The organism is [Clostridium] polysaccharolyticum (assembly GCF_900111595.1).
Classification (GTDB): domain Bacteria; phylum Bacillota; class Clostridia; order Lachnospirales; family Lachnospiraceae; genus Clostridium_AI; species Clostridium_AI polysaccharolyticum.
On record NZ_FOHN01000004.1, the window covers coordinates 57,672 to 173,014 of the forward strand.

Consider the following 115,343-nt stretch of genomic DNA (forward strand, 5'->3'; position numbering starts at 1 on the left):
TTATCTGTTGGGTTACAAATATGAAAATCAAGTAGGAACAAAAGAATATGAAATTACCTTTACCAAAACATATCATTTGCAATGGACAGAGTTGACCTATAATGCAGATATGGATGTTGTATACAAACCAATGAATCAGACAAAGACCATTACAAAAACAGTTAAGGTGAAACGAAGGTATTCCTATTGGAATCTTACAGGACTTGAGTTTTATATTATTAGAGATGCAATTATAAAAAATGATGCTTTGCCAGATGGAAGTGTAGTATTAACACCAAAAGAATATATAGTACCAGAACTTAATATTCAAAAGTACCAGTCAGCACTAGAACATGTAAAAGATCCATCTTATACAGAACATGTAACACTGCCTAGCGAAACAATAGATGGTGGAAATACGTGCCCGGAACTTCCTGTGGAGAATTTTGAAACTCTTGGAGAGGATAAAATAGGAAAGATTAAAGTTCGAAATGATGGAGTTGAACTTGGAGGTGTCCGAATTTCAAGTGATAGCTGGGAGGAAGAAAAGACGGAGAAACCAAGAAAATATGATGGCAGTTCTGAAATTGGTGAAAACACGCTGTATAAATCAGGAGTGATAATTCCAAAAGAGACCGCCAATGATATTTACGAAACGTCAGGAATCATTACCTATCAGATATGGAAGAAGATTGGGGAGGTAACTCAGGAAACCATTTTTCTCGGAATAGAAGAGTTTACAGATGTGAGAGTGCATACTCCGACAGTCTGTGATGCTAGCATTTCGGATGACAGGGCTCATAATCAGATGCTTGAGCCAGACAGAACAAGAACTTCTCTGGTGTTAGATAGGAAGTTTGAAGTATTTATGCCAACAGAAGGTGAGCATTTACCCATTAGAGGATATGGGTTAAGAGATTATGGAAAGTTTATAGAAGAACGACAGGTCCGGTTTCCGTTTGATGTATACCGGGGACAAAGCTGTTATCGTGCTGATTCATGGATTACGATAACAGGTTATAGCGAAGAATTCTATTTGCCAATTTGGGTAAGAGAAGGAAAATATACAATTGAGTGCCGTGCACGGTCGATTTCAACTTGTGCTAATCATGGAGAGGATAAGGAAGAAGAACTTGCTAATCTTCAACTTGATAATTATGTTGCTACTTGTCAGATTGCTGTGGAAGTTTCAGGAAGGCTATATGGTTTTCAGCTTACAGATATTTCGGATTATCCCTTATGGCATTCTGTTTTTCGAAAAAAAGATTCTTTGGTACATTCAGGATTTCGTTATTTTACTGGGGACAAGAATCAGAATGGATTACGAAGAAGTGACAGGAGGGTGTTTACGGTTCCGCTTGTGAAAGGCAGCCATCCTACAGACAGCCAAGCAGGAATTACATCAACAGGCTATACATTTCGATTTACCTTAGAGACAATAGGAAAACAAGAATATGTACAAATAAAGCCAAGTTTCTATTTTGTGCCAGAAGGGGACAGGAGGCAGCGGCAGGAAGCAGATGTGTATTATATGGAGACAATTGAAGAAAAAAAGCACGCATTTGTAAAAGTGGGGAGTGAACTGGATTTACAAAATATCAAGAACAGATATCTGGGAAATCCATATCTGTCAGTACCTAAAGAGGAAATTGAGGAAAAAGAAAGATTGACAGGAAAGACAGAAAATGAACTGTTATATCAGCTTAGTCCAATGTTTACGTTTCATCATTTGCTGCTTTCTGCTGCTTTTCGAACCTATACGGGAAAGAATTATACGCCAAATGGAAAAATACCAGACTGGGTAGAGGAAAAAGAAGTAGCAAAATCGAAACAAAAATGGTATGGGGAGTATTATCTGCCAAGCCAGACTTATGTTGTGCCAAAGGACTTAGATTTAGATAAGATGGAACAGAATTATGGAAGTTTTAACATGAGAGAAGACTTCTGGCTAAAAAGAGGATATCTAATGGTACAGTTTGACATTGTCACCATAAAAAATGAGAAAAGATTCTTAAGTTATGTGAATCAAGAGAATGCAAGATCTGGATACTGCAATATGTGGCATAATGAGGGATTTTTCTATGAAAAGAAGGATTCGGATGGGGTGAGATGGACCTTTCAAGATGGAGACTGCTTTTTATATGATTTAAGAAAAGGAGCAGGAAAAGAGTATTTCGCAGGAGGAACTCATTAAAGAGACAGATTTTTATTTCATTCAATTTTTACTCATGCTATACTTAGGAAATGAAAGAGGTGCATTATGAAAATATTACATTCCAGTGACTGGCATCTGGGAAAAAACCTAGAAGGACAAAGCAGGCTGCCAGAACAAGAACAGTTTTTAAATGATTTTACACGTATAGCAGAAGAGAATGAAATAGATGTAGTTTTTATTACAGGAGATATTTACGATAGTGGGAATCCACCAGCGAAAGCAGAGCAGCTGTTTTATGATACGCTAAAGAATATTTCAAAAGATGGGGAAAGGCTGATTGTTGTAATTGCAGGAAATCATGATAGCCCAGAACGTTTGACAGCTGCCAGACCTTTGGCAATGGAGCATGGAATTATTATGGCGGGAACGCCCAAAACGGTTGTTCCGGAAGGAACATATGGACAGCATAGAGTAATTGCTTCAGGAGAAGGCTATGTAGAAGTGGAAGTACATGGGGAAAGGGCTGTAATTCTGCTGGTCCCTTTCCCAAGTGAAAAACGATTAAATGAATTTTTGTACGATACTATGGCAGAAGAAGAGGAAAAGCAGCAGTCATACAAGGAACGTATCAAAGAATTATTTGGACAATTAGAAGTGAAATTCCGTGAGGATACCATTAATCTGGTAATGGCTCATATTTTTGCAAGCGGGGTAGAAGAAACTGGATCAGAGCGAAGTTTGGCTTTAGGTGGAAGTTATTTAGTGGATGGAAGCTGTTTTCCAAAAACAGCACAGTATATTGCATTAGGACATATACACCGTATGCAGACGGTGCCTGGAACAGGAAAAAGAGCAAGGTATTCAGGTTCTCCCATTCATTTTAACAGAAAAGAAGTTCCGTATGAGAAAAAGGTACTTAAAGTAGATGTTTCTGTAGGAAAATCTGTTGAAATTACAGAAATACCATTGCAGGTGTATAAGCCTATTGAAGTATGGAAATGCAGCAGTTTTCTGGCTGCACGAGAAAAATGCCAGAAAAATACGGATCGGGACTGCTGGGTTTATTTAGAGATTCGGACGGATTCTTATATCACGGAAGAACAAATCAAAGAATTAAAATCATGGAAGAAAGATATTCTGGAGATTACACCTGTTTTACCTGGCCAAGATGGACAAGAGTATGATGGACAGGAAGAAAGAGAAAAATCATTTCAGGAATTATTTCTGGATTTCTATAAACGGGAACGGGGGGCAGAACCAGAAGAAGAGTTAGTTAAAATGTTATTTTCCATTATAGAACAGGAGGAAGAAGATGAGGCCGTTACTGCTGAAAATCAAAGGACTGAATAGTTTTATTGAAGAACAGGCAATAGATTTTTCCAGATTGATGGAGTCTGGACTTTTCGGAATTTTTGGTCCTACTGGAAGTGGAAAAACTACAATTTTAGATGGTATTACACTGGCATTGTATGGAGAAATTGCAAGGAAGAGCAAGAATTTTGTGAACATGAACTGTAAAAGTGCCAGTGTTGTATTGGAATTTCAGATCAGTGGGCATACTCCAAAACGCTACCGTGTGGAACGTGAATTTAGACAGGATGGGAATAGAGAAGGTTATAAAACTGGAAAATGCAGGTTAAGTGATATTACAGGGAGTGAACCAGTTATTTTAGCAGATAAAGTGACGGAAATCAATCAGTTATGTATTGACATAATTGGATTAAAAGCAGATGACTTTCAAAGGACAGTCGTACTTCCGCAAGGACGGTTTAGTGAATTCTTAAAGCTTGAAGGAAGAAAAAGAAGTGAAATGCTAGAACGGTTATTTCGTTTACAGCCTTACGGGGATGGACTAAATCGTAAACTGAAAGAAAAGAGTGATGAGATTAGCCACAGCCGTTCTAATATAGAAGGACAGTTAAAAGCATATGAAGAACTGACAGAAGAAAGCATAAAGAATAAGAAGGATGAAATGGAACAGCTTACGGCAGTATTTTCAGAAAAAAGACAGCAATTTGAAGAAACTCTGAAAACATATGATATGGGGAAAAAACTTTGGGAGCTGCAGCTTGAAAAAGAAAAACATCTTTCAAGAAAGGCTAAGTTAGAAGAAGAAAGAGAAACAATAGAGATGCTTCGAAAACAGTTAGAAATTTCCAAAAGAGCGGATAAAGTATATCCATACATTGAAGCATTGATTTCGGCTAAAAAAGATATGGCAGAAAAAGAGATAATGCTGGAACGTAAAAAAATTAAGCGTGATGATATGGAGGAGCAGAAAAACCGTATTGAACATGAGTTTTTTAACTGGAAGGAAAGAAGAGAAAAGGAACTGCCTTTATTATGCGAAAAGATACAGGCTTACCGTGAGGCTATTGGGTATCAAGAAGAGTATTTGCAATTAATGGACCAAAAGGAATCTCTTTCTGATGAAACAAAAAAGAAAGAAGCTGTTTATCAGAGTACAGCAGCAGAAGAGGTGGAGCTAGTAGAAAAAATTCAAGAAAATATGGTTACACTTGAAAAACTTCAGGAAATGCAGAAGGCTTTTGAAATACCATTACAGACAAGACAGCAGATACAAAAAGGGATTGGGCTGGAACAGCAGGTCAAATTGCTTCGTGGACAGTTAGCAAGAGGGCAGAAAGAGTTAGAAAAGCTTCAGACGAATAAAAAGGAAAAAGAAAAGCTCTTGAACCAATTGAATCAGATACTTGTTTTTTTAACAGAACCAGATGAGCAGATGCTTTCACAATATGAAATTGAATTATTGAAATTGGAAGAGAATAAGAGAGCATTTGAAGAGTGCTTATGGAATCAAAAGAAGAAAGAAACAGAATATGCTGGCTGGAAAGAACAGCTAGCTATAATAACGAAAGAAACAGAACAGGCAGAGCAGAATTTTAATGCACGAAAAAAGGAAAAAGAACAGCTTGAGATAGAAGCAATAGCGTATCGTTTGAGAATGGATTTGCGGGAGGGGGCAGCTTGTCCTGTGTGTGGTTCGGTTCATCATGAAGTGAAAGAACTTCATCAGGTAAATGAGAAACAGATGCAGGATGTACAGGAAGCATTTGCAGCTGCAGAACAGAGGTTTCAAGAGCTGGAGAGACAGGAATTTCATATAAAAAATAATATGGAGAGTACAGAGAAGGAATTATTGGAAATTCTGTCTAAAAAGGAACTTTTGGAAAGGGATGCAAAGCGTTACTCAGTAGCAGAATTCGAACAAAAAAAGAAAGCATTGTCTAAGTATGTGCCAGAAAAAGAAGCGTATAAGCTGGCAAAGGAGCTGTATTCTGAGAAGGAGAGTTCTATTGCCAAGGAAAAAACAGAGTATGAAAGCTTAGAGAAAAGCTTAAATGAATTGCTGGAAAAGGTATCTTTTTCATCCTTTGAGGCAGCGGCAGAGAAACTTCATAAATGTGATGAAAGCCTTGAAAATATAAAAAGCAGCCTGCAGAATGGAAATAATGCCACGGAAAAGAAACGAAAAGAGCTTGACATATGCAGAGAAACGAAAACTTTGTTAAGTACGGAACTTGCTGTTCTTAAAGAAAACCAGAAGACAGCTGTGAAACGTATGGAACTGCTGAAAACCAAGTTTCTTTCCTGTATAGGACATTACGATAAGGTAACCATTGAGGAAACGAATCTGCAGGAAGCACTGGACTTAATTTGCAAGGAACAAAAAAATATGGAAGAACAATATGAAAAAACAGAGGAACTAAGAGAACAGACTGTAAATAAATATTTGGTTCTGCATCAAGAATTTTTAGAATTAAATTCTGCAGTTTCCTTACAGAAAAAGCAGATAGAGGAAGAGGGGAAAAAAGTCATTGAACAGCTGGAAGCTGAACAGTTTTCCTCTGAAGAAGCTTGTATAGCTGGTAAATTGACAGAAGACCAGCAAAAGAGAAAGCAAGATAAAATTGAGCAGTTTGAAACTTTATATAAGGAAAACAATGGTGTTCTGGTTCAGATTGAAGAACAGTTAGGGGAAAGAAGCATAAAAAGAGAAGAATGGGAGCTTCTCGGAAAACAGAAACAAGAACACGAAAATGCCTTTGAAAAAGTGAAATTAGCATTAAACAATCAGCAGCATATCTATCAGCGAATGCTTGATGACTGGAATAAATTGAAAGATATTTTATATAAGAAGAAAGAGTTAGAGCATCAGGAGAGTTTAATGGCAGATCTGATGCAGTTATTCCGGGGCAAAAAGTTTGTGGAATATGTTGCTTATTCCAAGCTAAAATATATTTCCGTTGCTGCAAGCCACAGGTTACATGATATTTCTAATGGAAATTATGGTTTGGAACTGGATCCGAATGGAAAGTTTATGATTTGTGACTATAAAAATGGTGGGGTAAAACGTGATGCATTTACTCTTTCGGGAGGAGAAACCTTTTTAGTTTCCCTAGCACTTTCCCTAGCACTTTCTGAGCAGGTGCAGTTAAAGGGAACCGCTCCGCTAGAACTGTTTTTTTTAGATGAAGGATTCGGCACCCTTGATAGCGAATTGCTAGAAGTAGTTATGAGTTCATTAGAGAGAATCCAGAATAAGCATTTAACGGTTGGAATTATCAGTCATGTAGAATCTGTGAAAAATAGGGTTCCGATTAAATTACTTGTAACGCCAAGTATTGCTGGACTTGGTGGAACAAAAGTTCATATTGAGAAAAACTAAAAGACTATATTCTTTTTAATCTGGTTATCCTAAATACAAAATAGTAGAAAGGTGACCTAGATGAAAGAGAAAAAGAAACAGGAAGATGCGACTTTAAATGAGGCAAAGACACTGTATGGCAGACGTACAGATTTAGCATTAGAAGTACGTGAAAGTTTTCCAGAGGATGATGTAGAGATAAAAGGTGTCATTTTAACAAAAGAAGAAGTGGAAGACAAAGATATTATGGTAACTACTTTGGAGATTAAGGATAAACACGGCGAAACTGCTATGGGAAAACCTATGGGAACTTATATTACCATAGAAGCTCCCAGGTTAAATGAGGATGATGAAACTTATCATCGTCCTCTATCCAATGAAGTTGCCAAATATGTTAAAAAGCTGGCGGGTGGGCTGGAGAATAAATCCGTTCTTATTGTTGGCCTTGGCAATCGGGAGGTTACACCAGATGCATTGGGACCACAAGTGGTAGATAATCTGTTTGTTACAAGGCATCTGATTCGTGAATTTGGCGATGAGTTTAAGGAAAAACACCAGATGGAATCCGTCAGTGCGATTTCTCCTGGGGTAATGGGACAGACTGGAATGGAAAGCGGAGAGATTCTGGCAGGAATTATTTCTGAAACAAAACCAGACCTTGTAATTGCCATTGATGCATTGGCAGCCAGAAGTGTAGAACGTTTAAACCGGACCATACAGATAACCAATACAGGAATTAATCCAGGTGCAGGAGTAGGTAATAACAGAAAAGCACTGAATAAAGAGAGCCTTGGTATAGAGGTTATTGCACTTGGAGTGCCAACTGTCGTGGATGCACTTACGATAGTATCGGATCATTTGGAAAATTGTCTTGCTAAACAAGGATTTTCTGAAAAAGAAATTGCCATGTTTATTCAGGAAACCAATGATACTGCAATGCGAAGCATGTTTGTTACACCAAAAAGTATTGACGAATCTATAAAACAGATAAGCTATACCATATCCGAAGCTTTGAATCAATGTTTTTGTGGTTGTCTTATTAGTTAAAGTTATATTTTTTTTATAAAAGAATAAATTATATAAAGTGATTTTTGGGGTGGTGATAGTGTGGAAACAGGAACAGTTTATAGACATAGAGGAAAAAAACGAATATCTAAAATGCTTTTTGCGGTGCTTGGCCTCACTATCACTGCTATACTTGTTTCTTTTATGGGAAATAAAGAACAGTTAAAAGATACAAGAAAGATTTGGAACCATACAATGGGTACCTTCTGCACCACTCTAAGCCTTCAGCACATACAAAATTATGCACCTGGCTTAGAATATGGCCTGTATCAGGCAACAGGAAAAAGGTCCTTTGTCTCGTGGGAACTTGGCTTCCTTCAACATAATCTGGGTAAAAAGAAGGCAACCTTACTAGATCTAGTTGAGGAACTTTCTATTGAAGCTGAGAAAGAAAATGTAAAAGAAGCAAGTATTTTAGATCACACCATTATAGTGGATCGTGCATTAGAAGAAAATAATGAATCAACAGAAGTCGGCAGTATTTACGGAGAAAGTTATTTTGAACAGAGCAGAAAACAGGCACTTTATTCACAGGAACTTGCAATGAACCAAAAAAAACTGGAACAGTTAAAATCAACGAAAAGTCTGCAGTTTTTAATAAATAATTTTTACATAGTAGATTCCAGCACTAGCATTGACCAGAAAGTATTTCAAGTGGAAAACCTGTTGAAAACGGACTGTACTATGAAAACGGATTCGGAGAAACCACAGATTTTAATCTATCATACACATGCATCGGAAGAATTTATTGATAGTGACGGTACAAAAAAGGATTCTGTAGTTGGAGCAGGAACTGCTTTGGCAAAATATTTAACGGAGGAGTACGGCTATAATGTCATTCATGATGAAACATCCTATGATGTAGTAAATGGCCGGCTAAATCGAAATAAGGCATACGACAAAGCAAGAAAGGGGATTACGAAAATACTTAAAAAGTATCCTTCTATTGAAGTTGTGATAGACCTGCATCGAGATGCCTCAAATGATGGTTCTAAGAAAACAACTATCATAGATGGCAAACCGACGGCAGTTTTTAAATTTTTTAATGGATTAAGCCGTAGAGCAACTGGAGCAGATAGAGCAGACATTCCTAATCCGAGACTACAGAAAAATTTAGCCTTTAGTCTGAAAATGAAGATGAAAGCAATGGAATTATATCCGACTCTTACGACAAAGAATTATTTAAAAAGTTTTCGGTATAATATGCATTTGCGTGATAAATCCTTGCTGATTGAAATGGGAACAGAAAAAAATACAGTGGAGGAAGCAAAAAATGCAATGAAGCCTTTGGCAGACGTTTTAAACGAAGTATTGAACGAATAAAAGGACTATGCTATAATTACAGACAATGAAATTTGAAAAAAATATGAAAAGAAGCTTGTCTAACAAGTTTACAGATAAAATGAATGGATAGAAAGAGGTACAAATGTCAGCGATTGAACAAAGTAAAATAAGAAATTTCTGTATTGTGGCGCATATCGATCATGGAAAATCAACATTGGCAGATCGTATTATTGAAAAAACGGGTCTTCTTACCAGCAGGGAAATGCAGGCGCAGATTCTTGACAATATGGAATTAGAAAGAGAACGTGGAATTACCATAAAAGCACAGACTGTGCGTATCGTCTATAAGGCAAAAGATGGGCAGGAGTATATTTTTAACCTGATTGATACTCCGGGGCACGTCGATTTTAATTATGAGGTTTCAAGAAGCCTTGCAGCTTGCGAAGGGGCGATTCTGATTGTAGATGCTGCTCAGGGGATTGAAGCACAGACATTAGCAAACTGTTATCTGGCATTAGACCATGATCTTGAAATTATGCCAGTTATTAATAAAATTGATTTGCCAAGTGCTGAACCAGATCGTGTGAAAGCAGAAATTGAAGATGTCATTGGGCTGGATGCAGAAGATGCCCCTTTGATTTCAGCGAAACAGGGGATTCATATTGAAGATGTATTAGAGCAGATTGTAGCCAAAATACCGGCTCCATCAGGAGATGTAAGTGCACCATTAAAAGCACTGATTTTTGATTCTGTTTATGATCCGTATAAAGGAGTTATTATTTTTTGCCGTATCTTTGATGGCAGCGTAAAGAAAGGTACCTTAATGAAAATGATAGCAACTCAGGCACAGGCAGAAGTTGTGGAAGTTGGTATTTTTGGGGCCGGCCAGTTTATTCCTTGTGACGAGCTTTCGGCAGGTATGGTTGGTTATATTACAGCCAGCTTAAAAAATGTGAAAGATACCCGGGTTGGTGATACTGTAACGGATGCCAATAATCCTTGCGGACAGGCACTTCCAGGATATAAGCAGGTAAATCCTATGGTTTACTGTGGCATGTATCCAGCGGATGGTTCCAAATATGGTGATTTAAGGGATGCCCTTGAGAAGCTGCAGCTAAACGATGCTGCATTGCAATTTGAACCAGAAACTAGTATCGCTCTGGGATTTGGTTTCCGATGTGGATTCTTAGGATTACTGCACCTGGAAATTATTCAGGAACGTCTGGAACGTGAATACAACTTGGATATTGTGACAACCGCGCCAGGCGTAGTATATAAAGTATATAAAACAGATGGAGAAGTTTTGGAAATTACAAATCCATCCAATTTGCCAGAACCGTCTGAAATCGACTACATGGAAGAACCGGTTGTAAGTGCGGAAATTATGGTTACAACGGAGTTTGTAGGTTCTATTATGACCTTATGCCAAGAAAGGCGGGGCGTGTATCTTGGAATGGAATATATGGAACAGACAAGGGCACTTTTAAAATATGAATTGCCATTAAATGAAATTATTTATGATTTCTTTGATGCTTTAAAATCTCGTTCCAGAGGTTATGCGTCTTTTGATTATGAATTAAAAGGTTACGAAAGGTCTGAACTTGTAAAACTGGACATTTTAATTAATAAAGAAGAAGTGGATGCCTTGTCCTTTATTGTACATGCAAGTACAGCCTATGAACGTGGAAGAAAGATGTGCGAGAAACTGAAAGAGGAGATACCAAGGCAATTATTTGAAATTCCGATTCAGGCGGCAATTGGAAGTAAAATCATTGCCCGTGAAACAGTAAAAGCTATGCGTAAAGATGTATTGGCAAAATGTTATGGCGGAGATATTTCCCGTAAGAAGAAACTTCTTGAAAAACAGAAAGAAGGCAAGAAGAGGATGCGGCAGGTTGGAAATGTAGAAATTCCACAGAAAGCATTTATGAGTGTATTGAAATTAGATGACGAATAATTGCAGGGAGGCGTTTAGGCCTCCCTTTGCTTTTGGTGTTTTAAGGAGGTTTTTATGAAAGAACTTGCAATTTATGTACACATACCATTTTGTGCCCGCAAATGCAGGTATTGTGATTTTTTATCTGGGCCAGAATATTTAGAACAGATAGACCAATATATTGATATGATGCAAAAACAGATGGAACAGTGCAGAGAACTTGTAAAAGAATATCGGATAAGAAGTATCTTTTTAGGTGGTGGAACTCCTTCTATATTAACATCATCACAAATTACAAGAGTGATGGCTGGGTTATGGGAACTGGCAGGAGACAGAATGATGGCTGATGGAGAAGTGACGATTGAGTCGAACCCAGGGACTTTAACCGAAGAAAAATTGAAAACATATCTAGATTTAAAAATTAGCCGTATCAGTATGGGGCTTCAGTCTGCAGATAATGAAGAATTAAAAAACTTAGGCAGAATCCATACGTATGAAGAATTTTTGGAAGGATATAAACTTGCACGAAAAGCTGGTTTTAATAATATTAATGTGGATTTAATGTCGGGACTGCCCAGCCAGACCTTGCAAAAGTGGGAGACCACCTTAAAAAAAGTTATTTCACTTAGACCAGAGCATATTTCCGCTTATAGCTTAATAGTAGAAGAAGGAACGGAATTTTACAAATTGTATGGAAGTGGAAAAGGGAAAAAAGAATTACCAGAAGAAGGATTAGACCGGCTTATGTACCAGAAAACAAAGGAACTTTTAGAACAAGCAGGTTATTATAGATATGAAATTTCAAATTATGCAAAACCAGGATATGAAAGCCGGCATAACATTACTTACTGGACTGGAATTGACTATTTAGGAATTGGTTTAGGAGCGTCTTCGTTAATTCAGAAAAAAAGGTATCGAAACGAGGAAAAGATGGAATGCTATTTGGAGAAGCTTTCTAGAAATAAAAGTGTTTGCAATTTAGAAGAAGCTCTTAACTGGCAAAGTGAAATGGAAGAGTTTATGATTTTGGGACTTCGCATGATGAAAGGTGTTAGTAAATCAGAGTTTCAAAAACGATTTGGGGTGACAATGGAATCAAAATATGAGAGCGTGTTACGAAAGATAAAAGAACTTGGACTTATGGAAGAAGAAAAAGATCTGCTTTGGTTAACAGAGAAGGGGATTGATGTAAGCAATGAAGTATTTACATTGTTTCTGTCTGATTAACAGGATTTCTGAAAAGCAGTAAGAAATGGCTTCTGTATTTTTTGCTTAGAAAATTAATAAAATTACTTGACAAAGGTTTTTTATAGTGGTATTTTATCTATAAAGATATTAGCACTCTTGCTTGATGAGTGCTAACAATTAAACAGAATGAGAAAGTCAGAAGAAGGTTTAGAAGGGTGTGACAAGATGAACTTAGATGATAGAAAGAAAAAGATTCTGCAGGCTATCATCAAAACCTATTTGGATACAGGAGAACCAGTTGGTTCGAGAACGATTTCAAAATATACTGACTTAAATTTAAGTTCTGCCACAATTCGCAATGAAATGTCAGACTTAGAGGATATGGGATTTATTATACAGCCTCATACATCAGCAGGCAGAATTCCTTCTGACAAAGGATACCGCTTTTATGTAGATCAGCTTATGGGCGAAAAAGTTCAGGAGCTGAATGAAATGAAGGAAATTCTGATAGACAGGACAGATAAGCTTGAAACCATGTTAAAACAGGTTGCGAAGGTTTTAGCGGTTAATACCAATTATGCGACAATGGTTTCAAAACCTCAGTATAAACATCGTACTGTGAAGTTTATTCAGCTTACGGAAGTGGACGAAAATCACATATTGGCTGTCATTGTTATCGAAGGCAATATTGTAAAGAACAGAATTTTAGATGTAGTAGAACCTGTAGAAAAAGAAATTGTATTAAAATTAAACATAATCTTAAATACTTTCCTTCAAGGATTAGATTTAACAGAAATAAATATTGCGTTAATACAAAAAATAAAAGAACAGGCTGGACCATATGGTGATTTAATCAATAAAATTTTAGAAGCAATTGCTCAGGCAATTGGGGAAGAAGAGAATGTTGAAATTTATACCAGTGGTGCAACCAATATTCTTAAATATCCAGAACTAAGGGATACGGAAAAAGCAACTGAACTGTTATATACGTTTGAAGAGAAAAAACAGCTTACGGAATTAATCACTGATAAGATGGATGCAGAAGAGCAAAGAGGCATTCAGGTTTATATTGGAGATGAAACCCCAGTCAAATCCATGAAAGACTGTTCCGTCGTTACCGCAACTTATGAGGTGGGAGAAGGAGTATATGGAAAGATTGGAATTGTTGGACCAAAACGAATGGATTATGAAAAAGTTGTAGGAACACTACAGTCGCTAATGAGCCAGCTAGATGATATTTTTAAGAATGAATAGCAATATATTAGGAAAGGTGGAAATAAGTTGAAGCAGAAGGAAAAAACGAAAGTGGAAGAAAACGATACTGCAGCAGAAGATGCAGGACAGGAAAACCTAGATACAGAACAGCAGAATCTGAATGCACAAGCAGAAGGAGAAGAAGAAAAAACAGCTGATGCAGAGACAGCTGATGCAGAAAAAGCTGAGGAAGAGGATGTACCTAAGGGTGATAAGAAAGCTCAGGAATTAAATGATAAATTAATGAGAACTATCGCTGAATTTGATAACTTTAGAAAACGCTCTGAAAAAGAAAAGAGTGCAATGTTTGAAATTGGTGCAAAAGCAATAATTGAAAAAATTCTTCCAGTGCTTGATAATTTTGAAAGAGGCTTAGATTCCATTTCTGAGGAGGAAAAAGGCAGTGCTTTCGCACAGGGAATCGAACAGATTTACAAACAGTTTGTTACAGTTCTTGACGATGCTGGAGTAAAAGTAATTGAGACAGTAGGAAAAGAATTTGATCCAAGCCTTCATAACGCAGTAATGCATGTTGAGGATGATTCACTTGGTGAAAATATCATTGCAGAAGAATTCCAAAAAGGTTATATGTATAAAGAATCTGTAGTTCGCCACAGTATGGTTAAGGTAGCTAATTAATTTTAGAATAGATGATATTAAATTAGATGATAGAGCAAAGAAATAGGAGGTATAGACATGAGTAAAATTATTGGTATTGATTTAGGTACAACAAACTCTTGTGTAGCAGTTATGGAAGGTGGCAAGCCAGTCGTTATTACAAACGCAGAAGGTATCCGTACAACTCCATCTGTAGTAGCATTTTCAAAAACAGGTGAAAGATTAGTTGGAGATCCAGCGAAACGTCAGGCAGTTACGAATGCAGATAAAACAATTTCTTCTATTAAGAGACACATGGGCAGTGATTATAAAGTAACAATTGATGATAAAAAATATTCACCACAGGAAATTTCTGCTATGATCCTTCAGAAATTAAAATCTGATGCAGAAGCTTATCTTGGTGAATCCGTTACGGAAGCAGTAATTACAGTTCCAGCTTACTTTAATGATGCTCAGAGACAGGCAACAAAAGATGCTGGTAAAATTGCCGGTTTAGATGTAAAGCGTATTATTAACGAGCCAACAGCAGCAGCTTTAGCTTATGGTCTTGATAATGAACATGAACAGAAAATCATGGTTTACGATTTAGGTGGTGGTACATTCGACGTATCCATCATTGAAATCGGTGATGGAGTTATTGAAGTATTAGCAACATCTGGTGATAACAGACTTGGTGGTGACGATTTCGATAATAAGATTACAAATTACATGATTGAAGAATTCAAGAGACAGGAAGGTGTTGATTTATCAGCAGATAAAATGGCACTTCAGAGATTAAAAGAAGCTGCAGAAAAAGCAAAGAAAGAATTATCTTCTGCAACAACTACAAATATTAACCTTCCTTTCATTACAGCAACTGCTGAAGGACCAAAACATTTCGATATGAACTTGACACGTGCAAAATTCGATGAATTAACACATGATTTAGTGGAAAGAACAGCAACACCTGTACAGAATGCGTTAAGAGATGCCGGTTTAACAGCTTCGGAATTAGGTCAGGTATTATTAGTTGGTGGTTCTACAAGAATTCCAGCTGTTCAGGATAAAGTAAAACAATTAACAGGAAAAGAGCCTTCTAAATCTCTTAACCCAGATGAATGTGTAGCTTTAGGTGCTTCTATTCAGGGTGGTAAATTAGCTGGAGATGCTGGTGCAGGCGACATCCTTTTGCTTGATGTTACTCCGCTTTCCCTTTCCATTGAAACAATGGGTGGTGTTGCAACAACATTAATTCCAAGAAATACAACAATTCCTACAAAGAAGAGCCAGGTATTCTCAACTGCAGCAGATAACCAGACAGCAGTTGATATCCACGTAGTACAAGGGGAAAGACAATTTGCCCGTGACAACAAAACACTTGGACAATTCAGATTAGATGGTATTCCACCAGCAAGAAGAGGTGTTCCTCAAATCGAAGTTACTTTCGATATTGATGCAAATGGTATCGTAAATGTTTCTGCTAAAGATTTAGGAACAGGCAAAGAACAGCACATTACAATTACTTCTGGTTCAAACATGTCTGATGACGACATCGAAAAAGCAGTAAAAGAAGCTGCTGAATATGAAGCACAGGATAAGAAGCGTAAAGAAGCTGTTGATACAAGAAATGATGCGGATGCAATGGTATTCCAGACAGAAAAAGCTTTACAGGAAGTTGGCGATAAAGTAGATGCTAGCGAAAAAGCAGCTGTAGAAGCTGATTTAAATAGCTTAAAAGAGTTAGTAGAAAAATCAAATCCAGAAACTATGACAGAAGCTGAAGTGGAAGAAATGAAAGCTGCTAAAGAAAAATTAATGACGGGTTCTCAAGCATTATTCCAGAAAATGTATGAGCAGGCACAAGCAGCTCAAGGTGCTGGTCCAGACATGAGCCAAGGACAGTCTGCAGACACTTCATATCAAGATGATGTTGTAGATGGAGATTACAAAGAAGTTTAATTAAAGATAACGACCCATCAGAGTATTAGGAGTTTTATAGACGTTTAAGAACTGACCATAAGCATTTGTGCGCAGCACTTTGCTTATGGTTGTTATGGCTATAAAGAAAAATCGGCTGGGGACAGTTGATTTTTTTGAAAGTTTCGGTATAATAAATAGGCGGTCAAAATTGACGGCCTATTTGTGCAATTAGATTGGGACTAATTGCTGATGCAGGAAGGTGGAAGAAATGGCGGAGAATAGAGATTATTACGAAGTCCTTGGGGTTTCCAAGCAGGCTTCGGATGATGAGATAAAAAAAGCATATAGAGTACTTGCAAAAAAATATCATCCGGATATGCATCCTGGAGATAAAGAATGTGAAGAGAAATTTAAAGAGGCATCAGAAGCATACGCTGTATTAAGTGATGCAGATAAGAGAAGGCAGTATGACCAGATGGGTCATGAAGCATTTACAGGTTCTGGCGGTGCAGGCGGTTTTAATTATAGTGATTTTGATATGGGAGATATTTTCGGAGATATCTTTGGTGACTTATTTGGTGGCGGAAGATCAAGCCGCAGAGCAAGTAACAGTCCACAAAAAGGTGCCAATGTAAGAGCCGGTGTCCGTATTACATTTCATGAAGCATGCTTTGGTGTAGAAAAAGAATTAGAATTAAACTTAAAAGATGAATGTTCCCATTGTCATGGAACAGGTGCAAAACCAGGTACATCTCCTGAGACATGTTCAAAATGTGGTGGTAAAGGCCAGGTTGTATATACCCAGCAGTCTTTATTCGGTATGGTAAGAAATGTGCAGCCTTGCCCGGATTGTCATGGAACAGGCAAAGTAGTAAAAGAAAAATGTCCAGACTGCCATGGTTCTGGATATATTGCTTCACGTAAGAAGATTCAGGTTTCTATTCCAGCAGGTATTGATAATGGCCAGAGCATTCGTATTCGTGAAAAAGGAGAACCAGGTGTAAATGGCGGTCCAAGAGGAGACTTATTAGTAGAAGTAGCAGTATCCAGAGATCCAGTGTTTATTCGTCAGGAATATGATATTATATCTACAGCACCTATTTCTTATGCAACAGCCGCACTTGGTGGGGACGTGAAGATTAAGACAATAGATGGCGAAGTAATTTATACAGTGAAACCTGGTACCCAGACGAATACAAAAGTACGTTTGCGTGGAAAAGGTGTTCCAACGCTTCGGAATAAAGCAGTACGTGGAGACCACTATGTTACTTTAGCAGTACAGGTGCCAACAAAATTATCTGCTGAACAGAAAGATCTGCTGAGAAAATTTGAAGAATCACTGACAGGAGTAACAGCAGAAGCACAGTCTGCTACGGATAGTGAACATGATCATAAAGGAAAAAAGAAATTCTTTAAAAAATAAAGAGTGCTAAATAGCAAATGCTATTTAGCATTTGCTATTAGAAGAAAACGTAGGGTGTTTGAAAGAAAACTCTTTTGACACCCTATGTTTTTGTGTGTAAAAAATGTTTGCCTATATTCAGGATTGGTATACTCAATATAGAACATAAACGGAAGTAGAAAGAAAAGAGGAAAGAAAATATGAAATGGAGAAAAGTATCCTTAGTTACTACCACAGAGGCTGTGGATTTAATAAGCTGTTTATTTGATGAATTAGGATTCGAAGGAATTCAAATTGAAGATCATGTACCATTAAGCGAAGAGGAAAAGAAAAGCATGTTTATTGATATCGTACCAGATTTAGGAGCAGATGATGGAAGGGCAGTTATCAGTTCCTATGTAGATATGGAACGCAATATAGATGAAATGGAAAAAGCAATTCAGGAAGGTTTGGATGAACTCGCCCAATTTACAGATTTAGGAGAGCGTAAGTTATCTTTTGAAGTGACCGATGATGAAGACTGGATTAACAACTGGAAAGCATATTTCAAACCTTTCCGTGTAACAGAGGATATCGTAATTAAACCAACTTGGGAGACTTTAGAGGAAGTAAAAGAAGGAGATACCGTGGTAGAAATCGATCCAGGTACTGCATTTGGTACAGGTTCTCACGAAACAACCAAATTAGTGATTCAAGGAATGGAAGAATATCTTAATAGCGATACAAAGCTGTTGGATATCGGATGTGGAAGTGGGATTCTATCTATTATTGGTCTTAAGTTGGGGGCAGCCTATGCAGCAGGTACCGATATCGATCCAATTGCAGTTAAAGTTGCAAAAGAAAATGCCACAGTAAATCAAATCGAAGATGGCAAATTTGAAGTATATGAAGGAAATCTTATGGATGATGGAGCATTGCAAAAAGAAGTAGGCCTAGGTGCCTATGACGTTGTTGTAGCAAACATTTTAGCTGATGTTATTATTCCGTTATCCGCTCACGTATCAAAATTTATGAAGAAAGATGGAATCTTTATTTCCTCAGGCATTATTGATATCAAAAAAAATGAAGTAGAAGCAGCTTTGATTCAAAATGGATTTGAAATCGTGAAAATTACACAGATGGGGGACTGGTTCTCCTTCCAGGCGAAATGTAAGTAACTCCCTAGGTGGTTTCATTGACATTTTGAAGGTTCAATGATAAGATATCAGTATTCTTTTGAAAGGTACGGTTGTAAAATGCACTGGTTTTATGTTGAAAAAAGTCAAATTTGTGAAAATGAAATAAAAATAACTGGTTCAGATGTAAACCATATCAAAAATGTTTTACGTATGGATATAGGAGAACACGTTGTAATCTGTGATCGTGAGGGAAAAGATTATTATTGTGAAATTGCATCTTTGAATAAAGAGGAAGTAACTGCAAAGATTAATCAGATCAATGATACAGAATCAGAACTTCCGGCAAAACTGTATTTATTTCAGGGAATTCCAAAGAAAGATAAGATGGAACTGATTATACAGAAGGCAGTTGAACTTGGTGTACACGAAGTGATTCCGGTTGCTATGAAACGCTGTGTTGCAAAGATAGAAGATGAGAAAAAGGAACGAAAGAAACTGGAACGCTGGCAGGGAATCGCAACTTCTGCTGCAAAACAGTCAGGCAGAGGGATGATTCCAAAGATTCACACGGTCATGAGTTTTAAAGAAGCAGTTCAGTATGGCAAGGAACTGGAGTATTGTATTGTTCCTTACGAGCAGGCTGAAAATATGGCTGCAACAGTAAAACAGGTTAAGAAAGCATGCCAGAAGAAATCAATTGGTATTTTTATTGGACCAGAAGGCGGTTTTGACGAAAAAGAGATAGAGGATATACAAGAAGCAGGTTTTCAGGCGATTACATTAGGGAAACGTATTTTGAGAACGGAAACAGCAGGCCTGACCATTCTTTCTATTTTTATGTATGAATTAGAACAGATACGGGAGACCATGTAATCCTGGCTGAAAGGAAAAAAAGGAGTTTGGCAAAATGGAAGCGTATTTGGATAATGCTTCAACTACAAGGCCTTTTGAGTGCGTAGTATCAATCATGAAGGAAACTATGGACCAAAGTTATGGGAATCCTTCCTCTATGCACAACAAAGGCTTTGAAGCGGAAAAGTATGTGAAAAAGGCAAAAGAAATTATAGCAGCAACTTTAAAAGCAGAGGCAAAGGAGATTATTTTTACTTCTGGGGGGACAGAGTCTAATAATATGGCACTGATAGGGAGTGCCATTGCTAACAGAAGACAGGGCAGACATATTATTACGACTAAAATAGAGCATGCATCAGTGCATAATCCTCTTATTTTTTTAGAGGAACAAGGATATGAAGTATCCTATCTGTCCGTAGACAGAAACGGTTTTGTGGATTTGGATGAGCTGGAGAAAACCATTCGCGAGGATACCATACTGGTTTCTGTTATGTATGTAAATAATGAAATTGGAACTTGCGAAAAGATAGAAGAAATCAGCAAGATAATCAAGAGAAAAAATAGCAGGACTTTATTTCATGTAGATGCGATTCAAGCATATGGCAAATACAAAATCTATCCAAAAAAATCAGGCATTGATCTGCTTTCTATCAGCGGTCACAAGTTACACGGACCAAAGGGAATTGGCGTGCTGTTCGTTCGTGATAAAGTAAAAATCCAGCCAATTATCCATGGTGGAGGACAGCAGAACAACATGCGTTCCGGCACAGAAAATGTACCGGGAATTGCAGGGATTGGTGCTGCAGCAGAAGAAATTTATACAAATCATGGAGAAAAGGTGGAACACCTTTATCAGGTAAAAGAGCATTTTATAGAAGAAGTAAAGAAAATAGATGGCGTTACAGTTAACGGAATAGAGGGAATTGAAATCAGGGAAACAGCTCCTCATGTAGTAAGTGTAAGTTTTGATAAAATTCGTGCCGAAGTGCTTCTTCACGCACTAGAGGAAAAGGGAATTTATGTATCAAGCGGTTCAGCCTGTGCCTCCAATCATCCACAGCTTAGTGGAACATTACAGGCAATTGGAGTAAAAAAAGAACTTTTAGACTCTACCATTCGATTCAGTTTTTCTGTAACAACCACAATAGACGAAATAGATTATGCAGTAAAGGCATTAAATGAGCTGCTTCCGGTACTTCGCAGATTTACAAGGCATTAAGAAAGGGAAAGGACGAAAAATATGTTTCAGGCATTTTTAATTAAATATGCAGAAATCGGAATTAAAGGGAAAAACCGCTTTATTTTTGAAAATGCATTAAAGAATCAGATTGCGTTTGCTTTAGAAAAAGCAGAAGGTGACTTTCAGGTTATCAAAGATCAGGGAAGAATTTATGTAGAAGCAACAGGTGAATTTGACTACGATGATGCTTTAGAAGCAATGTCAAGGGTATTTGGCATTGCACAGATCTGTCCAGTTGTATTAGTAGAAGATGTAAGCTGGGAAAGTTTAAAAGAGTCAGTAAAAAACTATGTTATAAACGTGTATGGAAGCGAAGAACTTACGTTTAAAATGGAAGCAAAACGTGCAGATAAAAATTATCCACGTACTTCTCCACAGATTTGCATGGATATGGGAGAATATCTTTTGGATGAATTCCCCAACTTAAAAGTAGACGTGCGTAATCCGCAGGTAAGAATTCATGTGGAAATCCGAAACCGTGCTTATATCTACTCAAAAACAATACCAGGACCAGGGGGAATGCCAGTAGGTACTAATGGAAAGGCGATGCTTCTTTTATCTGGTGGAATTGACAGTCCTGTAGCCGGATACATGATTGCAAAACGTGGTGTTAAGCTTTCAGCAACCTATTTCCATGCACCACCTTACACAAGTGAGCGTGCAAAGCAGAAAGTAGTTGATTTAGCCAGAATCGTATCCAGATATTCAGGACCAGTTGAATTAAATATTGTAAACTTTACAGATATTCAATTATATATTTATGAAAAATGTCCTCACGAAGAACTTACGATTATTATGAGACGTTATATGATGAAGATTGCAGAAGAACTTGCGAAGGCAGACGGTTCTTTAGGCCTTATAACAGGAGAAAGCATCGGACAGGTTGCCAGCCAGACCATGCAGAGTCTTGCAGCTACCAATGAAGTATGTACTTTGCCAGTGTACCGTCCATTAATTGGTTTTGATAAACAGGAAATCGTTACGGTATCCGAAAAAATCGGAACATATGAAACTTCTATACAGCCATTTGAAGACTGCTGTACAATCTTTGTAGCGAAACACCCAGTTACGAAACCAAACTTAAATATTATCAAACGTTCCGAACGTAACTTAGAAGAAAAAATTGATGAACTTGTAAAGACAGCCTTAGAGACAGTAGAAAAAATTCAGATTCAGTAATCGGAAACGTATATAAAACAGCAAAGGATACTTCAACGGTTCTATGCAGGGGATAGATAGTATGCCAAAATGCAAAGAACCGCTGAGGTATCCAGGTATAAAAGGTGTAATAAAAAAAGAGGATACGTTGTATCCTCCCCCATACATGCACGAATAAGCAATACTGCTTATTCTTCTACAATATAAGGTGCAAGTACATCAAGAATTTTTTGAACATCCTCTTCGGCGTGAACATTTAAATCAATTGGTTTAGATAAGTCTAAGCTGAAAATTCCCATAATAGACTTTGCATCGATAACATATCTTCCTGAAACAAGGTCGAAATCGGACTGGAATTTTGTAATGTCATTTACGAAAGTTTTAACCTTATCAATAGAATTTAGTGAAATTTTTACTGTTTTCATATGAAGTCCTCCTTTTTAATTTCTATGTTTATATAGTACATTTAGGGGGTATAAAAGTCAATATACAATGTAGATAAAAATGAGAAATCAAAGTGTTTTAAAGACTAGCATATTAGTGTGGAACAGAGCTGGAAAAGATGTAGATATAGAACTGTAGAAGAGCAGAAAGGCAAGAGTGAAATGAACATAAATAAAGGAAAAGTCGCATTTTTAACATTAGGATGCAAAGTAAACTCCTATGAAACAAACGCAATGGAAACATTATTTCAGAAGAATGGATATGAACTGGTAAGTTTTCAGGATGAAGCAGATATTTATATTGTAAATACCTGTACGGTTACCAATATGGCAGACCGCAAATCCAGACAGATGCTTCATAAAGCAAAGAAAAGAAATCCGAATGCTATTGTCGTTGCTGCAGGATGTTATGTACAGGCAGCGGGAGAAAGTGTAAAAGAAGACGTGGCTGTGGATCTGATTATTGGCAATAACAAAAAAGGAAATGTAGTGGAAGCTGTAGAAGAATATATGGCTTCAAATGGAATCGAAGTACGTAATCATTTTACTCCAGAGATCCATACAGAAAGAGGTTATGAAAAATTAGAAATTGATACTTCTGGTGCCTTAACTCGTGCGATAATTAAAATTCAGGATGGCTGTAATCAGTTCTGTTCGTATTGTATTATTCCATTTGCAAGAGGACGTGTCAGAAGCCGTGAGGCAGAAGATATCCTTTTAGAAGCAGGCAGATTAGCAGAAAGCGGCTGTCAGGAAGTCGTATTGACTGGAATTCATCTATCCTCTTATGGAATAGATTTAGAACCATGGTGTAACCGTGAAGGAAAAGAAAAATATGATTTCATATCTTTAGAAGGAAAACCATTGCTTTATTTAATGAGTGAAATCAGCAAAATAAAAGGAGTCAAGAGAATTCGTTTAGGTTCTTTGGAACCAAGAATCATTACAGGACATTTTGTCTCAGAATTAGCAAAATTAGATAAAGTCTGCCCGCATTTTCATTTATCTCTTCAGAGTGGATGTGACGAAACACTGCAGCGAATGAATCGCCGTTATACTACAAAAGAATTTGAAGAAAACGTAGGGATTATCAGAAAATATTATAAAGACCCAGCAATTACAACAGATATTATTGTAGGTTTCCCTGGAGAGACGGAAGAAGAATTTGCGATGACAAAAGAATTTCTGGAACGGATACATTTTTCACAGATGCATGTATTTAAATATTCTGCAAGAAAAGGAACTAAGGCTGAAAGCATGCCAGATCAGGTTCCAGAGAATATAAAGACTTTAAGAAGTGAAGAAGTAATTGCATTAGAGAAACAGATGCGTAAAGAATATGAGGAAAAGATGCTAGAAAGCTGGCAGACTGTTTTATTTGAAGAAGAAACCGAATTAGATGGAGAAAAGTATTTTACAGGTCATAACGAAAGATATGTAAAATTTGCCATAAAATCCAATGGAGAAGACCTGGCAAATCAGATCCAGATAGTAAATCCATTACACGTAATGGGTGAAGGAGTCCTTGTCTGCAAGCAAAAATAAGAATAAAAGAAGAAGGACTGTTTAAAAAAGAAAAAGAAGTGAAAACTCTTAAGGCATACATCGTCACTTAGAAAAGGGTTGCTATTTTATTTCTTTTATATTAATATATAGATAATGGCGTGATCGGAAGATATAAAAAGGAACATTGGTAAGGAAGTGACTAAATGGAGGAATTTAATAATACACAGTATTTTAAGATACCGAAGGAACCTGAGGTTCAGGTAAGTGAAATGATAGCCAGAGTGTATGAAGCTCTGGTAGAGAAAGGATATAATCCGGTAAGTCAGATTATCGGCTATATCATGTCTGGTGATCCTACGTACATTACTAGCCATAAAGGGGCAAGAAGCCTGATTATGAAGGTAGACCGTGACGAAATATTAGAAGAACTTTTGAAGAATTATATAGATAGGAATTTACTATGAGCCGTATAATGGGACTGGATTTTGGTTCAGTAACTTGTGGCGTGGCCATTAGTGACCAGCTGCATATAACTGCCCAGGGAATTGAAGTTATTACAAGAAAACACGAGAATAAGCTGCGTCAGACGTTAGCAAGAATAGAAGGGCTTGTAAAGGAATATGAAGTAGACCGCATTGTTTTGGGATATCCTAAGAATATGAACAATACAATAGGCGATCGGGCAGAGAAGTCGGAAGCATTTCGTGAAAAATTAGTAAACCGTCTTGGCATAGAAGTAGTATTATGGGATGAACGGCTTACGACAGTATCTGCACATCGAGCTATGATAGAAGGAAATGTAAGACGGGAAGACCGTGCAAAAGCTGTGGACAAAGTAGCCGCTGTATTTATTTTGCAAGGTTACTTAGATTGGTTAAGCGTACAGAAGCAGGAAAGTTAAGGAGACTGGAATGGAAAATAGTGAAAAGTTAGTTTTTACTTCAGAAGATGGAGAAGAAATTGAATTTTATGTATTAGAAGAAACAAAAATTAACGGAAGGAATTACTTATTAGTTGCAGATGATAACGAAGGAGAAGAGGCAAACGCTATGATTTTAGCAGATGTTTCAGAACCTGAAGCTGCAGAAGCAGTCTATGAGCCAGTAGAAGACGAAGAGCAGCTAGCAGCACTTTCAAAAGTCTTTACGGAGCTGGCAGATGACTTAGATATTGAATTGGAATAAAAAAAATAAGATTATGCCATTATATAAAAATATTATAGAAAGATTTGATATGGACTTAGTGTAAGAAGAATTAGTTCGAGTTTTATTGTGAAAAGGTGAGAAGATGCCTAAACAAGATTATTTTAAAAATTTGCTAAAAGCGAATGGGTTAAAGGTGACAAATCAAAGAATAGCTATTTTAGAAGTGTTAGAGGACAGGCCAGGAGAACATTTGACAGCAGAAGAAATCTACGGCCTGGTCAAAGAAAAGTATCCTGAGATTGGACTGGCAACGGTATACCGTACCATTCAGATGCTTTCAGAACTGGAAGTAATAGATAAATTAAATCTTGATGACGGCTTTGTACGTTATGAAATCGGTAATCGTGGTAAGGAAGGAAGCCATCATCATCATCATTTGATTTGTCTGAATTGTCATTCGGTGTTTACATTTGAGGATGATTTACTAGAAGTGTTAGAGGAGCGGATTCAGAATTCACTTGGCTTTCGTGTTGTAGATCATGAAGTGAAATTATATGGTTATTGTAAAAACTGTAGTGAGCATGACTATGAGGAATCCAGATAAATAATCCAAGTAAGAATAAAATTGAATAAAATGAAAACTGGTTTTTCTTAATGGCAAATGCGGCAGGGCATTTGCGGCACTTAGTACATAATTATTTATGGAGGTGCTATTTTGAAATTAAAAGAATTATCAGATAAAGGAGTTAAGATTATTCCTTTAGGCGGCCTGGAACAGATCGGCATGAATATTACTGCGTTTGAGTTTGAAGATTCAATCATTGTTGTGGATTGTGGGTTATCATTCCCGGAAGACGAAATGCTTGGAATTGATTTAGTCATACCAGATGTCACATATTTGAAAGAAAACATCAAAAAAGTAAAGGGATTTGTGATTACTCATGGCCACGAAGATCATATCGGAAGTATTCCATATGTATTAAAAGATGTGAATGTACCGATTTATGCAACAAAGCTTACGATGGGAATCATTGAGAATAAGCTGAAAGAGCATAATTTAATGAAGACAACCAAGAGAAAGGTTATTAAATATGGGCAATCCATCAATCTTGGATGTTTCCGTATTGAATTTATCCGTACGAACCACAGTATTGCAGATGCTGCAGCATTAGCGATTTATACACCAGCAGGAATTATTGTGCACACAGGTGACTTTAAAGTGGACTATACGCCAGTTTATGGAGAAACAATTGATTTACAGCGTTTTGGTGAGATTGGGAAAAAAGGTGTTTTAGCATTGTTATGTGACAGTACCAACGTAATGAAACCAGGTTATACTATGTCAGAACGGACAGTGGGAAAAACATTTGACAATATATTTGCAGAAAATGCGAAAAGCAGAATTATTGTAGCAACATTTGCTTCTAATGTAGACCGTGTTCAGCAGATTATTAACTCAGCAGAAAAATTCGGGCGCAAGGTTGTAATTGAGGGACGGAGCATGGTGAATATTATGACCACGGCTTCTGAACTTGGCTATATCTCTATGCCGGATAACATTCTTATTGACATTGAACAGATGAAAAACTATACAGATGACCAGATTGTGCTTATTACAACGGGAAGCCAGGGTGAGGCAATGGCGGCATTGTCAAGAATGGCAGCATCGATTCATCGTAAAGTTACTATAAAACCAGGTGATTGCGTAATTTTTAGTTCTACACCAATTCCAGGAAATGAAAAATCTGTTTCCAAGGTGATTAATGAGCTGTCTATGAAAGGTGCAAAAGTCGTTTTTCAGGATACTCATGTATCAGGACATGCCTGTCAGGAAGAAATTAAATTAATTTATGCATTAACGAAACCTAAATATGCAGTACCAGTTCATGGTGAGTACAGGCATCTGATTGCTCATGCCGAGTTAGCAGAGGGTATGGGAATTCCAAAAGATAATATTTTTATTATTTCTTCTGGGGATGTGCTGGAATTATCCTACGAAAAAGGTGAAGTAATTGATCACGTTCCGGCTTCTGGAGTTTTAGTAGATGGCCTTGGAGTTGGTGATGTAGGAAACATCGTTTTACGGGACAGACAGCATTTGTCCGAAAATGGACTGATTATTATTGTGGTGACACTTGAAAAATACAGCAATCAGATTTTGGCAGGACCAGATATCGTATCCAGAGGATTTGTTTATGTGAGAGAATCAGAAAATCTTATGGATGAAGCACGTGATGTCGTAAATGAAGCATTAGATAAATGTTTGAGCCATAATGTAACAGATTGGGGAAGAATCAAAAATGAAATCAGAGATTCTCTAAGTGATTATTTATGGAAAAAGACAAAGAGAGATCCTATGATTCTGCCAATCATTATGGAAGTTTAAGAATCAAGGGAGTATACAAGTATGAAAAAGGTTGAGGAAGCTACCAGATTATTAATTGGGCAAATCAAAGAGAGCAAAGCGTATCAGGATTATACACGTTTGTATTCGGAGATACAGAAAAATCCTGAATTATTAAAAAGAGTAAATGAGTATCGAAAACGCCGTTTTGAGATCCATTTGTCAAATGTGAAGGATTACAGCAATATGCAGGAAGATTTGCGTAGGGAGTTTAGTGATATTCATAGCAATGAATTGACGTTAGAATTTCTAATCGCAGAAAAGCATTTTAGTAATATGATGAAACTTGTCAACCATACTATCCTTGATAGTGTACAGATGGATATTGACTTTTTGGGGGATTAGATAAATGGCAGCGAAATCAGCAAAAGAGAAGAAATGGCAAAAAGGCGTCCGTATTTCCTTTCAGCTGGTATTTGGCATTCTGCTTCACATTTTTATTATTTTAGGTACTATCTACATTACCAGAAATGTCTATGCATTTTCTTATCAGATTTTTGGTAATGATACGGTAGCAGAGGAACCGGGAACAGATGTAATGATTACAATAAGACGAGGCGATACGACGAAACAGATTGCAGAGCTTTTAGAACATAAACATGTCATAAAGAATAGTGATTCCTTTTTTATTCGGGCAAAGTTTATGGTAAATGCTTCTGCCCCCATCTTGCCAGGTGTATATAAGCTGAACACGTCCATGAACTATGGCAACATTATTAGAACCATAACGGATCCAGGTGCAGACCTGAGAGAGGAAAGTTAGATAGATTTCAGAAGATGCGGGTATTTATTAGGAAACTAATAGGTACTCGCCTTTTCCAATGTAAGAGAATCAGGAGAGAAGACATGATTACTGATGAAAGAATTGCGGCGTATATTGATTCGTTAGATAAAGAATTACCAGAGTTTTTACGTCAGCTAGAGAAGAAAGCGTTAAGTGAATATGTACCTATAATCAAGAAACCTGTCCAGAGCCTTCTGCGTTTCCTGATTGCCAATAAGAAACCAGACAGTATTCTGGAGGTTGGTACAGCAGTTGGATTTTCTTCTATTTTTATGAGCCAGTATATAAAAGAGGAAGCTCATATTACGACAATAGAAAAAATGGAAGAACGTATCCGGCAGGCAAAGGAAAACCGGAAAACAGCAGGAAAAGAGAATCAGATTACTATACTGGAAGGAGATGCTGCGGATATTTTAAAATCATTGAAACAGCAGGAAAAAATGTATGATATGATTTTCATGGATGCTGCCAAAGGCCAGTATCTGAATTTTCTTCCGGATATTTTCGATTTACTACGTCCGGGGGGACTGTTAATATCAGATAATGTGCTGCAGGATGGTGACATTGTAGAATCACGTTACGCAGTTACAAGAAGAAACAGAACGATTCATTTCCGCATGCGGGAATATTTATATGCCTTGACCCATTCGGATTCCTTTGAGACAGTAGTATTACCGATTGGGGATGGAGTAACATTAAGTACAAAACTAGTAAAATAGATAGATTGAGAGGACAAGTACTATGTCATTAAGAGAAAAACCTGAATTATTAATTCCAGCAGGCAGCTTAGAAGTATTAAAAGTTGCAGTACAATATGGTGCAGATGCCGTTTATATTGGTGGAGAAATCTTCAGTCTGCGTGCCAATGCAAAGAACTTTACCAAAGATAAAATGATGGAAGGCATAAAATATGCACATGAGCATGGTGTTAAAGTATATGTAACAGCTAATATTACCGCACATAACAGTGATTTAGCTGCAGCTAGAGAATATTTTGCAGAACTGAAAGAAGTAAAACCGGATGCGATTATTGTTTCAGATCCTGGCATGTTTGAGATTGCCAAAGAAGTATGTCCGGAAATTGAACGGCATATCAGTACACAGGCAAATAATGTGAATTATGCTGATTTTAATTTCTGGAAAAACCAGGGGGCAAGCCGTGTGGTATCGGCAAGGGAGTTAAGCATAGAGGAAATCAAAGAAATCCGTGCCAATATTCCAGATGACTTAGAGATTGAAACATTTGTTCATGGTGCCATGTGTATGAGTTACTCAGGAAGATGTTTGTTAAGTAATTATATGACAGGCAGAGATGCGAATATGGGGGCATGTACGCACCCTTGCCGCTGGAAATATCATATCGTAGAAGAAACAAGACCAGGGGAATACATGCCTGTATATGAAAATGAAAGAGGAACTTACATTTTCAATTCAAAAGATTTGTGCATGATCGACCATATCCCAGATATTATGGATGCTGGCATAGACAGCTTAAAAATTGAAGGCAGAATGAAAACAGCTTTATATGTAGCCGTTGTTGCAAGAACTTACCGCGAAGCTATTGATGATTATTATAAAGATCCTGCTTTATATCAAAGCAAGATTCCGCATTATCAGGAGGAAATTGCAAAATGTACCTATCGTCAGTTTACAACTGGATTCTTCTATGGCAAGACTACAAGCGAATCTCAGGTATATGAAAATAACACATATACGAAAGGATATACGTATCTTGGCTTAATTGAAGATAAAAATGAGGAAGGCTTATATGGATTAGAGCAGAAAAATAAATTCTGTGCAGGCGATACCATTGAAATCATGAAACCAGACTTTGAGAATATAGAAGTTACTGTAAAACGTATTACAGATGAAGAAGGAAACGAAATGGAAAGCTGTCCACATCCTAGACAGAAAATCTATGTAGATCTTGGTGTGGAACTGAATGCCTTTGATATATTAAGAAAAAAAGAAGAACAATAAAATATTTTTGTAAAAATTAGCTGGAAATGCACTAATTTATATTAACCCTCATAAAATAGAAGGAAACTGGTAACGATGAGGTGCTTATATATTGAAGTCATTTCCAATTCCACTAAGCACCAAAGAGGAGCAGCTTTATATTCGTTTGTGTAAGGACGGAGACAAGAAGGCAAGAGAGGTGCTCATTGAGCGTAACCTTCGGCTTGTTGCTCACATAGTAAAAAAATATAACACGAATGAAAGAGAGATTGATGATCTTATTTCCATTGGGACAATTGGACTTATAAAAGCGATTGATACCTTTGATGCCGAGAAGGGAATTCGTTTAGCAACGTATGCTTCACGCTGCATCGAAAACGAATTACTTATGATGCTCAGAAATGGCAAAAAACAGTCAAAGGATGTTTATTTGTATGAACCAATTGGTGCTGATAAAGAAGGAAACGAGATTAACCTGCTTGATATCATCGAATCAGTAGATGAAGATGTAGTTGAGGCTATGGAACTTTCGGAAAATATTTCGAAACTATATCAGTTTCTGGATGATATTCTCAGTGCGAGAGAAAAGGAAATTATTATTATGCGTTATGGCTTGTATGATGACCAGGAAATAACACAGCGTGAAATTGCCGATATGCTTGGCATAAGCAGAAGTTATGTAAGCCGGATTGAAAAAAAGGCATTGAAGAAGCTGAAAAATAAATATGAAAGTGAAGATTGATTAGTGTGGGAAAGTGCTGTCAGGAAAAATTCTGGCAGTACTTTTTTGATTTTCTAATAAGGTCATGTTATAATGTGCCTATAAAAAGGAAAGAGAGGGGAAAGATTATGTGGAAGAGATTCATGTTCACATTGGTCATTGGAGGTGTTTTTCTAATGAGTGCAGGCTGCACAAAAACGGAAAAACAAACTACAAGAAACATTGCAGAAGTGAGTGTTCTGCCAGAAACTGCATATTCATCAGAACCTTCCGATTCAAATGTGGAGGATACTGTAGCGCCAGCTGCACAAGAGTTTACAATATACCAGCCAGATGAGGATGCTCAATATCTGATACCTGCAACTGTACAAGGGATAAAAACACCAGAAGGCATTATAAAGACTTTAATAGACCGACAGATTCTGCCAGAGGGGACTGAAATTTCTAAGATTCTATTTAAAGCGAATGGAGAATACATTTCTTATGAAGATGGACTTGCTTCTGAGCCTGAACAGAAGACAGCTGAGCTTGACTTGTCTGGTGCATTTCTAGATGCCATGAAACAGGCCGGTTCTGCCGGGGAAACTATGATGATGGGATGCATAGTAAATTCATTAGCAGAAAACTTTCATCTTCAGTCTGTTTTAATAACCGCCAATGGAGAAATCATTGAAACAGGTCATTGTATTTACGATGAACCTATAAGCTTTTACGAAGATTTGGTGAAATAATGGAATAAAATTCTAGTATCCCATATATACATAGTGATATAAAGCATCAGAGCAGGCGAAATAAAGGAAATTGACATATAATTTTAATGAGATTGCATGAAATTGGTAAATGACTTAATTCATTAAGTAAAATAAATTGCAGAGGGTTGATGTAGATTTCGTTGTTTGTTAGAATACTATTAACGAAGTTGGTACAAATTCCTTCACACATTTACGAATTAGAGGGTGATTTTACATGGGTACTAGAATTGTTGACCAAGGTGGAAGGAAGAAAAAGAAATTAGGCGATTTACTAGTTTCTAGCGGTTCCATCTCAGAAGGACAGCTGCTTACAGCATTGGATAACCAGAAGGCAACTGGCAAAAAACTTGGAGAAAGCCTGATTGATTTAGGATATATAACGGATACGGATATTGCAGAAGCGTTACATAGACAGCTTGGGGTAGATATTGTAAAGCTTCAGGATATTGAGATACCGGATGAGATATTGCAATTAGTAAAAGAATCGGTACTGCGAAAGTACAGTGTTATTCCATTTGAGTACAGCATGCTGAATATGAATGAGCTGCGAGTTGCAATGGCTGATCCGATGGATATTTTCGCTATTGATGATTTGGCTTTTTTAACCAATATGCAGATTGAACCTGTAGTAACAACTCCAGCAGATATTATTGCGGCATTGGATAAATATTATGGCAATAATGAAGCTATGGAGGCGGCTGAAAAGTTTGCAAAGGAACAGGAAGAGCGTAAGAATAGTGTTAAAAAAGAGGAAACCATTAATCTGGAAGATGAAATTAACAATGCACCTATTGTTCAGCTGGTTAATAAAATAATTGAGCAGGCAGTTAGGCAAAGAGCCAGTGATATACATATTGAACCAATGGAATATCAGGTTAGAATCCGTTTCCGGGTGGATGGTGTTTTAAAGACCATTATGAACTATGGAAATGAATTGCTTTCTGCAATCATGACCCGAATCAAAATTATAGGCGGCATGGATATTTCTGAAAAACGAAAACCACAGGATGGTCGTATTACCAGTGTGGTAGATAGAAAAGAGTACGATATCCGTGTTTCCGTATTGCCAACTGTTTATGGCGAAAAAGCAGTTATGCGTCTTACGTCAAAACAGGGACTTACAAGAGATAAAAAAGAATTAGGATTTAATGAAGAAGAGTTAAAGGCGTTTGATCATATTCTGCGTCATCCTCATGGAATCATTCTTGTAACAGGTCCTACAGGAAGTGGTAAGTCTACCACTTTATACACAGCATTAAGTGAGTTAAACGTGGATGGAGTTAATATAGTCACAGTTGAAGACCCAGTCGAGGCTAATATTGATGGTATTAACCAGGTCCAGGTAAATAATAAGGCAGATATGACATTTGCCAACGCCCTGCGTTCTATTCTTCGTCAGGATCCAGATATCATTATGATTGGAGAGATCCGTGATGGGGAGACAGCAGAAATCGCAGTAAAAGCATCCATTACGGGGCATTTAGTAGTAAGTACGTTGCATACCAACAGTGCAGCGAGTACCATTACCCGTCTTGAAGATATGGGGATTGAATCCTATCTGATTGCAGATTCCGTTATTGGTGTAATTGCACAGCGTCTGGTAAGAAGGCTTTGTCCAAAGTGCAAAAAGCCAAGAAATGCAACTTATTTTGAAAAGGAACAGCTGGAATATCCAAAGGAGTTTCCTTTAGAGATTTATGAACCTTGTGGATGCCAGCAATGTAATAATACCGGTTACATGGGGCGTATCGGTGTTTATGAGATTATGACGGTTACACAATCCATAAAAGATATTATAAGTAAAAAGGGGAACGCAGATGATATTAAACGTGCTGCACTGAAAGAGGGAATGCACACATTAAAGATGTCAGCATCGAAGTTTGTTATTGATGGAACTACATCAATGGCTGAGATGCAGAGAATTGCATACGAATAATAAAGTGATGACATGAGAGGAATATAGATGATTACAATAAATGACTTGCTAAGAATATCAAAAGACAACGGGGCATCAGATTTGCACATTACAGTAGGAGTTCCTCCAAAATGCAGGATAAATGGCGATTTGAAGAGTATAGATCTGCCAAAGCTTATGCCAGATGATACAGAAACGATTATCTCTCCGATTTTAGGAGAGCATCAGAAAGAAGTTCTGGATGAGTTCGGAGAGGTGGACTTTGCGTATTCTATTCCAGAATTAGGAAGATACCGTGTTAATGTATTTAAACAAAGAGGTTCTCTAGCTTGCGTAATACGTCTGGTTGGTATGGACATACCAGAACCAGATGCTTTGGGCATTACGCCAGCTATGCTGGATCTTACGAATAAAAAGCGTGGGCTTGTGCTCGTAACTGGACCGACTGGAAGTGGAAAAACCACAACTCTGGCATCATTAATCGATCAGATAAATCGTAATTATGCTTCCCATATAATTACGCTGGAAGATCCAATAGAATATCTGCATTCTCATAATAAATCCATAGTGAACCAGAGAGAAGTTGGCTTGGATACCAGTTCTTATTCACACGCACTGCGTTCCGCATTGCGTGAAGATCCAGATGTTATTCTTGTAGGAGAAATGAGAGACCTTGAAACCATTTCTACAGCGATTACCGCTGCGGAAACAGGACACCTCGTTTTCTCAACCTTACATACAATCGGGGCGGCAGCAACAATTGACCGGGCAATTGATGTATTTCCGCCAAATCAGCAGCAGCAGATTCGAATACAGCTTGCCACAGTCCTAGAAGCAGTAATCAGTCAGACATTAATTCCTGCGACGGGAGGAAAGGGACGAGTTGCTGTCTTTGAAGTAATGCTTGGTTCGCCTGCAATCAAAAATCTGATTCGTGAAAATAAAACATTCCAGATTCCAAGCATGATGCAGACGTCGAAAAAAATGGGTATGCAGACATTAGATGATGCAATTTATGATTTATACCTAAGTGGGAAGATAAGTGCAGAACATGCATTGAACTATTCCCAGGATCCAATTGCACTAGAAAGAAAACTTTACTAGAATCAAGGGAGGACAGAATATGCCGATTTTTGACTATGAAGGAATTGATCAAAATGGAAAAATGAAGCGAGGAAGTCTTGAAGGCAATGATGAAGATGCGATAATGGCGTCTTTAAAGCTGCAGGGACTTACGCCAGTTAGTGTGAATAAACAGACTATGTTTTCAAAGGATCTGGATATCGCCATTGGAAAGAGGGTATCCTCCAAGGAACTGGCAATTTTCTGCCGTCAGTTTGCTAGTATTATCAATGCAGGTGTCACCATTATAAATGCATTGGAAATGCTGTATGAGCAAAGTGAAAACAAATATATGACTAAGGCAATCCGAGAAGTACAGACTGCAGTGGAAAAAGGTGAAAGCCTTGCAGATGGCATGAGAAGCCAGCCAAAGGTATTTCCAGAGATACTAGTGAACATGGTAGAAGCAGGAGAAGCTTCTGGCAGTTTAGAGGTTGCTCTTAATCGAATGACGACTCATTTTGAGAAAAGCGATACGTTAAGATCTACCGTAAAGAATGCCATGATATATCCGATAATGGTTATTCTGGTTTCAGTAGCAGTTGTAATTATTATGATGGTAAAAGTAGTTCCAAGCTTTATGGATATGTTTGACGACATAGATGGAGAACTTCCTGCTATAACGAAAATGGTTATGAACATAAGTAATTTTATTGTACATAATGGAATTCTCTTAGCCTGTATTATTGTACTGTTAGTTGTTTTGTTTGTACTTTACCGAAACTCGGATAAAGGAAGATACCAGCTTAGTGCCTTTTTATTAAAAGTACCTTTGTTTGGAAAACTTGTACAAAAGTCAGCATCTGCTACCTTTACAAGAACTTTAAGTACACTGCTTGCATCTGGCATTTCATTAATTGATGCGGTGGAGATAACTACAAGAGTAGTTGACAATGAGATTTTTAAAGAAGCCTTAAAACAGGCAAAAGATGAGGTTGAACGTGGTGTTGCCTTATCTGAGCCATTAGAAGCCTGTGGACAGTTTCCTCCAATGGTATTTCGTATGATTCGAATCGGTGAAGAAACTGGTAACATGGAAAGCATGCTGGATAAAGTTGCAGATTTTTATGAAGAAGATGTGCAGAATACCACAAAAGCATTAACAACTATTATGGAACCAATTATTATTATTGTACTGGCAATTATAGTCGGTACCATTATGTTAGCCGTTATGTCTCCAATGTTTGCATTATATAATTCCATTGGAAATGCGGTTTGATAGGAACAAATTTCAATTTGATTAATATAGTATTTAACATACTATTATTAATAAATAAAAAGAAGGAGTAATGTGTTATGAGAGAAGAAATGAAACACACAAAAAAACTTGGTAACAAAGGTTTTTCCCTAATTGAGTTAATCATTGTTATCGCTATTATGGCAATTCTTATCGGAATTGTTGGAACTCAGGTTGTACCTTATATTGAAAAATCAAAACAGGCAAAAGATAAGCAGGTACTAAGTGGATTCTTAACCAATGCTACAACTGCTTTTGCGAATAACGCAGATGCGCTTAATGATACAGCAGAGTATACTTTTGTGATTGGTGGAGCAGCAAGTTCAGATACTGCACTTGAAAAAGTAAAAAGCGAATTTTATGAATTAGCAGGATATGATCCTGCATCAGTAGCACTTGCAGATGTTATCAGTAAAATGGGATCCAAAGCTGGCAAGTCCATTAGTTCAATTACAATTGCCAGAGATGCAAATGGCAAGGTAACAGTAACAACTCAAGTGTCTGAAACGAAATATGATAAAGTATTTGAAGAATTATCTTCCACCTGAATCGGAAAGTAATTTTTGGGATTAGAGCATATTCTCCCGGCAGGCCAGTGGTCTGCTGGGATTGGAAAGGACGTAACATGGAAATCTTATTATATGGAATTGTTTTTTTATACGGCATTATTTTTGGAAGTTTTCTAAACGTGTGTATTTACCGAATACCTGATAAAGAAGGAATTACGTCACGTTCCCATTGCCGGAAATGTGGATATCCGCTTTTATGGTATGATCTTGTGCCTCTTTTTAGTTATTTGTTTTTAAGGGGAAAGTGTAGAAAATGTGGAACGAAAATCTCAATTCAGTATCCACTTGTAGAGTTATTGAATGGGGGATTATGGCTTGGTGTTTTTTCTTGTTATGGATTTCAATTAAAAAGCGTTCTATACTGTGGACTGATTTCTATTTTAATCGTTATTAGTGTGATTGATTTCAGAACTTATGAGATACCACCAGTGCTCAATGGATGGATTGGCATTCTTGGCATAGTGCAGGTGATAGCCGACAGAGATAACTGGTTAAAGTATGTAATCGGTTTTTTTAGTATTAGCATTTTTTTACTAATCTTGTACTATGCTTCAAAAGGAAGAGCTATTGGAGGAGGAGATGTAAAACTCATGGCAGTAGTTGGCCTGCTATTAGGGTGGCAGCTGGCTTTATTTGCATTTGTGACAGGATGTTTATTGGGTTCTGTGATTCATAGCATACGTATGAAAGTATCAGAGGAAGGAAATGTACTTGCTATGGGACCCTATCTGGCAGGTGGCATTTTATGTGCAATATTTGCAGGCAATCCGTTTATTCAGTGGTACTTGATGATATGCTTAGCATAATTCTTTTATTCCGGAGCATTGATTCAGTCAAAATTGCGTAATGGAAGAATTATGCCATTTATAATGATGGTTGAAAAAAGGGAGGAAATAACGTGGCAAAAAAAGTGTTATCAATTGAAATAGGATTAAGGTATACTCGCATTTGTGAAATGGCAGGGTTAAAAGTAACTCCTGTTGTGTACAACTGCATTACATTCCCAACTCCAGAAGGTTCATTTGAAGATGGTTATATCCGAGATAAAGGAATTTTAGGTGCTGCCATTCGCCAGCAGCTGATTGAACATAAGATCAAAACTACAGATGCAGTTTTTACAGTGAATTCAACAAAGATTGCCAATCGAGAAGTGTACATTCCATATGTAAGCGAGAATAAGATAAAGTCCATTGTTGAATTACAGGCAAAAGATTATTTTCCAATTGATATTTCAGATTATAACATTTCCTATTACATACTAAATAAAGAAGATAAGGCAAAGGGACAGGATAGAAAAATCAAACTTCTCTTATTAGCAGCACCAGACAATTTAATACAGAGTTATTATAATCTGGCTGCAGCTATGGGAATTCAAGTGGAAGCAATTGATTATATAGGAAACAGTTTTTATCAGGTTGCCAAGAGACAATGGAATCAGGGAGTCAATATTTTCGTTCACATTAATGATAATACAACGCTGGTAAATATTATTGAAGATGAAAATCTGTTATTACAAAGAATTATCCCATATGGTTCCAATGAAATTGTTGAGAAGGTTAGCAGAAATGAAGTATTCCATGTGGAATCAGAAGAGGCAGCAATTGCTCTTTTAAAGAAAGAAAAAATAATTAATTATCAGTTTGAGCCAGAGAAAGACAATGATATTACCTTTATGAGTGCTTCTGAAGGGTATGATCAGGTCAGGAAGGAAATCAAGGCAAAAGAGGATGTGACAGAATCCTTAAAATTCTTAGTAAATAATATGATTCGTGTATTAGATTACTTCACAGCTAAGAATTCAGCGAAGAAAATCGGCTATATCTATGTCAGTGGCTTTGGTTCAAGTTTTCAAGGTATTGTTCAGCTGTTAAAAAATGAAATTGGGTTTGAAACAAAGAAAATAGATAATATCTATGTTGCTGAATTCAATAAAAAAGTAATCCTTACTCCTGCGGAACAAGTAGATTATATTGCCTGCGTGGGAGCTGGTATCGCACCAGTAAATTTTGGTGTAAAGCAAAAAGCTGGTCTCGGAATGAAAAAGACAGATGTAAAGTCATGGAAAAATGCTTGCGTATTTGTTTGTGTATTATGTGGAGTTTTTGCTGGCACAATGGCATTTGTAAAGATTCAGTCTGTTGCAAAGCAAAATGTGCTAAAGAGCGATATTAATGAACTTCAAGGGGTTGAAGTGATTTATGATAATTATAATGCAGCAAAAGCAAAGTATGAGAACCTGAATAAAATGCATGAAAGGACTATAAGTAAGGTAGACTGCCTAGATAAGATATTAGAAGATTTAGAAGAAAAACTGCCAGCAAAGTTAAATTTGACAGGTCTGACTGTAAATCAGGAACAGCTTATTATGGAGGCAGAAGGAAGCGGACCTTTGGCAATTTCAAAGCTTTTCATTAATTTAAGAGATATTCCTTATTTAACAAATCTGCAGGTAGATAGTTATTCTAGCACATCAAGTGAAGGAAGTTCAGGTGTTCCAGCGATTACCTTTAAAATTACTGCTGATTTTAGCGAAACAGACATATATGCAGGACTGGAAGCAGATAGATCAGAGGATAAGGCTGAAAATAACGATGCCAGTAATGAAGATAGCAAGTAGGAGGAATGGTCATGAAGGTTGAAAAATTATCAGAAAGAGATCAGAAGGCATTATTAGGGCTTATTATGTTATTGGCGGTAGCTTTGGCATATTTTGTGGGATATAAAGGGTTACTGAATAGTGCAGCTGTTACGAAAAATGAAAACTTACAATTACAAACACGTTTAGAGGATTTAAAAGAAAAAGATAAAAATAAAAAGCAGGTTTTAGAAGATACACAAGAATGCGAAGCAAAGATTAATGTTCTTGCTCAAAAGTATCCAAGTAAAGTAACACCAGAAAAAGTATTTTATGATATGTATAATTTAGATGTAGCTTTGGGAAAAACAGCATTTACATCTGTTGTGGCAGAAATGAACGGACTCTTTTACCCAGTAGCAGAAGGCACAGAAGTTTCCGCTGATAATACCCAGTCAACACAGACAGTGCAAGACCATTCAGAAAAGCCTGGATTTTCGGATGGTATTATAACTGCTTATAAAACCCAGGTTACAACCCAGATAAAAAACATGTCTTATTCCGCATTAAAAAAGATGATAAAAGAGATAAATTCCTATGATGGCAGAATGACTATGGATAATATGAATCTTATTTTTTCAAAGGAAAGTGGTCTGCTAGAAGGTTCTGTTGTATATGAAATGTATGAATTAGAAGGCAGTCCAAAAGAATATGCACAACCAGATATCAGAATGCCATCTGGTGTGAAAAACATATTCGGAACATTTGATGCTAAATAAGAATGAGAGGGGCATATTGCATGAAAAAGAGGAAAAAAATCGATGATAACGGATTTTCCATCGTAGAAGCAATGGTAGCGATAGTTATCTTAAGCATTATTTTTATTCCAGTTACAAACAGCTTTATATCGTCTATCAAAGCAAGTAAGGAAACGAAAATCATGCAAGAGGCAACTTCTGCTGCTCAGCTGGTAATGGAAGACTTTAAGAATAAAACATTTGAGGATTTAGCCTCTGATTATACAACTACAGATAATTTAAGTGTGGATACATGGACGTCGATTCATATGGAAAAAGAATTTCTGGCAGCTAGCAACAAGTGCTGTGATTTTAATGTAAAAGTGGATGTGTCGAAAACTTCTACGGTGGCAGAAACAAGTGGATTAGATGGGATCAATGCAAAACCTTTGGAAAAAATCTATTCTCTGGAATCTGCTTCCAGCTATCAGCTTAACATAGGCAGTATACCAGAATGGGTGATTTGTGATTTTGCAAGTCATTCAGGAAGAAGCGAAAGGTATGTCAAAGAGAGAACTACACGTACAGTCAAAGTGATACTGGAAGAAGATACAGCAACAGGAAATACCCATATATCAGGAGAAGTGATTTGTTTTTTTGGCTCTGATTCAAAACAAAGTGAGTCCTTCGATGTAACATTATCTTCTGTTTTGAAGAATCTATATCTGTTTTATGTAGCAGATTATAGTGGAGAGAGAGATAAAATTACCGTGAAAAATGATGCTATGCTAGATGCCACTTTTTACATGATAGGCAAAGGTGCCGATAGTACAGTGAATCATTTTAATATGGTGGAGTCAGGTTCTGACAATCTTCATCTGCTTCATGTGGTTACAACCGTACCTGTAAATACTTCTGCAGGTGCAGCTCTTTATAGTGTTTCAAACGATGCTGCTTATACGAATAAAGAAGTTTCTACAAGGAGATACGAAATAAAAGTAGAAGTATCCAGAAAGCGAGACGGAAAAGTATATAGCAGTATGATTTCGACAAGGGGGGAATAATATGAGGTCCAGACAAAAACGGCTGGGTGACAGAGGTTCTAGTTTAATTATGGTTGTAATTGGTGCTGCATATCTGGGAATTCTGGGTGCTTTGATTTTATCCATCACTTTTACTAATATTGACTTAAAAACAGCCAATAATAAATCAAAAAAGAATTTTTATATGGATGAAGCAGTGGTAAATGAAGTGACAGCTGTACTGGAGGAATATTCAGCCAAAAGCATGGCGGCAGCTTATACCTGGCTTGTAAAGAATTATCAGGCGGAAAGTGCAGATTGGGAAAAATGCTGTAAAGATTATAAAAAGAAATATATGATTGCCCTGTCACAGATGTTAAATAATAATCCTGCAAATACAACGGAGCTTTCGGATTCTTATCAGGTTTCAAAATTAAAGGATGGAGTGAATTCTATTAGTACAGATTCTGCTGATGCAGACCACGTAACAGTAGGGGCATTTGTAGGTGGTTCTCCTAATATGGCAGGTATTATTGAACATGCAAAAGATGTGGAGGGAAATTATACATATGATTATTTAATTTTAAAGGACGTATCCATTACCTATACCCAGGCAAATGGGTTTGAAACAGAAATCATGACAGACATTGTAATGGATTTTCCATCTGCAGGCGGGGTAGATACTACATTTGCAAAGTTTGCATTAATTTCTGATGAACTTATAGATTGTACTTCGGCGGTCCATGTAACAGGTGGTGTGTATGCAGGAGAAACACCTCCAAGTATAGCAGGAGCAGGAGATAAGGTAAATCCAGACATTGGAGGTATTCTTGTACAAAGTGGTACTGGCAATTTAGAGATAGACGGGAACAATAACCTAGTTGCCACTAGAGGAAACATTACTGCCAATAATGCTGGACAGCTTAGCATTGTAAATGCCAAAGTATGGGCAAAAAACATAAGGACATTTGGAGTTGGAGATCCTGCCAGATTTACTCCCAAGATCTCAATAGATGCCATAACCAAAGTGCAGGATGACTTGCTTATGAAAGCACCTTACAGTACGGTGGATTTAAAGAAATCCTATTATGGGTTCTCGTATAAGGGAAAATCTAGTATTGGCGGCAAAACTATGTCAGACAGAAGTAGTGCTATTACCATAAATGCCAGAGATGTAAGCCTTGATTTGACGGGATTAGATAACCTTGTTCTGTTTGGCAGGGCATTTGTAAGCAGCAGTGATACGGTTGATGGCAATGCGGAAGCGGGCGAACAGGCACAAAAGGAACAAAGTGGAACTATGATGGATATTATGACAGGACAGTCCATTGGAGTGAAATATGACCAAGGGGCATATCTGATTGCAAATGAATCTTATTTAAAGATTCCGTCCAATCCAATTGATCAGGCTTCTATTCAGGCCTATGCAGCAAGTCTTTATCATGCAGATGCTTCTTATGACGCAAGTGCACCTCACTTGAGTCTTAAAATGAAACAGGATATTGTTGATTTTTCCAAGGGAGATGCGGCTCATATCCGCAGATGGCTGGATGATGATATGCCGATTCGTCCTATTTATTATAGACAGGGACCAGGTACTTCTGGTATGAAAATGGTGAACTTTTATTGGAATTTCAAAAATGAAGCTTGTGCCAATGCGTACTTTGAATGGTTTTACGGAAAATATGGTGGAGATTTGAAAGACAGCTTCAAGCAGTTTTACCGTTTAGAAGGTGGAAAATACAATATGAAATATAAGACGGCACCTTTTGTCCGTCTGCAAGTAGCGGGGGATTTCCTGTATCAGAATCCTTCTACAGGGGCATTTGAAATACAAAAAGGTGAAATTCACGATATGGATACGGAATCTTCACAGCTTACCCAAAAATATAAATCGGTTCAGCTGAATTTACGTGAAGATGGAAATACATCGGGGAATATCGCAGATAAACCTTATGTAAATATGCATTTTAATATGAAAGAAGTAAAAAAAGGATCAAAAGTAATTGATCATACAGGAATACAGTCAGCCTTGTATCATAATGCTGCCAATGTATATATAAGCAGTAAGGAGGAATTTCATGTAACCTCTGGAATGGCAGGTCTGGTAATTGCATCTGGTAATGTTGTGGTAGATGCAGTTCGGTTTGAAGGTCTGATTGTAGCAGATGGGAAAATTGAACTTTCTACCAATTCCAATATAATAGCAGATGAAAAGATGGTTTTGGATTTGCTTGGTTATTGTCAGAATAATGGAAATAAACTTGGAAAATACATTTATGGTTACGATAATGCGTCGAAAGGTGCAGCAGGGGACGATAGTGCGGATTATGGCAAAGCGATTGCATTTGAAAACTGGAAGAAGAATGCATAGTCAGATATGGAGGTGAGGAGTATGCTGGATAATTTGGAGCATCTGAATGAGAAAGGATTTTCTTTAATCGAAGCAATCATTTGTATGGCTATTATGGCGGTACTGTCTGTTAGTGCTTTCTCCTTATCTGGCCATATAAAATACGCCAATACGAAGAAGTGCGTCAAACAGTTAAATCAGAAAATGGAAACGGCTAAAATGACCACAATGAGTAAGGCAGGGGACTGGAGCCTTTACCTGTACCGGCATGATGGAGAGCTGTATTACAGTCTAACCAGAGAAACCTTTGATGAAGATAAGGGAACGAAGATAGGTGGCAGGAAAATACGCCTGTTTTATAAAGAAAAGGGTGGAAAAGAGTCAGAACTTTCAGGTTCTTCTAAGCTGCAAATCCAGTTTGCAAGAAGCACGGGAGCATTTGCAGGTCCAACGATTTATGAGAGTCTGCGAATAGCCACAGATAGTTCCAAGGGATATACCATTAAACTAGTGGAAAAAACTGGAAAGCATATACTGGAATAGAACCATAGAAGAAAGGAGATGATTTTTTGAAGAGGAATACAAAAGGCATTACAATTATTGAGCTGATGCTGGGAGTCGTATTATTTAGCATAGTGGCGCTTGCGGTTACTTACTTCATCTTTACAGGAACGAAAATTTGTAGAGAAGCAGAAACAGCTATTCATGTGCAGGAAGAATCTCAGATTGTTATGAATCAGCTGCTGACTATCACAATGGAAGCAGACAATCTGGAAAAGAAAGAGGATATTGTAACTGGAGACATTCGCTTTTATGTCATGGATATGGATAAGAATTTCGCAAGCACAAAAACAGAAAAGATTTTGTATTATCAAAAATCATCTGGAAAGCTGTATTATTATGAAGTAGATGCAACGGCCAGTAGTGCAGATATAGCCCAGATTTCTATGGAACTTTCTGGTGGAACCTCTAATATAATTGCAGGCCAGCTCTTAGGAGAGTATCTTAAGGATTTCGACGTAGACATTGATACGCATCTGCATAATGTGGAATTTGAACTTTTATTTGACCTTAACGGAAAAGAAATGAAGTCAAAAGATTCCATTACATTAAGAAACCAGTACGTAGAGAGAAAAGATGCATTTATAGACCCAATGTAATTGCTTGCTGTAAAGAGTTTAGGAGAGGATGTTATATGTTAAAACGTTTGAATAGACATCGGAAGGAAATCACCGTTTGTGCTGCATGTCTGGTAGTGATTGTTTTGCTTGCAGTGACAGTTCAGAGCTGGCTGCCTACGGTAGTAAGCCAGAAGGCCAAGGAACGGAAAGTACCGATTTCGGGAAGCTATGATGCGGATGCACTGAATCTGGATGATGTTCCCGCATACAGGACAGATGCCAAGTTTAAAATATTAGAGATCGTGCCTTACCGTGGCATGGCAGAGATAGGGTATGGTATAGCAGGAGAAGAACCTGTTGATATCAGAAAAATCTCAGAACAGGACGCCAGAGGAGATCTGGCACAGATTCTGCATAATACCAATAGTGTATTAAAATGGGATTCTGCCAGAAAACAATTAAGGAATCAGAATGCTTTGGTGAAAACCACTTTAAAAGAAGCATTACAGTTATCGGATAAGCAGACTCAGGAATACATAACGAATAAGTGGGTCGATGTATTAGTTGTGGAACCAGCCCAGATAAATGCCAATCCTGCTTTGATTCAAGAAAGCGATTATGTGTATCTTCATGATGATTTTGCCAAAGGAAATAATGATTATTTCAACAGGCTTTTAATGTTATACGAGAAATACAGCTATCGTGCACTGAAAGGTACCTTAACCAGAACGTACTATAATAGTGGCAAATACCCTGTTTTTAAAACGGGATCGAACAGCACGGATTTATCTATGGATGTAGTTGAAAAGTTGTATACATTTGCTTTGCTAGATGAAAAATCATTAACCATTCCTGGCTATACATTAAAAGGGGAAATGGAAGGCCATACCAATATTCAGAAACTAGGATATGCCATTTCCGTAACCGTTTATCTGCAGAATGAGAAATATATAAACGCAGAAAAAGCCCATGATAAGCTGTTTGTAGATTCTCATAAAACTGGATGGAATGATTTCTGGAACATAAAGGAACTGGTTCGCTATCTGACTCCGGGAAAATCGTCACAATGGGATGCATTAGTTGCCAAAGTGGAAAACGGTTATAGTGATTCTGTAAACAATGATTTTGTAGGAAATTATTATGATACAACGGTCTGTGCATTTGCCCATGGTGCTGGTGAACAGAGCAGCCTGTTAAGTAAAATAGCTTTATCGGATTCCCTAAGAAACAGGATTCCTGTAACTGGAGATGAAAAATGGTGTGAAAACGTAGGAAACGATTCTCGTGATGTTGCAATTACCATTTACAATCAGTATTGTCCTGAATTAAGAGTATTGGATGTAGAGCCGGATAATAAATTCACTTTGGATAAAATGGACGTAAAGACATGGCTTCCAGCAGATATCCGTCTGAAAATACATGTGGTGAAAATGACCATGAGTGAGTTTATCGGTATAGTGGAAGACTTGAATAGTGAATATGATATGATTTACTTTGGAAGCAATGTAGATAAAATGATGGGAACAAACATCTACTATACAGGAATTCAAGTGGATACAGAGGATAATTTAAGTTTTGCACAGGGGACAGGTGTAAATGGTGATGCATTCCGGTATTCAGGGAATGATATTACGGACAGAATGGCTGACAAAGTAAAAGCATTTATGGACGCTGGGTATCCAGTAGCATATGCCTCCAATCTGCTGGATTCTGGGAAATTAAGTCGTGGTATCAAAATATATGATTTCTTGTGTTCTGAAAAGGCAGGAAAAGACAGAATGTTTTCGGTGTCAGATAAATTTGCTATTCAGGATAGCAAAGGAAACAGATTGTTAAGCAGAGCAAACGTACTACTTGGCAAGCCACAAATCTGGGATACTGATCCGAAAGGAGTGCAAGAGTATTCTGAAGGGGGGAGTGCTTCTATTACTACTAGTGGATTGGCAGGTCTTGAAATCAATGTAAGGCATGCATCTGGATCTTATGGAGCATATCTGTATGTAGATGGAGACCATAATGGCATATACAATGAGTGGGAGCAGAAGAATGGCAATTATGTACGAAATGAAAACTATGAAGACGCTATCTGGCATGTAACCTTTACAGCGGGGAATACGGTAACCGTTTCGGGAGCAGTGATACCGAAAAGTGCCATGAAGGGTGTCGTTTCGGTAAAACTGGAAATTGTGAAACTGAATGCTGGAAAGCCAACGGGAGTTCGTTCCTGTAAGATTTGGAACCTGAAGTGTTCTGGTTCCAAAGAGCAGATAAAAGTATTACAGCTATCGGATTTCACAAAATATCCTAGTATGGATTTATCCTCAAGTTCCACACAAGCCAGTCAGTTTAAGAGATTCGCCTTAAGTGGAGCTGTAACGGACCGCTTTAAGATTGATGTAGAGGCCAAAGACATTATGACGACTGATTTCAAGGATCCAGATATTTTTAACATAGACGATTATGATGTGATTTTAGTTGGATTTATTGATTCCAATAAAAAACTGGCCGATCCAGATGGACTCCTTAACAAACTGGCAATTGCTGCTGGAAAAGGGAAAGGCATTATTTTTACTCAGGATGCTTTGACTTATTATAATGATACGGCAGATGCCAGACACTGGGGAACCAATATGAACTATAAGGTACGTTCCTTGCTTGGCTTGGACCGTTATGGAGCATTTAAAGAGGGCGAAGCGGTGGCAGATTCCATGAAGATGGCCTTTACCTATAGTGTCATCAGTAAGTTTTCAAACTCCAAGTATTTTAATGGCTTAAGCAGTGATATAGAAAGCACGAATGCCATTTCTAGAATAAACGAAGCGAAGGTGGCAAGATATCCGTATGTAATTGAAATGGATGCAGCTAAGAAAACAAGAGGCTTCCATGCTAAGAGTGGAATTTATCAGACAGATGTGGAACAAAAAGGCATGCCAGCAGTAAACGGCGTTGCGTATTTCTGTCTGGATGGAGATGGAAGCAACAATCCTTATAGCGTGTCTCCAAGGGATGTAAGGAATAACTATTACTTATGGAGAAACGACAGTGTTTTTTATAGTGGGATATCAGCCGAAAGCTTTAATGGAAATTATGATAACGAAGTGAAATTATTTGTTAATACCATTATTTCTGCCTATGGACTTGTCCGTTCGGTTGATCTGAATGTTACGAATCTGCATGAAGTAAATGATTTCGCAGGTGGTAAAGCGTATATTTTATATGGAGATGTAGATTTTAAAGCAGATAAAGTATTAGGGAAAAAGGATGTAGAATTTAATCTGACTACAAGTGGTATGAGCAGCCCGGTCCTTAAACTAAGTTTTTATAGTGCCGATGGAGACGGCAATATTGTTTCTGGGCCATTGGAAATGTATAAGAATAATAAAAGGTTTCTGGATGACGATTCCGCACTAGAGGAAAAGGAGTTTTGTGTAAGCACAGAGGTAGATTATATTTACGAGTACCCTTTTAAGTATTTAAATGAAGGTTCCAATGTAAACATTATTATGAAAGTGACGGCTACGGAGAAAGGAAAAACCATTACAGACAGTGTGCTGATTAAGGCACTTAGAAGATCCATGTTTGATTTGGATTAGGTTTGGCAAGTCTGATTATTGTTGGAAGGTTTAGTGCAATATTTACATTTGAAATATACAATGCTATAATTCTATTATTCTATAAGTAAAGGAATTTATGATTATAATGTGTATTATCTCAGTAATCATTTTTTTGGCCTTGATTTATGTTGTATATAAAGTATGCAGACAAATTATGAAAAAAGTAAAATGTAACTTAAAAAGTTAAGGAAAACAGAGATTCATAAGTGGGGGATGAGGAACTTAGTCTCTAAATAAGAAATGTAAAAAAATGTGGCTTCTTTCGGATAAAAACAGATACAGGATTTTATCAGAAAGGAGCTTTTCTTGTGAAATATAGAATGATATGATATAGTTTGCATAATAAGGATTTTGTATGGAGGAGCGAAGGTAATGTATAGTGAGGAGCGAATGAAAATAAGTAATGTTAGCGTGCAGGAAAAAGGGGCAAAACAGGAAAAATCACATAATATTCCAGAAAGAGAAGGGAATGCATAGGCTTATTTGTCTTTCCAGCCGAGCCAGTTTAAGGCAATTGATTTTTCTAGGAATCGTAAGCAGAGTGGGGCTAAGGATATGAGTGAAAGCAGCGGAGAGAGTTTGCAGCTTAAGAAAAGCAGTGGGGCTGGGGGAACGAAAGTTATACAGAGGTTGAAATCAGGGATAAGGTGCAAGGACGGTGTGATTACTTCTGGTGATTTATGGGGAATTTTAAAAAAAATAACGGATAATCGAAAACCGTTATCGAATGGTAATAAAGATTTCTATGACACTTTTATTAATTTGAAAGTAAATGATGGTAATGGAAAAATAATTTTTGGTGGAACAGAATTTGAAAGAAATGATAAGAACAACTATATATATTATCAGAATAAAGGAGAAAAGGGAACTAAAAATAAATACAAAGGTTCGTACCCAGAGTTAGCAGAGCTTTTGAAAAACGAATCTGTAAAGGGGCAAGATGATGCAAAAAAAATGAGGGGGTGGATTCAAAATGGTGTTAGTATTGGGGCTGGCATTGTTAAGCAATATAGTTCTCGTAAGCGAGATGATACATTGAAACAGACAACATTAGCTTTATTTGGAGCAGAGACTACACGTTCACCTAGGATTTTTTTAACCTCTATGATGTTATTAGATAATATGCAGTCGGGAATAGGATATGGAAAAGGGAATAGGAAAGAATATGTACTGTCAAGTATGCTTCAAAGAGGGGAGAGAAATGGAAAGTATAGTTTAAAAACTAAAAATAAATTTATTTATTATGGGAATAGTGTTGCATATGGACATAGAAGTGGTGAACAAATAAAGGGGATACTGGGAGCTGGACTACATTTTACTACTGATAAAAGAAGTATAGCAGGAGGAAAGTTTGCCTCTGCAGGTGCTGATTCAATGGCTCAAGGTCAGGCTAACGATAAATTTCATAGTAACAATATTGTACACAATAAAGAGGTAGGTATTTTGATAAACTGGTTAAAGCTGCAAGGTGAACCATTTTCAAGTGGAACTGTAATCAGCGATGGTTTTGAGCTGCAAGTAAAAGAAAATAAGAGTACAGTAAAAAAGAAAATAGAAGAATTAGTTAAGAAAAGGGCATCTTCATATGAATATATGGAAGATGGTAAAAATGAAAGCGAAATATCTAAAGAATATAAAAAGAATGAAAGCAAAAATAAAGCGAAATATGACTATGAAGACCATGAAAGGAGTTTTACATATGATGAAAAATTTTTGAATGCAAAAATAGTTAATATTAGCAATCACATAGAACGCTTGAAAAAAGTCCAAGTAAAAAGAGAAAAGAGACTTGAAAATATAAAACAGAATATTAGGATAAGGTTTGAAAAGTTACTTAAACAAGAAGAAAAAGCTAATATTGAAGTGTCGGAAATTTGTGGTTTAGATACAATGCCCACATATGAAAAACTGTTGGGTTCAAAAATACCTTTAGCATTGTTTGAAAATGGAAAAGGTTATTACAATATAAAATGTAGTAAGAAAGTAGCTGAACGGGCAGGACTTAAATACTGTTGCATGGAAGAAAGTCTGTTAAAAGGTATTTTTTCAGAAATGCACAATAATAAGAAAAGGTATGGATTAGGAGAAGGGGTTACAACACCAGATCAATGGCATGGTGCGTTTCAAAATAAAATAGTTGATGAAATTATCAATATAAAGACACAAAAACATAATAATATAATCAGTGAGATAGATAATGTTGTCAACCGTGGAGAAACTTCTTTTGACAAAAAAATTAATAAATGGATAAAACAATATAATGACAAAAATACAGAAAGTTTTAATAATAAAAAAATAGAAACAATTAAAAAAGAAATAGAAAAACTAAATAAACTAATTGTTAATTTAGAGAGAGAAAAAAAAAATTATGGATATAAAAAAGAGAGTAGGCTTTTAACCAATTGTCCCTTGTATAATGATTTCATTATGTAGTATTCTATAAATTGAAAATATAAATAGCAAAATAAACCCACAAGAAAGGCGGCACCCCAATGGAAATCGAAAGAAAATTTTTAGTAAAACAGCTTCCAGACCAGTTAGAACAATACCAGTGCAAAATAATTGAACAAGGATACCTGTCCCACAACCCAACCCTGCGTATCCGTAAAAGCAACGAAAATTATCTATTAACTTACAAATCAAAATTCGGAATCGGACAAGATGAAAACCGTACTGCAAAAGTAGAGAATGAGGTAGAAGTTCCATTAAACGAAGAATCCTTTTTGCATTTAAAAGCCAAGACAGATAATCATATGATTGTGAAAAAACGTTATCTGATTCCATTAGAAGAAGGACTCACAGCAGAATTAGACATTTTCAAAGAGCAATTAGAAGGTCTTAGGCTAGTAGAAGTAGAATTTGCAAGCGAAGAAGCAGCCAACCGTTTTGTACCACCAGTCTGGTTTGGCAAGGATGTCAGCCTTGACAGAAGATACACCAATGGCTATTTGTCGACAGTAGATTCGTATAATTTTTAAAGAGGGTAGATTTTTTTACCAAATTAAATTATAATGGTAGGTACAATAGAATCAATGGAGGGTAAATCATGTTTAAAATAGTAAAAAAGCAGTATTTAGCTAACAATATCTATTTAATGGATATTTTAGCACCTAGAGTTGCCAAGTCCTGCTATCCAGGGCAGTTTGTAATCGTAAAAATGGATGAAAAAGGGGAACGTATTCCTTTGACAATCTGTGATTACGACAGAGAAAAACAGACAGTTACTATTGTATTCCAGGCAGTAGGAGCTTCTACAAAAATTATGGCAACTTATGAAGAAGGCGATTCCTTCCGAGACTTCGTAGGGCCATTAGGATGCAGATCTGAATTAATTGATGAAGATCCAGAAGAACTAAAGAAAAAGAATATTTTATTTGTTGCAGGTGGTGTTGGAACTGCCCCAGTATATCCACAGGTAAAATGGATGAAAGAAAATGGATATGATGTAGATTGTATCATTGGTGCAAGAAGCAAGGAATTAATCATATTAGATAAAGAAATGGAACAATGGGCCAAAAATGTATATGTCTGTACAGATGATGGTACATATGGCTTTAAGGGAAATGTAAACGACCAGATCAAGGATCTTGTAAACAATCAGGGCAAGAAATATGATTTAGTTGTTGCTATCGGACCAGTTATCATGATGAAATTTGTATGCCTGTTAACGAAAGAATTAAATATTCCTACTATCGTTAGCATGAACCCTATTATGGTAGACGGTACAGGAATGTGCGGTGCATGCCGTCTGACAGTTGGAGGAGAAGTAAAATTTGCCTGCGTAGATGGACCGGAATTTGATGGCCATTTAGTAAACTTTGATGAAGCCATGAAGAGACAGCAGATGTACAAAACAGAAGAGGGACGTGCAGTTTTGCAGGCTCAAGAAGGTGCAACCCACAAAAATGGCGGATGCGGATGTAGCGATAAATAGGAGAAAGGATAGAAAATAAAATGGCAGTTGATGTGTTAAAAAGAGTACCTGTCAGAGAACAGGATCCCAAAGTTCGTGCAAAAAACTTTGAAGAAGTTTGTTTAGGATATAATAAAGAAGAAGCTGTAGACGAAGCAACAAGATGTCTTGGCTGTAAAAATGCAAAATGCGTAACAGGATGTCCAGTATCCATCGACATTCCAAGTTTTATTTCCAAAGTAAAAGAAGGAAATATAGAAGAAGCTTACCATATAATCAGCGAATACTCAGCATTGCCAGCTGTTTGTGGACGTGTATGTCCACAGGAAAGCCAGTGCGAAAGCAAATGTATCCGTGGAATCAAGGGAGAAGCGGTTTCTATTGGAAAGCTGGAAAGATTTGTAGCTGACTGGGCAAGAGAAAACAGTATTAAACCGAAGAAAGCAGAATCCTTAAATGGCAAAAAAGTTGCGGTTATCGGTTCAGGTCCTGCAGGTTTAACATGTGCTGGCGATCTTGCCAAAGCAGGTTATGACGTAACGATTTTTGAAGCGTTACATGAAGCAGGCGGTGTATTATCTTACGGTATTCCTGAATTCAGACTTCCAAAGCAGACCGTTGTAGCTTCTGAAGTTGAAAATGTAAAAGCTTTAGGTGTTAAGATTGAAACAAATGTAGTAATTGGAAAATCTACTACAATTGATGAGTTATTAACAGAGGAAGGTTTTGATGCTGTATTTGTTGGTTCTGGTGCGGGTCTTCCAAAATTCATGGGAATCCCAGGGGAAAATGCCAACGGCGTATTTTCAGCAAACGAATATTTAACAAGATCCAACTTAATGAAAGCTTTCAAAGATGACTATGCTACACCAATCGCTGGAGGCAAGAAAGTTGCAGTTGTTGGCGGCGGCAACGTGGCAATGGATGCTGCCCGTACTGCTTTAAGACTTGGTGCAGAAGTGCATATCGTGTACAGAAGAAGTGAAGCAGAACTTCCTGCCAGAGTAGAAGAAGTACATCATGCAAAAGAAGAAGGAATCATTTTCGATCTTTTAACCAATCCAAAGCAGATTTTAGTAGATGATAATGGATGGGTAAAAGGAATTGAAGTGGTAAAAATGGAATTAGGCGAGCCAGATGCTTCTGGAAGAAGGAGACCAGTTGAAGTTGCAGGTTCTGAATATGTAATTGACGTTGATACGGTTATCATGTCACTTGGTACAAGCCCTAATCCACTGATTTCTTCTACAACAGAAGGTCTGGAAGTAAACAAATGGAAATGTATCATAGCAGATGAAGAAAATGGAAAGACAACAAAAGAAGGCGTATACGCTGGTGGAGATGCTGTTACAGGTGCGGCAACCGTTATCTTAGCTATGGGGGCTGGCAAAGCAGCAGCTAAGGGAATTGATGAATTTTTACAGAATAAATAGTTATTTTATTGTAATCAAAGAGCGACCACGATGTGGCCGCTTTTTTTATGTATAAGCAGGATTAATATTCCTATAACTTGCTGAATACCATATACTATGTTAAAATAATGTAGGATAATGGAAAGATTCTATCAATTAGACAGTGGAGGTAATTAAGAGTATGGATAAAAGGGGACTCCTTTTTCTTGCTGCAGTTATAGATGTTATGTATGTGGATATTTTGGCACTCATTTTAATCATACTGGTAATAGCAATGGCAGTACTGCTTATGAATGTTCGTAAACGAAATATAGCAGAGAGGGAAGCTAAGGCTGCAAAGCGAAAGCTTGAGGAAAACTATATAGAATTAGAAGAGGCATATAAAAAAGCAGAATCTGCTCAAATAGAACTGGCAAGGAAATACGAAGAACTGAAGCAAAGCGAAGAACGCAATAAGAAGTTAGCGCACATAGACTATCTAACAGATTTGCCAAACCGGATTTCTTTTTCAGAAAAGTTAGAACAGATAATGGCGGCCATAGAAAAAGATGGCCAAATTGCCATTATGTATATAGATCTGGATAATTTCAAAAATATCAATGACGTACTGGGACATTCATACGGTGACGAATTGCTGATTGATGTAACCGACAGGATGAAACAGGTTCTAGATGAAAATGATTACTTTGCCCGTTTTGGCGGAGATGAATTTATTGTTCTGACAAAAAATATTCAATGTACGGATCTTTATGAAGAAAAAATCCGAAAAATTCAAAATCTGTTTACCTATCCGTTTGTATTATCCATGAGAGAATTTTTCATTACGATAAGCATCGGAATTGCATTTGCTCCGAAAGATGGCAAAACACCACAGATGCTTATTAAAAATGTTGATGCGGCCATGTATTCAGCTAAAGCAATGGGCAAAAATACATACTGTTATTACGATGAAACTATTAATAGTTCCCTGTTAAGCAGGATTGAATTACAGTCCGAACTGCGCAATGCCTTGCAGAATGATGAATTCCAAGTGTTTTATCAGGCACAGGTTGATCTGAGTTATGATAGAATTGTAGGGTTTGAAGCATTAGTCCGTTGGGCACATCCCGAAAAAGGAATCATTACCCCAGACGGATTTGTCCAGATTGCAGAAGAAACGGGGCTTATAGTTCCTATAGGAAAATGGGTACTGTTTGAGGCATGCAGACAGTTGAAACGCTGGGATGAAGAAGGGTTTCATGACATCAGTATAGCGGTAAATCTATCCGCAAGGCAGTTTAAGGATGCAGATATCGTAGAAATGGTACAGGAAGCCATTGAGGAAACAAAAATTGAACCAGGCAGGTTAGATTTGGAAATCACAGAATCTATTGCAATTGAAAACATGGATTATACGATTCAGATTATCAAGCAGCTAAAGGAGGTGGGCGTAACCTTCTCATTAGATGATTTTGGGACTGGATATTCTTCCGTGAATTATTTAAAAAACCTTCCAGTAAATCATTTGAAAATTGACAAAAGCTTCTTGGAACGGGTAAATGAAAATACCAGTGATCAGCAGATTGTATCCACCATTATTCGCCTTGCAAAGACATTGGATTTAGCAGTAATTGCAGAAGGCGTGGAAAATAGTGGACAAGTAGCATTCTTAAAATCAGCACACTGCAATCAAGCACAGGGCTATTTGTACAGCAGACCAATTCCAGCCCAAGAAGCTGGCACGTTATTAGAAAATTTCAAAAACAGAACTTTAAAAGAAAAATACCTCTAAGGAGTCAGCCAATGAAACAAAATGACAGAATCATAACTTGCTTATTTGTTCTTGCAGAAATAGTGCTGCTGTTTTTCAGTCAGTTTTATAATGGATTATGGATAAACTATCTGCGTTATGGAGCAGTAGCTTTGTGCTTTCTCTATGTAAGCTTTTACTTTGCCAAAAACAAACAAAGAAACCATTCCGATTGGTTTTTCCTATTAGGGCTGTTTTTTACCTGTTTAGCGGACATCTTTTTGATTTTACAGAACAAGCACTTGGAAATGGGAATCACCGCATTTTTCATTACTCAGATTTGCTATTTTCTTTATTTAACCAAAGGTATAAAAAAAGTGTGGAAATATTACATTATAGTAAATTGTTTGTGTGCAATTGTATTATTTGGGGCTGCGTATTTTATAACCATGCAGCATTCTATGATGCTTTTCCTGATATGCTTATATGGAGTAACCTTTTCTGGAAATGTTCTGCTTGCAGTAAAAGGCTTTGGAAAGCACGCTTTGTTTAGTTCTGGTCTGATAATGTTTTTTTGCTGTGACATCTGTGTAGGCTTGTCTAATTCTGCTTTATTGGGCATTCCTGTTTCCGTGGAGGCAGTGTTCTTCTGGCTTATCTGGATTTTCTATATACCAAGTCAGGTTTGCATCAGCATTTTTGCAGCACAAAATAGAAAAAGGGCTTGAAAAGAAAGAAAAGATTTGATAGTATTATTACAAAACTAAATAATTGGTAGTATTTACAAGAACTTTTCTTTTTTCAAGTCCTAAAAGTTTCATCAGTACATATCGTATATCCCATCTTGATCAGTTCTGATCCGTGGTATCCAGAGAATTATGGTAGAAAGAATATAAGGATTTTTTTGCGTGCTTGTAAATACGGAAAGGAAATGAGAATGGATTTTAAGGAATTTGTGCAGGCAGTGGTGACGCATTTTGAAGGTAAGCTTGGGCAGGAGTATACTATTCGAGTCAATGAAGTTACGAAAAACAACAATGTGCATCTGAATGGAATTATTTTAAAACAGGAAGGACAGAAGGTGACACCGAATATCTATCTCAATGGATATTATGAGAAATACGAGGAACAGAAAGATTTTGAGGCCATTTGCAAAGAAATCTGGAATACATATCAGCAAGCATTACAGGAAGCAGATGGAGAGGCCTTGCAACTGGATTTAACATGGGAGAATCAGAAGGGGCAGATTGTGTTTCGGCTAATCAATTACGAAGAAAACCAAAGGCTGGCTGCTAAAATTCCCTATATACGTTTTCTGGATCTGGCGGTTACATTTTACAGTCTGGTAAAGCTGGAAGATGATACCGTATCTATGCTTCCTATCAGCAATGCTATTATGGAACATTGGCAGGCAGATGTGAAATGTCTGCTGCAGCATGCTATGAAAAATACGCCAAGCCATTTTCCGCTGGTGTTTAGCACGTTAGAAGAAGTGATACAAAAGCTTGCGGGACCAGAGATGATAGAGAAAGTAAAGATTTCAGATGAGGAGCATGTAACGATGTATGTGGTAACCAATCAGCAGGGAATCAACGGGGCTGCGGTTATGCTCTATCAGGAGGAGTTTCATGAACTGGCAGAAAAATTAGGTGGAAGGGTTTATATTTTGCCTAGCAGCATTCATGAAGTGATTTTATTGCCTTTTGAGGAAGAAATAGACGTGGAAAAACTGTTAGAATTAGTACAGGAAGTAAATCAGAATCAAGTTCCAGTGGAGGAAGTGCTCTCCAGTCATATTTATCTTTACGACTCGGAAATGAGGTCGTTCCAAGTATTTTAAATTCTTTTTTATTTCATATTTTTTAAATGAATAGGATTTCTTTTTTTGCAAAACCTAATTTAAAAAGCGAGAAAAGGAAGAGTGCGTATGTTTAAAATCAGTTTTTACGATACAAAATCTTACGACAGAATTTATTTTGATAAACTAAAAAAGCAATTTCAATGCGAAATTAAGTATCACGAGGCTAAGCTTAATAAAAATACGGCAGTTTTATCTAAGGGCTGCGACTGTGTCTGTGCCTTTGTTAATGATGAACTGGACAAGGATACTTTAGAAGTTCTCTATAATCAGGGAATTAAACTGATTGCAATGCGCTGTGCAGGTTACAATAACATTGATTTCAGCTATGCGTTTGGAAAAATACATGTGGTACGTGTGCCGGCGTATTCTCCATACGCTGTGGCAGAGGCGGCTATGGGAATGATTTTGATGTTAAATCGTAAATTGCACAAAGCCTATATCAGGACCCGTGATTTTAACTTCAGTTTAAGCGGATTAATTGGATTTGACCTTCACGGAAAAACCATTGGTATTGTGGGAACTGGAAAAATCGGAAGAACCTTTATCAAGGTATGTAGTGGATTTGGAATGAATATGCTGATGTATGATCCATATCCAGTAAAAGATTCTGATTACAATTATGTCTCATTTGAGGAGTTATGCAGAAAATCAGATATCATTTCCTTGCACTGTCCGCTGACAAAGGACAGCTATCATATTGTGAGCCATGAAGCCATTGACTGGATGAAAGAGGGCGTTTTTATTATTAACACGTCCCGTGGAGCATTAATCGACTCCAGCGCTTTATTAAAAGGGTTAAAGAGTGGAAAAATTGGAGCAGCAGGACTTGATGTATATGAAGAAGAATCGGAAGTATTCTTTGAAGATTTTTCCGAGAAAATTGTACAGGATGATATTCTGGCAAGACTTGTTACCTTCCCAAATGTATTAATCACTTCCCATCAGGCATTCTTAACCAGCGAAGCCCTAGAGAATATTGCAGAAACCACATTGCAGAATGTAAGTGCATTTTTTCATGACCAGAAACTAGTCAATGAAGTATGTTATCATTGTTCCAGGGAAAGGACGAATTGTCAGCAGAGACTAAATAAACCATGTTTTTAAAACATGGTTTTGAGTAAATCAAAGCATAAATCGGGACAAAAAATGCACCTGACAGGATTCGAACCTGCGGCACATAGCTTCGGAAGCTACTGCTCTATCCACTGAGCTACAGATGCATAAATGTAAATGGGATTGTGTACAAAACACACAGTCCTATTATATAGTTATTTATTTGAAATGTAAAGAGGTTTTTTTAGAAACGGAAAAAAATATCCTCCCATACAATTTTTAGAGAGGGTTTGAAAAACATGTAACTTCACAGAAGATACATAATTGTAAGGTTTAATGTTATTGCTTTTTTAAGCTTTATTTGTTAAGATGAATATGGTAAAGTGACAGGATAGCATGAGACATCGTTGCTTTAAACATAGGAAAAAAGGTGATAATAGTGAAATTAAAGTATAAAAAACTGGCAGTGGCAATTTCAGTGGGAACAATCTGTATTGGAGGAATTGCATTTACTATCGTGAATCAGAGTGGAAAAGGACATAATCACAAAGCGAAACACAGTGTATCTGTTACAGATGACAGTTTTTCCGAAGACAGTAAAGAATCAGAAGATATGGAAGTTCAAAAGAATGCATATCCGGAAATAAATGAACTGATTAAAGAGTATTTTGCAGCAAGGGTTGCCTGCGACATAGACAAGCTGGGAACTTTAGTCAGCAATGTAGATAATGTCAAGGAAGAAGAATTGAAAACATTAGGCACTTATGTAGAAGGATATGAGAATATTGATGTGTACACAGTAGCAGCACAGGAAAAGGACAGTTATGTAGCATTAGCCTATACTGACATTAAATTAAAAGATATAAAGACACCTGCACCTGGACTGACCGCTTTGTATGTCAATAAAGATGAGAATGGCAATTATGTTATTTTTAATGGCGTTTTAAGTGATGAACAGAATGCATATCGAGAAAGCGTATATAAATGTGAAGGCGTAAAAGAACTGATTGGCAATGTGCAGAAAAAATACAAGGAAGCACTTGCAAGTGATGAAGATTTGAATGCATTTTACAATCAGGCAAAAAAAGAAGAGGAGGAAAAGAATAAGGATATGCCGGACTTTAACCAGTCAGCAGAGGATTCTGAAACTTCTTCTCAAGCAGAATAAATGAATGGGTGTTGCCATTTGGGGATTATGCCAAGGGTAACGCCCATTTCATAACTATCCATAACCAGAAGAAAAGAGGAGTTGCAATATGGCACAGAACGAGCCTATGCGGTTAAATAAATATTTGAGTGATTCCGGTTTTTGTTCCAGACGGGAAGCGGACCGGCTGGTAGAACAGGGAAAAGTAATAATAGACGGAGCTGCTGCACAGTTAGGGCAAAAAGTGATTCCTGGCCAGAACATTGTAGTAGATGGCAAGCCTCTAAAAAGGGAAGAGGAGAGAATACTGATTGCATTTAATAAGCCAAGGGGCATTGTCTGTACCACAAGCAAAAAGGATAAAGATAATATCGTAGATTATTTAAATTATGGAAAAAGAATCTATCCAATTGGACGTCTAGATAAAGATTCCGAAGGTCTGATCCTTTTAACCAACAAAGGAGATATTGTAGATAAGATACTTCGTGGAAGCAATTATCACGAAAAGGAATATGTGGTAACTGTCAATAAAAAGATAACAAAAGAATTCATAGAAGGCATGCAGGCGGGAGTTCCCATTTTAGATACGGTAACACGGCCTTGTACCCTTATCATGGTAAATGACAGAACATTCCGCATAATCATTTCCCAGGGGCTTAATCGGCAGATCCGGAGAATGTGCGAGTATTTTGGCTACCGTGTGCAGACACTAAAGCGAGTACGTATTATGAACATACAGCTTAATCATTTAAAGACAGGTACTTACCGTAATGTATCAGATGCAGAATGGAAGCAGCTTAATGTGCTTCTTAATAAAGGCAAAGACAGAAAAAAGGATGGGAAAGGATGTTAGCATGAACACAAATATGGAACGTATGAAAGAACTGGTAAGTCTGCTGAATAAGGCGGGTAAAGCGTATTATCAGGATGCAGAAGAAATTATGAGTAACTTCGAATACGATAAGCTTTATGATGAACTGCTGGAACTGGAGAAAAAAGAAGGCGTTGTGTTATCTAACAGCCCAAGTATAAATGTTGGTTATGAAGTTCTTAGTGAACTTCCAAAGGAAAGACATGCACAGCGTATGCTTTCCCTTGATAAAACAAAGGATGCAGAACAGTTAAAGAGCTGGCTAGGAAGCCAGAAGGGGCTTTTGTCCTGGAAGCTGGATGGCTTAACGATTGTTTTGACTTATGAAAACGGAAAGCTTGTAAAAGCTGTTACCCGTGGAAATGGAGAAGTCGGAGAAGTCATTACCAGCAATGCAAAGGTATTTCAAAACATTCCGCTGGAAATAACCTATAAAGATACGTTGATTCTGCGTGGGGAAGCAGTTATAAAATATTCAGACTTTGAGGAAATGAACCAGACTGCCGGAGCAGATGCCAAATACAAAAATCCACGTAATCTATGTTCTGGCTCAGTTCGTCAGTTAAATAACGAGATTACTGCGAAACGAAAGGTAAATTTCTTCGCATTTACTTTGGTTCAGGCGGAAAATGTGGATTTTAAAAACAGCCGTTTAGAACAGATAAACTGGTTAAGAAGTCTTGGTTTTGATACGGTGGAAAATAAAGAAGTCACAAGAGAAACTATGGATGAAGCAGTAGCATATTTTGCTAAGGCAATCGAAACTTATGATTTGCCTTCCGATGGTCTTGTTCTGGTACTTGATGATATTGCTTATGGACATTCTTTAGGAACAACAGCTAAATTTCCAAGGGATTCGATTGCGTTCAAATGGCGTGATGAAATCAGGGAAACCACTTTAAAGGAAATGGAATGGAGTGCATCCAGAACTGGTCTTATTAATCCGGTTGCAATCTTTGAGCCAGTAGAATTAGAAGGAACAACGGTAAGCCGTGCCAGCGTCCATAATGTAAGTATAATGGAAAACCTGAAACTGGGAATTGGTGATACCATAAAAGTATATAAGGCTAACATGATTATTCCTCAAATAGAGGAAAACCTGACTAAGAGTGGAACGGTTACACCACCTGCTCATTGTCCTGTGTGCGGACACCAGACTAAGATTAAAGAGGAAAATGGAGTAAAATCTTTATATTGTGTCAATCCGGAATGCTTTGCAAAGAAGATAAAATCCCTTTCTCATTTTGTAAGCCGGAATGCCATGAACATTGATGGCCTTTCAGAGGCAACAATTGAGAAGTTTGTGCAGAGTGGAATTATTAGGGAACTAGCGGATCTGTATCATTTAGAGGAATACCGGGATTCTATCATTACAATGGAAGGATTCGGAGAACGTTCCTATGATAATTTAATCAAATCTGTCGAAGAGTCTAGAACAGTGGGAATGCCAAACTTTATCTATGCATTAGGGATTGGTAATATCGGGTTATCTACGGCAAAATTAATTATTAAACAGTATGGAAATAACTGGGATGTAATTAAGTCCTTAACCGCAGATCAGCTTGTGGAAGTCAATGGAATTGGTGATGTCATTGCAGAAACATTTGTGGATTTTTTTAGAAACAGTGAGAAAATGGAACATATCGAGCGTTTAGTGGGTGAGCTGGTTTTTGCTGCAGAAGAGTCCATTGAAGAAAAGAATTTAGATGGCATTACTTTTGTTATAACTGGTTCGGTGAATCATTTCGCCAATCGTAATGAAGTAAAGGAGGTTATTGAGAAGAGAGGCGGAAAGGTGACTGGCTCCGTAACCTCTAAGACAGATTATCTGATTAATAATGATAATATGTCTAATTCCAGTAAGAATAAGAAGGCAAAAGAACTTGGAATTCCGATTATTACGGAGGAAGAGTTTATTGCTATGTTAGGGGAAGCATAAAACTGTCAATCAAAAAGTGCCTTCATCCTTAGTTTTAAGGGTGAAAGCACTTTTATGCCTTTATAGAAAATTCGTAACACATAGTCAGTCCTCAATCTGGAAAAACTGTAAGGCAGACTGGAGATTTTCAGAAAGTTTCTGCAGTTCACGAATTTCTGCTTTTAGAGCCTCTTGGGATTCGCTATACCCATTTACAGAAGATCCCTTTTCTGTGTGGTCTTGGGAGTTATCTGCCAGTTCTGAATCTAAATCCAAATCCAGTTTCTGAATCGTCCGATTCACAGAGGACGAAAGCAGAATGGAAATTCCCTGAAGACGTTGAATGGTTCCTTCAAAGGTATCTAGAAAATGATTCAGGTTTTTGCCGTACTCGCTGAATTCATCAATAGACGGAACATTGACACGGGCAGAAATCTTTCCATTGGTTATTTCGTTAAGAGAAGTATGAAATGCAGCCATGTTTTTCTGAATGCTGCCACTGATAACAGTGGTGAAAAGTACAAGGCCAGAAGCACTTAGAAGCAGAATAAGCATAAAGGAAACAATACTGCTATCTCTGACCTGCTCCATATCTTTGGCAGTAGAAGAGGTAATCTGGTCGCAGATTTCAGTCATGGAATCAAAAGCAGTTGTATTTTTATGCTTGATTTCAAATACCTCATCATCATATGTCTTCATGGAATGAAGCAGAGTTTTTTGTTCTTCCAAGTCAGTTAGTGAGGCAGAAATTGCTGATTTTACATTAGAATAACGAGGAATGCTTTCCTCCAGAACACGGAACAGGCTAAGAAGTTCTTGATAGATTGTCCGAGTTTCTTTTCCTTCTACAACCAGCATGCTGTAATCATGCATTTGAGATGCCACGGTACGTGTCATTTGTACAAAGTCATAGATGCCAACGATGGCACCTCCATACTGGCAGTCGAATTCCAGGTCAGAAGGTTCAAGATACAGGTCATATTCTAAGGTATCATAATCCTGTATATTTTCTTTCTCAATGGATATCTGCGCATTGCATTCTTGCCATTTGCCACCAGAGGCATCAAAATTACTCTTTAATTTAATGGCAGGTTCCTTATGGAAGTTGTCTAGTTGTGCAGACACCACTGCATCTCCAGATGGAATTACGTCTTGATCATATAAGTTGACATCCACAGTTTGCTTGTGGTTGGAAAGTTTTACGTTGGTTATATAGTAACTCCTGTCATAAGAAAAAATTCCACCAAGCCGCAATACTAAATTATTTCGTTTTCCAACTTTAGGAAGCGTATCTTTATATTTTAAGTGCACATATTTTTTGCCATCAATCGTAATATTGGGACTGGTAATCTTGGTGCTGCTATTGGTATAATTCCATTTCAGTTCCACCCATTCAGCACCATCGAGAAGTTTTTGTACATCTGCTGCCATTGCATTGTTGGCGTTGCAAAACTGGCGGTACATGCCCAATGATTTGGTAAAACCTCTTGAGTTGTGGTATTCTATCAGTTTCTTGTAATTAGATTTGGTAATACGGATATCTGATAAGATTTCCTTTACTTGAGACTGATATGTTTTTCCTGCTATGGTATTCAGTTTCCTGGCATTTTTCTGCATGCTATTCAGATTGCTAAGAATAGTGTCTAGATAGGATGGATCCATATAATACTGATAAAGAGCTTCTAAAGACTGGTTTTTATACTGCAGGGCGCTGACCTGTCCAATCAGTGAATTGATTTCATTGCTTACCGCATTTCTATTAATCGAGCCAATCCCAATGAAACCTATCACAAGAGATGCCAAAATAGCCAAAACTCCCATAGTGGTAACTTTTCCTCGGATTGTTTTCAGGCTCCATTTTATTTTGTGGGAAAGAGTCATAGAAATGTCAGTAAATTTCTTTCGTTTCATTGAAACATCCTCCTTGTAATCGGTTAATAAAGAATCTGTAGAATACGATAAGCCGACTAGAAGTAGATTACTTGTAAAAAAATTATGTAAACACATATATATCGGTGAATATTATTTAATTTTATAGCAAAATGATGAAAAAAACAACTTGTTTATATGCAAACCCATTGGTTAAAGTGTGCAAAATGTTCTGAAATCCTTTGCTTTCATTAGCATTTCTGTTACAATAGAATCGTTTAGAATTAGAAATTATAAGATACATAAGTAAAACAGCTGCAAAGACAGTCTCTGCAGCTGTTTTAACTATTAGGATGTGTGATTTAGATAAAAGTTAAAAGAGTAAAAACTAGATTTATAAGAACATGTTTGTTATAATATGTTTTGTATGATTGAAGGAAATAAGATTCAAACAAATTTACAAAGGTTGGTGAAAGCATGCCTATAAAAGTACAAGATAATTTACCTGCAAAGAGAATTCTGGAAGAAGAAAATATATTTATGATGGATGAAAACCGTGCCATGACACAGGATATCCGTCCTTTAAAAATTGCTATTTTAAATCTGATGCCGTTAAAGGAACAGACGGAAGTTCAGCTGCTTCGCAGTTTGTCAAATACACCGCTGCAGGTTGATGTTACATTTTTGACTACAGCAACCTACATTGGCAAAAATACACCAACTAGCCATCTGGATAAGTTTTATCAGACATTTTCTGACGTGAAAAACCAGAAGTTCGATGGTCTCATTATCACAGGTGCACCAGTCGAGCAGATGGAATATGAAGAAGTCCAGTACTGGGATGAACTTACCCAAATCATGGACTGGTCCAAAACAAGTGTCACCTCTACATTACATATCTGCTGGGGTGCACAGGCTGGCTTGTATTATCATTTTGGAATACAAAAACACCTTTTAAAGGAAAAGAAATTCGGCATTTTCGAACATCAGGTTTACCATAGAAAATGTCCTCTGGTTCGTGGATTTGACGATGTGTTCTATGCACCACATAGTAGAAACACCGAGGTATGGACAGAGGATATTGAAAAGGAAGAAAAGCTTACAGTTCTGGCAAAGGGTGAGGACGCAGGAGTGTTTCTGGCAATTGCAGAGGAAGGAAAGCAGATTTTTGTACTAGGACATCCTGAGTATGACAGAATTACGCTAGATACCGAATACAAGAGGGATCTGGACAAAGGAATCAATATTGCCCTGCCAGAGAATTATTATGAGAACGGGGATTGTAATGTGAGGCCGCTGCTTCGGTGGAGGGCGCATAGTAATGCATTGTATACGAACTGGGTGAATTATTACGTGTACCAGAATACTCCTTATGAGTGGTAGTATAATGCTTGAAATAGCTGAATTTAAGGGATTTATAGAATCATGTGTTTGAACAGCTATTTGGTAGATTTTGATGTATTTTAGTGTAAATTGATAAATGATTGGAGCCAAAAAATAATTAAATAATGGAAAAACCACAATTGAATTAAGCAATGAAAAAAGGATAATCAGAATAATGTGGGTTATCCTTTTTTGCTGCTCCAAGATATTGTAAAGAGGAATCAATGAAATCGAATAGTCCAGCTGATAAATGTCAATAACAAGAGGAAGATCATGAGTGCTTTTTTTCCGCTTTAATTAGGGGTGTCACTGTGACACCAAAATTATACGATAATACTAGATACTGAAAAAGAAAATAATATCAATAGTTTTTATTTCAGCATATTTGGAAGCAGACTGGCTATTTTCTTTCGATGCAGTATGGGGTATAATGGGAGAAGGGCTTTAAGTATCCCTATTATGTAAAATGATGGAGTGGAAAATGCTTGAGAGAATCATAGAACAAACAAATGAATATATAGAGAAGAGGCCCAAACATCTTAGAAAGCAATTTGGGCAGTTTTTTACAAGTAAAGAAACGGCTATGTATATGGCCAAAATGTTCGCAATTCCTGAGAAAGAAGAAATTTATATTTTAGATCCAGGAGCTGGGACTGGTATTTTAGCGTGTGCTCTGATAGAGGAATTAGAAAGGCAAGGGACAGCAGCTGCAATACATCTGACATGTTATGAAAATGATGAAAACGTAATTGAATTACTTCGCCAGAACTTGAAACTTATACAAGATGAAGCAAGTATGGCAGTTGATGTAAGGCTGTATGAAGAAAATTATATAGTAAGGCAGGAAAAAGTATTTAATGGAAGTACAGATATAGAAAGGGAACAGAAGTACGATCTGATTATAGCTAATCCGCCGTATTTAAAACTTTCAAAGAATGCCCAAGAAGCAATTTGCATGAAAGAAATATGTTATGGTGCTCCAAATATGTATTTTCTTTTTGCTGCTATGTCGATATGTAATTTGAAGGAAGGTTCGGAAATGGTATATATCATACCTAGATCCTGGACATCTGGGGCATATTTTAAAAAATTTCGAGAATATCTGTTTTCATCAGGAGTTTTGGTACAGATGCATTTATTTGTAAGCAGGGATAAAGTATTTGATAAAGAATCAGTTCTTCAGGAAACCATGATAATAAAAATCAGAAAGACAACGAAGCAGCCTGAAATGATTAGAATTACTTCGTCCAATGCAAATGATGATTATCACAATATTGAAACCTTGGAAGTGCCATATAATCTTGTAGTTTCTGGTGACGAAAGATACGTGTATCTGGTAACCAATGAGGAAGAACTGGCTGTACTAAGAAGAGTAAACAGATTAGAGGGGACGCTAGAAAAAGCAGGAGCAAAGATGAAAACTGGCCTGGTAGTTGATTTTAGGAACAGAGAACTTTTAAGAGAAAAGGAGACTGATAATGCAGTTCCACTTATATATGCCCAGCATATACAGAACGGATTGATTACATTTCCTATCCAGAGGGAGAATGAATATGTGATTCCAGACAAAAGAGCATTGATTCAGGATAACTGCAATTATCTAATAGTGAAAAGATTTACATCGAAGGAAGAAAAGAGAAGACTGCAGAGTGGGATATATTTAGCTGAGAACTATAAGGGTTATTCTTATATCAGTACCCAGAATAAAGTGAATTTTATTACTGGTGTATCGGAACAGTTGTCAAGATGTATGGTATACGGACTGTATGTTGTGTTTAATTCGACTTTATATGACAAATATTATAGAATACTAAACGGTTCAACACAGGTGAATTCAACAGAGATAAATGCAATGCCTATTCCAGACAAAGAGAGCATAAAGTGCATGGGAAAAGAACTGATACAGGCAGGGGACTTGTCTGAGGAAGTCTGTGATCGGATATTGGAGGAATACGTATGAGTAAGAAGAATGAAGTAAAAAAATTTTTGCAGGATGTTGGAATGCCTGAGAAACAGCAGTCAGATGTCTGTTGTTTTGTGATTTTAGCATTAGCCAACATTGGAAAAGGGGATAGCTGGTCTAAAGCAAGCAATTACTGGATGAAAATACATGATATTATCCAGTTTACCAATGAGTATTATGAAAAGGACTATAAGGAGAATAGCAGAGAGACATTCAGAAAGTCCGCATTACATCATTTCAGGACAGCAGCATTGGTAGAGGATAATGGAAAAGCAACGAATAGCCCGAATTTTATGTATAGGCTTACAAAAGAAGCGGTGAATTTATTAAGAAATTTAGATACGATAGAATATGATGTATGTTTGAACGATTTTTTGGAACACTATGAAAGCCTTGTTGAAATATATAGTTCAAAGAAGAAACTTAAGAAAATGCCAGTGAAAATCAATGGTGACGAGTATGAATTTTCACCGGGCGAGCATAATGAATTACAGAAAGCAATTTTAGAAGAATTTGCACCAAGGTTTGCTCCTGATTCAGAGTGTATCTATGTTGGGGACACAATTAAAAAGGATATGGTAAAGAATTTAAATAAGTTAAAGAAGCTTGGATTTGAAATAACATTACATGATAAAATGCCAGATGTTGTTTTGTACCGGAAGGATAAGAATTGGATTTACTTTGTCGAGGCAGTTACATCTGCTGGACCAATAGATGCAAAACGCATTATAGAGATAGAGCAGATGACCAAGGAGGTTATAGCTGGCAAAATATATGTAACAGCTTTTGGGGATTTTAGAACATATAAGAAATTTTCTGAAGATTTAGCATGGGAGACAGAGGTTTGGATTGCTGAAAACCCTGACCATATGATACATCTAAATGGGGATAGGTTTATGGGACCGAGATAAAGTTTATGAGCAAGCTAAAGGTAAAATGATTATAGATTTTTGGTATGCGGAAATTATTTGGTTTTCTATAGGGTGGAAGGTGATGCAATGAATTGTGCAAGTAGGCATAGAAGAAATAAAAACCAGGGAGGTGCTGTATTGATAAATTTGTGCAGCACCTCCCTTTTGCAGTTTTCTAAATCATTTATTTTGCGTCTTCTCCCCCAGGTCCGTCACGTCTTGGTCTTGAGGATTCTGGCAGAGGTTCTATAGAACTATACTTATCGCAATTATTTTGATTGGAGAACTTATCTTGCATTGAAGAATTATTGTTTTGACTGGATTGTTTCATGTCTACACCGTCCTTTCTTTAAATAGTGTAAGCTGGATTTCTTTTTTTATGTAGGAAAATATCATATTTCATGATTCTCTATATTCTGTGAAAAATTTGCAGATAAAAATGAAAAAATGTAAATTTTCTATTTATCAATATAGTAATAAGTAGTATAATTAGGACTAATATGTATTTTATCAATTAGACATCTTGGGGTATCGGTTAGAAGAAACTTGTTCGTAAAAAGGTTGTATGGAAGAGCTTACATGGAGGGAGATAAGGGAATATGGATAAAAGACTGATATATACGCTGGATAAATGTGTGGGATGTAATCGCTGTATAGGTGTTTGTCCCTGCCCAGGTGCTAATGTGGCGAAACGTACGGAACATGGTGTGAACCGGATTATAGTCAATGGGGAAAGATGTATTGCATGTGGGGCCTGTATTGATGTATGCGGACATGATGCCAGAAAGTTTGCTGATGATACAGAAAGATTTTTCTTAGACCTTCAGTCAGGAAAAAAGATTTCAATATTGATAGCTCCTGCATTTAAAGCAAATTATGAAAAAGAATATAAAACCATGCTGGGACAGCTTAAGTCATTAGGCGTTAATAGATTTATTAATGTTTCATTTGGGGCAGACATTACTACATGGGCATATATAAAGTACATAACAGAAAATCAGTTTTACGGAGGAATTTCGCAGCCATGTCCAGCAGTAGTAGGCTATATTGAAAAATATATGCCAGAAGTGATACCAATGCTTATGCCAGTCCATTCACCGATGATGTGTAGTGCAATTTATGCGAAAAAATATATGGAAATAGAAGATGACTTAGCATTTATCAGTCCTTGTATTGCAAAAAAGAATGAGATAGACGATCCGAATTGTGGGGGGGATATTCGCTATTCTGTTACGTTTGAACATCTGGTTCAATATCTAAAAGAACATTCTGTAAAGGAAACTCCAATAACTGATGAAATAGAATATGGATTAGGTTCCATTTACCCTATGCCAGGCGGATTGAAAGAAAATGTCTGCTGGTTTCTTGGTGAAGATGCGTGCATACGCCAGGTAGAAGGTGAAAACCATTTATATCATTATTTAAAGAACAATAAGGAAATGATTACGAAAAAAATGACTCCATATTTATTTATAGATGCATTAAACTGTTCTGGAGGCTGTCTGCATGGAACTGGAGTGGAGGCGAAAAATGCAGATAATGAAGAAATTTATATGGCAATCCAGAGAATCAGGAAGGCTAGTAAAAATGAAGAAAAAAGAAAGAAAGGAAAAGTGTCTGCATGGAGTAAAATGCTTGAGCCGCAAAATAGGCTGAAAGCTTTAAATGAACAGTTTAAAGAATTAAAACTGGAAGACTTCATCCGCAGATATACAGACAGAAGTGCGGAATGTGGAATTTATAAGCCTACAATAGAACAAGAACAGGAGATTTTCCAGTCCATGATGAAAAATACTCAGAAAAAGCAGAATATTAACTGCAATGGCTGTGGATATAAAAAATGCCATATGATGGTATCTGCTATTTTTAACGGGTATAACTATAAGGAAAACTGCGTTTATTATATAAGAGATTTAGCAATTAATGAGAAAGAATCCATTGACCAGCTGCTTACTAAAGTTCATGATCAGCAGGCAAAATCAAAAGAACGAAAAGATGAAATTGTTGCTCAGATCAATGAAAGCTTTGAGGAAATAGACAGTGTTGTGCAGGCAATTGAAACAGGAAGCAGGGGCAATTCGGAAGATAGCATGTCTATTTCAGAGTCAATGTCCGAAGTGCGGGCATTTTCTGCTGACTTAAAGGATGCACTGGATGAGATAGGGGGAAGTATTGGAAATCTGAACAAGAATAATGAAGACGTAATAAATATCGCCAGCCAGACCCGTTTGCTTGCACTGAATGCTTGCATTGAAGCAGCAAGAGCAGGAGAAGCAGGAAAAGGATTTGCCATTGTTGCAGATGAGATTAATACTCTGGCGGAACATTCTAAGAAAGCGGCAGATGATTCCAATCAGAATAATAAAGAGATTAAGGAACGAATCGAATTGCTTTTGGAGAATATGCAAAAGCTTTCAGAGATTGTCAGTGATGTAAATGAAAAGACACAGAGTTTAGCGGCATCATCCCAAGAAACGACCGCATCCATTGATACGGTTGCGGTGACAATTGATGAGGTACAGAATAAATTGAAACAGATGATTAAGATGGAATAGATCAAATAAAAAGTGCCCTAAAAAAGAAGGGCACAGGATGCGCACAGATGGGTAAGGAAGATAGTCGCTAAAAAACAGCGACAGCTAAAAAATAGCGACAGCTAAAAAACAGCGACAGCTAAAAAACAGCGACATCCATCTGGCACGGCAAAGTCTGAGTTCCTTCGAGTACATTCCAGTCGCGAGAGTCTGAGGAACTCACACTTTGTTCTATATTATATCAAAAGCTGTTCTATTTTCCTGTAAATTTACGTCGCTCACCTGTTACAGCAAAATACTGATCTTTTGGAAGCGAATTAACCCATGTTTTCCAGGAAGAATCCAGCTGATCACTTAGCTTGGTATAATTACCACTTATAAAGCCGCTGCCTTTTAAACTGTCTAAGAAATATTTAGTATTGGAAAGACCATCTGCTGCATTTATCATAGTATCTCGGAAAGAACACTGTTGACTTAGATCCATATGAATGTCATCATTACTGTCTTTGATGTGATAGGTGTAGCAATAATACCTCATATAAAGAGACAGGAAATTACAAAGGACATACATATCTTCTTTCGGCTGAATAATGGATGAGGCTGTTACTGGGTTTGAAGATACACTTAGATACTTTAAATTATTATTTGACCAGAAACAATATGGGCCAAGAAAATTAACAGAATAACCCAGATAGATTTTCGCTAAATTAGAACAGTTATATACAGCCTCGGTGTCTATATAAGGTGTATTTATTTCTAATTCAGTAAGGGTTTTATTGTCATGAATGGCATGTATTCCTAAGGTTTTTACGTTATATCGATAGCCATTGCAAGTGATTGTTTCTGGGACAGCTGCCTTTTGTACGGTTCCGTTATAATTCGTAATAGTACCAGTACTTCGGTTAAACGTCCATGAGCCATATTTATCCTGATATGTAAATGTCACTGGAACAGCGGCATTCTCTTTTTCCAATGCAATTTCAGCATCTGTTTTCATATATTTCAATGTAAGATAACTGCTTCTGGCTGTACAGAAAGAGATTACTTTGGCTGCGCTGTGATAAACGTATACTTCTTTTTTGGTGTCACCAAGACAGCCATCCATAAGAACATCTGGATTTCCCAAGAAAGTGATGCGGCTTAATGAATTGTTGTTGCTGAATACGCCATAGCCTAAACTTTTCACACTTTCAGGAATGGATACTTCACTTAGATGACAGCCTGAAAAGCAGCCATTGCCAAGTTTGGTTACGGTAGCAGGAATTCCAACCCCATACAGAGTATCCATATTGCTGAAAGCGCCGGAACCAATCTCTGTAACAGTATAGCCGTCAATCTTAGAAGGAACGCCCAGACCATAATTTGGTTTTCCCAAATATTTTAGAATGGTTATTCCTGTACTGTTAAACTCATATTGCCATTCCCCACTAGTGCAGGTTGCGGCATAAGTTTTATCAGGTGGTAATAGAAAAATAAAAAGTAACATTAGACAACATTGCATAACACGTTTGAATGCATTTTTCATAGTTTACCCTCCTTAAAAAATAGTTTTTACTACTAGCTTTTTGTGCCCCCCAATTAAAGTATGAATATAGTTATAATACAAGTATTGCATGGCTGGAAGGCAGTGTCAAGTACAGTTTAAAAAGAGAATTTATATGGGAAAAAGAGAATATTTATCCACTTGGAATTCTCTTCTGAAAACAACTGCACAATAAATCAAGATAAGTCTCCTTTCAGTCAAGATAACTTGTTCATTATATTAGAAAAGTATTATAATGAGCACGGGCATTAAAACAACCCATAAAATGCATAATGATTTTATACATTTATGGTGCTGTGAGCCTAAGAAATTCAATTATTTTATTTTTATGAGGAGGAAAGCTTATGAAACATCAATGGTTCAAAAGGGGACTAGCAGTAGTCACGGCATTTACAATGGCGGCAGCCATTGCACCAATGCCAAAACAGAAAGTTTTTGCCAAAGAGGCAGAACAGCAGGCAGAAGAACAGACGGAGGGAAAGGCAGAGTCTGACTATAACTACGCAAAAGCATTTCAGTTATCTATGTATTTCTATGATGCAAATATGTGTGGCCATCAGGATGGACGTCTGAAATACCGTTATGACTGTCACATGGAGGATGAGAAAGTTCCTTTAATTCCTAAAAACGAAAAAGAAGTTGGAACGAATCTGTCACAGGCTTTTATTGAGGAATACAGAGATGTCCTGGATCCAGATGGAGATGGCTGTATTGACGTAAGTGGAGGGTTTCATGATGCTGGCGATCATATAAAATTTGGCCTTCCACAGAGTTATTCAGGTGCAACATTAGGATGGGGTTACTATGAGTTCCGTGATTCTTATGTAAAAGTAGGAGAACAAAAACATATAGAAGATATTCTAAGGCATTTCAATGATTATTTTCTGCGTTCTACATTTTTAGATGAAGATGGCAAAGTAGTAGCATTCTGTTATCAGGTAGGGGATGGTGCGGCAGACCATTGTTACTGGGGATGTCCGGAATTCCAGACAACTCCTAGACCAGTCTGGTTAGCTACTAGTGAGACACCAGCCAGTGACCAGTGTGCAGGAGCAGCAGCTTCACTTGCAATTAACTACTTTAACTTTAAAGATACCGATAAAGAATATGCCAAAAAATGTCTGGATACGGCAAAGGCATTATATGAATTTGCCAAAGAAAACCGAGGCTGTGGCTTCTCAGGCGGATTTTATAATTCCAGTTATGATGAAGATGAAATGTCATGGGCAGCAGTATGGCTCAATATGGCTACTGGTGAGGAAGATTATATTACCGATATTACAGAAGTAGACGAGTCAGGTACCTATAAAGGATATTTAAGCAGAATTATCGAGACAACAGACAGTACCTGGCAAAATATCTGGGTACATTCCTGGGATACTGTATGGGGCGGTGTATTTGCAAAATTAGCACCAGTGACAGATGATCCATTATTCTGGTATTTCTTCCGCTGGAATGTGGAGTACTGGTCAGGAGTACCACATGAAGAATCCAATGACCATACCTTTATGAAACCAACACCAGGAGGTTACCGTGTTGTAGCAGGATGGGGGTCTGCACGTTACAATGCAGCGGCTCAGCTGTGCGCACAAGTGTATAACAAGTATAAAGAAAAACCGGAATTTGTTGACTGGTGTAAATCCCAGATGGATTACATATTAGGAGACAATCCAAAGAATACTTGTTTTGAAGTAGGTTATGCAGAAAATTCCACGAAGAATCCGCATCATAGAGCTTCCCATGGTTCTACTACAAACAGCATGACAGATCCAGCAGTAGCACATCATATTTTATGGGGGGCATTAGCTGGCGGTCCAGGGGAAAGAGATGATTATAACGATGATCGTACCGATTATGTATACAATGAAGTAGCAATTGATTACAATGCAGGTTTTGTTGGGGCATTAGCTGCTTTATATGCAGAATATGGACAAGGCCAGGAGCCTCTTGCTGAAATTCCTCAGGAAGAAGACGAAGAACCATTTTACGGAGAAGCTAGACTGGAACAGGAAAATAAAGAACGTACACAGGTAACCGTTCGCATCCATAATGATTCCGCATGCCCTCCAAGAAGAGTGTCTGGACTTAGCATTCGATATTTCTTTAATATTTCTGAATTATTAGAAGCCAATCAGACAATTGAAGATATCAGTACCGCTACTATGTATGATGAGGCACTTACTCTTGACGGGATTCCAGCAACGATTGGAAAACCAGTTGCCTGGGATGAAGATAAGGGGATTTACTATGTGGAAATCACATGGAAGGGAGCGTTTCATGGAAAACGTGAAATCCAGTTTGCGATTGTAACAGGGCAAGATTCTGAATATAAGACACATTGGGATCCAGCTAATGATTACAGCCATGAAACTATCATAGAAGACGAGTTCCAGTCCTCACCTCAGATTCCTATCTATTTGGATGGAAAACTTGCCTGGGGGGAAGAACCAGGGGAATCCGTAGTGAAACCAGTTGTAAAAGCAAGTGTGGAAGGTGTTTTAGCAGGAGAGGAAATCTCTTTTACGGATGGCATAAAACCAATCACGTTACATGCTGACGTTTCCAATGGAGATAAAGTGACAGAAGCAGTATTTTATGTCAATGGAGAAAAGGCTGGCGTTGATACCGAAGCACCTTATTCGGCTGAGTATTTACCGGAACAAGTTTTTCATGAAGAAACGAAAGAACTTGAAGTAACAGTAGACGTGATTACCTCAGACGGTTTTACTGTTACAAGCAAGCCATATACAGTAACGGCAAGATTTCTAGAGAAAATTGATCCAATGATTGAAATTACAAGTCCAGACAATGGAACTTTATTGGATACAGCAAAAGGGGAAAACAGTGCAGATATTGTCGTTTCTCCTCTTAAGGGCAGCAGCTTCTCCAAGATTATCGTATATGCAGATGGCAAAAAAATAGGGGAAGGAGATTCTACAGGAGCAAAAGTTACCTATACAGCACCGGAAGGGTATTCTGCAAATGGTTCTGGTCTTACTAGAGTCAAGATTACAGCAGAAGCCATTCTTTCTTCTGGAAGAACAGCAGGTTGTGCTCCAGTCATGCTTACGGTAAAACAGCCGATAGATCCTTCCAGAGAAATCAGCCTTGCATTAGAAGTAGAAGGAAAAGGCCTTGATATGGATTCTACGATTCAAAGAAAATATGTTATCCGCAATACTGGTTCTAAACCAGTCGATTTATCCAAGGTAAAAATCCGTTATTATTACACCAATGAATCTACGGTAGATCAGTCATTCTTCTGTGATTCTGCAGGCATGAATATTGAGGAAGCTCCTTATTACTATGATGCTTCAGACCATGTAAAGGCTAATTTTGGAACAATCAGTGGAAAGGACCGTTATATGGAACTGTATTTTGCCGATTTGGATTATGAATTACAGCCAGGACAGACGATCTCTTGTGATGCAAGATGCTGTAACTCCAGCTGGTCAATGATGGATCAGACCAATGACTATTCTTTTGCAGGGGGAGATACGATTGTTATGTTGTATGATCAGGAGGTGATTCAGGGGATAGAACCTGGAAGATCTTGAGTTTTCATAAATTGTAATTCCAAAACAAATATATCTCCCCAAAGCACCAATCTGCTTAATTTTTGAATGATTTTGAATAGCAGTTTCTTAATTAGAGGTACTTTAATAAACCCCACCGGAGCCGGGCTTTGGGAGAAGTATTCTTTTATCTATTTAAACAGTCAGCTTAAGGCAAAGTTGACGGTATGCCGGACGTTTTGTCCGAAAACAAAGCCTGATGCCCTCTTTTGCAAAGATAAGTATGCTTGAGATGCCTTTAGCTAACCGGTAATAGCAGAAATGGACCTTTTCTTTTATTGGGTCTGTTTTTCGTATGATTGCAACCTTTAGCGCATTGGTGTCTGGTTTCATGGAAATATGGGCCAGAAATGCCATGCACAGGGTAATGTAGAAGTTTATGGCATTGATTGCTTTCAGCTTCCTTACACGGAAATTTTCAAACTGGAACATCTGCTTTTTACAACGGAAATATTCTTCAATTTTCCACCTAGAAAAGTAATGTTTTGCAACAGCAAGAACATCTTCCTTGGATTTGATTTCCTTATTTGTTGCCAGCATCATGGGATGCTCAGTGATACCATAAACAAGCACAAGGTAAATATCCTTTTTGAAATGTGTGCTTTTAGAACCATCTCTGACGAGTCCGAGAGCCTCGAACTTGTAGCCATCTGGTTTTATCACATCACTGTCATCAATATGAATAATAGGATTCTTTGGAACCATTGTGCGAACCAGGGATAAGTAAGATTTCAAAGCGTTTTTATGAATGCCTTTATTAAGGTGTCTGGTCAGTCGTTCAACAGAATTAATCTTTTTGGAATGCTCATGAAGCTGATCAAAGATGTCTGTGAGAAGGCAGCTTCCAGCTACGAGCATGTCGTAGGTCATATCGGCAGAAAATTTTCTGTCCGGTTTAGAAAGCTTTTTTGAAATTTTATTGGTGAAATTTAAAATTTCCCGTTTCAAAGTATAGGTGTTTGATGTAAAATTAACTACAGGGAATCCTCCTTCTTTTTGTTTAGTATGATTTTGTTATGGGGACTTTATTTTACATCAAAAAGGAATAGGATTCCTTATATTTTTGGCAATTTTTGGAATCTGTTTATTGTAGCATATGAAAAATCAGACAGTTGTGGATAAAACTACGAAAACTCAAGAAAGGACAAAGTATTGAAGCGTGGAAATAATTGTGATATAATGATGAAAATATAGAATTATAATAAAACTGTAAGGGGGAATAATAAATGATTGATCAGAGGAATACGGCAATTATTACGTATATGGATGGCTATTTTGTAGAAAATCTTGAGTATGATTTTTTGACATCTTTGGTTGATAAGATAAATTATAAGGGAAAAATTGTCGTGCTTGACTATGGGATGGATCAAACAGATGTGGAACGATTAAAAGAAAAATTTAAAATTGAAGTTTACAAATGCAATAAGATTGTTCCGGTTTTTTCTAACAGATACATAGATATTCCAAACGTGATTGATGGCTTTGAGGAAAATATTACGCACGTTATGACTGTAGATGGAGCAGATGTTTGGTTTCAAGATAAATTAGATAGCTTATTTGAGAATACAATTAATGGGATAGGATGTGTAGAAGAAAAAAGAATATTTGGGGAAGACAGTTTTTCTGATTATTGTATGAATAAAATCAATAAGGACGTAAAAGATAAAGTTAAGGAAGCATTATCAGGAAAAAAAGTTAGAAATTCAGGAGTTATATGTGGACCTAGAAATTTAATGAAAGAAATTATTTTGAAAGTATCAGACGAGATACAGAATAATTCTAAAGAATTTTTTGGTGTGGATCAAATATATTTCAATTATGAATGGTATGCTTTGAAGGAGGAAAACAGAGTTTCATTAGACGAGACATACAATTTTGTTATGGTATCAAATGTTGATAGATATGTAGAGAAGGATGGATCTATTTTTACGGATGAGGGTGAGCTGGTTACGGTTGTGCATAATGCAGGAGCCAATTGGAGAGTGCTGAAAAGGCCTTTCGAGAATAAAACAAAAAACCAGCAACAATATATGCAGTCGAGGAACATGAAATTAAATAAGTAATTCTTTAGAGGGGGGGATATAACCATCAAATAAGTGTCGTTTGATGGTTATATTTTGATTAAGCATCAATTAACTAATAATTCGAAGTTTGTTAAACATTTATATAAATTATAAAAATATTGACAAGAGAAAAGAATAAATGTTAATATTTATTTACAAAATAGGAGAATAAGCATATGTATGATAAATTAGTGAAGTGTTTTGAAACAATAAGAGGACACACACGATTTCAGCCTCTGGTCGGCATTGTACTGGGTTCTGGGTTAGGCGATGTAATGCAAAATGTTAAGATAGAAAAAGTGATTCCGTATTGGGAGATAGAGGATTTCCCAATCTCCACTGTAGAGGGACACAAGGGACAATTTATATTAGGTTACATAGAAGACATACCAGTGATTATTATGCAAGGAAGAGTACATTATTACGAAGGTTATGATATTCAGGAAGTTGTTTTACCAATTCGAATAATGAGAATGATGGGAGCAGAATATCTTATTTTGACTAATTCGGCAGGGGGAGTCAATTTTTCCTATCATCCTGGACAAATTGTGCTGGTGAAAGATCATATAGCAAGTTTTGTTCCAAACTGTCTGAGAGGAAGAAATATAGAAAAATTAGGAATTCGATTTCCTGATATGGGGGAAATTTATCATAAAAAGCTTCGACATCTTGCAACACAAGTAGGAAAGCGAATGGGACTGGAATTAGAAGAGGGAATTTATCTGCAAACATCAGGACCTAGTTTTGAAAGTCCTGCAGAAATTAGAATGTATAGAATGATGGGGGCTGATTTAGTTGGTATGAGTTCAGCATGTGAAGCAATTGCCGCCAAACATGCTGGAATGAAAATCTGTTGTTTTTCATGCGTATCCAATATGGCAGCAGGAATGACAGACAATGAATTAACAATGGAAGAAGTATCTGTTAATTCCAGAAAGATAGAAAATATATTGAGTAAGGTAATTTTTGATTTGGTTATAGAAATTGGGAAAGAGTAAAGCATAAGGAGGGAGCTGTGTGAAGATAAAGTTCAGTAATGCGAAGATTCTAACTATGAATCCGGATAGTAAGGAAATTATTGAAGGAGAACTGTGGGTCAATGATTCTATAATTGAGTATGTAGGGAAAAGTAAAATTGCGGGGGATTCATTTGATCAGGAGATTGACGTAGAAGGGAATCTTTTAATGCCGGGATTTAAAAATGCACATTCCCATTGTCCTATGACATTTGCAAGATCATTAGCAGATGACATGAGTCTTTCTGAATGGCTAAATACGAAAATATTTCCATTGGAAGCTAAGTTAACACCAGAAAATGTGTGTGTTTATACAAAATTGGCATATATGGAATATCTAACAAGTGGAATTACGGCTGCATTTGATATGTATTATGAGCCAGATGCTATCATTAAGGCATCTCTGGAGACTGGTTTTCGAACCGTGTTATGTGGAGCAATTAATAATTTTAAAGAATCTCCAGAGATATTAGAAGAGTATTATCAAAAGTATAATAAGTGTAGTGATATGATATCATACAAGCTAGGATTTCATGCAGAATATACAACAGATATTGGAATTATGGAGAAGGTAGCACAACTGGCTGAGAAATATCAGGCACCAGTATATGTACATAATTCAGAAACACAAGAGGAAGTCAGTACCTGCATACAAAAGTATGGAAAAACCCCGACAGAGCTTTTTACAGATCTGGGATTATATCAGTATGGCGGTGGAGCATTCCATGGAACTTACTTAAGCGAGCAAGATATGGAACTGATTAAAGATCATAAGGTTCATGTTGTAATAAATAGTGCATCCAATACAAAATTAGCAAGTGGTATTGCTCCAGTAACAAAAATGATAGAACATGATCTTATGTTAGGGATAGGAACTGATGGAGCATCTAGCAATAATGCCCTGGATATGTTTCGAGAAATGTATCTAACAGCGGTTTTGCAGAAAGCAGTGCAAAAAGATCCTGCCGCATGTTCAGCAGACAAGATGTTATATATGGCAACAGTAGGTTCTGCTAAGGCTATGGGATTATATGATTGTGATTGTATAGCAGCAGGAAAGAAAGCTGACATTATCATGATAGATCTGAGGCAGCCTAATATGCAGCCTATTAATAATATCGTGAACAATCTTGTATATAGTGGAAGCAAGCAGAATGTAAAGATGACCATGATTAATGGAAAGATTGTTTATGAAGATGGTAAGTTCTATACTATTGATAAGGATAAAGTTTATGAACAAGCCAATAAAATGTTACGTACCTTATTAGGGTAGAAATACTTATTAACATATAATGATTAAAAAGAAATGAGGTATTATTTATGGGAAATGAAGATAAGAATTTAGAAAACACAGGAAGTCTAGATGCAAACACAGAATCCATACAGAAGATTATGGAGAAAGCTATTACAGATGAAAGCTTTAAAAAGAGATTAGTGGAATCGCCAGATATGGTGCTTGATGAGTATGGCGTAAGCGGAATTGCCAGAATTATGATTCGTTCTCTATCAGAGGAGGATTATGACAAGCTTACACCAGAAAATATAGCAGAATATTTTGCAGCAGAATCAGCAGTTTATACACCAGATATTGATGATAGTATGCCTATTGAATATTATGATGAAGATGATTTATAGAAATTAGATAAGGAGAAAATAAGGTTTGGTATCTTTGGGTATAGAAAGGCTTCAAACCTTTTTGGAATTATAGGGAAGGAATAGTTGCGATGCGAAAGGTGAGTGGAAAAGCGAGATGGAAAAGATAGAATTCATAAAGATCGATAAGAAGATAGAACAGGTTATTGGGACAAGTTCTTTTTTGGCACGAGTAAAAGGACAAGATAAGAATGTATTAAAGATGCTTCGAGAAGAATTTGAAAAGGATACTACAAACTATGAAAATGCAGTTGCATATACTTATTTTAAATGGTTTTTAACAAATGGAAAGACAGATTTGGGAGATACTAATTTTGTATATGAGGTTACTTTTAGTAATGTGGAAGCACTTAATGAAACTTTAGAAGAGAAGCCGGAGTATTGGATATTATGGATTCTTAAATACAAGATCTACTCCTACATGAATTTTGATGAGAATGATTTTATCAATAGCATGGAAATATTAATTAAGCAACAGAATGAATGTGAAAAGATGCCATACTATCTTATTTCAGAAGTGCTTTTGGCACATTTTTGTTATACAAAAGACAATACAAAATATGCGAAAGAAATTCTTGAGAGAGTCATGGATAATTATACAGATAAGATTACCATTTTACATGCTTTCTTTATAGGGATTGTGTATGAGTTTAGAAATATTGCAAAGAGATCAGGAGACGATGATATACTGGAACTTGTGGAAAGTGTTCTGAAAAAATTCTTCTAGTAAGTGGAATAAAAACCGTGAAAAAGGTGAATTATGAAAAAGTTATTATACATAGTAGTAGGAGAAATATCGACAGGAGAATTGAGTATTGCATTATCCTTTGAAAGCAATCTGGATAAGGAAAAATATTGTAGTCATTTTATTGTTCCAGATGGAAAGACAGCGGTAATGAAAAAGGAGAAGACATTTCCAACGTTTACAATTTCGAGAGAAAAGTCTCGTAGCGAAAATAGGGAATTTCTTCTTAATTTGATAAAGGAACAACAATATGATTTAATCTTGTTATTTGATGTATTTATCTTTGAGTATGCACAAGGATGGACTGGACTGAATATGGAAGAACTTATGGAATTAGGGATTCCAATTATGTCACTTGATGAATACGAATATACAAAAGCAGGCTATCAACTGGATTATTATGGTATGTTTAGAAAGAAACTTCCTCCTTTGTTAGAGCAGTGTGACTATGTCATAAAAAATTGTCCACTAACAATGACTAGTGGTCCAGAGACTTCTTTATGGCAAGGTGAAAAAAAGAACGAATTCTACTACCGAATATTTAATCTGCGGGAACGAGTGAGTGATAAGGAACGTCAAGAGATTCGGAAAAAATATGCGAAAGCAGATGGTAAGTCGAAGATAGTATTTCTTACAACATCCCAGTGGGAATTGCAGGGAGCTTATTCATTTGCGGCACAGAATAGAGTAATGAAATGGCTTGGAATAATGGTATTCGAATATTTAAAACTCTTAGATGAAGATATTACACTGCTTCACGTAGGCAGCAGTGTAAATAATATTCCTGCAAAAGAGGGAAAAGTAACATATGTATACTATGATGGGTTACCTGTGAATGAATTCGAGAAGGTTCTTCAGTCCGTAGATTTGTATGTAACATTTAATCTAGTATCTATTACGTTAAGTAAGGCAATAATGTTTGGTATACCATCATTAGTGTTTAATAATGCGAAGATAATTGATTATATGAGACTGGAAAAAAAAGTACAGGAGATGCCAGAATGGTATCAGGAGATGGCGAAAGATGTAAAAAAAGTCTATCCATTTACTGCCAGCATGTTTGGATGGAATTATTTTCTTAAAACTGTGCTGGAAGATAATCCTTATGTAGAAACCTTTGAACGAGTAGAGTTTTTTAGTATTCGTAAGACGGTTGAAAAGTTAAGATGTATGCTGTTTGAAGAATTACTGCGAGATGAGCTTAGGGAAAAAAACAAGAGATTTATAAGTCAGTATGAGAGTTTATTAAGCTCAAATGAGATTTTAAATGCTATATTTGAAAATAAATAGGAAGGTTAAGATATACAATGGGGAGTGAAAGCAGAAATATCAATTTTGTAAAACTAAATAGTAAAAGAAGATTTCATATAATCATGAAGAATTATCATGTGGATATGAAAAATGGTTCTGTTAGAACCGATATTTTACAGAGTAAGTTTACTAGAGAGATATATGAGATGATTGATCCAATGGTAGGGCTTGCAAAGTATACATTGGAGAGTACGGAATATATGGCATCGGGAAGTGAAAAATTTCAAACCTGGACATTTGCAAAAGGAGCAGAATTCTATAATACGCTTTATAGTATAGATTTGGATGAGTATTACAGGATTATAAAAGAACATGGTAATTCAGAAAAAAAGTTTTATCCCACTCTTGAAGAATGCTTCAGTAAATATCCCAAACTCCCAAGTGTGTATTTACTTATTATGCAGGTATTGGATATTATATCGTTTGATTCATATCTGTGTTTGATCAATACACGTCGAAGAGACAGTAACATTACAAAAGAATATACTAGGTTGGAAGAACTGTCGAAGAAAAATACTGGAATTGGAGCTGGTCAGTATTCGGACACATCTTATTACTATAATGATGATTTTTATGTACGCTTAATAGGTAATGGGCTATATGAAGGAAAAGAATGTTGGATATATGATTACTATGCAGAACCATCCAGTGTATTTATGAAAGATGCAAAATCGGGAAGAACAAAAAATAGCAAATCCATATACAGTGGACGTCTATATGTAAAGAAAGAAGACGGTGAATGTATAGGTGGAGAGATGAATGAAAATGTAGTACCAATAGGAACAAAGAGTAATTTTGTTAACCGTAGGGTTGTTTTGGAAATGGAGGGACTTTAATGAAGGGGTTAAGTATTCATTTAACAGATCAATGTAACCAGTCTTGTAAGTTTTGTGTTGTGGATTCTTATCAGGAGAGAAAAGAAGCCGTTAATATGAAAACAATAAAAAAATTCCTGAAAGAAAATAGTGGACAAGGATATGAAATTGTCAATATCCATGGAGGAGAGTCTACTATCGTGCCAGGTTTTATTGAAGTTCTGACAATGATTAAGGAATATGGATATCCTCAAGTATCTTTACAGACAAATGCAAGAACTTTAAAAGATAAGGAATTTACACAACAGCTTATTGACTTAAATGTGAAAACATTTGTAACTTCATTTCATACGATATCTGAAAAGGAAATGGCAGACTTGGCCAATGTAGATGAGACTTGGTTAGGAGAAATTATACAGGGAATTAAAAATGCAAAAGAATTGGGTGCCAAAGTCAGAACAAATACAGTTGTGTATAAAAAAAATAGGAACCAGTTAGTTGATATTATAAAATTTATTGTAAAGGAATTAAAGGTGGATCACATCAATATTTCTGCAATGCATCCAGCTGGGCGCGCATACAAGAATTTTGAAGAAGTTGCACCTCGACTCACAGATATAATTGAGCCGGTTAAGCAGGCGGTAGATTATGTAGAATCTCAAGGAACTGTAGTAACATTGGAAGGATTTGCACCTTGCATGCTAGGTGATTATACAAAATACATAGTTGATTGGGAAGCTTCAAATTTTAAACTTCTATATCATATGTTTGTACTTCCTAATTATGCGGATTTTATGACATCCAAAACGAGAACACTAGGAGTAATGTGTGAAAAATGTATATATAAGAAAGATAAACTATGTGGTGGAATGTATAACGAGTATATAGAAAAATATGGTTGGGATGAATTTAAAAACGTAAAACCTATTTTGGAAACGGAATAAATATGAGAGTTGCATTTATTGTTACAAGTTATTGGGCATTTGGAGAATTGCTTATTGCCATACAATTTGCAGAAGAACTGAAAAATCTACAAAACAGAGTTCTTTTCATTATTCCGCCTACCCATAAAAAAAATGTAGAAGCTAAAGGATTTAAATATGTTACATGGATTCCAAAATCAAGAAAGTTTAATCAGATTATTCTGGCAGAAGTTGAGCACAGTTTTTGCCCAGAAGTAGTGATTCTGTCAGATTTTTTGAATTATAGTTTTGCAGATAAGCATTATGGAATTTTAAGAGAAGATCTTGACATATTCGGAGGGAAGCTTGCAACATTTGATATCTATAATTGGAGTCTGGAACGGAAATGTATGGATACGTATGGTTTTGTAAGTCCTATTCCTAATAAGGTAGATATCAAGGACTATGGAGCAAAGATATTACCGTGTCCATTAATTAATCCTGAAAATAAAGAAAATGAATTAGGTTATCGATACTCTGTTGTACATAAGCTGCTGGATACTTCGCAAAAAAACAAGGAAGAGTTAAGAAAAAAATACGGATTTCATGTAAATGAAAAGATTATTTTAGTTTCTTATGCAAAATGGCAGGAAAGTCATATTCAAAATGAGAAGGTTGGACATTTTATTGATTTTTCAGGAAGGCTGTTTGATGAGTTGATAATTCAATTATCTTTTTACTATACGATTATCTGTATTGGAAAGGAAACGGAAGGTTTCAGGGATTATTCAAATATTCATTGCTATGATTCTATGCCAGCCAAACAGTTTGATGAATATGCTATGACTGCTGATTTATATATTGGAAAAAATATGACATCTACTTCTATGATAAGATTAGCACTTTCTGAAATCATGTGTGTAAACATAATTAATAGCATTGTGTTCCCGCATAAAATAGAAGAAAAAAGCTTTGGTAATTTCAATTACGCAGCAGAATTAGAAGATATTCATATGTATAAATATATGATGCTTCCGGTAGGATGGTATGAATTCTTAAAACCAGTATTTCAGAACAATCCATATGCTGATATTGTCTGTATGCGTGAACAGTTTAAAATGAATGAGACAATGGAAGTTATTCATGAACTGTTATTTAATGAACAGGAAAGAGCTAGGATAACAGAGCGAGTAGCAGCATTAAAGTGTAGTTTAGAGAAATTGAAATCACCTATTCAGATCGTAAATCATATTATAAACGAGTAAAAAGAAGAGGTAGCAAATGATAGAAAAATTTAATTTGATTTTGGTGACTGATGAGCAAATGATCGTAGAAAAAGGGAATGAAATTTCACTTTCGTTAGCTATGGGAATTATTGCTTCTTATTTAGAAGATCGAAATATTTCAGTAACCATAAACGATACGAGTAAGTTGGTTACAAATCGTACTTTTTCATCTGAAGAACTGGATAGGATTGCATTAATATATGATAAGGATCGAGTAATTCATTATTTAAAAACAGGACAGGATTCTGAACTTGATCAAGTTGTAGAAATGATTATAGGAGATTCCTGGAAAGAGTATGATGCTTATGGAATTTCTATTGGAGCAGATTTTTCTATGCTTCAGATTCATCTAGGTTTCTTATTTGGGGCGTATCTAAAAAAGCAAACGGGAAAGCCTGTTTTTATAGGTGGTAATAATATATCCTATTTGTATATTTTTAAAGACTTTTACAGGGAATTACTGATGACTCTTGTTGCGAAATTTAGGTATGTAATAAAAGGTCCAGGAGAACAAATCATATGGGAGATTATTAATAGTTTGAATACCGATCCAGAGAAGCTTAATCTGGAAACAAAGGATGGGATTCTTAGAATAAAAGATGATGAAGTAATTGCGAATATGGAGAGAGCACCTATTATAACAAGACCTAATTGGTGTAACCTTGATATGAATGATTATACTTATCCGTTTACTAAATCTGAAAAAGAAAATCAGGAAGTGTATTTTCGCTTTCCACTTAAACTGATGAATGTGGTAAAGAAGTTTAATCTTACCAAGACAAAGGAACGAAAACTTATTATTCCGTATATTTTTAACTACAATTGCATTTACAAATGTGCATTTTGTACTCAAAGTGATACGGATAGAAGTAATATGATTGTGGGTGACGTAAATCAGGTAGTAGATGATATTGAATTTTTATCAAAGAAATATCAGTCCAACTATTTTTATTTTTTAAATAATTATTTTCCTTCTTCTATGAATTTTATTAAAGCATTTCGAGATGAGCTAAAGAAACGGAATTTGACGATCTACTGGTCAGATTGTGGAAGAGTGAATGGTTTAACTCTGGAAAAACTCCAGATCCTATATGAATGTGGATGTCGCAAACTTGTATTTGGCTTTGAAACAGGAGATGAAAAAATACTCAATCTTATTGATAAGCGTCTTAACTTAGAGGAGGCAATACATGTTCTTGAGTGGTGTAAACAAGTAGGAATATGGGCAGACTTAGAGGTTATCATTGGATTACCGTATGAGCGTGAAACGGAATTTATGTCAACATATAGTTTCATTAAGAAGCATAATGATTTAGTAAACAATTTTTGGATGAATGAATATTTTGTTGTTCCTAATAGTTTGATTGGACGATATCCAGAACGGTATGGGATAGAGTTACTAAAAGACAGAACAACATATGCTGAACTGATGGTGGAGAATAAAAATGCATTCAGAGAAGGAAATATCTATAACCTGACTTCCAATGCGAGACTTTGGGGATTCAATGAAATAAATGAAAATGATTTTAGAACGTATGAGGAAATGAAAGTACAGAACAGTGATAAAATGCGTAGGTTATATAAATTATTGAATAAAGATTTTAATCAGCTTTATATATTCTATAAAAGAATATTAAATCTCAGACAAAAATAATAGGTAATATGAGGTTATACAAAAAAGAAAGAGGGATGAAGAAAATGAAGGATGTAGTGAATAAGGTGTTAAAGGCTGTAGCGGTTGGCACAAGCATTGGAACTTTAGTATGTTTAGGATTAGATGCATTAAAACCAAAGGAAGCAGTTATGTTATTGGCATTAGGAGTTGCATCACTATCAATAAGCAGTTTGTCAAAAGAAGAACAGTAGCTAAAGCAGTTAGAATATATTTAGGAGATGTTGCAAATGAAGGGATTAGTCTTAGCAGCAGGTCGAGGAAAAAGGTTAAATGATATTACACAAGGGGAAAATAAGTGTTTAATCAAGTTGAATGGAAAAGCGGTTGTACAATATGCTGTGGAAAGACTGTGTAATATAAAAGAAATTACAGAATGTGTCGTAGTGGTTGGATATAGGGCAGAGGAAGTCATGAAAATAATCGGAAATGAAGTTGCAGGCATTAAGATAACTTATTGCAGGCAGTACGAACAAAAGGGATTGATTCATGCATTGGAAACGGCAACAGAAGCATTACGAGGCGACAATTTTATGATGGTGCTGGGTGATGAAGTAATTCTGGATAATCGGTATCAGGAATCGGTAACGGATTTTTTACAGTCTGATGATATGTGTAGGATTGGAATCATTGAGACAGATAACATTGAATTAGTGAAAAAGACATATACATTTCACTGTGATGAGCAGTTACATATGATTGATTTCTTGGAAAAGCCTGATAAACCGTATAATAATTTTATGGGAACTGGAAATGTGCTGTTTGGAGAAAAAGTTCTTGATATGCTAGGTCAAGTGCCAGTGAATCCAATACGAGGAGAGAGAGAACTGGTTGGGCTTTTTAATTTATTAGTTGAGCAAAAACAGCATATTTCATCCTTTATAGTAGGAAGTCAATATATGAATTTGAATACCAGAAATGATCTGGAATTGCTACAACGAGCTTTAAAAGAAACGATAGTGGAAATTTAGAATTTGTAAAGTATTGGGTTGATTTGGATCTCATGGCTTTACTTTTGTGATTATAGAGAAATCGGAATTTGTTAAAAATGCAACTTAGTAAGCAAAAAAGGCAAGATAAGAAGGAACGCTTGAAAATGAAATCATTTCTCTTTATAGTTAGAAGCAAGACGGGGGTGAATTGATGAAAATACGAATCAATACGGAGCAATCACTTCAAGATATAGAGAATGTCATCAATTGTGAGAAAATCAGCCCAGAGATTGAAAGACTGCTATCCTTGATAAAAACATTTACTATGAAACTTGAGGGATTAAAAAGAAAGTTGGGGTGGAAGTAATGATGGAGAAAAGGAATACGGCATTTGATTTTTTTACAGATGTACTTGTAGTTTTTGCAATATCACTTCTTACCATTACAGTGCATTCTGTTTTGATTGGAGAAGGAGCAAAAGAAATCTCAAAGATTTTTTAACTTGGCAGTAAGGGGATTGCCATTTCGACAATTTTCAATTTTTTTGATGGTATTTTTCATTATTTCGATTCGAACTTTTTTCTATCGGATATAGTCATTCGCAACATGGTACAGCTATGGCGTATTGTGTGGATGATACTGATCATATGTATTGGAATCGTAGGTTGTGTACTGGTCTTTGAATGGTTTCCCCTTGATAACGTGAAAGCATGGATTGCATTTATCTTTGCAGTTTTAGGAAGCTTTATAGCAAGTACATCAATAATGTTACTGAAAATTAAAGTGGAAAGCAAAAAATATGTAGAATTACTTTTGAAGTATCAGAAAAAGTATGTAGAAGGAGAGCATGTAGATGAGTAATTGTATTGTATTGGAATCTTTAAGTAAATCATTTGGTTCTAAAGATGTTCTGAATGAGATTAGACTGCAAATTCCAGAAGGTGAGTTTTTTGGGTTATTAGGTCCATCTGGTGCAGGAAAAACAACATTGATTAAAATTTTAACGGGACAGATTGGTTATCAGGGGACAGCAAAAGTATTTAATGAGCATTGCAAAGACATAGGGAGAGAAATCTATAGCAAGGTTGGAATGGTTCTTGATAACTGTGGAATCTATGAACGTTTATCTTGTTATGATAATTTATTGTTATTCTGTAAGCTATATAGTGTTCCGAAATCAGAGATTAAAGTAATTCTTGATAAAGTTGGCTTAAATAAAGTAGGAAAAATGCCTGCAGGAAGAATGTCCAAAGGGCAAAAGCAGAGACTTCTATTAGCGAGGGCGGTTCTGCATAAGCCAAAACTATTATTTTTGGATGAGCCTACTAGTGGGCTGGATCCGATGACTGTAGAAGAAATTCATAACTATTTGTTAGAATTAAAACGCCATGGAACAACTATTTTCCTGACAACACATAATATGACAGAAGCTTATCAGATGTGTGATAAAATTGCGTTATTGAATGAAGGATATATTGTGGAATATGGAGAGCCAGAAGAAATATGCAGGAAGTATAATACAGAGAACATGATTACAATTCTTTGTAAAGATGGAAAGGAACTTGTTGTTCCTAACAGGCCAGATTCTGCAGCAACGATTAGTTCTTGTTTTGAAGCAAATAAGGTAGAAACAATTCATTCATCAGAGCCAAATTTAGAGACGGTATTTAAGCAGTTAACGGGAAGGGGGTTATTGTAATGCTAAGTTTAGGTCATATTGGTGCCATTATTGATAAACAGATTAAAGATGTAAGTAAAAATCTGCAAGTATTGATTTTATTCTTTGTTTTTCCAGTGATAGCCGTTATTCTGACACAATCCGTATCCAAGGATGTCTCCGAATACCTTGTCATGATTTTTGCTACTATGCATTGTGTATTTACACCACTTGTTACAACTGCCAGTTTCATATCGGAAGAAAAGGAGAAAAACACACTGCGTGTATTGATTATGTCAGGAGTTAGACCATTCGAGTATTTCTTTAGCATTGCAATATTTGTATTGCTAAGCAATATGCTTACAGGAACGGTATTCATTTTTCTATCTGATTTTACAACCAACCAGATTATTTCCTTCTATGTCGCAGCTTTAGCTGGAGGAATTATATCGGTATTGATTGGTATGTGTATTGGAACCAAATCAAAGAGTGCAAGTGCTGCCAATGGAGTAGCGGTTCCATTAGCGATGGTATTTTCCTTTTTGCCAATGTTGGTTTCGTTTAATAAAAGTCTTGAGAAGGTAGCTAAGTTTTTATATGGACAGCAAGTGAGCTATATTGTAAATGGACAGCAAATGAAAATAGAAAATGTAGTAATTCTTGCAGTAAATTTTGTAGTATGCATTGTAGCATACGTAGTTTTATATCAAAGAAGCAGAATAGATGAATAGATAGAGTTGCCCTATAGCATGTGGAAGGATGTACCATAGAGAACCGTCAACTCAGATACGCCTGCCATTCCCGCTTCTTTCCATTATACTAAATCAAAACCATAGGAGGTAGTATCAATAAAAAAAGAAAGTTCACAACGAAGCAAGAGCGGGAACAGCATATCCAAAACTTCCTGGCAAGCGGAAAGTCAAAGCTTTCCACTTTTTCCAGATGGATGCATGAGTACCATGCCAAACAACAGGAAGTAAAATTCCTTCCACTTGATCTAAAATCAAATGGAATCCAGCAGTCATGTGAACAAGAAATCCTGATTGAAATCGGTGTCTACAAGCTGTATGTTCCACAAGCTCTCGGTATCTAGTTCATGCAGCAGGCAATAAAGGCGATGATTCCAAAGAGCATGGTATCCCCAAGCATGATGGCATACATACTAAACCAGAAATACACAAATGCAATGCCACTCTACCGCCAGGAACAGGAATTCGAACGGTACGGCATAGAGAGTAGCCGCCAGAACTTGTTAAACTGGATGATAAAGGGTGCCGGACTGTTAAAGCCGCTTATGTTGGAGAGGTAATACATCCTTTTGAAGAAAGGCAAATTATACCAGGCAATAAAGTGGTGCTGAAAGCAGTTCCATTAAAATATCTGCGGTTTCTTTTTATAGTAGCCCTATTTATAAGGATTTTGGTATAGTTCAGGAGAGTAGCATATGAAACGCATTGTAATTTGCCAGGTGAGTATGTATGTGTTGAGGATGGAAAGATCTATATTAATCCATACGTTTGTATTAAAAAACGGTTACGTTCATTTCGTATGACAGCCAAGGTCATATAAGCAAAGTCTGCGTTTCCTTAAGAAATCTTTCCACGGAGAGCCTAAGGAATGCAGACTTTGTTTGTCTAGCGGATTACTAAAGTAACAGGTGACTGGGTGTGAACCATTGCTTCTGAATTGGTGGCAATATTATAAAAGGATAAATAAACAATCGCATGGTACGTTCCTTTTGGAAGTTCTGTTCCATCTGGCAGTTTCTTAAGTGGAATGGATGGCAGGGAAAATCCTGGTGGAATAGAACCGCTTTCGGCAACGATTACCCGGTAGGTGTCTGGATTATAAGCTTTCAGATGATCCAGTTTAGACTGTTCCTTCTTGGTGCGGCCTGTTTTTCCTAATCTGGCGTTCAGTTCGGAATCGGGAATCTGAAGCTGTATGACAGCATGGTGATTGGATTCGCCAGGATTACGAAAATCAATTCGAGTCATGCCATTTTTATTGGAAACCAGTTCTGTTGCAAAATCGCAGGATATGCTGTTTTTCCCTGTCTTTGATTTTTTATGATCGATCCGTGTAACACTGGTATCTACTGGGATTGGAGGAAAATAATCAGGAGTATTGAGTTTTTTATGGTGAAACAGTATAGCGATAGTTCCAATAACCAGAAGCGAGGCAGCGGAAGAAAGAACGACTGGAAGCATTCTGGTTTTTGCAAGAAGTTTCCCTTCGGCATAACAGTTTCGGATCTCTCCTGTATTATAACCTGCAAACATGCCGGTAGCCTGTCTGCCAAAAACAGATCCCGTTACGTAACAATTGGTTATAGTACTTTCGTTTGCTACGCCTGTAAGCAGTCCTGCTTCCATTTTGCCTTTTACATGGCCAGAAAGAACAAGATTGGTTATGGCAGCATGAGAAATATAGCCAAATAATCCAGCAGCCACAGGCTCTTTTTGCTGTACGGACAAGTTGTGAATGGCATGGCCGTTTCCAAGAAAAGTGCCTTGAAATGGAGTTCCTTCGGAAGCACCTATGGGAATCCAGCTGATGCCGGACAGATCGATATCTTCCATAAGGAGGAAAGTGCCATTTTGGTAAGTGTTATCTCCAGCGTTTACTTTTTCTCTTAATAAAAGCAGATCTTCTTTGGTATGGATAGAAAGAACGGGATCTTCTGGCTGGGATGGGGAAAGGATATAATCTTGTTTTGGACATGGGTGATCTATCGGAAAAGAACGTTCTAAGGTTCCTTTGTTTTCGTTACAAAAGGTGGCGGATTTCTTTTTGCAGGAGACGAATGCATGGCAGTCTGCGATAATGCCTGAATTATAGCCTGCGAAACGACTTGGCATTTGTTTGGATTTGGTGTTCATAAAAAATGCTCCTTCCTATAGTATTTTTTCTGTCTGTACAAAGTGCCTTCTTCCTTATTTACAGGAGGAAGACACTTTGCCGCACCGTATGGAAATTGCTGTTTTTCACGATTGGTTTCCAGGCAGGTGCGTATAAAGAGGTTTTATATTAGTAACCCATTTATGGTTCTGGATATCCAGTTGGTTCTAGTGTTGGTGTATCAGAAACGTATGGAACTGGCGATCCGCTTGGTTCTGTTGTTGGTGTATCAGAAATGTATGGAACTGGCGATTCGCTTGGTTCTGTTGTCGTAGGTGTTGGTGTTTCGCTTGACATATCTGCAGGACTTGTTTCTTCACCAGAAGCGGTGTTTTCTGGTATCTGACTTGGCACAGGTTCTTTTCCCTTTTCTGGGCTAATTGTTAAAATGACTTGTCCAATCACTTCTTTGTTTGCCTTGTTTATTTTTTCTTCTGGAACTCCACCGATGCAAAGCTGGATGTCATTGGATATAACGGCATTGCCTTGTTTTGCAGATAAAGTCAAAGGATCGGTAAATGGCGTTTGTAAAGAAGCATCCTGGAAGGTTCCAAAAAGGTTTTGGTAGTTGGTGCTGTCTTTGGTATTTGGCAAAAAGCAAAAGAGTGCCTGAATATCCATAGTAGAACGGTTCGTTAAACGGATGATGTCAGATTTACCTGCTTCCGTTGGCTTCCAGACACCGTCAGCATATTTCTTTGTTTCTGTGTTATATGCACCGGATTTATAAATATATTCCAAAGAACCCCATTCTAAATTGACACTGATTTTATCTGGTTTTGGTGTAGAAGAAGTGGTTGGCTCAGGAGAATCTGGCAATTCCGAAAACTCTGGAAACTCCATAATACCATATACGTTAAAGTCTTGCTGATCTGTTGAAGTTTCGTTTGGATCAAATTCTTTGTCAGCAGATGTATTTAGTTTTAGCACAGCCTGGAAGAGCGTTAAGTATGGCATGCCATCGTTTATGCTATCGGAACGGGTCCAGCTGCTGTAGTTTGCTGTGGCTTGGTTTACATATTCATTCATATCTGCTACAAAATCATCGGATTGCATATAAGTGGCAGAAGCGGCCTGCACTGTAGGAAAAGAATTATAACTTACACCCGTTTTAGAAGCATCTGGAATTATTTCATCTGCTACTATCTGCTGGCAGGATTTGTTCCAGTAACAGCGTTTGAAAGTATTGGTTACATAATCAGTATTAGTATCTCCATAGAAATTACCAACAATAGAAGATTTTCCTGCACGGATGGAACAAGAGGCATAGCAGTTTTCTATGATTGAATTACACTTAACATAATCTTGACAAGCACTTCCGATAAAACCGCCTACACTACAGGAACTACCTGCTGAAATGTTGCTAGTGGTATATGAGTTATAAACCTTTAAATTACCATGATATCCAATAAAACCACCTGCATTACAGTCTTTATCTGCAGTAACGGTTCCAGTAGAGAAGCATTGCGATACCGTTGCATTTACAGAGTATCCAATAAAACCACCTACATTACAGCATTCACCTGTAGTAACGGTCCCGGTAAAAAAGCATTGGGATATGGTCGCATTTTCACAGTATCCAATTAGTCCACCTATTTCGCAGTTTCTTGTACCCGTTACAGAGGCAGTAGAATAGCAGTTTTTGATAGAAGCGGTATCGTCTATATATCCAGCTATACCTCCTATTCTGGATTTGTTTTTACCGTTAATAAAACCAGTAAAGGCACTATCTGTAATGGAAGTTTCAGAATAAACAGAACCGGCAAGACCGCCAACCTTGCTAGATCCAGAAGAGGTGATTGCCGTGCTTGAGTTGCAATTGCTTATAACGGTATTGGATCCATTTATATAGCCAATAAGTCCACTAACGTTATGATACAGTGGAACACTAATTGTACCGCTTGCAGTACAGTCAGATACAACGGTATTAGATATGTTTATACCGCCAATAAGGCTGCCTATTTGACCTAAAAAAGATGATGAATAGCCGTTGTTTTCTTTTGTGATGTTCACCATAACATGGCAATGTTCCATTAAAGTACCACTGGTAGCATGGTATCCAGCCAGTCCTCCCACAGCATGGTCGGAATTAGAGCCGCAATCTGTAATCTGTCCATTGGCACTGCAATTTTTTATGCTTCCTCCCAGCCATTGTGCAGTAAGGCCGCCAACCTGAAGTGCTTTGGAATAGTAAATCATGTTGTCAATTGTAAGATTGGACAGATTTCCATGTGTCCGTCCAAACAGCCCCATATACTGGTACGTGCAATAGCTGGAACTGGTTCCCATAAACACATTTTTTATGACACAGTTTCCACCGTCAAAATTGCCACAAAATACATTGGTTAATCCTATCGGATACCAGTAATGGCTTGCCAGATCAAGGCTTTTGGCTGTAACAGTTATGTATTTGTTCTCAAAGAAAACATTTGATACATTAGAATAATAAGACAGTCCTGCCAGATCCTTGACGGTTCTGATTTCATAGGGATTATCCTTGGTTCCCTGGTTTCCATATACATCCAGACTGGTAGAGACATTAAACCAGAATTTGGTATAATTTCCTGGATCAATCCAGCATCCAGATGTTGCAATATCCTGTGCCTGAATAAGTGGCAGTTTTGATACATTCCCCATAGACATGGTAAGTACCAGACATAAAACAAATGAAAAAATCCGCTGTTTCAATTTCATAATATTCCTCCTTAATAAGTAAATTTTTGTGTAAAGCATGCAATACAAAAGTAGTATAGCAGAATAATGCGTGTAAATATATGGCTAATAAATACTATATAAACCATATAAAAAAGTTTGATATACTAAAAGATTAGGGATATTTTTCTGAATACCTCTAAAATATACAGGTGTTTATGCCATAGATAAGAAAAACGGTGACACAATAAGCTGTTTTAACCTGCCATTTACTCAAGATATCTTGCCCATAAAATGGAAAGGCTTTATAATAAACTGGTGTGTTCCCTGTAAAAGCTGTTTTTTACTAGGAGGACATAACACCAGTAATGAGTATTAAAATTTTTAGAGGAGGAATCTGTATGAAACATCGATGGTTAAAAAGGGGATTAGCCACAATGATGGCACTTACAATGGCGGTGGTCATTGCACCAATGCCAAATCAGAGCATTTCTGTCAAGGCAGTACAAGGACAGACAGAGGAGAACAAAGATACTGGTTATAACTACGCAAAAGCATTTCAGTTATCTATGTATTTTTACGATGCTAACATGTGTGGTCCACAGGACGGACGCTTGGATTATCGTTATGAATGCCACATGGAGGATGCAAAAGTACCTTTGATTCCAAAGGATACAGAGCTTCATGGAACCAATCTGTCACAGTCTTTTATTGACGAACACAAAGATGTATTAGATCCAGATGGAGATGGATGTATCGATGTAAGCGGTGGATTCCATGATGCTGGGGATCACGTAAAATTTGGTCTTCCACAGAGTTATTCTGGTTCCACATTAGGATGGGGATACTATGAGTTCAGGGATTCCTATGTAAAAGTAGGAGAACAGAAACACATAGAAGATATTTTAAAGCATTTTAATGATTATTTTATGCGTTGTACATTTCGTGATGCGGATGGAAAAGTAGTAGCATTCTGCTATCAGGTTGGGGATGGTGCCGCCGATCATACCTACTGGGGCTGTCCGGAATTCCAGACAACGCCAAGGCCTGTCTGGCTTGCAACAAGTGAAACACCAGCAGCGGATCAATGTGCAGGTGCCGCCGCATCTCTTGCAGTCAATTATTTAAACTTTAAAGACACAGAGCCAGAATACGCAGAGAAATGCTTAGACACAGCCAAAGCATTATATGAATTTGCCAAAGAAAACAGAGGATGTGGTTTCTCAGGTGGGTTCTATGATTCAGGCTATGATGATGACGAACTGTCCTGGGCAGCAGTCTGGCTAAATATCGCAACAAATGACAAGCATTATATCACAGACATTTATGATGTTGATGATTCAGGACACTTTACAGGATTCATAAGCAAAATTATCAAAACTAGAAATGACATCTGGCAGAACATGTGGGTGCATTCCTGGGATACGGTATGGGGCGGTGTATTTGCAAAATTAGCTCCTATTACAGACGATCCAATGATCTGGAACTTCTTCCGCTGGAATATCGAATATTTTTCAGGAGTAGAGCATGAAGATCACAATGGCGGGTATCTTACGGAAACACCAGGCGGATTTCGTGTCTTAACTACATGGGGATCCTGCCGTTACAATACTGCTGCTCAGTTATGTGCACAAGTCTACAATAAGTACAAAGCAAAACAGGAATTTGTTGACTGGTCCAAATCCCAGATGGATTACATATTAGGGGACAACCCAATGAACACTTGCTACGAAGTAGGCTATGCAGAGAATTCTACAAAGAACCCTCACCACAGAGCTTCTCATGGTTCTACAACCAATGATATGAAAGATCCGGTGAATCCACACCATATTTTATGGGGAGCGTTAGCAGGAGGTCCAAATGCTTCGGATGATTACCATGACGATCGGACAGACTATGTGTTTAACGAAGTGGCAATTGATTACAATGCAGCATTTGTAGGTGCATTAGCAGCACTCTATGCGGAATATGGAGAAGGCCAGGAACCTATGGAATCCATTCCACAGGAAAAAGATACCAATGCATTTTATATAGAAGGAGCACAGGAGCAGGATAATGACCAGCGTTCACAAGTATCTATCCGTATTCACAATGACGTAGCATGTCCTCCAAGAAGGCTTTCTGGAATAAGTGTTCGTTATTTCTTTAATATAGCAGAGTTATTACATGCCCATCAGTCTATCAAAGATGTAAGTGCCGCTATTTTATACGATGAAGCATTCATTGCAGATGGTGTTGCTTCCTCTATTAGCAAACCAGTTGCATGGGATGAAGAAAATGGAATTTATTATGTGGAAATCACCTGGAACGCTGCGTTCCATGGAAAACGTGACATGATGTTTACGCTTGTAGCAGGACAGGATTCTGAGTGGAAGAGCAATTGGGATGCATCGAACGATTATAGCCATGAAGACCTTGCAGGAAAAGAATACACTTCTACATCCAAGATTCCGATGTATTACGATGGAAAACGTGTATACGGTGACGAGCCAGGCAATGGAGTCGTAAAACCTAGGGTAAATGCCAGTGTAGAAGGCATTGCAGAGGGAAAAGAAATCAATTTCACCAATGGAATCCAGCCAATTACCTTAAAAGCCGATGTGAAAAATGGAGATACCGTATCTAGTGTGGAATTTTATGTAAATGAGGAAAAAGCTGGTGTCGATACAACAGCTCCTTATTCGGTAGCATACATGCCAGAACAGACAAAGGATGAGGAGACAAAAGACCTTGTAGTAACAGCAAAAGCGGTAACTTTTGATGGAATAGAAGTTGCAAGCAAACCATACACCATTACAGCAAGATTTAAAGAAAAAGCAGTTCCTGTAAAACCACCGATTGATCCAGACAATGCAGTAAGCCTTGTAATGCGTGTAGATGGCAAAGGAGCGAACACAGAAACAACCATCCAGAGAAAATACGTCATTGAAAATACAGGAACAAAGCCAGTTGATTTATCTAAAGTAACTGTTCGCTATTACTTCACAAAAGATTCAAAAGCAGAGCAGAGATTTTATTGTGATGCAGCAGGTATGCAGTTAGATGGAGATCCTTGGTATTACCGTGCAGCAGAATGTGTTGAGGCTGATTTCGTTACGATTAGAGGGGATGAATGCTACATGGAAATGTCCTTCAAAGACTTAGAATATGAATTACAGCCAGGAAAAAACATTGCTTTAGACACCCGGTTTGCCAATGCAAACTGGGGCAATATGGATCAGTCAAATGATTATTCCTTTGCTGGTGGAGATACCATTGTTATGATGTATGATGGTGATGTGATTCAGGGAATGGAACCTTGATAGCGACTGGACAGAAATGAAAGAATTTGGGAAAGATGAAGTGGAAATTCTGCTTCGTCTTTCCCTTTCTGCACCATCTAGCGAGAGAAAGTTTAGCTGGAGTAATCATTCATAGTAATGTAATATTTGAGGCAGCTTGCCACAAGAAAGGAATACAGAAGTGATAAACTATTTTATCCGTTCGCTGTTTCGGTATTTTGTTCAATATCAGGGACATGTTATGGGAGTGAAAATGCAGGCACAGATGAGACGGGATATGTTTGAACATATAGAAAAGCTTCCTTATAGCTTTTTCGATAAGAACGATACAGGAAAGATTATGTCCCGAATGACCAATGATTTAATAGATATCAGTGAGTTTGCACATCATGGACCAGAAAACCTGATTATTAGCGGAGTTTCCGTACTGGTTGCATTTATATATCTGGGAACAATTAACTGTCTACAGTAAAAGACGCAGATGAGATAGCTGTTATTTCGGAAGGCCAGGTTTGTGAGCAAGGGAATCATGAAGAACTGCTGGCGTTAAATGGCATATATTCTAAGCTGTATAGCCAGCAATTGCATTTGATAAGCTGGAGAATAAGATACAAATTTATTTGATTCCGTGTAAAGCAAAAAAGCAAATATTAAATGAATTGGATAAATTTTCTATAAATAGAGCAACATTATTTCCAGAAATAGAGGAGGTTGCAAATTATATAAGAGAGAAGTATTTTGAATAAAATGTTTATAATATAAAGATTATAAAAAACACATTAAAAGGATATTTTCTAAAAGAATTACTTTTTGCCAATGCAATGCCGCTCATGGTATACTAATCTAAGAACAAATTCATTCCACCTCAGGAGGACATTCAAATCATGCATTTATCAGACAAAACAACCAAACAGGTAACCGAAACCAAATATCTTGCAACCGATAATACTGACCGTTACCGCACGATCATGCGTTATTTCTACGAACAGTATGAAAAACTTCAGTATTGGCTTTACCAGACCGATATTTACGAAGAACTCATGACCTTAGAATACTTCCATCGAAAAAAATACACCGAGGAACAATGCCAGCAGGATTTAACTCAGTTGTGTGAATGGAAAAACCTATATGCCGTACAGGATACCAAAAAAGTGCTATCCATCGACGCATTTAAAAATAGAAAATACCGATATCAGCTCTCAGAATACTCTGTGGAAATCGAACGAATGCTTATTCGTCTGGAAAATCTTTCAATAGAAGGAGCATCTCTTGAACCTTCCCTAGTGGAACGAATCCGCAACGAGATTGTGAAAATCACAGAAATGGAACACGCTTCCAATGAAAAAGCCAGTAGCTGGTGGAAGAGCCTGAATGATGATTTTATCAAACTCAATCGCAATTATCAGGATTATATCAGAGAATTAAATAGTTTAAAAGCAGAAGAAATGATGAAGACAAGGCAGTTTCTTATCTTCAAGGACAAGTTTCTGGAATATCTGCGCCAATTTGTCAAAAGCCTGCAATATCACAGTGGACCTATTGAAGGATGTCTTCGTAAAGTAAATCAGGAACAGTGTAATCATATATTACATAAAGTTTTGGAACATGAAAAAACAATTCCACGTACCAATGGAGATTTAGACGAAGTATTATTTATGGAAAATGCTGTTGGCAGATGGAATAATATTTACAGATGGTTTGTTGCGGCAGATGGAAAAGAACCAGAATCCAGTAAAGTATTTGAGATGACCAATGAAATGATACGAAAGATTACCAGATATGCAACCCAGTTAAGCAGTCTTGGACATGGTGGGGCAAGCCGTAAAGAAGAATATCTGAAAGTCTTATCGGATTTTCATGGACAAGCTTCCATAGCGGACTGCCATAAGTTAGCGGCGTGTGTGTTTGGAGTGGAAAAAACATTTCATTTAAAAGGGGATTTTAAAAGGGATACGGAAAGCATTAATAGTGGTGTGTATGAGGAAAGTCCTACGGAATTTATCATTGCGCCAAGAATCCGGACATACCGGCAGAAGGCGGAGCGAAGTGGCATTGCAGAGAGGGCTGCACTGAAAGAGGAAATGAAGCGGAAGACGCTTGAAAAAGTGGAGCGGGAGAAAAAGCTGCTGCAAGGATATATTAAGGAACAGGTTTTGGATTTTGCCACTTTGCCGATAATCGAACCGGAAGTGCGAGACACTTTTCTGGTCTGGCTCTCCAAGGCTTTGGAGAACAAAAGCCGTGTAGCCAAAACGGAAGATGGCAAGAGGTATCGGGTTATTGGTGGAGAAGCAGGGGAACGGTGCAAAGTAAAGTGCACTGACGGAGTATTTGAGATGCCGTCCTACCGGATCATTTTTGAAGAGGAGGGACAGTCATGAATGTAATGGAGGTATTGCTTTCTAAGCGCTGGATTGTAAAGGCGAAAGAGAAAGAGCTGTATTATCGGGTAAAAGATGAGCTGCCTTCTGTTAAGAAGTTTTTTTCAGAAAAGCTAGGGTATCAGGTCATTGTGAATCCGTATTTGATTAAATTAGAGAAAATACCGACGGTGGCACAGCCTTGGATGGGAATTCAGGATTTTACAGAACCCATTCATTATGAATTTCTCTGCCTGATTCTGGCATTTTTAGAGGATAAAGAAATGGAAGAACAGTTTGTGCTGTCACAGCTTACAGAGTTTATCAAATTAAATCACAAAGAAGAGGCCATTGACTGGACATCGTATTCTTATCGGAGAAATCTGATAAAAGTGTTGAAATTCTGCATTCAGAATCAGCTGTTTCTGGTGGATGATGGAACAGAGGACAGTTTCAGAGAACGGGAAGATGGGGAAGTTCTTTACGAAAATACAGGGGTTTCCCGTTATTTCATGCGGAATTTTGCGACAGATATTAGCCAGTTGAAAAGTATTGAGGATTACGAAGGAATTGAGTGGACAGAAGGCAATGAAGAACGTGGCGTGATCCGAAGGCAGAAGGTTTACCGCAATCTGCTCCTTTCTCCTGCTGTGTACAAATCGGGAGAAAGTGACGAAGAATTTGCCTATATAAAGAATTACCGGAATCTGATTATGGATGATTTTAATAGATATTTTGACTGTGAACTGCAAGTACACAGAACCAGTGCTTATCTGACAGTAGGGGAAAATGCCTCCATTGGAAAGGAATTTCCTGAGGCAAATACAGTATCCGATGCAATTCTGCTCACCAATCAGCTTATTAATCAGGAGATTCAGGAAGGAAGGCTTACCCCAGAAGAAGACGAACGGATACGGATCTCAATATCCAGTTTTCAAAGCATTTTAGAGCAGTGCAAACGGCAATTTGGCAATGGATTTCTGAAAAAATACAGGGAGATGGAAAGCAGGGAGTTTGCTAGTCTTATAATGAATAAAATGGAACAATATGGTTTTTTTTCTGTGAATAAGCAGGAGGAAGAAGTTAAGATATATCCGATTGCAGGAAAACTTATAGGGCGGTATCCAAAAGATTATCAGGATGGAGGACAGGAACATGAACAGCAGATGGCAGATGAATAGAATTGGATTAGTGGATTTCTGGTATTATGATGAAGAAGAATTCTATTTTTTAGATGGAAGAATGCTTTTGAGAGGTTCCAATGGTTCAGGTAAATCCGTAACCATGCAGAGTTTTATTCCGCTTTTGCTAGATGGCAATATGCGGCCAGAAAGACTGGACCCTTTTGGTTCCAATGCCAGAAAAATGAAGAATTATTTATTAGAAGAAAATGATGTCAGAGAAGAACGTACTGGCTATTTATATATGGAATTTAAAAGAATGGATACAGATGCTTATTTAACCATTGGAATTGGAATGCGTGCAAGGAAAAATAAGGAATTAGATACCTGGTATTTCTGTATTCTGGATGGGCGAAGGGCCAATAAGGATTTTCCGCTTTATAAGGCGGGAAAAACGAAACTTAGTTTTACGAAACAGGAGTTAAAGAACCGAATTGGTGATGGCGGAAGGGTAATGGAAACCCAGAGAGAATATATGGAGATGGTGAACAAGCAGATCTTTGGCTTTGACACCATAGAAGAATATAAGGAATTAATTGACCTGCTGATTCAGCTTAGAACACCAAAACTGTCTAAGGATTTTAAACCATCCATTTTAAATGAGATTCTGGGCAGTTCCCTGGCACCTTTGTCTGAAGATGATTTACGTCCTATGTCGGAAGCCATTGAAAATATGGATAATTTAAAAATGGATCTGGATGGCTTAAAGGAAAGCTTTCAAGCAGTTAATAAGATTAAAAAGGAATATGAAAAATACAATCAGGCGGTGTTACGTGATAAGGCAAAGGCATTTTTGCAGGTTACAAAGGAATGCGTGAAGCAGGAACAGGAGAAAAACAGGCTTGAGGAGCAATTAGGCCAAAGCAGGAATCAATATGAGGCTGCAAGAAACAGGGTGGAAGAGTTAAAAGGGGAACAGCAGGTTTTAGAGAAGAAAAAGAACAGTTTATCTAGCAGTAATATTCATGGTTTAGCAGAGGAAAAACATAAATTAGCAGAGGACTTGGCAGAAAATAAAAGAAAGTTACAGGAGAAGGATAAGAGCTATTCCAGTAAGAAAGAACAGCAGATTGAGATTGAGAACAAGCAGAGAGAGGAAGAGGATCGGGCTTACCAGTTCCAGCAGGAAATGAGGGAGTTCTTAGAAGAGATGGAAGCCTATCATGAAAACTTAGATTTACTTGAATTTCCTTTTATGAAACGGGATCTGATGGATTCACCTGAGAAAGATTATGATTATGGAACTCATCAGAGTATGGTGGAGAAACTGCGGGAGCAATTAGAAAAGGGCAAACAGAAATTAGAGGAGATGAATCTGACCCGCCAGAATTATGACAGGGTACTAAAGCAGCTAGAAGACAGCAGAATCAGGCGAGACAGATGTGAGACAACTTATTATCAGACAGATAATCAGCTAACGGAGATAAAAAGCGAACTTGTGGAAAAGATCCATCGGTGGAATCAGGAAAACCAGTATCTTGTGCTGGATGCTAATACCTTGCAGCAAATGGAAGGCATGATTCAAGTATTTTCTATGGAACATGACTTTGATGATGTGAGAAAGATGATGCGGGATCCGTTTTTTAAAGTGGAACAGAACTTTAATAACGAAATGTATGTCATAGAAAGAAATTTACAAGACTTGCAAAAGGTTATGGAGCAGACCAGAGAGGAATTAAAAGAATGGGAAGGGAAAACGGATCCAGAGCCAGAATGCCAAGAAGAAGTAAGAGAGAATCGAAAACAGTTAAAAGAAAAGAACATTCCATTTACGCCATTTTATAAAGTAGTGGATTTTAAAGAGGAACTTTCACAAGACAGGGCAAATCGTCTAGAAGAAGCACTTTTGCAAATGGGTATTCTGAATGCACTGATTATTCCAAAAGAGTTCCAGAAAACCGTACTAGGAATGGAAAATGGCGGCTGTGACCGTTATTTATTTGGTGATGCCAGTAAGGTGAAAGAGAATCTCCATTCCCTTTTTCAGATAGAATGTCTTTCAGACAGCGCATTTTATCAGCAGGTTTCAGATATCTTAGGAGAAGTAGCTATTGTCCGCTGTGACCAGATGGCACAGGAGATGGAGGGCTGTACTGGAATTGCAGAAGATGGAACTTACCGAATGGGAATTGTAACAGGTACGGTTACAGGAACTTATACAGCAAAATATATTGGTGCAAATGCCAGAGAACAGTTCTGTAGGGAAATGGTGGAAAAGCTTAAAAAGAAGTTAGAACAGGAAAAAGGGGAAGAAAGTATTCTTTTGGAGAGCCAGCAAGAAAAGAAGGTGCAGTTAGAAAAACTTTCACAAGAACAGGCTGGATTTCCAAAGGATGCAGACCTTAGAGTTGCTATGAAAGCCCTAGAGGATGCCAGACATGCACTAGATAGAAGCCAGGCAGAGGTAAAACAGCAGGAGGAAAGGGAACAGCAGGAGGCAAAAAAATTAAAAGATATCCGTACAAAGGCACAGGAATTAGCAGATAAAGTCCATCTAGCACCAAGCCTAGACATTTTCCAAGAAGCATTGGAGGACAGCAGGCAGTATCAACAGGCATTTCATAAATTGCAAATGTCTCATAATAAATATCAGAACAGTACTCAAAATCGTAAGACATTTTCTGAACAGCTAGAAAATATACAGCAGGATCTGGAGGAACTTCTGGGAGATTTAAATATGTTAAAAAATGTAGAAAAACAGCTAAAAGCCCAGCTGCAATCAGTGACAGAACAATTAAATATCCAAGGCTATGAGGAACTTAAGGCAGAGCTGGAACAATGTATTAACCGGCTTCGAGAAATTCCAAAGGACTTAGAACAGCACATCAGAAACCATGAAAAACTGGAAAATGAAATCAGGCAGACAGAACAGGGCCGCAACCAGATACTAGAGAAAATCAAACAAACCAAAGCGGAAGTAACGAAAGCAGAAGAAATGTTTTTGATGGAACTGCAGTTACAGTATGTTCCTTTGGAAAATATCCAAGGGCAAATGAATTGTATGGAAAAGGCAGGCTGCTGTTTAAAGGAAATAGACGTTTCTTTTGATGGCAGAACAGAAGAATTCCAGCAAAAACTTCAGAACGTATTTTATGAAAACAAAAGTTCACTGAATGATTATAACTTGTCCTTAGAACCTGCTTTCATAGTGGATTCAGAAGAAGGAAGCATAAGAAAAAGGCTGGATATTAAGGCCAAATACCAGTATTCTTCTGTGAACTTTCTGGAACTGTCACAGCGAATGGAACATGCTATTGAGGAAAAAGAAAATATACTAAGCGAAAAGGACAGAGAATTATTTGAAGACATTCTTGCCAATACCGTCAGCCGCAAAATACGTGCTAAGATTTATAAGAGCATGGAATGGGTCAGTAAAATGAATGAACACATGGGCAAAATGCGAACTTCAAGCGGTTTAACACTAAGCTTAAAATGGAAGCCAAAGCGGGCAGAACATGAAGGCCAGCTAGACACAAGCAAACTGGTAGATTTGTTAAAACAGGATACAGAAATTATGCGAGAAGAGGAATTTACGAAACTGTCCAGTCATTTCCGCTCGAAAATCGCAGAGGCAAGAAAGGTTCTAGAGCAGAAAGAAAATGTAAAGTCCTTTCATATGATTGTAAAAGAAGTTCTGGATTACCGCAAATGGTTTGAATTTACGTTAGAGTGCAAGAAGACAGGAGAGAATAAAAAGGAATTGACCAACCGCGTATTCTTTACCTTTAGTGGTGGAGAGAAAGCCATGTCCATGTATGTGCCACTATTTTCTGCTGTTGCGTCCAAATACGACGGTGCCAGAACAGATGCTCCAAGACTGATATCTTTGGATGAAGCATTTGCCGGTGTGGATGAAATGAACATTCAGGATATGTTCCGTCTGATGGTGGAATTTGAATTTAATTTTATAATCAACTCCCAGATTCTATATGGAGATTATGAAACCGTACCAAGCCTTGCGATTTATCAGCTTTTGCGCCCGGGCAATGTGAAATATGTAACAGTCATTTCCTTCGTATGGAATGGAAAACAGAGAGAATATGTAGAAAGTGTGGGAGAACGAGTTGAACAGCAATCATGATGACATAGAGAAGTGTGTTGGATATTTTCGATCCAGACCAGGCTTTGAACGATTATTTTTGGGGATTCGGGACAAATACATTAGCCTGTCTTATTTTGGAGGAAATGTGAAATTAACCAGTCTCACATCAGAGGAAAAAGAGGCATTGGAAGGATTTTTTCAAAAGCCTTATCATAAAAACAGAACAGTAACCATATCCGTAGAGCAGTTTCAAAGAGCACTTGGAGAAACGAAATTTGCTCATATTAAAATTGAGGATATTATAGAGGGTTACTTTGGGGAATCTTTAGAATCAAAGAAAGAACAGAAGCGGCGGGAAGAACAGCAGTGGAATAAATTTCTTGACAGGATAGAAAGTGGATTTCAGGATACCTTTAGTCTTAGATGGTTTCGCACAGTGAGGCAAAAAGGTGGTGCGGTTTATTCTTATATCAGACAGTTTTATCATGAAGATCCTGATCTGCTTTTTGATACATTAACGCTGGCAATGCAGGGAGCTGATGCATTTCCTGTGTGGGAAGAAAAACGGAAACGACTTGATATTTTTGCTGCGGATATTACGGGAAATCCACATTTCTTTGATGTGGGAACAAAAGCTCACAGACTGCTGTTTTATTTGATAGAGGCTTATTTGGAAATGCATCCCATTGATCAGAAAATGTGGGAACTAGGTGACAAACAGTATGAGGTAGAGAAGCGCATGGAATGGATGTTCCAAGTGGGGCTTCTTTCCGATGAAATATCCAATCGAACGGTAACGTATGGGGTGCATTTGCGTAAAAGGAATGGGAAACTTCATGAAGGAATGGAAGGTTTCTGGGAGGAAAAAGAGCCTGCCACAATTATGCTTTGCCAAATGCGTGATGTGGTGGAGGCACTAGGAGAGAGCGAAGAGGTTTATGTATTCGAGAATCCTAGTGTGTTCAGTGTGTTTATTGAAAAATATAAAGCGAAAAAGGTTACGGCAGTCTGCACCAGTGGGCAGTTAATGTTTACGTCATTATTGCTTCTAGATTTGCTGGTAAAAGGTGGATGTGTCTTATATTACTCAGGAGACTTCGACCCAGAAGGACTTCAGATTGGAGATAAGCTAAAGGGAAGGTATCAGGACAAACTGGTTTTGTGGCATTATAGGGTTGAGGATTATGTGAAAGCTAAGTCTGATAAGGTGATAAGTAAAGGAAGCCTTACTAAGTTAGATAAGATTCAGTCGGTGGAGTTAAGTGAGGTTGTGGAATGTATGCGGAGAGAGAAAGTTGCGGGATATCAGGAGGCACTGGCTGAGGAGTATGAGATTTAAGGGATTCTGCTTTAGAAAGGGGATTTTTTTGGTTTTACAAAGAACATGTTTCATGTAGATATATTCGTTTACATACAACATGTTCTTTTTTTCTTTCAATTTATTCCTCAATATCAATTGCATCTACAGGACAGGAATCCCTTGCTGTAATTGCATCGTCTTGAAGCTCTTCTGGAATTTCCTCTACAATTGGTTCTGATTTTTCATCATCATTAAACTGATATACATCTGGGCACATGGATACACATACACCGCAGGAAATACATGTATCTTGATCAACACTTGTTTTCATAAAAGCCTCCATAACATTATTTAGATTTTGTAGTTAGCATTTCCATTAAAAAAAATATTATTCATGTTTTAAAATAATGAAACATATTGCTTCTTCTATCTTAACTAGATATAATGGCAGTTAGGAAATGCTAGGAGGGAAAGAGAGATGAAGCGATATACAATTACAGAATATACACAGGATGTCTTTCGTAAATGGTTAAAGGAAGATGGTCTTTATATAGATGCAACCGTTGGCAATGGCCATGATACCGAGTTTTTATGCAAAGGTGTAGAGAGTGGCAAGGTAATCGGATTTGATGTGCAGCAGCTTGCCATTGACCACACAGCAAAAAGATTAGAAAAGGCAGGTATAAGAGCACGCTGCCAGCTGGTGTTAGATGGGCATGAACATTTGATGAAATATGTGGAACCAGAATCCGTAGATGGAATCATGTTTAATTTTGGCTATCTTCCAGGTGGAGATCACCAGTGCGCAACTAGAAAAGAGACAAGCATTAAAGCCATTGAAGAAGGTCTTAGGGCACTGAAACCAGGAGGAATTCTAAGTATGTGCATTTACAGCGGACAAGACACTGGTTTTGAAGAAAAAGATGGCATCTTAGAGTATTTAAAAGAAGTAGACCAGAAAAAATTCGTGATTATAAAAAGTGAATTTTACAATCGCCCAAATAATCCGCCAGTTCCTGTTTTTGTGATAAAACAATAAAACTAGAAACAATTTATTATGTTTTACTTGCGGCACCATATCATTTATTATAGAATGTTCGTAGTGAAGTATTACATATATCATGACGAAGGAGAGACGGTTTATGGCATTAAGAATTGATGGAAAGAAAATTTCCATGGAAATGAAAGACGAATTAAAAGAAAAAGTAGCTGCTATGAAAGAGGACGGTGTAGAGATTACACTTGCCGTAATTCAGGTAGGAAAGGATCCTGCATCTACTGTATATGTTGGGAACAAAAAGAAAGCCTGTGAATACATTGGAATCCGTTCTTTAGCATATGAACTTCCAGAAGAAACAACAGAATCAGAGTTACTTGAATTAGTAGAATCCTTAAATGACCGCGATGATGTGAACGGCATTCTGGTTCAGCTTCCATTGCCAGAACATATCAACGAAAATAAAATATTAAACACGATTTCTGCAAAAAAAGATGTAGATGGTTTCCATCCACAAAGTGTTGGAGCGTTAAGTATTGGACAAAAAGGTTTTGTTTCCTGTACACCAGCTGGAATCATTGAACTGCTGAAACGTTCTAATATTGAAATTGAAGGAAAAGAATGCGTCGTAGTAGGAAGAAGTAACATTGTAGGAAAACCAATGGCATTGTTATTGCTTCGTGAAAATGGAACCGTAACTGTCTGTCATTCCAGAACAAAAGATCTGAAAGAAATTACAAAACGTGCAGATATCTTAGTAGTTGCTTTAGGAAAACCAAAATTCATTACAAAAGAATATGTAAAAGAAGGTGCAGTTGTCATTGATGTAGGTATTCATCGTAATGAAAATAATAAGCTTTGCGGAGATGTTGATTATGATGATGTTGAGCCAGTCTGCAGTGCTATTACTCCAGTACCAGGCGGTGTTGGTCCAATGACCATTACTATGCTTATGAATAACTGCGTAGAATCCGTAGAAATTCAGAAGTAAAAAATTATAAATCTGTAAAAGGAGAAATCTCCTGTTGCATAGAAAAAGCGATGAATAAAAAATTCATCGCTTTTTCTGCCTATATATTACCACAAAATTGCGAAAATGTAAAGTCTTGTAAGTGCATATAGGGTGGAGTAAACTGAGGAAAACTTAATGTGAGGTGATGTAAGATGGAAAAAGATCCATTTTGGGAGCTGCAGAATAAAAGTCAGATGTTACGGAGCCGTTTGGAAGCTTGTAATGATTATACAAGGAAATTCGGAATTGAAATTACACAAGAAGAAGCTTCTTTGCTATTGGAAGAAAGAAAACGCACTTTAAAAGAACAGGAACGAATCGAGTTTGGAGAAGGTATCTTAACGAAACTAATCTATACGTTTTGTGACTCGCCCTACATTTATCAAGATAATTATGTGGAATATATCACAAAACTTCAAGAAATCTTCTATTTATATAAAAATGAATCCTTAGATGATGTTTCAGATGATGAACTCCTGGATATTATGAAGGAGTATTTTGATGGGGACTGCCAGGGGTCACTGGACTATTTAGAGGAAACTTGTTTAGAGGCATTTGCAAGAAGTGTGCGAATGAGAACGACGCGTTTTATAGGAAAGCAAAGAAATGAGGAAGAAGATGCATTTTGAAATGGAGGAACTAATGCCTCTTGTAGAAAAACTGGCGGTTCGGTATACTTCAGGGGAAAGCAGTTCTATACCCTATGAAAAGGCACGCCAGTTAATGGAGGCAGCAATTTTTTGTATTGAAGAAGCGGAAAACAGCAGTACAACGGCCCTGAATACAACAGAGTCCACAGATCCGGAAAAACGGTATCAGATTGGTTATCAGTGTGTAAAGGAAAAGGTGAAAGAAAGTCTTTCGTTATATGACAAAATCATGGAAGGATTTTCTTATTACAGAAATCGTGCCTTATATGAGACGGTAGTAAAAGGAATGCCAGAATTTTTTAAATACTATAATATAGAGTTTGAACCACAGAACAGGATTCTTACATTGGATTATCCAGTGCTTGGCCAAGTATATCAGCTGCAAGGAATACATTCTATTTACGCATATCTAAACTGTATTCAGGCAGAACAGACTTTTTTAAGTGCTTTGCCTGAAGATTTGATAGAGAAGGCACTTCTTAATTATCATGAAGAATACGAGGAACTGCTGATTAATGTAGCCAGTGTTGTTTTACGTTTCATCATCCGGAAGATGCTGTCGGAACAATGGGAGGATTTAAAAGGGAAGCCCATAGAAGAAAGAAAAGAAGTGTTAAAAAATGCGTTACGCCTTTTGATGAAAGAGAAATATGATTCTAATGAATTGCTATATCAGTATCTTTCTCTTGATATGGATGAATATTCCACAGAAATGCTATATGAGAAAGATATTGTATCTGTTCTGCTTGGGGAAGGATGGAATCTCTGGTCTGATGAACAGAAATTACATTAGATGAAATTTATTACCATTGAAAAGGAAGATGCATTTAAGGAAGGCAGGACATTTGCCGGCTTTTTATTTCAAGAAAACTAGTTTACGAATGTTTGCATAGCATGCTACAATAGTGATCTAAGAAAGTTAGAAAGGACTGCTATTGTAACATGATTAATACAAGAATGATTCATATTGCTTTAGAACTGTGGGGAAGTGTGTTTTGTTTTATTTCAGCATTCTGCATTTTTCTAGGCCGTGCTTTTGAAAAAAAGAAACTAAGAATTGTGGTTAGCATGCAGCTAGCGAATGCATTTTTACTAATTGCAGATGCCGGCTCTTGGTATTATCGAGGATACTTGGGAAAATTTGGATATTACTCTGTGAGAATTTTTAATTTTACCGTGTTTTTTTTCAGCATTTTGATTACGATTTTTTATCATGCATATATCTGCAGCTATCTGTTTGCTGGTGAACGAAGAAAATTTAGAAATGTCCCAATTCGGGTGCATTTAGTTTACATAATTGGAACGGCTGCCATCCTTCTTTTGATTATTTCGCAGTTTACACATTGGTATTATTATTTTGATGAGAATAATGTGTACCATCGTAATTCTATGTATGCACTGTCAGTAATAGTAGGCATGCTTCCTTGCGTACTGGATTTTACTCTGCTTATTCAGTACAGGAAAAGACTGTCGAAGATTATGCTGTTTTCCCTGATTGCATATTTGGCTGTACCTATGCTGACAGCTTGTGTTTTGATGTTCTATTATGGAATATCTTTATTAAATATCTGCCTGACTATATGCATGATTTTTATTTTTTTAGCTGCGATTACAGAGAATAGGAAAATCCGTGAGCAGAAGGAAAAGGAAATGGCAGATTTAAGGATTGAGGTAATGCTGTCCCAGATTAGTCCTCATTTTATTTACAATACCTTAACGGCAATTCAGTATTTATGTGTAAAAGATCCAATGATGGCGGAAGAAACTGTTGGAGAGTTTGCGGCGTATTTAAGAAACACGATTGATTCCTTGACTACAAAAAAGAGTATTCCTTTTGAAAAGGAACTGGAACATGTGAAGAATTATCTTGCGATAGAGAAAAAGAGATTTGGAGACTGTGTCCATGTAATATATGATATTAAGGAAAAAGAGTTTGAAATTCCCACTCTTACGATACAGCCTATTGTTGAAAATGCTATTAAATATGGCATAGGAAAGAAAGAAAATGGGGGAACTGTCTGGATTTGCACAGAGAAAACGAAAGATGGATATCAAATCACGGTAAAGGATAATGGAGTTGGATTTGATGTAAATGCTGTTTTAGATGATAAAAGAAGCCATATAGGCATTCATAATGTAAAGAGCCGGCTAAAAAGTATGTGTGGTGGCGTTCTGCAGATAGAAAGCGTATTAGGGGAAGGGACAGAGGCTATTGTCCGGATTCCATATCAAAATGAATAATTAAGAAAAAGTCACAATGAAAGAAGATTGTGGCTTTTTCTTTTGAATCTGCCAGGTACAAAATTATCCGTTGGCTTTATCCTTGGCATCGGCTTTCATGCTGTTTTCTAATTCGCTGGTATATTTATCTTTGGCTTTGCTTTCCATTTCATCTGCCTCTTTGCTGTTATAAGAATCAGGACTGGATTCAAGGGCTTTTTCAATAGTCTCTAAGCGGGCATGTAATCCAGCGGCTTCTGTTGCCACCTGTGACAATTCTTTTACAAGACTTCCTTCTTCACGAAGAATTTTGGCTAAATCGGATTTTAATCCTTCTGTTCCTGTTTTGGCTCCAAACATATGATATTCCTCTTTTCTATTTATAGTATACACAAAGTTTAGTATAGGAAAACCGTAAGAATTTTATTCTTTTATTAGATAGTTTCTAATTGAGGAGAGGAAAGGAAATGCTTAAAAAAAGGATCACCAGTTTTCACTAGCGATCCTTTTTTATATGAGCAGATATTATTTTACAACTACATTAGTAGGAGCACTCTTGTCAGAACCATTTGCGATAAAGCATACCGTTACGGATTGTCCATTTGCAAGATTTGCATCCCAAGATGGATTTTTAACGGTTACTGTTTTACCACTTTGTCCTACAAAGTCTGCACCCCATCCGTTTACAACTTCACTGTTGTAGTCGAATGTTAATGTCCAGCCATTTAATGTTTTGCCAGATTTGTTTGTAATTGTGATTTCAGCCTGCCAGCCTGAACCCCAGTCGCTTGTAACTTTGTAATCACATGTTACGCCAGCAGCAGGAGCTTCACTTGGAGCAACACTAGGAGCTATGGATGGAGCAGCAGATGGAGCAATGCTAGGAGCTGCGGATGGAGCAGCACTAGGAGCAGCAGAAGGTGAAGTCTGTGTATTGTTAAGTCCTAATACGCCAAATGCAGCGGAACAGAAGTTATAGTATCCAGCATTGATAGCGTTGTTGTCATGGTCAGCACCAGGTACTTCAAACCATACATGAGGCTGATTGTTTCTTGTTAAGATTTCATGATAACTCTTAGGGAATGTTCCAACTACAGAGTCATTTGTTCCGCATGCGATTAATGTTACATATGGTACATATCTTTCATCTTTGATGCGGAAATCGCTTTCAGAGAATAAACCTTTGTGCATTCCAGAGAAATCATTACCAGGTGTTACACCAGGTGCAGGAGAGAATGCACCAACATAACCGAATAAGTCAGGTCTTGCATAACCGATGTAAAGAGCATTACGTCCACCCATTGAGAAACCGCAGATTGCTGTGTTTTCTCTACCAGTTGCAACAGAGTAATTTTTTTCAATGTATGGCATTAAGTCTTTTGTTAAATCGTTAATGAAGTTATCGTATCCATCAAAGTATGCCTGATTAAATGCAAATGATGTAGCTGTTCCTGGAGCAGGAGCATATTGGTCTGGGCAAACAATGATGAATTCTTTTGCTTTGCCTTGTGCAGCTAAATTTGCAGGGATTGCAACGATATTATCCCCAATCATGGAATCTTCATTTCCACCAATACCATGTAAAACGTACATTACAGGATATTTTTTGGAGGAAGAATAGTTAGCTGGAAGAATTACGTTGCATTTACGGTTTCCACCAGTTGTAGTAGAATAATAAGTTTTCTTTGTAGTGCTTCCGTATTGTACACCACCTTTTTTCTGATCAGCACCAGATGGACAAGTATTTACAACATTTAGTTTAGCCATGTAAGATTTTGCAATGTCAGTTGCGTTACCACCTGTCTGTGCAGCCTGGCTTGGTGCAGCAGATGGAGCCTGTGAAACTGTAACAGGAGCTTTTGAAGCAGGAGCTGTAGAAGCGGATGTGCTTCCACCTACTTTTTCAAAGATCCACTGCTGATTCGTATTTGTAGTGTTAGACCATTGCTGAATGTTAGTTCCGTCTTCTTTGCCGTAGTTGCTTCCGTCTAAGTTTTTTGTACCATTACTTGCTTTTGTAGCAATCTGGTAAATACCATCTGTAGATGTTTCTTTGATGATGAATTTCTGTGCATCTCCGTCCCAAGAAGAGTAAATCTGAACGTTAGCACCGTCTTCATCAGCTGCGTTAGCAACATCTAAGCTAAAGTTTCCTAAACCACTCTTAAGTGTAACTGTACCGTCAGAATTGTTTGTTACAGTCCATTTTTGCCCTGCAACACCTGTACCTGTACCAAGTTCAACGTTCTGAGCGTCAGCACCAGTGTTGCCAGCTACCTGTAAGTATTTCTGAGCATTTACATTTTTGATGTAATAAGTACCATCTGTAATTTTGCCAGTAGAAGGCACTACTTGTGTAGGTGCAACAGAAACCTGAGGCTGAGTGGATACTGCAGGAGCAGAAGATGGTGCAGTTACTTGGCCAATACTGAATCCAGCGTCAAAATATGCCTGTAATACAGCGTTATAAGATTGTTTCTTAACACCTAAGCTAGAGAATAATAATGGGTTTTCGCCTCTTCTCCAAGAAGCACCATCATGAAGACCCCACCAGATAACAGCAGTAATGTTACCGCCTTTTTTCTTAGCATTAAGAATGTTTGTCATAATCTGTTTGTAGTAATTAGCCTGATCGGAATCATTATTTCCTTTGGCATCAAGTTCCGTAATCTGTACTTCGTAACCTTGAGCAAGGAATTTGGTTAAGGCTTGATTGAAGTAATCTGGGCTTGGGAAAGAAGAACTTAAGTGGGACTGCATACCAACACCACTACAAATCTTTCCGTTGGAGTTAATCCAGTTTACCATAGAGATAATCTTGTCACATTCCATATAGGTGTTGTAGTCATTGTAGAATAAAGATACGGAATTCTGTTTGTTGAATTTTACTAATTCATCGTGAGCAATCTGGAATGCTAATTTTACGAAGTCTGGTCTTGTATTAACAGCACCGTAGATGTTTAGCCATCCTGAGTTAGAAGCATGCATGTATTCATTTACAACATCCCAGCAGTATACCACATTTCCGTAACGGCTGTTATAAACGTGGTCCATGATAGAACGGATATAGAATTCCATTCTGGCATTCATCTGAGATTTGCTTACATAACCACCGTTTGAAGAATATCCGCTTCTGAAAAACCAGTCAGGAGTCTGGCTATGCCAGACTAATACGTGGTAACGGATCTGGATGCCATTGTCATAAGCATTTTTCATC

Annotated in this window: 93 protein-coding genes and 1 tRNA gene (2 of these 94 cut by a window edge); 84 read left to right on the plus strand and 10 right to left on the minus strand. The window is 37.2% G+C overall.

Features of this window, described 5'->3' with window-relative positions; translation table 11 throughout:
- From BMY85_RS03555 to thiI, 15 genes are all read left to right on the plus strand, one after another.
- A protein-coding gene (locus BMY85_RS03555; RefSeq protein ID WP_143066312.1) for a DUF5704 domain-containing protein crosses the window boundary here: on the plus strand, positions 1 to 2,173 show its 3' portion. It extends 893 nt beyond the left edge of the window; only the last 2,173 of its 3,066 coding nucleotides appear in the window; the start codon falls outside the window, past its left edge; the stop codon is at positions 2,171 to 2,173.
- 66 nt (positions 2,174 to 2,239) lie between these two features.
- Positions 2,240 to 3,484, plus strand: coding sequence for an exonuclease SbcCD subunit D (locus BMY85_RS03560; protein ID WP_092476548.1), 1,245 nt, complete (start codon positions 2,240 to 2,242; stop codon positions 3,482 to 3,484).
- Entirely contained in the window at positions 3,447 to 6,824 is a 3,378-nt protein-coding gene (locus BMY85_RS03565; protein ID WP_092476550.1) for an SbcC/MukB-like Walker B domain-containing protein, read from the plus strand. The genes BMY85_RS03560 and BMY85_RS03565 overlap by 38 nt, the downstream gene beginning before the upstream one ends.
- A gap of 60 nt (positions 6,825 to 6,884) precedes the next feature.
- Positions 6,885 to 7,850 (plus strand): GPR endopeptidase, encoded by a 966-nt coding sequence (gene gpr, locus BMY85_RS03570; protein WP_177180606.1) that lies wholly within the window; start codon positions 6,885 to 6,887, stop codon positions 7,848 to 7,850.
- 60 nt (positions 7,851 to 7,910) lie between these two features.
- Positions 7,911 to 9,191, plus strand: coding sequence for a stage II sporulation protein P (spoIIP, locus tag BMY85_RS03575; RefSeq protein ID WP_092476552.1), 1,281 nt, complete (start codon positions 7,911 to 7,913; stop codon positions 9,189 to 9,191).
- 103 nt (positions 9,192 to 9,294) lie between these two features.
- On the plus strand, positions 9,295 to 11,109 hold the full coding sequence (gene lepA / locus BMY85_RS03580) for a translation elongation factor 4 (RefSeq protein WP_092476554.1): 1,815 nt from the start codon (positions 9,295 to 9,297) through the stop codon (positions 11,107 to 11,109).
- A 54-nt stretch (positions 11,110 to 11,163) separates the two neighbouring features.
- Entirely contained in the window at positions 11,164 to 12,315 is a 1,152-nt protein-coding gene (gene hemW, locus BMY85_RS03585; protein WP_092476556.1) for a radical SAM family heme chaperone HemW, read from the plus strand.
- A gap of 147 nt (positions 12,316 to 12,462) precedes the next feature.
- Positions 12,463 to 13,530 carry a heat-inducible transcriptional repressor HrcA gene (hrcA, locus tag BMY85_RS03590; protein ID WP_242939662.1) on the plus strand — a complete coding sequence of 356 codons (1,068 nt, stop codon included), beginning with the start codon at positions 12,463 to 12,465 and terminating at the stop codon, positions 13,528 to 13,530.
- A 27-nt stretch (positions 13,531 to 13,557) separates the two neighbouring features.
- Positions 13,558 to 14,169: a nucleotide exchange factor GrpE gene (gene grpE, locus BMY85_RS03595; protein WP_177180607.1), complete on the plus strand. Its 612-nt coding sequence runs from the start codon at positions 13,558 to 13,560 to the stop codon at positions 14,167 to 14,169.
- Positions 14,170 to 14,226: 57 nt separating this feature from the next.
- Entirely contained in the window at positions 14,227 to 16,086 is a 1,860-nt protein-coding gene (dnaK, locus tag BMY85_RS03600) for a molecular chaperone DnaK (RefSeq protein ID WP_092476562.1), read from the plus strand.
- 229 nt (positions 16,087 to 16,315) lie between these two features.
- Positions 16,316 to 17,470 (plus strand): molecular chaperone DnaJ, encoded by a 1,155-nt coding sequence (dnaJ, locus tag BMY85_RS03605; protein WP_092476565.1) that lies wholly within the window; start codon positions 16,316 to 16,318, stop codon positions 17,468 to 17,470.
- A 179-nt stretch (positions 17,471 to 17,649) separates the two neighbouring features.
- Positions 17,650 to 18,606 carry a 50S ribosomal protein L11 methyltransferase gene (prmA, locus tag BMY85_RS03610; protein ID WP_092476567.1) on the plus strand — a complete coding sequence of 319 codons (957 nt, stop codon included), beginning with the start codon at positions 17,650 to 17,652 and terminating at the stop codon, positions 18,604 to 18,606.
- A 78-nt stretch (positions 18,607 to 18,684) separates the two neighbouring features.
- Positions 18,685 to 19,440 carry a 16S rRNA (uracil(1498)-N(3))-methyltransferase gene (locus BMY85_RS03615; protein ID WP_092476806.1) on the plus strand — a complete coding sequence of 252 codons (756 nt, stop codon included), beginning with the start codon at positions 18,685 to 18,687 and terminating at the stop codon, positions 19,438 to 19,440.
- Between the two features lie 34 nt (positions 19,441 to 19,474).
- Complete coding sequence (locus BMY85_RS03620; RefSeq protein WP_092476570.1) at positions 19,475 to 20,638, plus strand: cysteine desulfurase family protein; 1,164 nt, start codon at positions 19,475 to 19,477, stop codon at positions 20,636 to 20,638.
- A 21-nt stretch (positions 20,639 to 20,659) separates the two neighbouring features.
- Positions 20,660 to 21,838: a tRNA uracil 4-sulfurtransferase ThiI gene (gene thiI, locus BMY85_RS03625; protein ID WP_092476572.1), complete on the plus strand. Its 1,179-nt coding sequence runs from the start codon at positions 20,660 to 20,662 to the stop codon at positions 21,836 to 21,838.
- A 167-nt stretch (positions 21,839 to 22,005) separates the two neighbouring features.
- On the opposite strand, the gene BMY85_RS03630 is transcribed toward thiI, so the two are convergent.
- Positions 22,006 to 22,242, minus strand: coding sequence for an HPr family phosphocarrier protein (locus tag BMY85_RS03630; protein ID WP_092476575.1), 237 nt, complete (start codon positions 22,240 to 22,242; stop codon positions 22,006 to 22,008).
- Between the two features lie 180 nt (positions 22,243 to 22,422).
- Here BMY85_RS03630 and mtaB point away from each other — a divergent pair, with 180 nt between their 5' ends.
- The 32 genes from mtaB (at position 22,423) to BMY85_RS03790 (ending at position 57,815) form a co-directional block, all read left to right on the plus strand.
- Positions 22,423 to 23,805 (plus strand): tRNA (N(6)-L-threonylcarbamoyladenosine(37)-C(2))-methylthiotransferase MtaB, encoded by a 1,383-nt coding sequence (gene mtaB / locus BMY85_RS03635; RefSeq protein ID WP_092476808.1) that lies wholly within the window; start codon positions 22,423 to 22,425, stop codon positions 23,803 to 23,805.
- A gap of 164 nt (positions 23,806 to 23,969) precedes the next feature.
- On the plus strand, positions 23,970 to 24,230 hold the full coding sequence (locus tag BMY85_RS03640; protein ID WP_092476577.1) for an IreB family regulatory phosphoprotein: 261 nt from the start codon (positions 23,970 to 23,972) through the stop codon (positions 24,228 to 24,230).
- Entirely contained in the window at positions 24,227 to 24,667 is a 441-nt protein-coding gene (gene ruvX / locus BMY85_RS03645; protein ID WP_242939663.1) for a Holliday junction resolvase RuvX, read from the plus strand. Before BMY85_RS03640 ends, ruvX begins: the two co-directional genes overlap by 4 nt.
- Before the next feature lie 10 nt (positions 24,668 to 24,677).
- Complete coding sequence (locus BMY85_RS03650) at positions 24,678 to 24,950, plus strand: DUF1292 domain-containing protein (RefSeq protein ID WP_092476579.1); 273 nt, start codon at positions 24,678 to 24,680, stop codon at positions 24,948 to 24,950.
- Between the two features lie 103 nt (positions 24,951 to 25,053).
- Entirely contained in the window at positions 25,054 to 25,515 is a 462-nt protein-coding gene (locus tag BMY85_RS03655; RefSeq protein WP_092476581.1) for a Fur family transcriptional regulator, read from the plus strand.
- Positions 25,516 to 25,626: 111 nt separating this feature from the next.
- The gene (locus tag BMY85_RS03660; RefSeq protein ID WP_092476584.1) at positions 25,627 to 27,297 is read left to right on the plus strand and encodes a ribonuclease J; all 1,671 of its coding nucleotides are present in this window, start codon (positions 25,627 to 25,629) and stop codon (positions 27,295 to 27,297) included.
- Positions 27,298 to 27,318: 21 nt separating this feature from the next.
- Positions 27,319 to 27,660: a YlbF family regulator gene (locus tag BMY85_RS03665; RefSeq protein ID WP_092476586.1), complete on the plus strand. Its 342-nt coding sequence runs from the start codon at positions 27,319 to 27,321 to the stop codon at positions 27,658 to 27,660.
- A 4-nt stretch (positions 27,661 to 27,664) separates the two neighbouring features.
- Positions 27,665 to 28,078, plus strand: coding sequence for an endolytic transglycosylase MltG (locus tag BMY85_RS03670; RefSeq protein WP_092476588.1), 414 nt, complete (start codon positions 27,665 to 27,667; stop codon positions 28,076 to 28,078).
- Positions 28,079 to 28,161: 83 nt separating this feature from the next.
- A complete protein-coding gene (locus BMY85_RS03675) occupies positions 28,162 to 28,818 on the plus strand; it encodes an O-methyltransferase (RefSeq protein WP_092476590.1) in 657 nt (218 codons plus the stop codon).
- A 22-nt stretch (positions 28,819 to 28,840) separates the two neighbouring features.
- Positions 28,841 to 30,079: a peptidase U32 family protein gene (locus BMY85_RS03680; RefSeq protein ID WP_092476592.1), complete on the plus strand. Its 1,239-nt coding sequence runs from the start codon at positions 28,841 to 28,843 to the stop codon at positions 30,077 to 30,079.
- Between the two features lie 91 nt (positions 30,080 to 30,170).
- Complete coding sequence (gene sigK / locus BMY85_RS03685) at positions 30,171 to 30,800, plus strand: RNA polymerase sporulation sigma factor SigK (RefSeq protein WP_092476595.1); 630 nt, start codon at positions 30,171 to 30,173, stop codon at positions 30,798 to 30,800.
- A 155-nt stretch (positions 30,801 to 30,955) separates the two neighbouring features.
- Positions 30,956 to 31,510 carry a GerMN domain-containing protein gene (locus BMY85_RS03690; RefSeq protein ID WP_177180608.1) on the plus strand — a complete coding sequence of 185 codons (555 nt, stop codon included), beginning with the start codon at positions 30,956 to 30,958 and terminating at the stop codon, positions 31,508 to 31,510.
- Between the two features lie 235 nt (positions 31,511 to 31,745).
- Entirely contained in the window at positions 31,746 to 33,467 is a 1,722-nt protein-coding gene (locus BMY85_RS03695; protein ID WP_092476598.1) for a GspE/PulE family protein, read from the plus strand.
- A gap of 27 nt (positions 33,468 to 33,494) precedes the next feature.
- Entirely contained in the window at positions 33,495 to 34,550 is a 1,056-nt protein-coding gene (locus tag BMY85_RS03700; RefSeq protein WP_177180609.1) for a type IV pilus twitching motility protein PilT, read from the plus strand.
- A 19-nt stretch (positions 34,551 to 34,569) separates the two neighbouring features.
- On the plus strand, positions 34,570 to 35,787 hold the full coding sequence (locus tag BMY85_RS03705; RefSeq protein WP_092476600.1) for a type II secretion system F family protein: 1,218 nt from the start codon (positions 34,570 to 34,572) through the stop codon (positions 35,785 to 35,787).
- Between the two features lie 77 nt (positions 35,788 to 35,864).
- On the plus strand, positions 35,865 to 36,353 hold the full coding sequence (locus BMY85_RS03710; protein ID WP_177180610.1) for a type IV pilin protein: 489 nt from the start codon (positions 35,865 to 35,867) through the stop codon (positions 36,351 to 36,353).
- A 77-nt stretch (positions 36,354 to 36,430) separates the two neighbouring features.
- Positions 36,431 to 37,180 (plus strand): prepilin peptidase, encoded by a 750-nt coding sequence (locus tag BMY85_RS03715; protein WP_092476602.1) that lies wholly within the window; start codon positions 36,431 to 36,433, stop codon positions 37,178 to 37,180.
- A gap of 92 nt (positions 37,181 to 37,272) precedes the next feature.
- Positions 37,273 to 38,991: a pilus assembly protein PilM gene (gene pilM / locus BMY85_RS03720; RefSeq protein ID WP_092476604.1), complete on the plus strand. Its 1,719-nt coding sequence runs from the start codon at positions 37,273 to 37,275 to the stop codon at positions 38,989 to 38,991.
- Between the two features lie 11 nt (positions 38,992 to 39,002).
- Entirely contained in the window at positions 39,003 to 39,728 is a 726-nt protein-coding gene (locus tag BMY85_RS03725; protein WP_092476606.1) for a hypothetical protein, read from the plus strand.
- 20 nt (positions 39,729 to 39,748) lie between these two features.
- A complete protein-coding gene (locus BMY85_RS03730) occupies positions 39,749 to 40,750 on the plus strand; it encodes a type IV pilus modification PilV family protein (RefSeq protein ID WP_092476608.1) in 1,002 nt (333 codons plus the stop codon).
- A gap of 1 nt (position 40,751) precedes the next feature.
- Positions 40,752 to 43,082 carry a hypothetical protein gene (locus BMY85_RS03735; protein WP_092476610.1) on the plus strand — a complete coding sequence of 777 codons (2,331 nt, stop codon included), beginning with the start codon at positions 40,752 to 40,754 and terminating at the stop codon, positions 43,080 to 43,082.
- 21 nt (positions 43,083 to 43,103) lie between these two features.
- Positions 43,104 to 43,604: a type II secretion system protein gene (locus BMY85_RS03740; protein WP_177180611.1), complete on the plus strand. Its 501-nt coding sequence runs from the start codon at positions 43,104 to 43,106 to the stop codon at positions 43,602 to 43,604.
- A 26-nt stretch (positions 43,605 to 43,630) separates the two neighbouring features.
- The gene (locus BMY85_RS03745) at positions 43,631 to 44,221 is read left to right on the plus strand and encodes a PilW family protein (protein WP_092476614.1); all 591 of its coding nucleotides are present in this window, start codon (positions 43,631 to 43,633) and stop codon (positions 44,219 to 44,221) included.
- Positions 44,222 to 44,256: 35 nt separating this feature from the next.
- Positions 44,257 to 47,775 carry a DUF5057 domain-containing protein gene (locus BMY85_RS03750; protein ID WP_092476615.1) on the plus strand — a complete coding sequence of 1,173 codons (3,519 nt, stop codon included), beginning with the start codon at positions 44,257 to 44,259 and terminating at the stop codon, positions 47,773 to 47,775.
- 576 nt (positions 47,776 to 48,351) lie between these two features.
- On the plus strand, positions 48,352 to 50,229 hold the full coding sequence (locus BMY85_RS03755) for a hypothetical protein (protein WP_143066314.1): 1,878 nt from the start codon (positions 48,352 to 48,354) through the stop codon (positions 50,227 to 50,229).
- A gap of 59 nt (positions 50,230 to 50,288) precedes the next feature.
- Positions 50,289 to 50,774 carry a CYTH domain-containing protein gene (locus tag BMY85_RS03760; protein ID WP_092476619.1) on the plus strand — a complete coding sequence of 162 codons (486 nt, stop codon included), beginning with the start codon at positions 50,289 to 50,291 and terminating at the stop codon, positions 50,772 to 50,774.
- Between the two features lie 68 nt (positions 50,775 to 50,842).
- Complete coding sequence (locus BMY85_RS03765) at positions 50,843 to 51,730, plus strand: sulfide/dihydroorotate dehydrogenase-like FAD/NAD-binding protein (RefSeq protein ID WP_092476621.1); 888 nt, start codon at positions 50,843 to 50,845, stop codon at positions 51,728 to 51,730.
- 20 nt (positions 51,731 to 51,750) lie between these two features.
- Entirely contained in the window at positions 51,751 to 53,142 is a 1,392-nt protein-coding gene (gene gltA, locus BMY85_RS03770; RefSeq protein ID WP_092476623.1) for an NADPH-dependent glutamate synthase, read from the plus strand.
- 160 nt (positions 53,143 to 53,302) lie between these two features.
- Entirely contained in the window at positions 53,303 to 54,892 is a 1,590-nt protein-coding gene (locus BMY85_RS03775) for a putative bifunctional diguanylate cyclase/phosphodiesterase (RefSeq protein WP_092476624.1), read from the plus strand.
- An 11-nt stretch (positions 54,893 to 54,903) separates the two neighbouring features.
- Complete coding sequence (locus BMY85_RS03780; protein ID WP_092476626.1) at positions 54,904 to 55,578, plus strand: lysoplasmalogenase family protein; 675 nt, start codon at positions 54,904 to 54,906, stop codon at positions 55,576 to 55,578.
- A gap of 209 nt (positions 55,579 to 55,787) precedes the next feature.
- The gene (locus BMY85_RS03785) at positions 55,788 to 56,690 is read left to right on the plus strand and encodes a DUF5688 family protein (protein WP_092476628.1); all 903 of its coding nucleotides are present in this window, start codon (positions 55,788 to 55,790) and stop codon (positions 56,688 to 56,690) included.
- A gap of 87 nt (positions 56,691 to 56,777) precedes the next feature.
- Positions 56,778 to 57,815 carry a 2-hydroxyacid dehydrogenase gene (locus tag BMY85_RS03790; RefSeq protein WP_092476630.1) on the plus strand — a complete coding sequence of 346 codons (1,038 nt, stop codon included), beginning with the start codon at positions 56,778 to 56,780 and terminating at the stop codon, positions 57,813 to 57,815.
- 43 nt (positions 57,816 to 57,858) lie between these two features.
- Here the strand turns inward: BMY85_RS03790 and BMY85_RS03795 are convergent.
- Positions 57,859 to 57,931: transfer RNA gene (locus BMY85_RS03795), tRNA-Arg, on the minus strand.
- A 272-nt stretch (positions 57,932 to 58,203) separates the two neighbouring features.
- Between BMY85_RS03795 and BMY85_RS03800 the strand changes: the two genes are divergently transcribed.
- From BMY85_RS03800 to ligA, 3 genes are all read left to right on the plus strand, one after another.
- A complete protein-coding gene (locus BMY85_RS03800; RefSeq protein WP_092476632.1) occupies positions 58,204 to 58,932 on the plus strand; it encodes a hypothetical protein in 729 nt (242 codons plus the stop codon).
- A gap of 88 nt (positions 58,933 to 59,020) precedes the next feature.
- Entirely contained in the window at positions 59,021 to 59,764 is a 744-nt protein-coding gene (rluF, locus tag BMY85_RS03805) for a 23S rRNA pseudouridine(2604) synthase RluF (RefSeq protein WP_092476634.1), read from the plus strand.
- 1 nt (position 59,765) lies between these two features.
- Entirely contained in the window at positions 59,766 to 61,721 is a 1,956-nt protein-coding gene (gene ligA, locus BMY85_RS03810) for an NAD-dependent DNA ligase LigA (RefSeq protein WP_092476816.1), read from the plus strand.
- Positions 61,722 to 61,805: 84 nt separating this feature from the next.
- Here ligA and BMY85_RS03815 read toward each other — a convergent pair whose 3' ends face one another.
- The gene (locus tag BMY85_RS03815) at positions 61,806 to 63,611 is read right to left on the minus strand and encodes a methyl-accepting chemotaxis protein (RefSeq protein ID WP_092476636.1); all 1,806 of its coding nucleotides are present in this window, start codon (positions 63,609 to 63,611) and stop codon (positions 61,806 to 61,808) included.
- A gap of 435 nt (positions 63,612 to 64,046) precedes the next feature.
- Between BMY85_RS03815 and metA the strand changes: the two genes are divergently transcribed.
- The 4 genes from metA (at position 64,047) to BMY85_RS03835 (ending at position 70,381) form a co-directional block, all read left to right on the plus strand.
- Positions 64,047 to 64,952 carry a homoserine O-acetyltransferase MetA gene (gene metA / locus BMY85_RS03820; RefSeq protein WP_092476638.1) on the plus strand — a complete coding sequence of 302 codons (906 nt, stop codon included), beginning with the start codon at positions 64,047 to 64,049 and terminating at the stop codon, positions 64,950 to 64,952.
- Between the two features lie 481 nt (positions 64,953 to 65,433).
- Positions 65,434 to 66,912 (plus strand): Eco57I restriction-modification methylase domain-containing protein, encoded by a 1,479-nt coding sequence (locus tag BMY85_RS03825; RefSeq protein ID WP_092476818.1) that lies wholly within the window; start codon positions 65,434 to 65,436, stop codon positions 66,910 to 66,912.
- Positions 66,909 to 67,826 carry a BsuBI/PstI family type II restriction endonuclease gene (locus tag BMY85_RS03830; protein WP_092476640.1) on the plus strand — a complete coding sequence of 306 codons (918 nt, stop codon included), beginning with the start codon at positions 66,909 to 66,911 and terminating at the stop codon, positions 67,824 to 67,826. Before BMY85_RS03825 ends, BMY85_RS03830 begins: the two co-directional genes overlap by 4 nt.
- A 599-nt stretch (positions 67,827 to 68,425) precedes the next feature.
- Positions 68,426 to 70,381, plus strand: coding sequence for a [Fe-Fe] hydrogenase large subunit C-terminal domain-containing protein (locus tag BMY85_RS03835; RefSeq protein WP_092476642.1), 1,956 nt, complete (start codon positions 68,426 to 68,428; stop codon positions 70,379 to 70,381).
- Between the two features lie 232 nt (positions 70,382 to 70,613).
- Here the strand turns inward: BMY85_RS03835 and BMY85_RS03840 are convergent, their stop codons facing one another.
- Positions 70,614 to 71,885, minus strand: coding sequence for a leucine-rich repeat domain-containing protein (locus BMY85_RS03840; RefSeq protein WP_092476644.1), 1,272 nt, complete (start codon positions 71,883 to 71,885; stop codon positions 70,614 to 70,616).
- 362 nt (positions 71,886 to 72,247) lie between these two features.
- Between BMY85_RS03840 and BMY85_RS03845 the strand changes: the two genes are divergently transcribed.
- Positions 72,248 to 75,460, plus strand: a complete 3,213-nt coding sequence (locus tag BMY85_RS03845) for a glycoside hydrolase family 9 protein (RefSeq protein WP_092476645.1) — start codon at positions 72,248 to 72,250, stop codon at positions 75,458 to 75,460.
- 153 nt (positions 75,461 to 75,613) lie between these two features.
- On the opposite strand, the gene BMY85_RS15840 is transcribed toward BMY85_RS03845, so the two are convergent.
- Complete coding sequence (locus tag BMY85_RS15840) at positions 75,614 to 76,348, minus strand: hypothetical protein (RefSeq protein ID WP_242939664.1); 735 nt, start codon at positions 76,346 to 76,348, stop codon at positions 75,614 to 75,616.
- Positions 76,349 to 76,704: 356 nt separating this feature from the next.
- On the opposite strand from BMY85_RS15840, the gene BMY85_RS03860 reads away from it, so the two are divergent.
- From BMY85_RS03860 to BMY85_RS03930, 18 genes are all read left to right on the plus strand, one after another.
- Positions 76,705 to 77,541 (plus strand): hypothetical protein, encoded by an 837-nt coding sequence (locus BMY85_RS03860; RefSeq protein ID WP_092476647.1) that lies wholly within the window; start codon positions 76,705 to 76,707, stop codon positions 77,539 to 77,541.
- Between the two features lie 176 nt (positions 77,542 to 77,717).
- Positions 77,718 to 78,539 carry a purine-nucleoside phosphorylase gene (locus tag BMY85_RS03865; RefSeq protein ID WP_092476649.1) on the plus strand — a complete coding sequence of 274 codons (822 nt, stop codon included), beginning with the start codon at positions 77,718 to 77,720 and terminating at the stop codon, positions 78,537 to 78,539.
- A 19-nt stretch (positions 78,540 to 78,558) separates the two neighbouring features.
- Complete coding sequence (locus BMY85_RS03870) at positions 78,559 to 79,830, plus strand: amidohydrolase (protein WP_177180612.1); 1,272 nt, start codon at positions 78,559 to 78,561, stop codon at positions 79,828 to 79,830.
- 47 nt (positions 79,831 to 79,877) lie between these two features.
- Positions 79,878 to 80,192 (plus strand): hypothetical protein, encoded by a 315-nt coding sequence (locus BMY85_RS03875; RefSeq protein ID WP_092476651.1) that lies wholly within the window; start codon positions 79,878 to 79,880, stop codon positions 80,190 to 80,192.
- 115 nt (positions 80,193 to 80,307) lie between these two features.
- Positions 80,308 to 80,937, plus strand: coding sequence for a hypothetical protein (locus tag BMY85_RS03880; protein ID WP_092476653.1), 630 nt, complete (start codon positions 80,308 to 80,310; stop codon positions 80,935 to 80,937).
- A 33-nt stretch (positions 80,938 to 80,970) separates the two neighbouring features.
- Positions 80,971 to 82,245, plus strand: coding sequence for a DUF6365 family protein (locus tag BMY85_RS03885; RefSeq protein WP_092476654.1), 1,275 nt, complete (start codon positions 80,971 to 80,973; stop codon positions 82,243 to 82,245).
- Positions 82,246 to 82,328: 83 nt separating this feature from the next.
- A complete protein-coding gene (locus tag BMY85_RS03890) occupies positions 82,329 to 83,102 on the plus strand; it encodes a hypothetical protein (RefSeq protein WP_143066315.1) in 774 nt (257 codons plus the stop codon).
- On the plus strand, positions 83,102 to 84,025 hold the full coding sequence (locus BMY85_RS03895) for a radical SAM protein (RefSeq protein WP_092476657.1): 924 nt from the start codon (positions 83,102 to 83,104) through the stop codon (positions 84,023 to 84,025). The genes BMY85_RS03890 and BMY85_RS03895 overlap by 1 nt, the downstream gene beginning before the upstream one ends.
- Positions 84,026 to 84,027: 2 nt before the next feature.
- A complete protein-coding gene (locus BMY85_RS03900; RefSeq protein WP_092476659.1) occupies positions 84,028 to 85,248 on the plus strand; it encodes a DUF6365 family protein in 1,221 nt (406 codons plus the stop codon).
- Positions 85,249 to 85,264: 16 nt separating this feature from the next.
- Complete coding sequence (locus BMY85_RS03905; protein ID WP_092476661.1) at positions 85,265 to 86,923, plus strand: B12-binding domain-containing radical SAM protein; 1,659 nt, start codon at positions 85,265 to 85,267, stop codon at positions 86,921 to 86,923.
- Positions 86,924 to 86,958: 35 nt separating this feature from the next.
- The gene (locus BMY85_RS15490; RefSeq protein ID WP_177180613.1) at positions 86,959 to 87,135 is read left to right on the plus strand and encodes a hypothetical protein; all 177 of its coding nucleotides are present in this window, start codon (positions 86,959 to 86,961) and stop codon (positions 87,133 to 87,135) included.
- Positions 87,136 to 87,171: 36 nt separating this feature from the next.
- Positions 87,172 to 87,912: a sugar phosphate nucleotidyltransferase gene (locus tag BMY85_RS03910; RefSeq protein WP_177180614.1), complete on the plus strand. Its 741-nt coding sequence runs from the start codon at positions 87,172 to 87,174 to the stop codon at positions 87,910 to 87,912.
- Between the two features lie 172 nt (positions 87,913 to 88,084).
- Complete coding sequence (locus BMY85_RS15495) at positions 88,085 to 88,240, plus strand: hypothetical protein (RefSeq protein ID WP_177180615.1); 156 nt, start codon at positions 88,085 to 88,087, stop codon at positions 88,238 to 88,240.
- Positions 88,240 to 88,374 carry a hypothetical protein gene (locus BMY85_RS16020; protein WP_278280376.1) on the plus strand — a complete coding sequence of 45 codons (135 nt, stop codon included), beginning with the start codon at positions 88,240 to 88,242 and terminating at the stop codon, positions 88,372 to 88,374. Before BMY85_RS15495 ends, BMY85_RS16020 begins: the two co-directional genes overlap by 1 nt.
- Positions 88,375 to 88,506: 132 nt before the next feature.
- Complete coding sequence (locus BMY85_RS03915) at positions 88,507 to 88,734, plus strand: hypothetical protein (RefSeq protein WP_092476665.1); 228 nt, start codon at positions 88,507 to 88,509, stop codon at positions 88,732 to 88,734.
- Positions 88,727 to 89,572: an ABC transporter ATP-binding protein gene (locus BMY85_RS03920; protein WP_092476667.1), complete on the plus strand. Its 846-nt coding sequence runs from the start codon at positions 88,727 to 88,729 to the stop codon at positions 89,570 to 89,572. Before BMY85_RS03915 ends, BMY85_RS03920 begins: the two co-directional genes overlap by 8 nt.
- On the plus strand, positions 89,572 to 90,261 hold the full coding sequence (locus tag BMY85_RS03925; RefSeq protein ID WP_092476669.1) for an ABC transporter permease: 690 nt from the start codon (positions 89,572 to 89,574) through the stop codon (positions 90,259 to 90,261). The genes BMY85_RS03920 and BMY85_RS03925 overlap by 1 nt, the downstream gene beginning before the upstream one ends.
- A 401-nt stretch (positions 90,262 to 90,662) precedes the next feature.
- Entirely contained in the window at positions 90,663 to 90,839 is a 177-nt protein-coding gene (locus tag BMY85_RS03930; RefSeq protein ID WP_177180616.1) for an IS66 family transposase, read from the plus strand.
- Positions 90,840 to 91,164: 325 nt separating this feature from the next.
- On the opposite strand, the gene BMY85_RS03935 is transcribed toward BMY85_RS03930, so the two are convergent.
- Both BMY85_RS03935 and BMY85_RS03940 read right to left on the minus strand, forming a co-directional pair.
- Positions 91,165 to 92,412, minus strand: a complete 1,248-nt coding sequence (locus BMY85_RS03935) for a M26 family metallopeptidase (protein WP_092476673.1) — start codon at positions 92,410 to 92,412, stop codon at positions 91,165 to 91,167.
- Between the two features lie 160 nt (positions 92,413 to 92,572).
- On the minus strand, positions 92,573 to 95,125 hold the full coding sequence (locus BMY85_RS03940) for a GLUG motif-containing protein (protein WP_177180617.1): 2,553 nt from the start codon (positions 95,123 to 95,125) through the stop codon (positions 92,573 to 92,575).
- 359 nt (positions 95,126 to 95,484) lie between these two features.
- Here BMY85_RS03940 and BMY85_RS03945 point away from each other — a divergent pair, with 359 nt between their 5' ends.
- From BMY85_RS03945 to BMY85_RS03970, 6 genes are all read left to right on the plus strand, one after another.
- A complete protein-coding gene (locus tag BMY85_RS03945) occupies positions 95,485 to 98,385 on the plus strand; it encodes a glycoside hydrolase family 9 protein (RefSeq protein ID WP_177180618.1) in 2,901 nt (966 codons plus the stop codon).
- A 160-nt stretch (positions 98,386 to 98,545) separates the two neighbouring features.
- A complete protein-coding gene (locus BMY85_RS03950; RefSeq protein ID WP_278280377.1) occupies positions 98,546 to 98,836 on the plus strand; it encodes an ABC transporter transmembrane domain-containing protein in 291 nt (96 codons plus the stop codon).
- A 412-nt stretch (positions 98,837 to 99,248) separates the two neighbouring features.
- Positions 99,249 to 100,745: a TIGR02677 family protein gene (locus tag BMY85_RS03955; RefSeq protein ID WP_092476679.1), complete on the plus strand. Its 1,497-nt coding sequence runs from the start codon at positions 99,249 to 99,251 to the stop codon at positions 100,743 to 100,745.
- Positions 100,742 to 101,905: a TIGR02678 family protein gene (locus BMY85_RS03960; protein WP_092476681.1), complete on the plus strand. Its 1,164-nt coding sequence runs from the start codon at positions 100,742 to 100,744 to the stop codon at positions 101,903 to 101,905. Before BMY85_RS03955 ends, BMY85_RS03960 begins: the two co-directional genes overlap by 4 nt.
- On the plus strand, positions 101,880 to 105,986 hold the full coding sequence (locus BMY85_RS03965; protein ID WP_177180619.1) for a TIGR02680 family protein: 4,107 nt from the start codon (positions 101,880 to 101,882) through the stop codon (positions 105,984 to 105,986). Before BMY85_RS03960 ends, BMY85_RS03965 begins: the two co-directional genes overlap by 26 nt.
- Entirely contained in the window at positions 105,970 to 107,286 is a 1,317-nt protein-coding gene (locus BMY85_RS03970; protein WP_177180620.1) for a TIGR02679 family protein, read from the plus strand. Before BMY85_RS03965 ends, BMY85_RS03970 begins: the two co-directional genes overlap by 17 nt.
- Positions 107,287 to 107,386: 100 nt before the next feature.
- Here BMY85_RS03970 and BMY85_RS03975 read toward each other — a convergent pair whose 3' ends face one another.
- Positions 107,387 to 107,578: a ferredoxin gene (locus tag BMY85_RS03975; protein ID WP_092476688.1), complete on the minus strand. Its 192-nt coding sequence runs from the start codon at positions 107,576 to 107,578 to the stop codon at positions 107,387 to 107,389.
- A gap of 147 nt (positions 107,579 to 107,725) precedes the next feature.
- Between BMY85_RS03975 and BMY85_RS03980 the strand changes: the two genes are divergently transcribed.
- The 5 genes from BMY85_RS03980 (at position 107,726) to BMY85_RS04000 (ending at position 112,147) form a co-directional block, all read left to right on the plus strand.
- Positions 107,726 to 108,286, plus strand: coding sequence for a tRNA (mnm(5)s(2)U34)-methyltransferase (locus BMY85_RS03980; RefSeq protein WP_092476690.1), 561 nt, complete (start codon positions 107,726 to 107,728; stop codon positions 108,284 to 108,286).
- A 103-nt stretch (positions 108,287 to 108,389) separates the two neighbouring features.
- Positions 108,390 to 109,235 (plus strand): bifunctional methylenetetrahydrofolate dehydrogenase/methenyltetrahydrofolate cyclohydrolase FolD, encoded by an 846-nt coding sequence (gene folD, locus BMY85_RS03985; RefSeq protein WP_092476692.1) that lies wholly within the window; start codon positions 108,390 to 108,392, stop codon positions 109,233 to 109,235.
- 173 nt (positions 109,236 to 109,408) lie between these two features.
- Entirely contained in the window at positions 109,409 to 109,885 is a 477-nt protein-coding gene (locus BMY85_RS03990; RefSeq protein ID WP_092476695.1) for a DUF6323 family protein, read from the plus strand.
- Positions 109,863 to 110,699, plus strand: coding sequence for a DUF6179 domain-containing protein (locus tag BMY85_RS03995; protein WP_143066317.1), 837 nt, complete (start codon positions 109,863 to 109,865; stop codon positions 110,697 to 110,699). Before BMY85_RS03990 ends, BMY85_RS03995 begins: the two co-directional genes overlap by 23 nt.
- A gap of 149 nt (positions 110,700 to 110,848) precedes the next feature.
- A complete protein-coding gene (locus BMY85_RS04000) occupies positions 110,849 to 112,147 on the plus strand; it encodes a sensor histidine kinase (protein WP_092476699.1) in 1,299 nt (432 codons plus the stop codon).
- 63 nt (positions 112,148 to 112,210) lie between these two features.
- On the opposite strand, the gene BMY85_RS04005 is transcribed toward BMY85_RS04000, so the two are convergent.
- Both BMY85_RS04005 and BMY85_RS04010 read right to left on the minus strand, forming a co-directional pair.
- On the minus strand, positions 112,211 to 112,486 hold the full coding sequence (locus BMY85_RS04005) for a hypothetical protein (RefSeq protein ID WP_092476701.1): 276 nt from the start codon (positions 112,484 to 112,486) through the stop codon (positions 112,211 to 112,213).
- Positions 112,487 to 112,651: 165 nt separating this feature from the next.
- On the minus strand, positions 112,652 to 115,343 hold the 3' portion of the coding sequence (locus tag BMY85_RS04010; protein ID WP_092476704.1) for an endo-1,4-beta-xylanase. 362 nt of this gene lie beyond the right edge of the window; only the last 2,692 of its 3,054 coding nucleotides appear in the window; its start codon lies off the right edge, out of view; the stop codon is at positions 112,652 to 112,654.

Excerpts from the sequence above, each read along its gene's own strand:
- BMY85_RS03560 (WP_092476548.1), top strand. The coding sequence starts at position 2,240 with ATGAAAATATTACATTCCAGTGACTGGCATCTGGGAAAAAACCTAGAA.
- BMY85_RS03565 (WP_092476550.1), top strand. The coding sequence starts at position 3,447 with ATGAGGCCGTTACTGCTGAAAATCAAAGGACTGAATAGTTTTATTGAA.
- gpr (WP_177180606.1), top strand. The coding sequence starts at position 6,885 with ATGAAAGAGAAAAAGAAACAGGAAGATGCGACTTTAAATGAGGCAAAG.
- lepA (WP_092476554.1), top strand. The coding sequence starts at position 9,295 with ATGTCAGCGATTGAACAAAGTAAAATAAGAAATTTCTGTATTGTGGCG.
- hemW (WP_092476556.1), top strand. The coding sequence starts at position 11,164 with ATGAAAGAACTTGCAATTTATGTACACATACCATTTTGTGCCCGCAAA.
- hrcA (WP_242939662.1), top strand. The coding sequence starts at position 12,463 with ATGAGAAAGTCAGAAGAAGGTTTAGAAGGGTGTGACAAGATGAACTTA.
- dnaK (WP_092476562.1), top strand. The coding sequence starts at position 14,227 with ATGAGTAAAATTATTGGTATTGATTTAGGTACAACAAACTCTTGTGTA.
- dnaJ (WP_092476565.1), top strand. The coding sequence starts at position 16,316 with ATGGCGGAGAATAGAGATTATTACGAAGTCCTTGGGGTTTCCAAGCAG.
- prmA (WP_092476567.1), top strand. The coding sequence starts at position 17,650 with ATGAAATGGAGAAAAGTATCCTTAGTTACTACCACAGAGGCTGTGGAT.
- BMY85_RS03615 (WP_092476806.1), top strand. The coding sequence starts at position 18,685 with ATGCACTGGTTTTATGTTGAAAAAAGTCAAATTTGTGAAAATGAAATA.
- BMY85_RS03620 (WP_092476570.1), top strand. The coding sequence starts at position 19,475 with ATGGAAGCGTATTTGGATAATGCTTCAACTACAAGGCCTTTTGAGTGC.
- thiI (WP_092476572.1), top strand. The coding sequence starts at position 20,660 with ATGTTTCAGGCATTTTTAATTAAATATGCAGAAATCGGAATTAAAGGG.
- BMY85_RS03630 (WP_092476575.1), bottom strand. The coding sequence starts at position 22,242 with ATGAAAACAGTAAAAATTTCACTAAATTCTATTGATAAGGTTAAAACT.
- mtaB (WP_092476808.1), top strand. The coding sequence starts at position 22,423 with ATGAACATAAATAAAGGAAAAGTCGCATTTTTAACATTAGGATGCAAA.
- BMY85_RS03640 (WP_092476577.1), top strand. The coding sequence starts at position 23,970 with ATGGAGGAATTTAATAATACACAGTATTTTAAGATACCGAAGGAACCT.
- ruvX (WP_242939663.1), top strand. The coding sequence starts at position 24,227 with ATGAGCCGTATAATGGGACTGGATTTTGGTTCAGTAACTTGTGGCGTG.
- BMY85_RS03650 (WP_092476579.1), top strand. The coding sequence starts at position 24,678 with ATGGAAAATAGTGAAAAGTTAGTTTTTACTTCAGAAGATGGAGAAGAA.
- BMY85_RS03655 (WP_092476581.1), top strand. The coding sequence starts at position 25,054 with ATGCCTAAACAAGATTATTTTAAAAATTTGCTAAAAGCGAATGGGTTA.
- BMY85_RS03665 (WP_092476586.1), top strand. The coding sequence starts at position 27,319 with ATGAAAAAGGTTGAGGAAGCTACCAGATTATTAATTGGGCAAATCAAA.
- BMY85_RS03670 (WP_092476588.1), top strand. The coding sequence starts at position 27,665 with ATGGCAGCGAAATCAGCAAAAGAGAAGAAATGGCAAAAAGGCGTCCGT.
- BMY85_RS03675 (WP_092476590.1), top strand. The coding sequence starts at position 28,162 with ATGATTACTGATGAAAGAATTGCGGCGTATATTGATTCGTTAGATAAA.
- BMY85_RS03680 (WP_092476592.1), top strand. The coding sequence starts at position 28,841 with ATGTCATTAAGAGAAAAACCTGAATTATTAATTCCAGCAGGCAGCTTA.
- BMY85_RS03690 (WP_177180608.1), top strand. The coding sequence starts at position 30,956 with ATGAGTGCAGGCTGCACAAAAACGGAAAAACAAACTACAAGAAACATT.
- BMY85_RS03695 (WP_092476598.1), top strand. The coding sequence starts at position 31,746 with ATGGGTACTAGAATTGTTGACCAAGGTGGAAGGAAGAAAAAGAAATTA.
- BMY85_RS03700 (WP_177180609.1), top strand. The coding sequence starts at position 33,495 with ATGATTACAATAAATGACTTGCTAAGAATATCAAAAGACAACGGGGCA.
- BMY85_RS03705 (WP_092476600.1), top strand. The coding sequence starts at position 34,570 with ATGCCGATTTTTGACTATGAAGGAATTGATCAAAATGGAAAAATGAAG.
- BMY85_RS03710 (WP_177180610.1), top strand. The coding sequence starts at position 35,865 with ATGAGAGAAGAAATGAAACACACAAAAAAACTTGGTAACAAAGGTTTT.
- BMY85_RS03715 (WP_092476602.1), top strand. The coding sequence starts at position 36,431 with ATGGAAATCTTATTATATGGAATTGTTTTTTTATACGGCATTATTTTT.
- BMY85_RS03725 (WP_092476606.1), top strand. The coding sequence starts at position 39,003 with ATGAAGGTTGAAAAATTATCAGAAAGAGATCAGAAGGCATTATTAGGG.
- BMY85_RS03730 (WP_092476608.1), top strand. The coding sequence starts at position 39,749 with ATGAAAAAGAGGAAAAAAATCGATGATAACGGATTTTCCATCGTAGAA.
- BMY85_RS03735 (WP_092476610.1), top strand. The coding sequence starts at position 40,752 with ATGAGGTCCAGACAAAAACGGCTGGGTGACAGAGGTTCTAGTTTAATT.
- BMY85_RS03740 (WP_177180611.1), top strand. The coding sequence starts at position 43,104 with ATGCTGGATAATTTGGAGCATCTGAATGAGAAAGGATTTTCTTTAATC.
- BMY85_RS03750 (WP_092476615.1), top strand. The coding sequence starts at position 44,257 with ATGTTAAAACGTTTGAATAGACATCGGAAGGAAATCACCGTTTGTGCT.
- BMY85_RS03755 (WP_143066314.1), top strand. The coding sequence starts at position 48,352 with ATGAGTGAAAGCAGCGGAGAGAGTTTGCAGCTTAAGAAAAGCAGTGGG.
- BMY85_RS03760 (WP_092476619.1), top strand. The coding sequence starts at position 50,289 with ATGGAAATCGAAAGAAAATTTTTAGTAAAACAGCTTCCAGACCAGTTA.
- BMY85_RS03765 (WP_092476621.1), top strand. The coding sequence starts at position 50,843 with ATGTTTAAAATAGTAAAAAAGCAGTATTTAGCTAACAATATCTATTTA.
- gltA (WP_092476623.1), top strand. The coding sequence starts at position 51,751 with ATGGCAGTTGATGTGTTAAAAAGAGTACCTGTCAGAGAACAGGATCCC.
- BMY85_RS03775 (WP_092476624.1), top strand. The coding sequence starts at position 53,303 with ATGGATAAAAGGGGACTCCTTTTTCTTGCTGCAGTTATAGATGTTATG.
- BMY85_RS03780 (WP_092476626.1), top strand. The coding sequence starts at position 54,904 with ATGAAACAAAATGACAGAATCATAACTTGCTTATTTGTTCTTGCAGAA.
- BMY85_RS03785 (WP_092476628.1), top strand. The coding sequence starts at position 55,788 with ATGGATTTTAAGGAATTTGTGCAGGCAGTGGTGACGCATTTTGAAGGT.
- BMY85_RS03790 (WP_092476630.1), top strand. The coding sequence starts at position 56,778 with ATGTTTAAAATCAGTTTTTACGATACAAAATCTTACGACAGAATTTAT.
- rluF (WP_092476634.1), top strand. The coding sequence starts at position 59,021 with ATGGCACAGAACGAGCCTATGCGGTTAAATAAATATTTGAGTGATTCC.
- ligA (WP_092476816.1), top strand. The coding sequence starts at position 59,766 with ATGAACACAAATATGGAACGTATGAAAGAACTGGTAAGTCTGCTGAAT.
- BMY85_RS03815 (WP_092476636.1), bottom strand. The coding sequence starts at position 63,611 with ATGAAACGAAAGAAATTTACTGACATTTCTATGACTCTTTCCCACAAA.
- metA (WP_092476638.1), top strand. The coding sequence starts at position 64,047 with ATGCCTATAAAAGTACAAGATAATTTACCTGCAAAGAGAATTCTGGAA.
- BMY85_RS03825 (WP_092476818.1), top strand. The coding sequence starts at position 65,434 with ATGCTTGAGAGAATCATAGAACAAACAAATGAATATATAGAGAAGAGG.
- BMY85_RS03830 (WP_092476640.1), top strand. The coding sequence starts at position 66,909 with ATGAGTAAGAAGAATGAAGTAAAAAAATTTTTGCAGGATGTTGGAATG.
- BMY85_RS03835 (WP_092476642.1), top strand. The coding sequence starts at position 68,426 with ATGGATAAAAGACTGATATATACGCTGGATAAATGTGTGGGATGTAAT.
- BMY85_RS03840 (WP_092476644.1), bottom strand. The coding sequence starts at position 71,885 with ATGAAAAATGCATTCAAACGTGTTATGCAATGTTGTCTAATGTTACTT.
- BMY85_RS03845 (WP_092476645.1), top strand. The coding sequence starts at position 72,248 with ATGAAACATCAATGGTTCAAAAGGGGACTAGCAGTAGTCACGGCATTT.
- BMY85_RS15840 (WP_242939664.1), bottom strand. The coding sequence starts at position 76,348 with ATGACCTACGACATGCTCGTAGCTGGAAGCTGCCTTCTCACAGACATC.
- BMY85_RS03860 (WP_092476647.1), top strand. The coding sequence starts at position 76,705 with ATGATTGATCAGAGGAATACGGCAATTATTACGTATATGGATGGCTAT.
- BMY85_RS03865 (WP_092476649.1), top strand. The coding sequence starts at position 77,718 with ATGTATGATAAATTAGTGAAGTGTTTTGAAACAATAAGAGGACACACA.
- BMY85_RS03875 (WP_092476651.1), top strand. The coding sequence starts at position 79,878 with ATGGGAAATGAAGATAAGAATTTAGAAAACACAGGAAGTCTAGATGCA.
- BMY85_RS03880 (WP_092476653.1), top strand. The coding sequence starts at position 80,308 with ATGGAAAAGATAGAATTCATAAAGATCGATAAGAAGATAGAACAGGTT.
- BMY85_RS03885 (WP_092476654.1), top strand. The coding sequence starts at position 80,971 with ATGAAAAAGTTATTATACATAGTAGTAGGAGAAATATCGACAGGAGAA.
- BMY85_RS03890 (WP_143066315.1), top strand. The coding sequence starts at position 82,329 with ATGAAGAATTATCATGTGGATATGAAAAATGGTTCTGTTAGAACCGAT.
- BMY85_RS03895 (WP_092476657.1), top strand. The coding sequence starts at position 83,102 with ATGAAGGGGTTAAGTATTCATTTAACAGATCAATGTAACCAGTCTTGT.
- BMY85_RS03900 (WP_092476659.1), top strand. The coding sequence starts at position 84,028 with ATGAGAGTTGCATTTATTGTTACAAGTTATTGGGCATTTGGAGAATTG.
- BMY85_RS03905 (WP_092476661.1), top strand. The coding sequence starts at position 85,265 with ATGATAGAAAAATTTAATTTGATTTTGGTGACTGATGAGCAAATGATC.
- BMY85_RS15490 (WP_177180613.1), top strand. The coding sequence starts at position 86,959 with ATGAAGAAAATGAAGGATGTAGTGAATAAGGTGTTAAAGGCTGTAGCG.
- BMY85_RS03910 (WP_177180614.1), top strand. The coding sequence starts at position 87,172 with ATGAAGGGATTAGTCTTAGCAGCAGGTCGAGGAAAAAGGTTAAATGAT.
- BMY85_RS15495 (WP_177180615.1), top strand. The coding sequence starts at position 88,085 with ATGAAAATACGAATCAATACGGAGCAATCACTTCAAGATATAGAGAAT.
- BMY85_RS16020 (WP_278280376.1), top strand. The coding sequence starts at position 88,240 with ATGATGGAGAAAAGGAATACGGCATTTGATTTTTTTACAGATGTACTT.
- BMY85_RS03915 (WP_092476665.1), top strand. The coding sequence starts at position 88,507 with ATGATACTGATCATATGTATTGGAATCGTAGGTTGTGTACTGGTCTTT.
- BMY85_RS03920 (WP_092476667.1), top strand. The coding sequence starts at position 88,727 with ATGAGTAATTGTATTGTATTGGAATCTTTAAGTAAATCATTTGGTTCT.
- BMY85_RS03925 (WP_092476669.1), top strand. The coding sequence starts at position 89,572 with ATGCTAAGTTTAGGTCATATTGGTGCCATTATTGATAAACAGATTAAA.
- BMY85_RS03930 (WP_177180616.1), top strand. The coding sequence starts at position 90,663 with ATGGTATCCCCAAGCATGATGGCATACATACTAAACCAGAAATACACA.
- BMY85_RS03935 (WP_092476673.1), bottom strand. The coding sequence starts at position 92,412 with ATGAACACCAAATCCAAACAAATGCCAAGTCGTTTCGCAGGCTATAAT.
- BMY85_RS03940 (WP_177180617.1), bottom strand. The coding sequence starts at position 95,125 with ATGAAATTGAAACAGCGGATTTTTTCATTTGTTTTATGTCTGGTACTT.
- BMY85_RS03945 (WP_177180618.1), top strand. The coding sequence starts at position 95,485 with ATGAAACATCGATGGTTAAAAAGGGGATTAGCCACAATGATGGCACTT.
- BMY85_RS03955 (WP_092476679.1), top strand. The coding sequence starts at position 99,249 with ATGCATTTATCAGACAAAACAACCAAACAGGTAACCGAAACCAAATAT.
- BMY85_RS03960 (WP_092476681.1), top strand. The coding sequence starts at position 100,742 with ATGAATGTAATGGAGGTATTGCTTTCTAAGCGCTGGATTGTAAAGGCG.
- BMY85_RS03965 (WP_177180619.1), top strand. The coding sequence starts at position 101,880 with ATGAACAGCAGATGGCAGATGAATAGAATTGGATTAGTGGATTTCTGG.
- BMY85_RS03975 (WP_092476688.1), bottom strand. The coding sequence starts at position 107,578 with ATGAAAACAAGTGTTGATCAAGATACATGTATTTCCTGCGGTGTATGT.
- BMY85_RS03980 (WP_092476690.1), top strand. The coding sequence starts at position 107,726 with ATGAAGCGATATACAATTACAGAATATACACAGGATGTCTTTCGTAAA.
- folD (WP_092476692.1), top strand. The coding sequence starts at position 108,390 with ATGGCATTAAGAATTGATGGAAAGAAAATTTCCATGGAAATGAAAGAC.
- BMY85_RS03990 (WP_092476695.1), top strand. The coding sequence starts at position 109,409 with ATGGAAAAAGATCCATTTTGGGAGCTGCAGAATAAAAGTCAGATGTTA.
- BMY85_RS03995 (WP_143066317.1), top strand. The coding sequence starts at position 109,863 with ATGAGGAAGAAGATGCATTTTGAAATGGAGGAACTAATGCCTCTTGTA.
- BMY85_RS04000 (WP_092476699.1), top strand. The coding sequence starts at position 110,849 with ATGATTAATACAAGAATGATTCATATTGCTTTAGAACTGTGGGGAAGT.
- BMY85_RS04005 (WP_092476701.1), bottom strand. The coding sequence starts at position 112,486 with ATGTTTGGAGCCAAAACAGGAACAGAAGGATTAAAATCCGATTTAGCC.